The sequence below is a fragment of the Pacificimonas flava genome (assembly GCF_000342165.1).
GTDB lineage: Bacteria > Pseudomonadota > Alphaproteobacteria > Sphingomonadales > Sphingomonadaceae > Pacificimonas > Pacificimonas flava.
This window is the reverse complement of the sequence record NZ_AMRV01000001.1, coordinates 170,702-285,167: the sequence shown is the minus strand read 5'-3', so window position 1 is coordinate 285,167 and position 114,466 is coordinate 170,702. Positions and strand designations below refer to the sequence as shown.

109 protein-coding genes, 3 tRNA genes, 1 other RNA gene and 1 pseudogene (2 of these 114 cut by a window edge) are annotated in these 114,466 nt (G+C 62.6%); 45 read left to right on the top strand and 69 right to left on the bottom strand.

What is annotated here, in order from left to right:
• The 3 genes in view from C725_RS01350 to C725_RS01340 are tightly spaced (each overlapping or abutting the next) and all read left to right on the top strand, a layout consistent with a single transcriptional unit that may run on beyond the window.
• Positions 1–300, top strand: partial view of a polysaccharide pyruvyl transferase family protein gene (locus C725_RS01350; protein ID WP_008599666.1) — the 3' end only. 720 nt of this gene lie to the left of the window's left edge; only the last 300 of its 1,020 coding nucleotides appear in the window; its start codon lies beyond the left edge, outside the window; its stop codon occupies positions 298–300.
• Positions 297–1,172: a glycosyltransferase family 2 protein gene (locus C725_RS01345; RefSeq protein ID WP_008599665.1), complete on the top strand. Its 876-nt coding sequence runs from the start codon at positions 297–299 to the stop codon at positions 1,170–1,172. The genes C725_RS01350 and C725_RS01345 overlap by 4 nt, the downstream gene beginning before the upstream one ends.
• Positions 1,169–1,888, top strand: a complete 720-nt coding sequence (locus C725_RS01340) for a glycosyltransferase family 25 protein (RefSeq protein ID WP_008599664.1) — start codon at positions 1,169–1,171, stop codon at positions 1,886–1,888. The genes C725_RS01345 and C725_RS01340 overlap by 4 nt, the downstream gene beginning before the upstream one ends.
• Positions 1,889–1,897: 9 nt before the next feature.
• Here the strand turns inward: C725_RS01340 and C725_RS01335 are convergent, their stop codons facing one another.
• The 3 genes from C725_RS01335 to C725_RS16325 form a co-directional block, all read right to left on the bottom strand.
• Complete coding sequence (locus C725_RS01335; protein ID WP_149864484.1) at positions 1,898–2,626, bottom strand: hypothetical protein; 729 nt, start codon at positions 2,624–2,626, stop codon at positions 1,898–1,900.
• A 136-nt stretch (positions 2,627–2,762) separates the two neighbouring features.
• Positions 2,763–4,151, bottom strand: coding sequence for an exopolysaccharide biosynthesis polyprenyl glycosylphosphotransferase (locus tag C725_RS01330; protein WP_038280996.1), 1,389 nt, complete (start codon positions 4,149–4,151; stop codon positions 2,763–2,765).
• A gap of 111 nt (positions 4,152–4,262) precedes the next feature.
• A complete protein-coding gene (locus C725_RS16325) occupies positions 4,263–4,421 on the bottom strand; it encodes a hypothetical protein (RefSeq protein ID WP_008599661.1) in 159 nt (52 codons plus the stop codon).
• 315 nt (positions 4,422–4,736) lie between these two features.
• On the opposite strand from C725_RS16325, the gene C725_RS01325 reads away from it, so the two are divergent.
• Positions 4,737–6,773, top strand: coding sequence for a GumC family protein (locus tag C725_RS01325; RefSeq protein WP_149864483.1), 2,037 nt, complete (start codon positions 4,737–4,739; stop codon positions 6,771–6,773).
• 54 nt (positions 6,774–6,827) lie between these two features.
• Here the strand turns inward: C725_RS01325 and C725_RS01320 are convergent, their stop codons facing one another.
• Entirely contained in the window at positions 6,828–8,255 is a 1,428-nt protein-coding gene (locus tag C725_RS01320; RefSeq protein WP_160165698.1) for an outer membrane beta-barrel protein, read from the bottom strand.
• The gene (locus C725_RS01315; RefSeq protein WP_243442665.1) at positions 8,233–8,706 is read right to left on the bottom strand and encodes a polysaccharide biosynthesis/export family protein; all 474 of its coding nucleotides are present in this window, start codon (positions 8,704–8,706) and stop codon (positions 8,233–8,235) included. Before C725_RS01315 ends, C725_RS01320 begins: the two co-directional genes overlap by 23 nt.
• Before the next feature lie 296 nt (positions 8,707–9,002).
• Between C725_RS01315 and C725_RS01310 the strand changes: the two genes are divergently transcribed.
• The 5 genes from C725_RS01310 to C725_RS01290 all read left to right on the top strand — a co-directional run bounded on the left by C725_RS01310 (position 9,003) and on the right by C725_RS01290 (position 13,698).
• The gene (locus C725_RS01310) at positions 9,003–10,178 is read left to right on the top strand and encodes a glycosyltransferase (protein WP_008599655.1); all 1,176 of its coding nucleotides are present in this window, start codon (positions 9,003–9,005) and stop codon (positions 10,176–10,178) included.
• Positions 10,178–10,930, top strand: a complete 753-nt coding sequence (locus tag C725_RS16795; RefSeq protein ID WP_008599653.1) for a serine O-acetyltransferase — start codon at positions 10,178–10,180, stop codon at positions 10,928–10,930. The genes C725_RS01310 and C725_RS16795 overlap by 1 nt, the downstream gene beginning before the upstream one ends.
• A 19-nt stretch (positions 10,931–10,949) precedes the next feature.
• Positions 10,950–11,159, top strand: coding sequence for a hypothetical protein (locus C725_RS01300; protein ID WP_008599652.1), 210 nt, complete (start codon positions 10,950–10,952; stop codon positions 11,157–11,159).
• 61 nt (positions 11,160–11,220) lie between these two features.
• Positions 11,221–12,309 carry a glycosyltransferase family 4 protein gene (locus C725_RS01295; RefSeq protein ID WP_160165697.1) on the top strand — a complete coding sequence of 363 codons (1,089 nt, stop codon included), beginning with the start codon at positions 11,221–11,223 and terminating at the stop codon, positions 12,307–12,309.
• Between the two features lie 9 nt (positions 12,310–12,318).
• Complete coding sequence (locus C725_RS01290) at positions 12,319–13,698, top strand: O-antigen ligase family protein (protein ID WP_008599649.1); 1,380 nt, start codon at positions 12,319–12,321, stop codon at positions 13,696–13,698.
• Here C725_RS01290 and C725_RS15110 read toward each other — a convergent pair.
• Together C725_RS15110 and C725_RS01280 are read right to left on the bottom strand one after the other, a co-directional pair.
• Positions 13,650–14,612, bottom strand: a complete 963-nt coding sequence (locus C725_RS15110; protein ID WP_276324520.1) for a glycosyltransferase family 2 protein — start codon at positions 14,610–14,612, stop codon at positions 13,650–13,652. The genes C725_RS01290 and C725_RS15110 overlap by 49 nt on opposite strands.
• A 111-nt stretch (positions 14,613–14,723) precedes the next feature.
• The gene (locus tag C725_RS01280; RefSeq protein ID WP_338046124.1) at positions 14,724–17,063 is read right to left on the bottom strand and encodes a beta-L-arabinofuranosidase domain-containing protein; all 2,340 of its coding nucleotides are present in this window, start codon (positions 17,061–17,063) and stop codon (positions 14,724–14,726) included.
• Between the two features lie 161 nt (positions 17,064–17,224).
• Between C725_RS01280 and C725_RS01275 the strand changes: the two genes are divergently transcribed.
• A complete protein-coding gene (locus C725_RS01275) occupies positions 17,225–19,513 on the top strand; it encodes a DPP IV N-terminal domain-containing protein (protein WP_243442663.1) in 2,289 nt (762 codons plus the stop codon).
• Between the two features lie 39 nt (positions 19,514–19,552).
• Here the strand turns inward: C725_RS01275 and C725_RS01270 are convergent, their stop codons facing one another.
• Together C725_RS01270 and C725_RS01265 are read right to left on the bottom strand one after the other, a co-directional pair.
• Complete coding sequence (locus tag C725_RS01270; protein WP_008599644.1) at positions 19,553–20,725, bottom strand: M24 family metallopeptidase; 1,173 nt, start codon at positions 20,723–20,725, stop codon at positions 19,553–19,555.
• 11 nt (positions 20,726–20,736) lie between these two features.
• Entirely contained in the window at positions 20,737–21,975 is a 1,239-nt protein-coding gene (locus C725_RS01265; RefSeq protein WP_038280990.1) for an NAD(P)/FAD-dependent oxidoreductase, read from the bottom strand.
• Positions 21,976–22,053: 78 nt separating this feature from the next.
• On the opposite strand from C725_RS01265, the gene C725_RS01260 reads away from it, so the two are divergent.
• Both C725_RS01260 and C725_RS01255 read left to right on the top strand, forming a co-directional pair.
• Entirely contained in the window at positions 22,054–22,968 is a 915-nt protein-coding gene (locus C725_RS01260; protein WP_008599641.1) for a dihydrodipicolinate synthase family protein, read from the top strand.
• A gap of 21 nt (positions 22,969–22,989) precedes the next feature.
• On the top strand, positions 22,990–23,988 hold the full coding sequence (locus C725_RS01255) for a 4-hydroxyproline epimerase (RefSeq protein ID WP_008599640.1): 999 nt from the start codon (positions 22,990–22,992) through the stop codon (positions 23,986–23,988).
• An 80-nt stretch (positions 23,989–24,068) separates the two neighbouring features.
• Here C725_RS01255 and C725_RS01250 read toward each other — a convergent pair whose 3' ends face one another.
• Complete coding sequence (locus tag C725_RS01250; RefSeq protein WP_008599639.1) at positions 24,069–25,292, bottom strand: cytochrome P450; 1,224 nt, start codon at positions 25,290–25,292, stop codon at positions 24,069–24,071.
• A gap of 357 nt (positions 25,293–25,649) precedes the next feature.
• Here C725_RS01250 and C725_RS01240 point away from each other — a divergent pair, with 357 nt between their 5' ends.
• A complete protein-coding gene (locus C725_RS01240) occupies positions 25,650–25,922 on the top strand; it encodes a DUF3175 domain-containing protein (RefSeq protein WP_038280986.1) in 273 nt (90 codons plus the stop codon).
• Between the two features lie 65 nt (positions 25,923–25,987).
• Positions 25,988–27,979 (top strand): protein-L-isoaspartate(D-aspartate) O-methyltransferase, encoded by a 1,992-nt coding sequence (locus C725_RS01235; RefSeq protein ID WP_008599636.1) that lies wholly within the window; start codon positions 25,988–25,990, stop codon positions 27,977–27,979.
• A 127-nt stretch (positions 27,980–28,106) separates the two neighbouring features.
• Here the strand turns inward: C725_RS01235 and C725_RS15105 are convergent, their stop codons facing one another.
• Entirely contained in the window at positions 28,107–28,937 is an 831-nt protein-coding gene (locus C725_RS15105) for a BON domain-containing protein (protein ID WP_051051176.1), read from the bottom strand.
• Positions 28,938–29,193: 256 nt separating this feature from the next.
• Between C725_RS15105 and C725_RS01225 the strand changes: the two genes are divergently transcribed.
• From C725_RS01225 to C725_RS01210, 4 genes are all read left to right on the top strand, one after another.
• Positions 29,194–29,784, top strand: a complete 591-nt coding sequence (locus C725_RS01225) for an exopolysaccharide biosynthesis protein (protein ID WP_008599634.1) — start codon at positions 29,194–29,196, stop codon at positions 29,782–29,784.
• 78 nt (positions 29,785–29,862) lie between these two features.
• Positions 29,863–30,633, top strand: coding sequence for an SDR family NAD(P)-dependent oxidoreductase (locus tag C725_RS01220; RefSeq protein WP_008599633.1), 771 nt, complete (start codon positions 29,863–29,865; stop codon positions 30,631–30,633).
• Positions 30,634–30,817: 184 nt separating this feature from the next.
• Positions 30,818–31,459, top strand: a complete 642-nt coding sequence (locus C725_RS01215) for an SRPBCC family protein (protein WP_008599631.1) — start codon at positions 30,818–30,820, stop codon at positions 31,457–31,459.
• Positions 31,460–31,461: 2 nt separating this feature from the next.
• A complete protein-coding gene (locus C725_RS01210) occupies positions 31,462–32,637 on the top strand; it encodes a zinc-dependent alcohol dehydrogenase (RefSeq protein ID WP_008599630.1) in 1,176 nt (391 codons plus the stop codon).
• A gap of 250 nt (positions 32,638–32,887) precedes the next feature.
• Here C725_RS01210 and C725_RS01205 read toward each other — a convergent pair.
• Positions 32,888–32,962 (bottom strand) — tRNA-Gln (locus C725_RS01205).
• Between the two features lie 227 nt (positions 32,963–33,189).
• Between C725_RS01205 and C725_RS01200 the strand changes: the two genes are divergently transcribed.
• Positions 33,190–34,194, top strand: coding sequence for a GDP-mannose 4,6-dehydratase (locus C725_RS01200; RefSeq protein WP_008599629.1), 1,005 nt, complete (start codon positions 33,190–33,192; stop codon positions 34,192–34,194).
• Complete coding sequence (locus tag C725_RS01195) at positions 34,191–34,922, top strand: YdcF family protein (RefSeq protein ID WP_008599628.1); 732 nt, start codon at positions 34,191–34,193, stop codon at positions 34,920–34,922. The genes C725_RS01200 and C725_RS01195 overlap by 4 nt, the downstream gene beginning before the upstream one ends.
• A gap of 7 nt (positions 34,923–34,929) precedes the next feature.
• Here C725_RS01195 and C725_RS01190 read toward each other — a convergent pair whose 3' ends face one another.
• Together C725_RS01190 and C725_RS01185 are read right to left on the bottom strand one after the other, a co-directional pair.
• Positions 34,930–36,222, bottom strand: a complete 1,293-nt coding sequence (locus C725_RS01190; protein ID WP_008599627.1) for a nucleotide sugar dehydrogenase — start codon at positions 36,220–36,222, stop codon at positions 34,930–34,932.
• A 14-nt stretch (positions 36,223–36,236) separates the two neighbouring features.
• Entirely contained in the window at positions 36,237–37,148 is a 912-nt protein-coding gene (locus C725_RS01185) for a branched-chain amino acid aminotransferase (protein ID WP_008599626.1), read from the bottom strand.
• 108 nt (positions 37,149–37,256) lie between these two features.
• Between C725_RS01185 and C725_RS01180 the strand changes: the two genes are divergently transcribed.
• Positions 37,257–37,751, top strand: coding sequence for a MarR family winged helix-turn-helix transcriptional regulator (locus C725_RS01180; RefSeq protein ID WP_008599625.1), 495 nt, complete (start codon positions 37,257–37,259; stop codon positions 37,749–37,751).
• Between the two features lie 20 nt (positions 37,752–37,771).
• On the opposite strand, the gene proC is transcribed toward C725_RS01180, so the two are convergent.
• From proC to C725_RS01160, 4 genes are all read right to left on the bottom strand, one after another.
• The gene (gene proC, locus C725_RS01175) at positions 37,772–38,578 is read right to left on the bottom strand and encodes a pyrroline-5-carboxylate reductase (RefSeq protein WP_008599624.1); all 807 of its coding nucleotides are present in this window, start codon (positions 38,576–38,578) and stop codon (positions 37,772–37,774) included.
• A gap of 131 nt (positions 38,579–38,709) precedes the next feature.
• A complete protein-coding gene (locus C725_RS01170; RefSeq protein WP_008599623.1) occupies positions 38,710–39,042 on the bottom strand; it encodes a 2Fe-2S iron-sulfur cluster-binding protein in 333 nt (110 codons plus the stop codon).
• Positions 39,039–40,172 carry a cysteine desulfurase family protein gene (locus tag C725_RS01165; protein ID WP_008599621.1) on the bottom strand — a complete coding sequence of 378 codons (1,134 nt, stop codon included), beginning with the start codon at positions 40,170–40,172 and terminating at the stop codon, positions 39,039–39,041. The genes C725_RS01170 and C725_RS01165 overlap by 4 nt, the downstream gene beginning before the upstream one ends.
• Entirely contained in the window at positions 40,169–41,245 is a 1,077-nt protein-coding gene (locus C725_RS01160; RefSeq protein ID WP_008599620.1) for a cysteine desulfurase family protein, read from the bottom strand. The genes C725_RS01165 and C725_RS01160 overlap by 4 nt, the downstream gene beginning before the upstream one ends.
• 186 nt (positions 41,246–41,431) lie before the next feature.
• Here C725_RS01160 and C725_RS01155 point away from each other — a divergent pair, with 186 nt between their 5' ends.
• Entirely contained in the window at positions 41,432–42,085 is a 654-nt protein-coding gene (locus tag C725_RS01155) for an alpha/beta hydrolase (protein ID WP_008599619.1), read from the top strand.
• 32 nt (positions 42,086–42,117) lie between these two features.
• Here the strand turns inward: C725_RS01155 and C725_RS01150 are convergent, their stop codons facing one another.
• On the bottom strand, positions 42,118–43,200 hold the full coding sequence (locus C725_RS01150) for an anhydro-N-acetylmuramic acid kinase (protein WP_008599617.1): 1,083 nt from the start codon (positions 43,198–43,200) through the stop codon (positions 42,118–42,120).
• A gap of 32 nt (positions 43,201–43,232) precedes the next feature.
• On the opposite strand from C725_RS01150, the gene tyrS reads away from it, so the two are divergent.
• Positions 43,233–44,453, top strand: a complete 1,221-nt coding sequence (gene tyrS, locus C725_RS01145) for a tyrosine--tRNA ligase (RefSeq protein WP_038281197.1) — start codon at positions 43,233–43,235, stop codon at positions 44,451–44,453.
• A 33-nt stretch (positions 44,454–44,486) separates the two neighbouring features.
• On the opposite strand, the gene recG is transcribed toward tyrS, so the two are convergent.
• A complete protein-coding gene (gene recG / locus C725_RS01140) occupies positions 44,487–46,559 on the bottom strand; it encodes an ATP-dependent DNA helicase RecG (RefSeq protein WP_038280983.1) in 2,073 nt (690 codons plus the stop codon).
• Positions 46,560–46,574: 15 nt separating this feature from the next.
• Between recG and C725_RS01135 the strand changes: the two genes are divergently transcribed.
• Positions 46,575–46,868, top strand: coding sequence for an FAD assembly factor SdhE (locus C725_RS01135; protein WP_008599613.1), 294 nt, complete (start codon positions 46,575–46,577; stop codon positions 46,866–46,868).
• 19 nt (positions 46,869–46,887) lie between these two features.
• Positions 46,888–50,352, top strand: coding sequence for a transcription-repair coupling factor (mfd, locus tag C725_RS01130; protein ID WP_008599612.1), 3,465 nt, complete (start codon positions 46,888–46,890; stop codon positions 50,350–50,352).
• Between the two features lie 61 nt (positions 50,353–50,413).
• Here mfd and C725_RS01125 read toward each other — a convergent pair whose 3' ends face one another.
• Together C725_RS01125 and C725_RS01120 are read right to left on the bottom strand one after the other, a co-directional pair.
• A complete protein-coding gene (locus tag C725_RS01125) occupies positions 50,414–51,046 on the bottom strand; it encodes a DsbA family oxidoreductase (RefSeq protein WP_008599611.1) in 633 nt (210 codons plus the stop codon).
• A complete protein-coding gene (locus C725_RS01120; protein WP_008599610.1) occupies positions 51,039–53,132 on the bottom strand; it encodes a putative bifunctional diguanylate cyclase/phosphodiesterase in 2,094 nt (697 codons plus the stop codon). Before C725_RS01120 ends, C725_RS01125 begins: the two co-directional genes overlap by 8 nt.
• Positions 53,133–53,256: 124 nt before the next feature.
• Between C725_RS01120 and moaA the strand changes: the two genes are divergently transcribed.
• The 4 genes from moaA to C725_RS15100 all read left to right on the top strand — a co-directional run bounded on the left by moaA (position 53,257) and on the right by C725_RS15100 (position 57,473).
• Positions 53,257–54,264 (top strand): GTP 3',8-cyclase MoaA, encoded by a 1,008-nt coding sequence (moaA, locus tag C725_RS01115; RefSeq protein WP_008599609.1) that lies wholly within the window; start codon positions 53,257–53,259, stop codon positions 54,262–54,264.
• Positions 54,261–55,034, top strand: coding sequence for an NAD kinase (locus C725_RS01110; protein ID WP_008599608.1), 774 nt, complete (start codon positions 54,261–54,263; stop codon positions 55,032–55,034). The genes moaA and C725_RS01110 overlap by 4 nt, the downstream gene beginning before the upstream one ends.
• Before the next feature lie 83 nt (positions 55,035–55,117).
• Positions 55,118–55,192: transfer RNA gene (locus tag C725_RS01105), tRNA-Asn, on the top strand.
• A gap of 148 nt (positions 55,193–55,340) precedes the next feature.
• Entirely contained in the window at positions 55,341–57,473 is a 2,133-nt protein-coding gene (locus C725_RS15100) for a methyl-accepting chemotaxis protein (protein ID WP_078056074.1), read from the top strand.
• 81 nt (positions 57,474–57,554) lie between these two features.
• On the opposite strand, the gene C725_RS01095 is transcribed toward C725_RS15100, so the two are convergent.
• The 4 genes from C725_RS01095 to C725_RS15095 all read right to left on the bottom strand — a co-directional run bounded on the left by C725_RS01095 (position 57,555) and on the right by C725_RS15095 (position 60,751).
• Complete coding sequence (locus C725_RS01095; RefSeq protein WP_038281194.1) at positions 57,555–58,340, bottom strand: succinate dehydrogenase iron-sulfur subunit; 786 nt, start codon at positions 58,338–58,340, stop codon at positions 57,555–57,557.
• An 85-nt stretch (positions 58,341–58,425) separates the two neighbouring features.
• Positions 58,426–59,205 (bottom strand): sensor histidine kinase, encoded by a 780-nt coding sequence (locus tag C725_RS01090; protein ID WP_008599605.1) that lies wholly within the window; start codon positions 59,203–59,205, stop codon positions 58,426–58,428.
• A 1-nt stretch (position 59,206) separates the two neighbouring features.
• The gene (locus tag C725_RS01085) at positions 59,207–60,268 is read right to left on the bottom strand and encodes a DUF2336 domain-containing protein (protein WP_008599604.1); all 1,062 of its coding nucleotides are present in this window, start codon (positions 60,266–60,268) and stop codon (positions 59,207–59,209) included.
• 186 nt (positions 60,269–60,454) lie between these two features.
• Positions 60,455–60,751, bottom strand: coding sequence for an Hpt domain-containing protein (locus tag C725_RS15095; RefSeq protein ID WP_008599603.1), 297 nt, complete (start codon positions 60,749–60,751; stop codon positions 60,455–60,457).
• Positions 60,752–60,891: 140 nt separating this feature from the next.
• Between C725_RS15095 and C725_RS01075 the strand changes: the two genes are divergently transcribed.
• Positions 60,892–63,282 (top strand): coiled-coil domain-containing protein, encoded by a 2,391-nt coding sequence (locus C725_RS01075; RefSeq protein ID WP_008599602.1) that lies wholly within the window; start codon positions 60,892–60,894, stop codon positions 63,280–63,282.
• Between the two features lie 53 nt (positions 63,283–63,335).
• On the opposite strand, the gene C725_RS01070 is transcribed toward C725_RS01075, so the two are convergent.
• From C725_RS01070 to ndhC, 20 genes and pseudogenes are all read right to left on the bottom strand, one after another.
• Entirely contained in the window at positions 63,336–63,593 is a 258-nt protein-coding gene (locus C725_RS01070; protein ID WP_008599601.1) for a DUF1467 family protein, read from the bottom strand.
• Between the two features lie 36 nt (positions 63,594–63,629).
• Positions 63,630–65,273: a ribonuclease J gene (locus C725_RS01065; RefSeq protein WP_008599600.1), complete on the bottom strand. Its 1,644-nt coding sequence runs from the start codon at positions 65,271–65,273 to the stop codon at positions 63,630–63,632.
• A complete protein-coding gene (locus C725_RS01060) occupies positions 65,270–66,040 on the bottom strand; it encodes a type III pantothenate kinase (protein WP_008599599.1) in 771 nt (256 codons plus the stop codon). Before C725_RS01060 ends, C725_RS01065 begins: the two co-directional genes overlap by 4 nt.
• Before the next feature lie 152 nt (positions 66,041–66,192).
• A complete protein-coding gene (locus C725_RS01055) occupies positions 66,193–66,906 on the bottom strand; it encodes a biotin--[acetyl-CoA-carboxylase] ligase (protein ID WP_008599598.1) in 714 nt (237 codons plus the stop codon).
• 7 nt (positions 66,907–66,913) lie between these two features.
• Entirely contained in the window at positions 66,914–68,374 is a 1,461-nt protein-coding gene (gene nuoN / locus C725_RS01050; protein WP_008599597.1) for an NADH-quinone oxidoreductase subunit NuoN, read from the bottom strand.
• Positions 68,371–69,954, bottom strand: a complete 1,584-nt coding sequence (locus tag C725_RS01045) for an NADH-quinone oxidoreductase subunit M (RefSeq protein ID WP_008599596.1) — start codon at positions 69,952–69,954, stop codon at positions 68,371–68,373. Before C725_RS01045 ends, nuoN begins: the two co-directional genes overlap by 4 nt.
• Positions 69,954–72,002 (bottom strand): NADH-quinone oxidoreductase subunit L, encoded by a 2,049-nt coding sequence (gene nuoL, locus C725_RS01040; protein WP_008599595.1) that lies wholly within the window; start codon positions 72,000–72,002, stop codon positions 69,954–69,956. The genes C725_RS01045 and nuoL overlap by 1 nt, the downstream gene beginning before the upstream one ends.
• Positions 72,003–72,009: 7 nt before the next feature.
• The gene (gene nuoK / locus C725_RS01035; RefSeq protein ID WP_008599594.1) at positions 72,010–72,315 is read right to left on the bottom strand and encodes an NADH-quinone oxidoreductase subunit NuoK; all 306 of its coding nucleotides are present in this window, start codon (positions 72,313–72,315) and stop codon (positions 72,010–72,012) included.
• Entirely contained in the window at positions 72,312–72,944 is a 633-nt protein-coding gene (locus C725_RS01030) for an NADH-quinone oxidoreductase subunit J (protein WP_008599593.1), read from the bottom strand. Before C725_RS01030 ends, nuoK begins: the two co-directional genes overlap by 4 nt.
• Before the next feature lie 159 nt (positions 72,945–73,103).
• Positions 73,104–73,589: an NADH-quinone oxidoreductase subunit NuoI gene (gene nuoI / locus C725_RS01025; protein ID WP_008599592.1), complete on the bottom strand. Its 486-nt coding sequence runs from the start codon at positions 73,587–73,589 to the stop codon at positions 73,104–73,106.
• Complete coding sequence (nuoH, locus tag C725_RS01020) at positions 73,586–74,635, bottom strand: NADH-quinone oxidoreductase subunit NuoH (RefSeq protein ID WP_008599591.1); 1,050 nt, start codon at positions 74,633–74,635, stop codon at positions 73,586–73,588. The genes nuoI and nuoH overlap by 4 nt, the downstream gene beginning before the upstream one ends.
• A complete protein-coding gene (gene nuoG / locus C725_RS01015) occupies positions 74,635–76,692 on the bottom strand; it encodes an NADH-quinone oxidoreductase subunit NuoG (RefSeq protein WP_008599590.1) in 2,058 nt (685 codons plus the stop codon). Before nuoG ends, nuoH begins: the two co-directional genes overlap by 1 nt.
• Positions 76,685–76,897 (bottom strand): hypothetical protein, encoded by a 213-nt coding sequence (locus C725_RS01010; protein ID WP_008599589.1) that lies wholly within the window; start codon positions 76,895–76,897, stop codon positions 76,685–76,687. The genes nuoG and C725_RS01010 overlap by 8 nt, the downstream gene beginning before the upstream one ends.
• Positions 76,897–78,198: an NADH-quinone oxidoreductase subunit NuoF gene (gene nuoF, locus C725_RS01005; RefSeq protein ID WP_008599588.1), complete on the bottom strand. Its 1,302-nt coding sequence runs from the start codon at positions 78,196–78,198 to the stop codon at positions 76,897–76,899. The genes C725_RS01010 and nuoF overlap by 1 nt, the downstream gene beginning before the upstream one ends.
• Positions 78,195–78,857: a complex I 24 kDa subunit family protein gene (locus C725_RS01000; RefSeq protein ID WP_008599587.1), complete on the bottom strand. Its 663-nt coding sequence runs from the start codon at positions 78,855–78,857 to the stop codon at positions 78,195–78,197. Before C725_RS01000 ends, nuoF begins: the two co-directional genes overlap by 4 nt.
• A gap of 135 nt (positions 78,858–78,992) precedes the next feature.
• Positions 78,993–79,490, bottom strand: a complete 498-nt coding sequence (locus C725_RS00995; protein ID WP_008599586.1) for a hypothetical protein — start codon at positions 79,488–79,490, stop codon at positions 78,993–78,995.
• Positions 79,491–79,507: 17 nt separating this feature from the next.
• Positions 79,508–80,656 carry an NADH-quinone oxidoreductase subunit D gene (locus C725_RS00990; protein ID WP_243442678.1) on the bottom strand — a complete coding sequence of 383 codons (1,149 nt, stop codon included), beginning with the start codon at positions 80,654–80,656 and terminating at the stop codon, positions 79,508–79,510.
• Positions 80,657–80,802: 146 nt separating this feature from the next.
• Positions 80,803–81,381, bottom strand: a pseudogene (locus C725_RS00985) (NADH-quinone oxidoreductase subunit C); the annotation flags it as partial.
• Positions 81,382–81,416: 35 nt separating this feature from the next.
• Entirely contained in the window at positions 81,417–81,962 is a 546-nt protein-coding gene (locus C725_RS00980; RefSeq protein ID WP_008599582.1) for a NuoB/complex I 20 kDa subunit family protein, read from the bottom strand.
• Entirely contained in the window at positions 81,953–82,330 is a 378-nt protein-coding gene (gene ndhC, locus C725_RS00975) for an NADH-quinone oxidoreductase subunit A (protein WP_008599581.1), read from the bottom strand. The genes C725_RS00980 and ndhC overlap by 10 nt, the downstream gene beginning before the upstream one ends.
• A 171-nt stretch (positions 82,331–82,501) precedes the next feature.
• On the opposite strand from ndhC, the gene C725_RS00970 reads away from it, so the two are divergent.
• Positions 82,502–82,966: a YbjN domain-containing protein gene (locus C725_RS00970; protein ID WP_008599579.1), complete on the top strand. Its 465-nt coding sequence runs from the start codon at positions 82,502–82,504 to the stop codon at positions 82,964–82,966.
• Positions 82,967–82,987: 21 nt separating this feature from the next.
• Here C725_RS00970 and C725_RS00965 read toward each other — a convergent pair whose 3' ends face one another.
• The 8 genes from C725_RS00965 to tkt all read right to left on the bottom strand — a co-directional run bounded on the left by C725_RS00965 (position 82,988) and on the right by tkt (position 90,800).
• Positions 82,988–83,788, bottom strand: coding sequence for an inositol monophosphatase family protein (locus C725_RS00965; RefSeq protein WP_008599578.1), 801 nt, complete (start codon positions 83,786–83,788; stop codon positions 82,988–82,990).
• Positions 83,789–84,124 carry a hypothetical protein gene (locus tag C725_RS00960; protein WP_008599577.1) on the bottom strand — a complete coding sequence of 112 codons (336 nt, stop codon included), beginning with the start codon at positions 84,122–84,124 and terminating at the stop codon, positions 83,789–83,791. It abuts the gene before it with no gap.
• Positions 84,125–84,126: 2 nt separating this feature from the next.
• On the bottom strand, positions 84,127–84,690 hold the full coding sequence (gene efp, locus C725_RS00955) for an elongation factor P (protein ID WP_008599576.1): 564 nt from the start codon (positions 84,688–84,690) through the stop codon (positions 84,127–84,129).
• A 39-nt stretch (positions 84,691–84,729) separates the two neighbouring features.
• Positions 84,730–85,422, bottom strand: coding sequence for a thiamine phosphate synthase (gene thiE, locus C725_RS00950; protein WP_008599575.1), 693 nt, complete (start codon positions 85,420–85,422; stop codon positions 84,730–84,732).
• Positions 85,423–85,477: 55 nt separating this feature from the next.
• The gene (locus tag C725_RS00945) at positions 85,478–86,374 is read right to left on the bottom strand and encodes a fructose bisphosphate aldolase (protein WP_008599573.1); all 897 of its coding nucleotides are present in this window, start codon (positions 86,372–86,374) and stop codon (positions 85,478–85,480) included.
• A 108-nt stretch (positions 86,375–86,482) separates the two neighbouring features.
• Positions 86,483–87,679 (bottom strand): phosphoglycerate kinase, encoded by a 1,197-nt coding sequence (locus tag C725_RS00940; RefSeq protein WP_008599572.1) that lies wholly within the window; start codon positions 87,677–87,679, stop codon positions 86,483–86,485.
• Positions 87,680–87,783: 104 nt separating this feature from the next.
• Entirely contained in the window at positions 87,784–88,788 is a 1,005-nt protein-coding gene (gene gap, locus C725_RS00935) for a type I glyceraldehyde-3-phosphate dehydrogenase (RefSeq protein WP_008599571.1), read from the bottom strand.
• 20 nt (positions 88,789–88,808) lie between these two features.
• Positions 88,809–90,800 carry a transketolase gene (gene tkt / locus C725_RS00930; RefSeq protein WP_008599569.1) on the bottom strand — a complete coding sequence of 664 codons (1,992 nt, stop codon included), beginning with the start codon at positions 90,798–90,800 and terminating at the stop codon, positions 88,809–88,811.
• Between the two features lie 194 nt (positions 90,801–90,994).
• On the opposite strand from tkt, the gene C725_RS00925 reads away from it, so the two are divergent.
• From C725_RS00925 to C725_RS00905, 6 genes are all read left to right on the top strand, one after another.
• The gene (locus C725_RS00925) at positions 90,995–91,252 is read left to right on the top strand and encodes a hypothetical protein (protein WP_008599568.1); all 258 of its coding nucleotides are present in this window, start codon (positions 90,995–90,997) and stop codon (positions 91,250–91,252) included.
• Entirely contained in the window at positions 91,252–91,629 is a 378-nt protein-coding gene (locus tag C725_RS00920; RefSeq protein ID WP_008599567.1) for a cell division protein ZapA, read from the top strand. The genes C725_RS00925 and C725_RS00920 overlap by 1 nt, the downstream gene beginning before the upstream one ends.
• 12 nt (positions 91,630–91,641) lie before the next feature.
• Positions 91,642–91,798: non-coding RNA, 6S RNA (gene ssrS, locus C725_RS15605), on the top strand.
• 41 nt (positions 91,799–91,839) lie between these two features.
• Positions 91,840–92,454, top strand: coding sequence for a 5-formyltetrahydrofolate cyclo-ligase (locus tag C725_RS00915; RefSeq protein WP_008599566.1), 615 nt, complete (start codon positions 91,840–91,842; stop codon positions 92,452–92,454).
• Positions 92,447–92,659, top strand: coding sequence for a DUF2842 domain-containing protein (locus C725_RS00910; RefSeq protein ID WP_038280973.1), 213 nt, complete (start codon positions 92,447–92,449; stop codon positions 92,657–92,659). Before C725_RS00915 ends, C725_RS00910 begins: the two co-directional genes overlap by 8 nt.
• Before the next feature lie 7 nt (positions 92,660–92,666).
• Positions 92,667–92,978 carry a chorismate mutase gene (locus C725_RS00905; protein WP_038280972.1) on the top strand — a complete coding sequence of 104 codons (312 nt, stop codon included), beginning with the start codon at positions 92,667–92,669 and terminating at the stop codon, positions 92,976–92,978.
• A 4-nt stretch (positions 92,979–92,982) separates the two neighbouring features.
• Here the strand turns inward: C725_RS00905 and C725_RS00900 are convergent, their stop codons facing one another.
• From C725_RS00900 to C725_RS00890, 3 genes are all read right to left on the bottom strand, one after another.
• A complete protein-coding gene (locus C725_RS00900; RefSeq protein ID WP_008599563.1) occupies positions 92,983–94,506 on the bottom strand; it encodes a cryptochrome/photolyase family protein in 1,524 nt (507 codons plus the stop codon).
• A gap of 39 nt (positions 94,507–94,545) precedes the next feature.
• Positions 94,546–94,622: transfer RNA gene (locus C725_RS00895), tRNA-Asp, on the bottom strand.
• A 65-nt stretch (positions 94,623–94,687) separates the two neighbouring features.
• Positions 94,688–95,959 carry an AI-2E family transporter gene (locus C725_RS00890; RefSeq protein WP_008599562.1) on the bottom strand — a complete coding sequence of 424 codons (1,272 nt, stop codon included), beginning with the start codon at positions 95,957–95,959 and terminating at the stop codon, positions 94,688–94,690.
• Between the two features lie 226 nt (positions 95,960–96,185).
• Between C725_RS00890 and C725_RS00885 the strand changes: the two genes are divergently transcribed.
• Positions 96,186–96,893: an SDR family NAD(P)-dependent oxidoreductase gene (locus C725_RS00885; protein WP_008599560.1), complete on the top strand. Its 708-nt coding sequence runs from the start codon at positions 96,186–96,188 to the stop codon at positions 96,891–96,893.
• 19 nt (positions 96,894–96,912) lie between these two features.
• Here the strand turns inward: C725_RS00885 and C725_RS00880 are convergent, their stop codons facing one another.
• The 4 genes from C725_RS00880 to C725_RS00865 all read right to left on the bottom strand — a co-directional run bounded on the left by C725_RS00880 (position 96,913) and on the right by C725_RS00865 (position 102,268).
• Positions 96,913–98,778 (bottom strand): ABC-F family ATP-binding cassette domain-containing protein, encoded by a 1,866-nt coding sequence (locus C725_RS00880; RefSeq protein ID WP_008599559.1) that lies wholly within the window; start codon positions 98,776–98,778, stop codon positions 96,913–96,915.
• Positions 98,779–98,888: 110 nt separating this feature from the next.
• Complete coding sequence (locus C725_RS00875; protein WP_008599558.1) at positions 98,889–100,211, bottom strand: M20/M25/M40 family metallo-hydrolase; 1,323 nt, start codon at positions 100,209–100,211, stop codon at positions 98,889–98,891.
• Between the two features lie 136 nt (positions 100,212–100,347).
• A complete protein-coding gene (locus tag C725_RS00870) occupies positions 100,348–101,322 on the bottom strand; it encodes an NADPH:quinone oxidoreductase family protein (protein ID WP_008599557.1) in 975 nt (324 codons plus the stop codon).
• Positions 101,323–101,362: 40 nt separating this feature from the next.
• On the bottom strand, positions 101,363–102,268 hold the full coding sequence (locus tag C725_RS00865; RefSeq protein ID WP_008599556.1) for a hydrogen peroxide-inducible genes activator: 906 nt from the start codon (positions 102,266–102,268) through the stop codon (positions 101,363–101,365).
• A gap of 154 nt (positions 102,269–102,422) precedes the next feature.
• Between C725_RS00865 and C725_RS00860 the strand changes: the two genes are divergently transcribed.
• Positions 102,423–102,965 carry a peroxiredoxin gene (locus C725_RS00860; protein ID WP_008599554.1) on the top strand — a complete coding sequence of 181 codons (543 nt, stop codon included), beginning with the start codon at positions 102,423–102,425 and terminating at the stop codon, positions 102,963–102,965.
• 95 nt (positions 102,966–103,060) lie between these two features.
• Entirely contained in the window at positions 103,061–103,582 is a 522-nt protein-coding gene (gene ahpD / locus C725_RS00855) for an alkylhydroperoxidase, AhpD family (protein WP_008599553.1), read from the top strand.
• Here ahpD and C725_RS00850 read toward each other — a convergent pair.
• Entirely contained in the window at positions 103,579–104,334 is a 756-nt protein-coding gene (locus C725_RS00850) for a sulfite exporter TauE/SafE family protein (protein WP_038281173.1), read from the bottom strand. The two genes, ahpD and C725_RS00850, sit on opposite strands and share 4 nt — an antisense overlap.
• A 129-nt stretch (positions 104,335–104,463) precedes the next feature.
• Between C725_RS00850 and epsC the strand changes: the two genes are divergently transcribed.
• Together epsC and C725_RS00840 are read left to right on the top strand one after the other, a co-directional pair.
• Positions 104,464–105,153 (top strand): serine O-acetyltransferase EpsC, encoded by a 690-nt coding sequence (gene epsC, locus C725_RS00845; protein ID WP_008599551.1) that lies wholly within the window; start codon positions 104,464–104,466, stop codon positions 105,151–105,153.
• 5 nt (positions 105,154–105,158) lie between these two features.
• A complete protein-coding gene (locus tag C725_RS00840; RefSeq protein ID WP_038280970.1) occupies positions 105,159–105,506 on the top strand; it encodes a DUF2794 domain-containing protein in 348 nt (115 codons plus the stop codon).
• 33 nt (positions 105,507–105,539) lie between these two features.
• On the opposite strand, the gene C725_RS00835 is transcribed toward C725_RS00840, so the two are convergent.
• The 7 genes from C725_RS00835 to C725_RS00805 all read right to left on the bottom strand — a co-directional run bounded on the left by C725_RS00835 (position 105,540) and on the right by C725_RS00805 (position 112,871).
• Complete coding sequence (locus tag C725_RS00835; RefSeq protein ID WP_008599549.1) at positions 105,540–106,439, bottom strand: SDR family NAD(P)-dependent oxidoreductase; 900 nt, start codon at positions 106,437–106,439, stop codon at positions 105,540–105,542.
• A gap of 72 nt (positions 106,440–106,511) precedes the next feature.
• Entirely contained in the window at positions 106,512–107,213 is a 702-nt protein-coding gene (gene phoB / locus C725_RS00830) for a phosphate regulon transcriptional regulator PhoB (RefSeq protein WP_038281171.1), read from the bottom strand.
• A gap of 18 nt (positions 107,214–107,231) precedes the next feature.
• Positions 107,232–107,942 (bottom strand): phosphate signaling complex protein PhoU, encoded by a 711-nt coding sequence (gene phoU / locus C725_RS00825; protein WP_008599547.1) that lies wholly within the window; start codon positions 107,940–107,942, stop codon positions 107,232–107,234.
• Positions 107,943–107,974: 32 nt separating this feature from the next.
• Entirely contained in the window at positions 107,975–108,784 is an 810-nt protein-coding gene (gene pstB / locus C725_RS00820; RefSeq protein WP_008599546.1) for a phosphate ABC transporter ATP-binding protein PstB, read from the bottom strand.
• Positions 108,784–110,091: a phosphate ABC transporter permease PstA gene (gene pstA / locus C725_RS00815; RefSeq protein WP_038280967.1), complete on the bottom strand. Its 1,308-nt coding sequence runs from the start codon at positions 110,089–110,091 to the stop codon at positions 108,784–108,786. The genes pstB and pstA overlap by 1 nt, the downstream gene beginning before the upstream one ends.
• Entirely contained in the window at positions 110,084–111,469 is a 1,386-nt protein-coding gene (gene pstC, locus C725_RS00810) for a phosphate ABC transporter permease subunit PstC (RefSeq protein ID WP_008599544.1), read from the bottom strand. Before pstC ends, pstA begins: the two co-directional genes overlap by 8 nt.
• 196 nt (positions 111,470–111,665) lie before the next feature.
• Positions 111,666–112,871, bottom strand: a complete 1,206-nt coding sequence (locus C725_RS00805) for an ATP-binding protein (protein WP_008599543.1) — start codon at positions 112,869–112,871, stop codon at positions 111,666–111,668.
• Positions 112,872–113,189: 318 nt separating this feature from the next.
• Here C725_RS00805 and C725_RS00800 point away from each other — a divergent pair, with 318 nt between their 5' ends.
• The 3 genes in view from C725_RS00800 to C725_RS00790 are tightly spaced (at most 10 nt apart) and all read left to right on the top strand, a layout consistent with a single transcriptional unit that may run on beyond the window.
• On the top strand, positions 113,190–113,726 hold the full coding sequence (locus C725_RS00800; protein WP_008599542.1) for a hypothetical protein: 537 nt from the start codon (positions 113,190–113,192) through the stop codon (positions 113,724–113,726).
• Positions 113,727–113,736: 10 nt separating this feature from the next.
• Positions 113,737–114,012, top strand: coding sequence for an HPr-rel-A system PqqD family peptide chaperone (locus C725_RS00795; protein ID WP_008599541.1), 276 nt, complete (start codon positions 113,737–113,739; stop codon positions 114,010–114,012).
• Positions 114,009–114,466, top strand: the 5' portion of a protein-coding gene (locus C725_RS00790) for an HprK-related kinase A (RefSeq protein WP_051051174.1). The gene runs 427 nt beyond the window's last position; the window shows 458 of its 885 coding nt (coding positions 1–458); its start codon is at positions 114,009–114,011; its stop codon lies off the right edge, out of view. Before C725_RS00795 ends, C725_RS00790 begins: the two co-directional genes overlap by 4 nt.

Below are 114,466 nucleotides of genomic sequence, written 5' to 3'. Positions count from 1 at the left end.
TCGCTACTCGCCCTGCGTTTCGCACGGCAGGCACGCCGCCTCGATTTCTACGACCTTCTCGCTCGTGGCCGGGTCGAGCGCGGTCTCGATCTTCTCAGCCGCGGTGAGGTGACGATTACCGACCGGCTGCACGCACATATTCTGTCGGTGCTGCTCGGCCTTCCGACCGTCGCCCTCGACAACAATTACGGCAAAGTCTCCGGATACATCCAGGCGTGGACATCAGACTATGCCGGGCTGCGGCAGGCCGATACTCAAGACGAGGCGGTTGCTGCGCTCGCCTCGCTCAGCTCCTTGTGACAGTCGAGGCTGAAGCTCCCTCCATCAGCGTCGTCATTCCGACGCATTTCCGGTCCGAAATCGTTGGCGCCGCCATCGAGAGCATCGCCCGCCAGACGACCCAGCCGAGGGAGCTTCTGGTCGTCAGCGATGTGGAAGACCCGGCGGCGGAGGCTGCTGTGGGCAAGGCGTCCTCGCAGCTTACATTCTCAGTGCGCTATCTGAGAAACGCCGCCGTACCCGGCGTCTGCGGCTCGCGAAATCTTGGCGCCGCAAAGGCAACGGGCGAGTGGGTGGCGTTTCTCGACGATGATGACATCTGGTATCCGGATTTCCTCAGCGCTCTATCGCGGCGGGCGCAGAATACCGCGGCCGACTTCGTCCTGGCGACGATTCTCGAATGTTCGGAAACGCGCGGCAGACGGGAGCGGAGAGCCCCTGAAGGTCTTGATGTCGAGACATTCTTTGCCGGGCCTGGCGGTATGACGGGAAGCAATGCGCTGATCCGCAGAACCGTCTTTCTTTCCACCGGCGGTTTCGACCCGCGCGTCAGGGTGTTCAATGATTGGGATCTGTTCTTTCGGCTGGTCGCGATGGGCGCCGCCTATAGTGTGGACCCCGCCCCTCTTGTCGAATGGCGGCAGCACAAGGGCGAACGGATCGGCTCGTTTTCGGAGCGGCGGGCCGCTGGCCTTCAATTCTTCGTTGAGCGCTACAGCCCTTATATCCCCGCGAATGTACGCCGCGAACTGCTTGCCACGGCTGCGGGCATGAGGCGGCGGTTGGCGGCCGGTTCCGGCGACCGCTTCCGCGCAAACGCCGCGCTGCTCCGTGCACATGGCGTGGCCGGCATTTGGTCCAAAATCTCCAGTGGGAAAGAGGCGCGAAGGTGAAGCTGAAAGTCATCGTTCTGAGTCTGGATAGCGCCGTAGACCGGCGACGCGAATTTGCCGCCGGCGTGCCGAAAGATGCGCTCCCTTGGTCGTTTTTCGATGCGCACAGATCATTGGATCCACGCCTTCACTATGATCCAGCGTCGGCGATTCATCACAAAGGCCGGGAACTGAAGCCCGGCGAGATCGGCTGCTACTCGAGCCACTACGCCATCTGGGCTCAGTTGATGGACGACGATTGCGACGCCTACATCATTCTGGAAGACGACGTCGTCGCCGACTGGCGCTTTCTCGCGGCACTCGCTGACGAACCCCTTGCTGATCAAAACATTCACTACCTGCGACTATACTACAAGAAGCCGTCGCGGTTTCTGGAGCGGCGCAATCACTTCGTTCGCCGTTCGACCCGCCTCATCGAGTTGCTGGACCTGGCCTTCGGCACGCAGGGATATCTGATCGACAAGGTCGCCGCCCGCCGCTTTCTGGAGGGTTTTCGGGAGGTGGTACGGCCGATCGACGATCAGCTCGACCGTCATTGGGAACACGGCGTTCCCAATTTCAGCGTGTTTCCGTTTCCACTGATAGAGAGGACGGTACCGTCGGAGATCGGCGACAACCGCTTCGAGAAGGAGCGGCGTCCGAGCGGCCAAATCTGGAAAGAACGGATGAAGAAACGCGTCGGGGTTGCCAAGCGCCGACGTGCGCAATTTCCATAATTCGAGAATCTAAAGCTTGCAGCTTTCATCCAGGATCAGCTCGGCATTGCTTGCGTTACCGGAAACCGTTGACGTCCCCTCCGGTACCGACAGGACGCAGTGATCGATCTGCACGCGCTTCGCACCATCGATCTGCAGGATCGGCGCATCCGTATCGGACGAAACGACGAACTCCGCGATCCTGATGTCCGCGCCCTTGCCCGCCCAGAGATGAGCCCCCCGGGGATTGCGGCTTTCCAGGCGACCCGCTTCGACGGAACCCCATAGGCGGTAATTGCGGTAATTGTCTTCCGCCCGCAGATCGTCCAAGCGGGTTTCGCTCGATTTCAGATCGTAACCGCCATCGGCATTGCCGCTGGCACTCACCCCGGTGATCGTCAACTTCGACACGCCGCGTTCCGCGCTGACACCGTCGCCCTGCGGATAATCACCTTTCGCGGTTGGACTTCGGAAACCTGAGAGTCTCCCGTCGCGGATGAGGATATCGGTTCCGGAATTCAAAATTATTCCAGCTGGATAGTCGGTGTCTTGGGCATCGCGCATCGAAAAATCAAAATTTTCAATGCTTACACCAGTCGCATCTCCGTCGAGGCGAATTCCTTCCTGCTTCAAATTCGTCAGCTTGACGTCATCAACCTGGAGATTTCGCAGTTCGCTGCTCTTCGCGACCCACAAAAACGCCTTCGCGTCAGAGATTGTTGCGGGTCCGACCGCCACGTCCTCTGTCTTGCCCTTCACCTTCAAAACGAGTGCGCCGGCCAGCGAACGGCTTGAAGTCTCCCAATTCTGGCCGGACTTCAGAAGCGTCTCCGCCACAGCGGGCTCAGACAGCGTGCCGCCGGCCAGTCCCGCGGCAAGCATGAACAGAAATCTGCTAGAAAGCATTGGCATGTCGAATAACCCGAATCGTTCTCAGTAAGATCAGAACGTCCTGCCAGACGGTCCAGTTCGCCACATATTCCAGATCGGCCTGCAAACGGCGGGACAGGTCCATCCGCCTTGCGGTCGCGCCTCGAAAGCCGCGAACCTGCGCTAGCCCGGTGATGCCGGGCTTCAGCACATGCCTATGCCAGTAGCGATCGTCCACTTCCCAGAACAGCGCGTCACCGGCCAGCGAGCCCGTCGCATGCGGTCGTGGCCCGACAATGCTCATATCACCGAACAAGACATTGAAAAGTTGCGGCAATTCGTCGAGGCTCGACTCCCTCAAGAGACGGCCGACCCGCGTTACACGATCGTCGTCGCGCGCGGCAGATCGAGCGCCGGTCGTGTCGGTCAGTTCGACGCGCATGGAACGAAACTTATAGACCTCGAAGAAGCGGTTACCATGGCCCACCCGCTTCTGGCGAAACAGAACAGGGCCGCGACTGTCCAACTTGATCGCGATGGCGATAACGATCAGAAGCGGCGACAGCATGATGATCGCGGGAACGGCGATCGCCAGATCGAACAATCGTTTGGTGATGCGGTCGGACAGAGACAATTGCTTGGCGCCCACCACCAGGGTCGTCTCGCCATCATACCGACCGATCGAGAGAGCCCCGAGCGCGTCGAATTCCGGCGTGACGATTTCGGCGCGCACGTTCGCACCCTTCAAGATCAAGGCCCAATCCCTGCGTGCTTCGACGGAGCAAGCGAGAATAACGCGGTCATAGCCCTTCAGTGCTGCGCCGACCCGGTCCAGCATCTCGGGATCTCCGCGATCGGGGCGCAGATTGAGCTTGTCGATATCAATGACATCCGTGCCCGCTCTCTTGCGCGTCGGCGGGAGCGGCGAACTGTGAAGGACCAGGACCCGTTGCAGCAGATGCAGATACCGGTCCCTGATAAACTTCAGCAGCTTATATCGTACGCCAAGCATGATGACCGTGCCGGTCATCGCGGTACCAAGAACGGCAAGCCTGGAAATCTCGGTCTGGGCGCGCATGGTAAAGGCGATCACCAGCAGAATGAGGATCGCCGTCAGAAAGGCGCCGACACCGCGAAGCGCACCGCGTTCGGGGTGCTTGACGCTGGCCAGGGCATAACCATGGAGATTGATGTTGAGGATCATGAAAATGGGAAACGCGACCCCGAGCAGGATCGGCCAACTGTTCTCATCCAGATCGCCGAATCGCAGAATGAACCCGACCACGAAACCAAGAACGATCGATAAGAAATCCGCCGTGACCAGCGAAACGTAGAGCAGCGGGCGGGAAAGAGCGGACAGACGCGCGTCCGCATCCGCCGTCACCCGGTTATTTGCTCCGGCCGTAGTCGCCATTTCGCCTCGACATCCTTCAGGCCGTCCCCTTGGGCCTGACCATGATCAATGCCGGTGCGCTTAGCAACGTCTAGTTGTCGAGAAAATGCATGTCCCCCTCGCAGGACCTCGTCATAACAGAAAGTAGACACTTCCTGCCGCAATGCCGCCCCACAAGAGCGCCGCGATCGCCGTTGCCAGAGCGTAACCCTTGGCCTCCTTACGCGGAATGAGGTCCGCCTGTTCCGGTTTTGCTGGAACGAGTTCGGAAAATTGCTCCGTCGTAGCCACGGCATGCTCCCAAGGTCTCTTCCCGCTTCTGGACTCCGGACGGCGAAATCCGCCAGGACCGTTGCGGTTTTACATTATGTGGAGACCTTAACGAGATTTGCGGCCAGTTGCAATAAACACACGATAAGCTGACTGAAGGCTTCCGTCCCGGCGTGGATCGGAAAACCCACTGACGAGTTCGTTTTCGCTGGTCCGACCCTGGCGGACCCGCTATCGAATTGTTGTGACCTGGTAATAAAGAGGGGATGGCTTTTGACAGCCGATTTCGCTGAGAAAAACGCGACTGGCCCTCTTCTGGATTTCGGAAAACTGACTGTGATCGCGCGTCGGCGTATCGTGCCGATGGCGGTGGCAGCCGCCTTGTGCGCGTTAGCGGTCGCCGCCCTGTATTTCACGAGTGAACCAACCTACAGCGCCAGCGGACAGATCGGCTTTGAACGCGGTGCTGATGAATTGCTGCCGGGATTATCGGAACGCCGCGCGGAAATTACCGATGCCGCGTCGGTCGAGACCGCCGTTCAGGCCCTTCGTGCACCGGAAATCGCCACCGCCGTCGCTCGCACCGTGGGTCCCGAGCGTATTTTGCGCGCCTATATGGATCCCGACCAGCCGATTCCTACCGAACGGCAGGCTGCCACGCGCCGAGCAGCGGCTTTCATCCGCGGGGGACTGTCCGCCCGGCGGGAAGGTACGTCCTTCGTCATCACGATTGCTTCGGAGGGCCCGGATCCCGAAATCGCCGCGGCGGCTGTCAACAGCGTGATCGACATTTATGTCGGCGGACAGGTCAGCGAGAAATCCTCGCAGCGTCAGAGGGAAATCTCCATCCTGCGCGAGCGCATCGCTGAATTAAAGACGGACCTGCAGGATGCAGAGACGCAGGTCGCCAACTACCGCGCCCGCACCAATCTGGTCGACATCAAGGACGACAGCACGGCAGCGCAGCAAATCCTTTCGCAGCTCGGCGCGGAATTGGCGCAGGCGGAAGCAGAACAGGCCGTCGCGGAATCGCGTGCAGCCAGTCCGGCTGCCGCGATTCAATCATCCTCGCTTCTCAGGGAACTGCGCGCGCGTGAGGCAGCGCTGAGCGCCGAACGCGCCGACCTTGCCGGTCGCTATGGCGAACGTCATCCTTCGCTTGCGAACATCGACCGCCAGCTTAGCGACTTGAACGAACGAATTTCCGAAGAGATCGCGCGCGAACGGGACGCCGCACGGCGCGAGGCTCAGACCGCCAGCCGGCGAACGGCGTCAATTCGCTCCTCTCTCAACGATGCGCAGTCGGAACTGCTCGAGGGAAACAATGCGTCGGTCCGACTTGCGGAACTCGAGCGTAACGCCGAAGCCGCCCGCGCGCTCTACGAGTCATTCCTGTCGCGCCTTCGTGAGAATGTGGCGGCTGCCGGCACCGAACAGACAAATGCCTATCCCCTGTCTCGCGCCAGCGCGCCCAGGGTTCCGGCCTCCCCCAGCCTGCAGATGTTCGGCCTGATCGGGCTGATGGGTGCGGGTCTTGCCGCCGCTGCCACGGCCGCTGCACTGGAACTTCGCGAACAGGGCTATCGCTCGCGGCGTGAGGTGGAACGCCACCTCGGCCTTCCGGTACTCGCTTCAGTGGCCGACGTTTCGACCGTTCCCGATCGCCCCGTCCGTGTGCGAGGGCTTCGAGATGTATCCGAGTATCTGACACAGAACGATGGCAGCGTCTTCAACGAAGCCTTTCGCAGTCTGCGAACCGCCCTGCACGTGGGGCGCAGCGACCAGATTGCAAAGTCCATCGCGGTTTGCTCGGCGCTGCCGTCCGAGGGCAAGACGACGACCGCGCTTTGCCTTGCCTGGTCCGCGGCGATGGCGGGTCACAAGACCATCATTCTCGACTGCGATCACCGCCGGGCAACATTCTCGCGCAGCCTGTCGAAGTCATTCGATTACGGCCTGGGCGATGTCCTGAACGGCGAGGCGACGCTGGAGGAGGCCATTATTCCGGGCCCCATCCCGAACGCCTTTCTACTGCCCCAGCGTTCGCATGGCCGGGAGCATCTGGATGTGCTTCTTTCGCAGCGCATGCAGGATCTGATTGCCGAGCTTCAGAACTCCTACGATTTCGTAATTCTCGACACGCCGCCCATCTTGCCGGTCGCGGAGTCACGGGCATTGTCGGCCATGGTCGAGGCGGCCATTCTGGTGGTCAGGTGGCGGGGCACCACGCGGGAATCCGCCTCGCAGGCGTTGGAAGAACTGCACCGGGCAGACGCAAATCTGATCGGAGCCGTCCTCAGCAAGGTGGATCTGCGCAAGCCCATCGATGCCTATGAGAGCGGCGTCTATTATTACGAGGTCGCCAAGGAGTGAAGATCAGGGGCTGATCATGTGTTACGAGCCTCGCCCGGCCTTGTCCTGGGCACCTTAAAGGCGGAAGTTCACACCAATGTTTGCGGAGAAGCGTGAAAAGGCGAGTCCGCTGTCCACATCCTCACGGTTGCGCGTCAGATAGTTCGCGCCGCCCGTGATGCTGATGCGGCGCGAGAGCCGATATTCCGCGCCGGCATAGAGGCCGAACCGGTCGGTGGTTGCGTCGCTCGCCTCGAAATCGGCCTTCTCGTAAGAGCTCGAGACGGACAGGATCAGATTGCGCAGCAGTTCGTGATCGACCGAAAGCCGGCCCGATGTCACCAGCGCCGCTGGTGTCGTCACCGACGCAATGCCCTGGATGGACCGATCAAGTTCCAGCGAGATCGTCGTCAGCGGCGTGAAATAATATTCGGCATTGGCGTTCAGCGCGAAGGACCGCCGCGTATCGATCGCCGGATCCTCGAAATCCGCCTGCAGATACCCCGCGGCGACACTTCCGGACCAAAGTGGAGAGATCTCGCTGCGGACGCCTGCAAGAATCTGCAATTCATTGGTGTCTCGGTTAGGAATGGAACTCAGCCGAGCGCGCCGCCAAGCCCGCTCGGCGGAGACGAAGCCATAAAGCTCCGGTCCGATGCGAACGCCGCCGGCGGCACTGAGCTGATAGCGGGTCGCATCGCGGAACTGCTGATTGGAAAGATTACCCTCCGGATCCCGCGCATCGGCATAATCATATTTGTCGATCCGGCCTGAGAGTTCGCCGTAGACCAGGCCACGCTGAAGCCGCGTGCTGGCAAGGGCGGAACTGCGATCAAGCCGAACGGGCTTCTGCGTACGCAGCACTTCGCCAACCGCGCCGCGATCGACGAGACGATGTTCACGTAGAGCCGACACGCTGAACGTGCCGCCAGTGGTATATTCGAAATTGCCGGACGCCTGCAGATCGTATTCCGTCCCGCTCTCGCTGCTGAGATCCGTATATTCCTGCTGGCGAATACCGGCCTCTACAACGGCGCGGTTCACGGCCCAGTTCGTCTCGCCGCGAAGGCGCCCGTTCACAATCGAGGATAGGTCCGATTGGCCGTTGGACTGGGCAAGGACATTGCTGTCGTAGACGGCGCGCCCGCTCAGCTCGGGAAACAGCGTAAACCCGCCGACATTGATACCGATCGGATCATATTCCGGGCGCGACCTGCCGCGCACCGATTGCGGAGTCAGCCTCACATCCCGGTCGGTGGGATTTTCGCTGACGATGGTGGACGTCTCGCCGCTGGAAAGCCGCAGGGTCGGCAGGTCGGACGTCACCGCTGACCGGCGTTCGTCAGCCGGAAGGGCTATGCCGCCCTCTCCCACTTCGCTTTGCGTAGCGGCCGGCACCTCGCTCTGCGCAGCGGCCGGCACGCCATGAAGAAGGCCGATGCAAACGAGCGACCCTACGCTGGCGCCGCGAGCGGCATGCTTAGAAATAACGCTCTCCGACACGAACGATGTCTCCGGGAAGAATGTTGATGTTCCGTGCGGCGTTGACAGAATATTCGCGGTTCGAGCCTGCCCGGCGGATGAACAGCGTGTCCTTGTCGGCGCGGTAGGTAAAACCGCCGGCGGTCGCAACGGCGCCCAGCAGCGTCATGCCCTCCTCGGCCGGGTAACGCCCGGGCTTGGCCACCTCGCCAAGAACGAAATACGGGCGGAAATCGTACACCTCGACGATGATCTGCGGATCGATGACGAAGCCGTCGCTGTAACGTTCCGTCAGACGCGTCTTCAGTTCGGCGGCCGTCAGACCCACGGCCTCGACATCGCCCACCAGAGGCATATTGATGGTGCCCGCGCCGCTGACCTGAAATTCACCGCTGAGGTTTTCCTCATTGAAAACGCTCACCCGCAGCTTGTCGCCAAGGCCCAGACGATATTCGTCGGTCGTACGAGACATCTCGCTCGCGGGAAGCGGCGGCGCAGACGTCGCGCATGCGGAAAGAACAAGCGCGGCCAGGGCGACCAAAAGAAACGAAACACTCGAAACAGCGCGGGAATACATATCGAAACTCCAGATCGGCGCGTATCATCCTCCCGATTTCCGCTGCGGCCGGATGCGGCGCCGCGTTATTCGGGCAATTTTTATGGCTCCATCACGCTGGTTACGCATTAGAACCAAAACCGATCCCCAGCAAGCGGGCAGCAGAGCTGCGAAATCGGTCGAGGACATGAACACGGGCGGGAACGGACAGGATGAAAAAGAACGCGGGACGGATACGCGCGGGCAAACGGCCGAAGCTTCTCTTTCTCATAAACTCCCTTGCGGGCGGCGGAGCGGAACGCGTCTTCACGACGATCCTGAACGCCTCGTCGGACCGGCTTGGTGAGGTCGACGCGCGCGTCGTGCTGCTGGATCGCGACCCGGAGAAGTACGAGCTCCCAGGCGAATTGGACGTCGTTCGACTCGATTGTCGGCATAAGCTGCTGAAAAGCGTGGCAGGCGTGCAAAAGGCCGTGTCCGACTTCCAGCCGGACCTGACATTATCCTTTCTGACCCGGGCGAACCTGGCTGCTGTCGCCGCGGGCCTGCGTTTCGGGCACAAGGTCGTTCTCAGCGAGCGCGTAAATACCACGGCCCACCTCGCAACAGGTCGATTTCCCGTCGTCAGCCATCTGATGGTCAAGCATGGGTATCGCCATGCGGACCGTATCATCGCCGTTTCCGATGGTGTTGCGGCGACGCTCCAGAGCGATTTCAGCCTTCCCGGAGATCGCATCGACATCATACCCAATCCCGTGGATGCGGCGCGCATTATGGAGGCTGCAAGGGCCGAGCCCGATTTGCCCATACACGCCGACGATATCACCGCGATGGGCCGCCTCGTTCCGAACAAGAATTTCGCGCTGTTGATCCGTGCATTTGCACGATCGGAGTGGCCGGGCCGCTTGATCATCCTTGGCGAAGGGCCGGAACGAGATTCTCTTGAACGTCTGGGACGTGAACTCGGTCTTGGCGCGCGCTTGTCGATGCCGGGCTTTGTGGCCAATCCCTACGCTGTCATCGCACGTTCGGGTCTGTTTGTCCTGCCCTCGCGGGCGGAAGGGTTTTCCAATAGTCTCGTGGAGGCCATGGCGTGCGGCGTGCCCGTCATATCCACCGACTGCCCTTCGGGCCCGGCCCTGATCATGCAAAAGGAAAAGCCTATCGATAAGGGAACGGCGTTACCGGCAACGGGCGGCTTTCTCGTCAGAATGGACGATACGGACGGAATGAGCGCGGCGATCAATCAGATGCTGGATTTGCAGGACAGAACAATTATGGCCACCGCAGGCACGAACCGGGTCGAGGCCTTCAGCGTCCGCCGCGCGGTCGAACGCTATTGGGCGGTGATCGACGACGTGCTTGGTGCGAACGCGAAGGAAGGTTGATGACCTCGGCAGCGCAAAGCGAACAGCCCGGCAACCCTGCGCACTTGCGGCCTGCGGACCGCATTTCCGCCGACGCATCGAAGCCCCACTTGCGCGGCTGCGCGAGAAGCCTGGCGGAGGTGCGCGCCTATTTGCGGGCGGATCTTTACCGTTATGACGGGCGCGTGGACGCCAAGTCGTTCCTTAAGAATTTTCTGTTCACTCCTGGATTCAAATACACCGTATGGATGCGGCTGACCGGCTTTCTGAAAACCCGGCGCGCGTTCCTGCCGCTTTACGCCTTTGCAAAGTGGCGATTGCTTCACAGCCGATACAAATACGGGATCGCGATCCCCGAATATACGGAGATCGGGCCGGGTTTTTTCATCAATCGCTTCGGCGGCATCTACTTTAACGGGGATGCCGTTCTGGGGTGCAACGTCAATGTCAGTGCCGGTGTCATGCTGGGTCAAACAAACCGGGGTCGCACGGCAGGTTCGCCAATCGTCGGTGACCGGGTCTTCCTTGCCCATGGCGGAAAGGCGGTCGGCCGCGTGCACATCGGAGACGACGCGGTCGTCGGCGTGAATTCCGTCGTGACGAAGGACGTGCCCGCGGGCGGCGTCGCCGGCGGCGTTCCGGCAAAGGTCATCGGCGAGGGTGGCTCGGCTGGATATGTCAACCGTCTCGTCCCTCAGGCGCTGCTTGATGCGGCCCTGGCCTTCGGCGCATCCCGGCGCGCAGCGGCGTCCAACGATTCGTTAACGAAATAGGCGATAGACATGCGTTCTCATGGACATGAACCTTGCGCCTTCACCGGAAACGGAGATCCTCTTCGAGGACGAGGCGGCCAGCGCGCCGCGCGCGGTTCAGAAAGGCGGGCAGCAGCAGTCGGAGACGGAGGGCACCTCCCCGGCAAGACTGGATCTTCTCGCGATCGTGCTCGCATGTCTTGGCGGTTGGGCGCTTCTTCTGGTCGGTCTTTTTGCTCTGATCTTCTGACGATCGCCGCCACATTATGACCGCCTTGTCACCGAGAGCGGCCGCGCGCAGACGAATTTTCGTGACCGGACTCCGCGGCCTTCCCGGCGTCATGGGAGGCGTCGAGACGCACTGCGAAGAGTTGCTGCCACGCATCGGGGCGGACAATCCCGATCTTTCCTTTTGTGTTCTCGGTCGTCAGCCCTATCTACCCGATGCATCCACCGAATTTCAGGGTATCGAGGTCGTTGCCCTTTCCTCACCCAAGAAAGTGAGCCTGGAAGCGATCGTGTCGACAGCCCGCAGCGTATGGTACGCGCGGTCGCGGGGTGCGGACCTGATGCATATTCACGCCGTTGGCCCTGCCCTTCTGGTTCCCGCTGCCCGGCTTCTGGGGCTTCGCACCGTCATGACCCATCATGGTGCCGACTATGATCGGGCGAAATGGGGCCGGTTCGCCAAGGCCATGCTTCGTCTGGGGGAACGGCTTGGTGTCCGCTTCGCAAACCGGATTATCGCCGTGTCACCATCGCTGGAGCGCAGCTTGCGGCGGCGCTATCCGGCGGCTGCGAACAAGATCAGCTACATCCCCAATGGCGCGCCGACCATCGATCACGATGAATCCGGACAAGACGAGGCGCTGCGCAAACTGGGGCTACGGGCTGGACAGTTCATCCTCGCGGTGGGGCGCCTGGTGCCGGAGAAAGCCTTTCACGACCTGATCGACGCCCATGCCGACAGCGGGGACACGCGAACGCTCGTGATTGTCGGTGCCGCCGATCATGCATCTGACTATGCCGCCAAATTACAGTCCCGCGCGAGTGCATCGGTCATATTCGCCGGCCGCCAGCCGCGCAGCATGCTCGCGCATCTCTACCGGACGGCCGATCTGTTCGTTCTGCCTTCCTACCATGAAGGATTGCCGATTTCGGCCCTGGAAGCGGGCCAGGCCGGTGCCAACATGCTGCTGAGCGATATTCCGGCCAATGTCGATATCGGCCTGGAGGAGCGAAATTATTTCCCGGTCGGCGACAAGAGCGCGCTTGCGGCATGCCTGCGCCGGCCCGGCGGTGATTTCGCGATCGACGCGGCGGCTCTGGCGAAGCGGTTCGACTGGAGCCGGATCGCTGAGCAGACCGCGTCCGTATACCGCGCGGCCATGAGCGGCTGATCGAGCGCCTTGGACCAAGCCGCCTATACCTTCGCACCGCCCCTCCCGCTACCATTCCTGGCGGCAGGCGTCGGGATCGCGATCCTGCTCCTCGTCATTGCGCTGCGCCGCGCCGCATCGATCCAAGCCAAATTTCTGATTCTGGCAATCGGCCTACGCGTGATCTTCGACGCGGCCGCGGCCTTCACGCTGCGGCCCCTGCCCGGCGGTCTGACGGCCAATGCGTTGCTGTCCGTCGCCACGGTCGGCATCGGGCTGCTTCTCGTGCCGCCGCGATCGTTGCGGGCGGTTCTACTCGTGCCCTTCTATCTAATGATCGGGCTTATCGGGCTATCCGCCCTGATGAACGGTTTCGACATGGCCGCCATCCAAGTGATCGTCAAATACGCTTATTTCATCGCAATCTTCATTCTCGCCGCCTCCGCGTTCGCTAAGGAGGGGGCGAACAGGACGGTGGCGTTGATTGGGCTCTCTCTGGCCCCGGCTGTCATCTTTCAGCTGCTGTCCCTCGTCGCGGGCACCGCCAATGCTTCGCCAACCGACGGCTCCGTCGCGTTTATCGGCGGCTTCAATCACGAATCCATCTTCTCACTCGTCGTGGCGACGCATCTCCTTCTCGTCTGCTTTTCCGACAGGCAGAGCCCGCTGATGCGCCTCGGTGTGATTCTGCTGCTGCTGGTCTCGCTCTATCTTGCCAACTACCGTACTGTCATTCTGGGGCTTCTGCCTCTCCTCGGCGTCTTCGGCATCCAGTTCCTTGCCGTCCTTCTGCCCCCTCGTCAGCGCGCGCTTCCGTTGATCGCGGTCGCCGTCATCGCGGCCGTCGGCATTGCGGGGGTCGCCAGCGACCCCGAAGGACGCTTCGGCGACGCAATGGAGATGGTTCGCAATCCCGGCGAACTAATCCGCCCCCCGGACTCCTTTACGCCGGAAGAACGCCGCTTCGCCTCCGCTCGCGCGCTCGTCTGGAGCCAATATTGGTACGGGTTCGCCGAAGCGCGCGGCGTTCAACAGATCATCGGTCATGGCCCCGACAGTTGGCAGTCGCGGTTCCGCGTCTACGCTCAGAACACGTTTCTGTCTTACCTTTTTGAATTCGGGATAACCGGCGCCCTTGCCATAACCTTCGCGATGACCGGCATGGCACTCTCGTCATTACGGGCGCCGCCGGTGCAGCGATATCGCCTCGTCGCGGCCCATTTCGGTTTTCTGCTCATCAACCTGTCCACCATGCCCTTCTGGATCGTGGAGGGCTTGATCTTCTACGGGCTGCTCTGCGGCCTGACGGTTCACTACGGCTGGAAAGGCGCGCCCGCTTTGACGCGTCCGCAGGCCGCGCTTCAGGGGCGCCTTGCCGCCAATCCGAAACCGGCAATCAGCGGCACGTAAGCCGCGCCGCTCGGATAGAAGAGTTGCGCCTGCCAGCCCGGTTTCAGCCGAGCGCGCTTGCCGGCTGCATGCCGGGCGTAAAGCGCCAGCTCCATATTGGCCAGCCGCTTCAAAAGGCGCTTTTCGCCGGGTGCAGCCGACGGAAGCATCGTTCGGATCGTCCGGATCAGCAGCGGCGGCTCCACATGCAAGGTCGCCTTCGTAACCCGGTTCACCGTATCCTGGTGGAATTCGGCAGTACGCGGGCGTGAATAGACGCCCGGCCCGTCCGCCATGGCACGCAGCCACAGATCCTTGTCTCCGCCCCTGCGCGCTGTCCCGGCCGGAAACAGACCCGCGCGCAGGAGAACATCGCGGCGGAACGCAGCGGCGCCCGTCCAGACGGGACAGCGTTTGGTCCTTAGCCATGTTTGCAACAGGCGACGGAAATCGAGCGGCGTGTCGGCTGGCAAACCCTCTTCGTGGCGATAGGGGCGCGTTCCAGCTTCAGACACGATGTCGATGCCGCTGAACACGAAGCGCGCATTGCCCGCCACTGACACGGCCCGCTCCATCGATGCCAGATGATCCGGCTTCCAGACATCGTCAGCGTCCAGGAACGCAATCCAGTCTCCCTCGGCCTCGAAAATGCCGAAGTTGCGAGCGGCATAGCCGCCGGGCCCTGGAATCGACCGCGACAAGAGACGAACAGGCGGCGCGTCTTTCCCAAGCGTTCCGGTCAACGCTTCGACACGATCCGGCCCATCATCCGCCGATGCGTCGTCGATGATAATGATTTCGAGCGGCGGGAGCGTTTGGGCAAGCACGCTTTCCAGCGCCCGAACAATATGGGGTCCCTTGTTGTAAAGCGGAATAACGACGCTGACACGGGCGAACGCGTTTTCAGAAGGCCGCGAACCGGTGGGCTGGTCGATCTCGGAACGGATGTCGGAACTCCGGAAAAATTGGCCCGCTGCGGCGCGCCCTGGGACGGCCTCCTCTCATACAGGCACAGAGGTAGGCGGGACCAGCGGCAAATTTTTCCGCTAGATTCGCGTCGGCCCCTTCGCGGACATCAAACGCATACCGAAGACCGGTCCGGCGGTATCCCCCGTCTTGGGCTCCACACGCACGCGCACCTTCGTTTTGCCCTTCGTCAGTGTCTCCGGCACCGCATACTCCCGCTCGATAAACTCGCCGGGTTCGTCATGTGCCAGCCGCTGCGCGGCAATGCGCTCGCCATCGATAAGGATATAGAATTCGCGGGGACGCTCGTCCCCCCAATAGGTCGCCTGCAGGACGAGCGGGCCTGGCCTGACGCTCATGTCGAATTCGAAAAATCCGCCGGTGCGCGCATCCCGGCCGTTTCGGCCGCGGTAGGTCACCGGGTAGGAGATATCGGCTTCCAGATCGTGATTGCGCTCCGGCTGCATCTCTCCAAGGTGCATGATGTCGACGGAGCGTGCCGCAAGGTCCGCCTGCCGCGCGGCCGCAGCCGCATAGGACGCCTTTTCCTGCTGCCACTGCGCATCGGTAAAGCGCCGGAAATAGACGGCGCTGCGCCGATCATACTGACTGTAGAAGGGAACGAAGCGCATATCGCCCGGTCGCCCGATCCCCTGCGTGGCAAAGGCGGTCGCGCTGCCGGCCTCCGGAACGAACTTCGCCAGCAGATCGCTGCCGACCAGCGCGGGCGCTGCGCCATCGAATTCTTCTTCCGCAGGGCCGAGATCGGCGGCCAGCACCATCGGCCCGCGCAGGAGAGCGATCATGTCCGGATCGTCGGCGGTCGGCTCGATACGCAGCCGCATCGGCATAGCAATGGCAAGTCGGTCCCCCGCCTGCCAACGGCGCGAAACGGTGACGTACCCATCCTCCACTTTAGCGGCGACAGCCTTGCCGTTCACGCGGACGTCCACGCTCTCCGCCCATGCCGGCACGCGTAGCGCCACTGGAAAGCGGCCTGGCTTCGCCAGTTCGGTGAAGGTCAGGTTCGCGCTGCCCTCTTCGGGATAGCGCGTCTCGAGCCGCACCGAAGCGCCCCGCGGCCGCCAGTTCGCCGCCGCCGGGATGTAAAGATTAACGATCAGAGCGTCATCGCCCTGCCAGAAGATGGAATCGCCGTGCTTCGCATGGCTTTCCATGCCCGTGCCCACGCAGCACCAGAACGCGTCCTTGCCCGGCTCCGAATATTCCCGCGCAGTTCCGCTCATCAGCGGGGTCATGTAGCTGAAGCCGCCAGTTTCGGGGTGCTGCTGCGAAAGAATATGGTTCAGGTGGGCACGCTCGTAAAAATCGAAGAGCGCGCTGCGCGGTCGCCACGAATAGAGATGCCGCGTCAGCTTCAGCATGTTGTAGCTGTTGCAATGCTCGCACGTCTGTTCGGTGATATGCTTTGATATGGAATTCGGCTCGGAGAAATACTCGCGGTCGGCATTGCCGCCGATGACATAGCTGTGACGCTTGGTAACCGTGTCCCAGAAAAACTCGGCCGCCGCGCCCTGGGCAGGCTTGCTCGTCAGTTCATAAAGTCGCGCCAGACCGATCAGCTTCGGCACCTGCGTATTGGCGTGAAAATTTGCAAGCCGGTCTTCACCGCGCGTCAGTGGATCCAGAACCTTGTTGTCGTAAATGCGCTCGCCGAGGCGTAGCCAGCGCCGTTCGCCGGTCCGCGCGTAAAGCTCGGCGAAACTTTCGTTCAGGCCGCCATATTCACAGGCAAGCACGGTCTGCACCTGTTCGTCATCGAGTGCTGCGAACATCCGGTCGATATAGTCGCCCAGCGCCACCGCAATCGGCAACGCCGTCCGATTGCCGCAAAGGTCGGCGACATCGTACAAGCCGGTGTAAAGCTTGTGCCAATTGTAAAGGGGAACCCAGCAGCCGTTCAGGTCGAAGCCGGCCGAGCGGATATCGCCGGCCATGATTTCCGGAAAGATTTCCTTGCCGTCGACGATCTCCCCGTCGGGACGCTTGCGGGTAAAACCGGCGACGTAGCCGTCGCCATGGGCTGCCTGCACCGTCGCCAGTTCGCCCACAATATAGTTTGCCCGGCGACAGCTTTCCTCATCGCCCGTCTGTGCATGGGTCAGCGCGAGCGCGCTGAGATAATGGCCGAGCGTATGGCCGGCAATCGTATCGCTCTCCCACCCCCCATAGACGTCGCCCTTCGGTGCCAGGCCAGCGCTGGTCCGGTAATTGTGAAGGAGCCGGTCAGGGTCGAGGGACATCAGATATTCGCGGTTCCGCTCGACCGCGTCCGCCCAAGGAGAGGGCAGCAATCGAACGTCGGAAAGTGGCAGCGGCTCGGGGTGGCTCGGTAGGAGGCCATCCGTCCCTGTATCCTGCCCCCTAGCACCCGCCCAAACCGGCGTCGGTGCAAGCACCAGGCACGCCGTACCCGCAAGCAAATTCCGCCTCGTCGTCTGCAAACCTCACCTCCTGTCTTGCGAAGATCGTATACGATCAATAGGCGCTGTCAAACGAAGTGTCGGAGGTTTTGCGAATGGCTGAGTGTGGCACCGCCAAAGGTGGGCGGAAAAATAGCGTGTTACTGACTGCCCTCCTCGCTCTGCTTCCGCTTATGACCATCACGGCTGGCGCGGATGCCGCCGCTGCCCAGACCGAACGTGCCCGTGTCGAGCGCTCCGTCCATCTGCGCGAGAACTGGAAATATCTGACGCGGAATGTCGCCTTTCCTGCCCAATGGACAGATGATGGCGCCGCATTCGTCTACCGCAAGACGGTCGAGGGCGGCTTCGCATTCGTACGCGTCGATGACCGCACCCTCGAAAAGAGCGCCCCCTTCGATGCCGCCCGGCTTGCCGAGGCCCTGGGGAAAGAGACGGGAGAAGACATTGATCCCCTACGTCTGCCGTTTGACGGTTTTACTTATGCGGATGACGGCAAGGCGATCGAGCTTCGCGCCGACGACACGCTTTATCGCTGTACGCTGAACGCTTATGTCTGCGCGGAAAAGACGGAAGAAGACGAGCGCCCGCGCGGGTTCGGAGTCGTGCGCGATCTTCGCGTTCCGGCGAACAACGAGCCCTCCCCCTCCCCAGACGAACGCTTCGAGGCGTTCGTTCGCGATGACAATCTGGCCCTGCGAGATTTGACCACCGGAGACGTCGTCATGCTGAGCCGCGATGGCTCACCGGGCAACTTCTACGATCCGGAGACCCTTCGCTGGTCCCCCGATTCCAGCCACATCGCGATTCATCGAGTGCGCCCCGGCCACGCTCGATACGTTACGAGGGTCGAGGCCGCGCCGGATACGCAGGTCGATCCGGTGGTCCATAAACAGCTTTATCCAAAGCCTGGGGACGCGGTGGATATCGAGCAGCCGGTTCTGTTCGACATCCGCTCGCGTCGCCAGATTGATGTCGACAACAAGCTGTTTCCCAACCCCTACCGCCTATCCCCACCGGACTGGCGCAAGGACAGCGCCAGCTTTGCATTCGACTATGATCGCCGTGGCCATGGGCAGGTCCGCGTCATCGCCGTCGATGCCGATACCGGCGGGGCGCATGCAGCGGTGACGGAAGACAGCGATACCTTCGTTTATGCCGACAGGCGCTTTCGCCATGACGTGGGCGATTTGGGCGAGGAGATGATCTGGATTTCCGAGCGCGACGGTTGGCGGCACCTTTACCTGATCGATTCGCGCCGTGGGCGCGTGAAGCGGCAGATCACCAAGGGGGACTGGATCGTCCGCGATGTCGTGAAGGTCGATGACGACAGCCGCCGAATCTGGTTCTCAGCCAGCGGGCGACGGGACGGAGAGGATCCGTATTTCGTCCACTACTACCGCGTGAACTTCGACGGGAGCGATCTGACACGGCTGACGGAGGCGAACGCCACGCATACGGTCAGTTTCTCGCCCGACATGACCCGCTACGTCGATGTCTATTCGCGCGTCGATCTTCCCAATATGATGGAGGTCCATGACGCCGAGGATGGCGCGCTGATCGCGACCATGGAGACTGGCGACATCTCGCGCCTTGAAACCGCCGGCTTCCGTCCGCCCCAACCGTTCACCGCGAAGGGGCGCGATGGCAAAACCGATATATGGGGACTGGTCGTTCGGCCGCGGGACTATGACCCTGCCCGCTCCTATCCCGTCATAGAGAACATCTATGCCGGACCGCACGACAATTTCGTGCCCAAGCGCTTCTGGCCCTTCGGATATCATTCGGGAGGAGACAAGGTGATCGGCATGCAGGCGCAGGCGGATCTGGGATTCATAGTGGTCCAGATCGACGGCATGGGAACCGCCAACCGCTCAAAGGTCTTTCATGACGTGGCATGGAAGAACCTGGACGATTCTGGTTTTCCGGACCGGATTGCCTGGATGCGCGCCTTGGCAAAGCGTGAACCCGCGGCCGATCTGTCACGCGTCGGCATCTACGGCGCCTCCGCCGGCGGCCAGAGCGCGCTCAATGCGCTTCTCTTCCACCCCGAGTTCTACACGGCTGCCGTCGCCTATGCCGGATGCTACGACAACCGCATGGACAAGATCAGCTGGAACGAGCAGTGGCTCGGCTGGCCGGTAGACCAGAGCTATCTCGACGCCTCCGGTGTCGTGAACGCGCACCGGTTACAGGGCGACCTGCTGATGATCGTCGGCGAGCAGGATTCCAATGTCGATCCGGCATCGACGCTTCAGGTCGCCGACGCGCTGATCGAAGCCGACAAGGACTTCGAGCTTCTGGTCGTGCCGGGCGGGGAACATAGCGTCGGCCGATCCACGGGTCCCATCGATTATGTCCAGCGCCGGCAGTTCGAATTCTTCCTGCGAAAGCTGTCCGCTCCGGGCGGCCTCGCGCCCGATTAACGAGGAAGGGGACGCGGCGAACGGCGCCCCCTTCCCGCTTCATCCGAAGGGACGATCAATCGAGGGCTGTGGCTCCGTAAACCACGCGGCACCGTTTTCCGTCACGTGGAAGTGGTCCTCCAGCCGCACGCCGAACCGTTCCGGCACCACGATCATCGGCTCATTGGAAAAACACATTCCTGGGGCAAGCGGCGTGCGATCGCCGCGAACGAGATAGGCGGGCTCGTGAATGGCAAGACCGATACCGTGGCCCGTGCGATGCGGCACGCCCGGCAGCGTGTAGTCCGGCCCCAGGCCCGCCTTCTCCACGACCTTGCGGGCAGCCGTATCGATCTCCTCGCAGAGCACGCCGGGCCGTACAGCCTCGAACGCCGCCTGTTGGGCATCCCGTTCGATCTGCCAGATACGACGCTCTTCGTCGCCCACGCTCCCGAACGCATAGGTTCGCGTGATATCGGAATGATATCCGTCCAGCGTGCAGCCCGTATCGACGAGCACGAGCTGGTCCTTTTCCAGTTCCCGATCACCAGGCAGGCCGTGCGGATAGGCCGTGGCATGACCGAACTGGACGATACAGAAGCTGGAGCCGGCGGCGCCGAGTTCGCGGTGCTGCTCGTCGATGAAACGAACCACCTCCGACTGGCGAACGCCAGGTCGCAGCCTATCGAAAACACGCCTATGCACCTCCAGCGTCATGTCCTTCGCACGCTGCAGGAGGGCAAGTTCGGCCGGCGATTTCAACATGCGGCAGCCATCAATGGCTGGCGCTCCATCAACGAGCGTGACCGAGCCGGCGGCGCGGCGAAGCCGGTCACCCATCTGGAACGGCAGCATGGAATCGACAAGCAACTGCTTTGCGCCAAGGTCCCGTAGCGCGCCCGCCACCATCGTGAAGGGATCCTCATCTTCCTCCCACAGCAGGAAGTCAGCATCGATCTTCAGGTCCGCTCGAAGGCTGCCAAGTTCGAACGCCGGGCAGATCATGACAGGTTTGTCGCCCTTGACAGGCAGGAGCATGCCGACGAACCGCTCCGTCAGACCCCAGGGCACACCGGCGAAATAGCGCAGGCTCGCCCCTGCGGCGATCAGCAGCGCATCGCCGCCGGCATCCGCCGTCAACTCGCGGGCGCGCTGCAGACGCTCGCGCCTTTCAGCTTCCGATATCGCCGGAACGGGCGTTGAAAGGGCATCTGGGATGCTGGCGGTGGTCATGTCGGTTCCCCTCAATGAAATCGGTCAATATCGAACGGTGCAAGCGGCACGGTTTCCGGCGCCCCCGCAAGGGCATCCGCAATCAACTCGGCCGTGATCGGGCCGAGCGTCAGTCCCAGATGCTGATGACCGAAGGCATAGGCAAGGCCGTCGACCCTGGAACTGACGCCGATCGCAGGCAGATAATCGGGCAGCGTCGGACGCGCGCCCATCCAGCGGCGAAATGGCGGCGACATGGGCAGATTGAGCGCGGAGACATGGCGTTCCAGCCGATCCCACTTGCGTGCATCGGCGGGCGCATCGGGGCTGTTGAACTCGACAAAGCTTGCGGCCTGCACGCTGTCCTCGAAGCCGGTGACGATCATCGACCGGTCCTCAAAGACGACGGGCGGCAGATCGCTGGGCCAACCGCCGGACTGCGCGCGAACATGATAGCCGCGCTCCGCAATCAGCGGTGCCCGGTGGCCGGCCTCTCCCATGATCTCGCGGGAACCGATCCCGCAGGCCACCACGATCCGCGCGCCGGGTGCGACGGCCCTGCCCTCGACGGTCGCAGAGACCGTCCTGCCGCTGCGTTCCAGACGCGCCGTTCCGCTAAGGAATGTCACACCGGCTTCCATTGCTGCGCTTTTCAAGCGTCCCCTGAGCCGGTCCAGATCGGCGATCTGGGCGCTCCCTGCGAAACGCAGCGCCCCGGGCGGGCGGTGTCCTAGCAGCGCTTCCAATCGGTCGAGATCCTCGCGTGCCGCCGGCTGCACGCTTGCGCTTCCGATGTCCGCAGATTGCCAGGCGCGGGCACCGGCCGCCGCGGTCGCCGCATGTTCCCAGAGGACCAGGTGCCCATCCTCTCGCAGCACATCCTCGGCCTTCAGTGCTGCGGCGAGCCGGCGCCAGGCCGGCAGCGCTTCCGCCATCAGACCGCGCAGCGCGTCCTGCCCCCGCGCGAAGTTCTGGCGCCCCGATGCGCGCAGGAAACGTCCGGCGAACGGCGCCCACGTCTTCCACGCGGAGGGCGGCAGGTCCATGGCGCCGCCAAAACCGTAATAGCGTCGTGGGACTTGCCTGAGCGTCGCGATCGACGCGAGCGGCGCGATTTGCTCGGTCGCGATGTGTCCTGCGTTGCCCCAGGACGCGGCGGTGCCGCTTTCCGGATCGATCAAGATCACCTCTACGCCCTTGTTCGCGAGCGCAACGGCGATACAGAGGCCGATGATCCCGCCCCCGACGACCACATGTTCGTTTTTGCTCACCGGTTCTCCATTGCATCACGGCCGCTTAGATCGTATACGATATATAACTTACGATGATCCCGAAAGGAAAGAGACGCAATGAACATCGATTGGCAGGGCGTATTCCCGGCAGTTACCACGCAGTTCCGTGAGGATATGTCCATCGACTTGGCGGAGACGCAGCGTGTTGTCGACGAGCTGATCAAGGATGGCGTTACGGGCATCATCGCCCTCGGTACGGTTGGAGAGAACAATTCCCTGACCATCGAGGAGAAGGTCGAGACACTGACTGCGATTGTCGAGATCGTGGCGGGCCGTGTCCCGGTCATCACCGGAGTGTCTGAATATGATGCTCGCCGCGCCATCCAATATGCCCAGGCGGCGGAGAAGGCTGGCGCGAACGGTCTGATGGTGCTTCCGCCTATGGTTTACGTTCCTCAGCCGAACGAAATGGCAGAGCATTTCCGGGCCATCGCCTCCAGCGTTTCGCTGCCAATCATGCTCTACAACAATCCGCCGGCCTACCGATCCTCGATCGGCAGCGACGTGCTTGATGAACTCGCCGGGGTGGAAAATATCGTCGCGATCAAGGAATCGGCACCCGACACCCGCCGGTTTACCGATTTGCAGCGAGAGTTCGGCGAGCGCTTTGTGCTGTTTGCCGGGCTTGACGACGTGGCGCTGGAGGGGCTGCATCTCGGCGCACGCGGATGGGTTTCTGGCCTTACCAACGCCTTCCCGCGCGAATCCGTCGAACTCGTCGCCGCCTTTCAGCGCGGCGACCATCAGGTCGCCCTGGACATCTATCGGTGGTTCATGCCCCTTCTCCACCTCGACGCTGACCATGATCTGGTGCAGTCGATCAAGCTTGCCGAGCAGGTCATGGGGCGCGGATCGGAACGCGTGCGCCCGCCGCGCCTGCCGCTTGTCGGAAAGCGCAGGGAACAGGTTATCGCGATGGTCGAGGATGCCGCGAAGACGCGCCCGTCCCTGAAGACCAACAAGGCGGCCTGACCCTCGCGGCAAAGACGAAACATGCGCCACACGTTTTTCTGCATCGACGGGCATACGGCCGGCAATCCCGTTCGGTTGGCAGCCGGCGGCGCGCCGCTCTTGCAGGGGCGTTCCATGTCGGAGCGGCGGCAGGATTTCCTGAACCGCTTCGATTGGATCCGGACCGGCCTGTGCCTGGAGCCGCGTGGACACGATATGATGTCCGGCGGCTTCCTGTACCCGCCGACGCAGCCGGAGGCGGATATCGGCATATTGTTCATCGAAACGTCCGGATGCCTGCCCATGTGCGGCCACGGCACGATCGGGATCGTAACCTTCGGTCTGGAACACGGCCTCATTCTCCCCAGGGAGCCTGGTCGCCTCAAGATCGAAGTGCCCGCCGGCATGATCGACGTGACCTACACATGCCAGGAGGGGCGCGTGACGAGCGTGCGCATCCGCAACGTCCCCGCCTATTTGGCCGCGAAGGATATTCGGATCGACGTGCCGATCCTGGGCCCACTCACCGTCGATGTCGCCTATGGTGGGAATTTCTACGCCATTGTCGAGCCACAGGGCGCCTATAACGGCCTCGATGCGCTCGGGGCTTCCGGACTCCTCAATCTCAGCCCCTTGATCCGTTCCGCCGTTCGAGAGGTCTTCGAACCGGTGCATCCGCTCGACGCCACCATTCGCGGGGTCAGTCACGTCCTTTGGACAGACGAACCGATGAACGACGCGGCCGATGCGCGAAACGCCGTCTTCTACGGCGACAAGGCCATCGACCGCAGCCCGTGCGGTACGGGCACGTCGGCGCGCCTCGCGCACCTCGCCGCGAAGGGAGAACTCGGCGCCGGCGACCGGTTCGTGCACGAAAGCTATATCGGCAGCCGCTTTACCGGCCGCATCGAGAACGTCACCACGCTTGGCGACGTCCCCGCGATCATTCCCTCTATTGAGGGCTCGGCCATTTCCACCGGCTTCAATACCATCTGGATCGACCGGGCGGACAAGTTCTGGGAAGGCTTCCAGGTCAGCTGATCTGCCGCACTCGGCAAATGCTGCGGCGAAGCTCGCGGCCGACGATTTTGGATGCCCGCCCGTTCGACCCGCCGATCGTTCTAAACGACCTCGAGGACGAAACCGCTGCGCGGCAGCGTCGGAAAGCGGTTCTGGGGAATCGTCAGATCCTGCTTGGGAACACGATAATCAAGCCGGCCGAGCAGCATTACGGCCTTGCCGATCAAGGCCCGAGTGAACCATTCGCCGGGGCAGCGGTGGTCGACGGCGTGGTCGCCCGCCCCCTGCGGCGCCAGAGCATTGCCGGTCGTCTCCCGACCGGCGAACCGGTCCGGGCGGAAACGTTCAGGATCGTCCCAGAGCCGGGGATCGTGATTGGTGGCATGAAGCCCCAGTAGCACCCAGTCGCCGTGGTTGAAGGCATGCTCCTGCCAGACGAAGTCCTGCCGCACGCGTCCGCCGATTACCGGAAAGAACGGATAGAAGCGGCGCACTTCGTCGACGAAGAACGGCAGGCATGTCCCTGCGTCTTCGTCCAGCCAGAAGGCTGTCTCTGGATATGTGTGCAACGCGCAGGCAGCGAAGGTGATGAAGCGCGCCACGGCGACCGTGGGCCGCACGAGGTTCAGGAGCTCTACCGCCGCGCTATCCGGATCGAGCAAGCGGCCATCGGCATCGCGGAACTGCGCGATCCGGTCGACAGGAGTATTGTCGCCCCCGCGCTGGCGCGACGCTTGCACAGCCGCTCGTGCCCATCTCTCTGCGCGGCGGCGCAGCATGAGCGCTCGCAAGACGCTGGGACCGATCGAGCCTGCGGCGCCGATCATTGCGGCCATTTCCTGCGTACGACGCTGAAGCGCCTTGCCGGGAACGGGAACACCGGCCCAACCGCAGACGACATCGCACAGCAAGCGCATCATCGCGGCGTGCAAGGCGATGCGCCCCTGGCGCCGCCAAACAGGCACCTCTGCGCGCCACCGCTCCTCGAACAGGGCAACGATCCGCTCAACCTCCGCCCCCGTCAGCAGATCAAGGAACAACGCCTTGCGCAGGTGATGACGATCCCCTTCGAGTTGCTGGACGCTGCCCTTGTCCTGCAACAGCCGCAGCGTCGTTGGCGGCATGGCGCCGCGGCGGTCGAAATGCACTCCGTCATAGAACAGGCGCGCGGCGTCCTCGCCCATCAGGCAGGTTACGGGCCGCAGCACCAGCCTTGTGCGAAAAGCATCGGCGCGAAGTTCGCGGCAATGCTTGCCGATGAAGCCATATCCTTCACGAAAGAAGGCAAATGTGCTGTCCGGTGTCGCGAGGCGTGGGATCGGCATAGTCGTTACAACGGTGTGCGGCGCCCATGGCTCCCCCGCAATGATGATCTCGACGCCAGTCACGGGAGGGTCGGGCCGGATCGGCGGGGAACCCCGCTCTTTCCCCAAACGTCTCTTTACCAAGTCTTGGCAAGCTGGCGGGCTGTTCAACCGCAGCACCAGCTCTGCGGCACAAGCGAACTTAGCGAAAGACGTCCTGATGGCGCGAACCAGAAGCAAGCACCGGGTGGTTTCGGGGCGCGATGCGCGCGGCGGCGAGATCATACTGCGTTCGAGGCGGCGGCGCATGATTTTCATCGCCGGACTCGTGGGGATCGTCGTTCTCGTTTTCTTGCTTCGGTTTGCGGGGCCTGGCTCATGACCGGGAAGTGGTCTCAGGAGGCGACCGAACATTCAGATGCACTCGATCTGGAAGAGGGGGTGTTCAGCAAGGACGATCCCAAGGAGATCGCCCGCTCGCTCAAACGTTCGGCCGAGCAGAGCAAGCGTCGCAAGGGCACGCCCCTGCAATCGGCGATGAGCATGCTCACCTTCTATGTCAATCGCGCGGGAGACAATTTGTCCGCATCCCGGCGCAAAACGCTGGAACAGGCCAAGGATGAACTGCGAGCCCTGTTCGACCAGGGTTGAAACGGAGCGACGCCAGCCAACACGCAGCGGCCGAGCGCTCTTCGCTCTCTTGGGAGGAGGCACAAATGACCGATTACAAAGCACGCCGCCAGCGCATGGTGGAGCAGCAGCTTCAGCGACGCGGTATTAGTGACCCTTCTGTGCTGGATGCCATGCGTGACGTCCCCCGAGAGGCGTTCGTGTCGGAAGACATGGCCGAGTTCGCATATGAGGACTCGCCGCTGCCCATCGAAGAGAAGCAGACGATTTCCCAGCCCTATATCGTCGCGAGGATGGTCGAAGCGGCAGAAATCCGGCCGGGCAACCGTGTGCTGGAAGTGGGTGCCGGCTCCGGCTATGCGGCTGCCGTCATCGGCCGCATAGCCGGCGAGGTCCACGCGATCGAGCGACAGGAACGTCTGGCGGAACTGGCCCGGCAGCGCCTTCACCGGCTGGGCTATCAGCAGGTGCATGTTCACGTCGGCGACGGAACGAAAGGCCGTCCCGAAGCGGCTCCATTCGATGCCATTCTCGTGGCAGCGGGGGGTCCCAAAATTCCTGACTCGCTGCGGGCGCAGCTTGCCATCGGCGGCCGACTCGTCATGCCGGTCGGCGATCGTCCGCAGATGCTGACCAAGGTCACGCGAACCGGACAGGACAAGTTCGAGGAGGAAGACCTTGGCGCAGTCACGTTCGTACCCTTGATCGGCGAAGAAGGGTGGGTTGAGAACGGCAGCCGCTCAGCCAGCAATCACAAACCTACGGCCTCAGGCCAGCGCTCCCTTTCCGAACTCGTCGCAGACGCCGCCGAGCCACTACCGGACTTCGACGATCCGGCTTTTGGGAAGATGTTCGACCGCTGGGCGGACAAGCGTGTGGTCTTGTTGGGGGAGGCAAGCCACGGAACCCATGAATTCTATGCCGCACGCGCGGCCATCACGCGGCATCTGATCGAACATCATGGTTTTTCCATTGTCGCCGTGGAGGCCGACTGGCCGGATGCCGCGCAGATTGATCGCTACGTCCGTCACCGACCACCAGGCCCTTTTGACGGACCGCCATTTGAGCGCTTCCCCTCCTGGATGTGGCGCAATACCGATATTGCCGACCTGACGGCGTGGATGCGCGCGCACAATGCCGGCCTGGACAGCGACCGGCGAGCAGGCTTCTACGGGCTGGACATGTACAATATGCGTGGCTCCATTTCGGCAGTCCTCGATTATCTGGATGAGGTCGATCAAGAAGCCGCCGCCGTTGCCCGCGAGCGCTATGGCTGTTTGACGCCGTGGCAGAACGACCCGGCTGTCTACGGCCGTGCAGTCCTGACCTCGCAATATCGGAAATGCGAGCAGGCGGTCGTCGAGCAGTGCCGCGCCATCCTCCAAAAGCAACTCGATTATGAGGGGCAGGACGGAGAAAGCTTTCTGGATGCGGCGCAGAATGCGCGTCTGATCGCCTCGGCGGAGCGCTATTATCGGATCATGTATTATGGCGGCGCAGAAAGCTGGAATCTGCGCGACACTCACATGTTCGAAACGCTGGAAAACCTGCTGGCGTCGAAAGGGCCGGAAGCGAAGGCTATCGTCTGGGCCCATAATTCCCATATCGGCGATGCCCGCGCGACCGACATGGGCAACGTCCGCGGCGAGCACAATATTGGTCAACTGTGCCGCGAGCAGTGGGGAGACGAGGCCGCACTTCTTGGCTTTGGTACGCATACGGGCACGGTCGCCGCCGCCACCGACTGGGACGGCGAAATGGAGACCAAGGCCGTTCGTCCTTCGCGTCCCGACAGCTATGAGCGCGTTTGTCACGACAGCGGCCGATCGCGCTTCCTGCTCGATCTCAGCGAGGGACGGCATGAGGCGCTGCGTCGCCGACTGAACGAGCCCAGACTAGAACGCTTTATCGGCGTGATCTATCGCCCCGAAACAGAGAGGCAGAGCCACTATTCGCGGGCGATCTTGCCCCAGCAGTTCGATGGCTATGTCTGGTTCGATGAGACGGCGGCCATTACGCCGCTTACACCGGAACATCATCCCGAAGGCGTTCCGGACACTTATCCATTCGGACTTTGAGGTGCTGATATAATCCCGGGGGGGGTGAGCCTGCGGCAGAGCGGGTCCGACGCACTCCAGGCGTCCTCTGGTCGAATCGGCTTTAAGGAAGGGCCAGCCAGCCCTTTCAGGCTGGCTGGCCAGGTGGTTACTCGTTCAAGGGTGAAATGCTCGTTTGGCTCTGCTGGTCCTCGCCACGCGCTTGGACTTGCAGATTGTTCTGGACATGCCGCGCGCCGCGTACGCGATAGGCGCAGTCTTCGGCTTGCCGCTTCTCCCAGCGATCGTTGACGGTTCCCGTCAGGGTCACTTCGCCATTCTCGTCCGTCGAGACCTCGATTTCCCGTGCGTCCAACTCGTCGTCATCATGTAGCTGTTCGCAGACCCGATCATGCAGACGCTCTTTCGAGCGCGTGTCGTTCTTCGGACCGCGTCCATAATGCCCGCCGCGTGCCGAACGACCGGCTCCACCGCGGGAGTAGCCGCCGAACTCATCCGATTCCGTTCCGAAATCACTCCATTCATCGCGGCGGTCGCGGTCGCCGGCAGGGCCGAAGCCACTGGCGCCGCCGAAGCCGGCGGCCGCCATTCCGGCGCCGCTCCTTCCGGAACCGCCCCAGCCGCCCGAGGAGAAACCGGCGCTGCCGCCAGAATAATCGCCACGTCCAAAATCGGACCCGCGGCCGCCACGACCGGACCGGTCGCGCGTCGTGTCATAATCGCGGGCGTAGCCTTCATCATACGCTCCGGATCTCCGGTTTCTGCCGCCAAAGCGGTCTTCGCTCAGGCTGGACGTTTCCGCATGCCAGGTGTCGGGATCATGGGCCTTGTCACGCCGGCGCCGTTGCTCTGCGGCATCGTCACCGAACCAGGACCGAACTTCGTCCGCCCCCCGTTCAAAGGCGCTGCGTTCATCCGGATGTCGCTCGTCAGTGTAGCGCGAGCGACTTCTGCTGCCATAGCCGTAGCCATTAGCCATATCTATTCTCCCATGTGCATTTTTGGTATTCCTAAGAACTCGTAACTGTCTGGATGCGTTTCAGATATTCTAGGATACATAGGATAATGACCCGAGTTAAAACTCGGACCTTCTTGGAGCGGGACTGCGGGAACCTGGGGATGACGGGAACGCAATCTGCGCACGCAAGCGCTCGCATCCGTCCGCCTTGCTGACCGGCCGGTTGAGGGAACATTCGCCTCATAGCGAACGTCTTTGGACGTGAAGTGAGGCACGTATGAAAGATGAAACCTCGAACGCCCTGAGCGAGATCCTGGAGGAGCTTGAGGCGTCCGTCTCGGGCGAAAGCATCGCTGTCGAGGACGTGGTGGAGCGGATGGGAGAAAGCTCGTTCGCATCCCTGATGCTGGTCTTCTCCCTCATCTCCACCTCACCGGCCAGCGCCATTCCCGGAATCACGGCGATCGTCGCGGTCATCGTCTTCATTCTGACAGTGCAGATGATTGCCGGCCGCGATCATGTCTGGTTGCCGCCCTTCGTAATGCGACGGCGAATGGCGCGGGACAAAGTTTGCAAGGGAATCGCATGGATCCGCAAACCAGTGAGCTGGGTCGAAAAATTCCTCCGACCCCGCTTCACATGGCTGCTCAAAAAGCCGTGGATCCTGGTTCTTCAGTTTCTCATCCTGGGACTGACGCTTGTCATGCCCTTCATGGAGATCGTTCCGACGTCGGGTTCGCTGGCATCGGCGGTCATCGCCCTTGCCTCTGCCGGTCTCCTCACCCGCGATGGTGCGCTCATCCTGATCGCCGGCGTCCTGCTTTTGATTGTTCCCGCGGTCCTCTTCTTCGTTGGCACAGGGGGTTGAGACGGAGGCTTGACGATCGGTTCGCGGCGGCCGGCCATACCACCAGGAAGAAGCGGGGAAACAGAACGGAGTAAGAGCATGAGCAAAAAACTTGCGGTTATCACGGGCGCCTCAACCGGAATTGGCTTCGAACTGGCGAAGATCGCAGCCCGCGAGGGCTACGACCTCCTACTGGCGGCCGACGAGCCGAACATCGTGGAGGTGGCCGGCCGCCTCGGCGCCGGTGATGGCGCCGCGTTGGGCGTCGAGGCGGACCTTTCCACCTTCGAAGGAAATGACGCGCTGCTTACCGCAATCGGCGGGCGGCCAGTGGATATCCTGATCGCCAATGCGGGACGCGGCCTCGGCCATGCATTCGTCGAGCAGAACCCGGCGGAGTGGCGCCGTGTCATCGACACGAACATCACCGGCACCACCTATCTGCTGCAGAAGATGGCGCAGCGCATGTCGGAACGCGGCGAAGGACGGATCCTGATCACCGGCTCCATCGCCGGGCTGATCCCCGGCAGCTTCCAGGCCGTCTACAACGGAACGAAGGCCTATCTGGATAGCTTCGCCTATGCGCTACGTGACGAGTTGAAGGACAGCGGCGTCCATATCACCCTTCTGATGCCTGGTCCGACCGACACGCCCTTCTTCGCCCGTGCGAACATGCTGGATACGCCGGTCGGCAAGGATGACAGCAAAGAGGACCCAGCCAAAACCGCGCAGAACGGTTGGGACGCGTTGATGAAGGGTTCGGCGCACGTCGTGTCCGGCGCGAAGAACAAGGCACAGGCGGCGCTTTCCCATCTGACGCCCGACAGCCTGTTGGCGGGCCAGCACCGTAAGATGGCGGAGCCGGAGTGATGGAAGATCACGCCGATGCTCCGAGTAAACCTATGTAAAGAGCAGGGAATGTCTGCAAAGCCGGACAGTGCATTTCTTTGTGCGGTGCCGTCTTTTTCGGGAACTGCCGCGCCCGAGCGTCGGTTGCCAAGACAGTTCGCGAAACGAACATCGCACCATCTCCACTCTCGACTGGAGGTCCTTCATGGACAATGACACAAAGCGGAAATTATGGATCGGCCTGCCTGCCATTGGCGCGGTCGCGGCTGCGGCGGCCTTTGGCGGTCCGGCAGCGGCCCGGCGTATGCGCCAGAACCGTCCCCACGACGATGCCCCAGGGCGGACCACCTATTCCTCCCGTTTCGGCAAATACGACGTCAGCGGAAACAGCGTGACGATCAACCGTCCGCGGCACGAGCTTTACGCGTTCTGGCTCGATTTCCAGAACCTTGGGCGGTTCATGGAGAATATTGAAAGCGTACAGCCGACGGGCGCCGCCGGCACGGCCGTCTGGACGATCAAAGCCCCGGCCGGGCGCACGGTAGATGTGGAAACGCGCATCGTCAGAGAGGAGAAAGACCGCGTCATCGCTTGGCGATCGGTGGAAGGCTCCGACATTGAGACCGAGGGCCGCGTCGAATTCGAGGATGTCGGTGGCCGCGGGACGAAGGTGACGCTGGTTATAGCCTACAAGCCGCCCTTCGGCGAACTCGGCCGGATTATTGCCAAGGCCTTTCGCAAGGAGCCCGAGGTGCAGGCGCGGCACGACCTGAAACGATTCAAGATGTTGATGGAGACCGGCGAGATCGCGAACTCGGCGCACCGCCGCTCCGGTGAGGAGGACTGATCATGCGCGCACTGACCTGGCACGGAAAGCACGACGTTCGCGTGGACACGGTTCCCGACCCCGAAATCGTCAACCCGAAGGATGCCATCATCAAGGTGACCTCCACGGCGATATGCGGCTCGGACCTTCACCTTTACGACGCCGTCATCCCGTCCTTGCTGCCCGGCGACATACTGGGTCACGAGATGATGGGGGAAGTGGTCGAAACGGGACCTGACTCAACCTTGGAAAAAGGACAGCGAGTCGTTGTCCCCTTCACGATTTCCTGCGGTGAATGCTTTTTCTGCAAAAAGACGCAATATTCCGCCTGCGACAATTCCAATCCGGCGGACAAGCAGGACATGTCGGAAAAGCTTTATGGCCACGCGATGGCGGGTCTGTTCGGCTATTCGCACATGACCGGCGGTTATGCCGGCGGCCAGGCGGAATATGCCCGCATTCCCTTTTCGAACGTCGGCCCGATCGTTGTACCGGACGGGATGGACGACGATCAGGTCTTGTTCCTGTCCGACATTCTGCCGACCGGCTGGATGGGGGCGGAGAATGCCGACATCGAGGAGGGCGATATCGTCGCCGTCTGGGGTTGTGGCCCCGTCGGACTGTTCGCCGCCCAGTCAGCGAAGATCATGGGCGCCGCGCGCGTTATTGCGATCGATCACCACCCGCACAGACTGGAGCTCGCAAAGCAGGTCGGCGCGGAGGTCATCGATTTCCACAGAACCGACGTGCGTGAGGCGCTCATGGAGATGACCGGCGGCATCGGACCGGATGCCGTCATCGACGCTGTCGGGATGGAAGCGCACGGCTTTGCGGTGGACAATATGATCGACACGGTGAAGCAGACGGTTGGCATGGGCGCCGACAGAACCGCCGCGTTGAAACAGGCGATCCTTTCCGTGCGCAAGGGCGGCCGCGTCTCGATGCCCGGGGTCTATGGCGGCATGACCGACAAGTTTCCGATCGGCGCCTTCATGGAAAAGGGGCTGACGATGAAGACCGGGCAAACCCATGTGCAACACTACCTGAAGCCGCTGATGGAAAAAATTCAGGCCGGTGAGATCGACACGACCTGGCTGATATCCCACCGCCTCCCGCTTGAGCAGGCGCCGCACGGCTACAAGAACTTCAAGGACAATCAGGATGAGTGGACGAAAGTGGTCCTGAAACCGGGCATGTAATGACGCCCCCCCAAGCGGGGGAGCCACTGGGTAGATCCTGCCTGGCTCCGGCCGAGTATCGGAGCCAGGCCGCCCAAAAATGATCTGCCGATCCTCTGCACGGCGGTCTGCGACAGCCACCGACCATGAAGGCATGCGCAAGCGGCTCTTCTTGATGCCAAACGCAATTGCCTTGAAGGCCGCTCAACCCGTTCCTTGAAAAATGCTGCGGAAAATCTGTCAACGAAGGCAGAAAGATTCCGCTAAGTCGTGGCTGGGGCGGCAGGATTCGAACCTGCGCATGCCGGTACCAAAAACCGGTGCCTTACCGCTTGGCTACGCCCCAAGAGCCGCAATGACCGTTTCGCGGCCGCGGACGGCAGGGAGCTAACAAGATCGGCGGCAAATGCAAGTCGCGGCTCTTGCTCGACCTGCCCTGTCATGCCGACCCTGCGCGTCCATTCGGAATACATCGGCAAATACAGGATAGCGCGGGCGGATAAGCTTCCAACACCCTTGCGAGATCGACAGCGTGCAGCTAGCCGCAGTCGCAAATAGCAAAGCGGAGCAGTAATGACGACCACCCTAATCACCGGCAGTGCAGGTTTCATTGGTTATCATCTCGCCGACCGGCTGCTGGCGCGCGGTGAGGACGTCGTCGGATTCGATAACCTGAACGACTATTACGATGTCGCTCTAAAGGATGCGCGCATCCGCAGCCTGCAGGAAAAGCATGGCAATTTCCGCTTCGTCAAAGCGGATTTCGCCGATCAATCCGAACTTGTCGAAGCACTGCGTCCCCACCGGATCCAGCGTATCGCGCACCTCGGCGCGCAGGCGGGCGTGCGCTATTCGCTGACGCATCCGCATGCGTATCTTCAGTCAAACCTCGTCGGGCACCTGAACATTCTCGAATATGCGCGTCATTCGGACAGCGTCGACAATGTCGTCTACGCCTCTTCCTCCTCCGTGTATGGCGGCAACACGAAGCTCCCCTTCTCCGTTGACGACCGCGTCGATCAGCCAGTGTCGCTTTATGCGGCGACGAAGAAGGCTGACGAATTGATGAGCGAAACCTACGCGCATCTCTATCGTATCCCGCAAACGGGGCTGCGGTTCTTTACGGTGTACGGGCCGTGGGGTCGCCCGGATATGGCGATGTGGCTGTTCACCAAGGCCATTCTTGCGGGCGAACCGATCGATGTGTTCGGTGAGGGGAACATGCAGCGTGATTTCACCTACATCGACGATATCGTATCGGGAGTGGTCGCCTGTCTCGATACGCCGCCGGCCGATGACGGCAAACCGAAGGCCGGCGGATCGACGAAGCCCCACCGGCTCTACAATATCGGCAATAACCGTTCCGAAGAACTTGGCCATATGATCGACGTGCTTGAAAATGCCATAGGGCGGAAGGCGGAGCGCAATCTGCTGCCGATGCAGCCGGGGGACGTCCGCGCAACCTATGCGGATATCAATGCGATCGCCGACGACCTGGGTTACCGACCCACGACGACAATCGAAGAGGGAATCCCGCGCTTCGTCGAATGGTTCAAGGGTTATCACGGCCTTTCGTGAACTATCTGCTCTGGAACGTCGCTGGTCCGGCCGTCTGGCCGCTCTGGCTGGCCTGTCTGGGGCTCGCGTTCCTGTTCGGATCGAAAATTCCGGCAGCGCGCTGGGCATTGGGCGGCGCGGTCACCCTGTTTCTGCTGCTCGGCCTCAGCCCCCTGCCCCGCCTGCTCATGCAGTCTCTGGAAGGACAGTATCAGCAGCCTCGCACGCTCACTGGTTATGATAACATCCTCGTCCTGGCGGGTGGCGAGCGATCGGCGGCAACGAAGCGTTCCGGCATGCTGGAGCTGAGGGAGGCTGGCGACCGCGTCATCCGCAGCGTCGTGCTCGCCAGGCAAATACCGGAATCGCGCTTATGGATCGCGGGTTATGGAGCGCTCCCGCACAGAATCAGCGATACGGGGGAAACGCGCCGCCTCTGGCGAGCCGCCGGCATTGCAGACGAGCGGATCAGTGAAATCACCCAAACGCCAGATACGTGCGGCAATCTTTCAGGGTACGCAGATTCGGGAGCGAGCGGGACGACCCTGCTCGTCACCTCCGCCTTCCACATGCCGCGCGCGATGGCCTGCGCGGCCGCGGCGGGCGTCGAAGCGGTTCCCTTCCCCGTCGACTACCGAACGGGCGGCGATGTGTGGCCCCTGAACATTCTGGCAAACCTCGAAACCGCGAGCTACGCCCTGCACGAATATGCCGGCCTTGCCTATTACCGCCTGAGCGGCCGCATCTGACGAAACGTCAAAGCTGCCAGCGGTGCGGGTCCCCGGCGATGGCACGGCCGCGCCAGACGCCCTTGATATCCGCGAATACACCGCCCGGGGCCACCAGTGCGCCAAGCGCGTCCCCGCTCATGTCGACATAGTGAGGATGCGGCACGGCCAGCACCACCGCATCATATCTCCGTTCCGGTGACAGGGCATCGGTGTCGATGGAGAGCCCGTACTCTTCCTCGGCCTCCGCCGCGCGGGCAAGCGGGTCATGTATCGTGACGTCGTGACCCAGCCATTGCAGGCGATTGACGACGTCCACCACCTTTGAATTGCGCAGGTCGGGTACGCCCTCCTTGAACGTCAACCCCAGAACGAGGACTTTGGCGGCGCGCTGCAGATAATCGTGCACACGGTCGGCGACGAACGCTCCCATGCCGTCGTTGATCGACCGTCCGGCCAGCACGACGCGTGGCAGATGGCCGAGCTGCTGCGCCTTATAACTCAGATAATAGGGGTCGACGCCGATACAGTGCCCCCCGACCAGCCCCGGGGAGAATTTCAGGAAGTTCCATTTCGTTTCGGCAGCCGCAAGCACGTCGTAGACGCTGATCCCATCCAGATTGAAGATCTGCGCGATTTCATTCATGAAAGCGATGTTGATGTCGCGCTGGGCGTTCTCGATCACCTTGGCAGCCTCGGCGGCCTTGATACTCGCGGCTTCGAACGTTCCGCCACTGGTGATGGAACCGTAAAGCCGGGACATGGCGTCGGTCACCGCCGGCGTTTCGCCGGCGACGACCCGCGTGATCTTGTCCACCGTGTGAACCTTGTCACCGGGATTGATGCGCTCCGGCGAGTAACCGAGGAAGAAGTCCTTGCCACGGCTAAGTCCGGAAAGTTCCTCCAGAATAGGGCCGCAAACGTCTTCCGTCACACCGGGATAGACCGTGCTTTCGTAGATGATCAGCGGAGGACGTTCGCGGGGCTTCAGAACGCTCGCGACCGCACGGGTCGCACCGCGCACCGGTCCAAGGTCCGGTTGGTTGGCCTTGTCGACCGGCGTAGGCACGGTCACGATGAAGATATCGCTGTCCGCCGCATCCGCGATATCGCTCGACAGCTTCAGACTGCTTGTCTTCAACCGCTCCGGTTCGATCTCGTGCGTGCTGTCTTCGCCGTTACGAAGCTCCGCGATCCGCTCCGGCTTGATATCGATACCAATCGTATCGAAGGATTTTGCAAGCGCGACTGCCAGAGGCAGACCGACATAACCGAGACCGATGACCGCGACACGCGTGGTACCGTCGATGGGAAAGCTCATTGCTCTTTGCAATCTCAGCTATTGGCCCGGCGGCCGTTGACCAAATCCAGATAGTCCTTGCGGAGGCCGAGCGCGACCTCTCCCACCTCGAACGACCAGGGGCCGATCTCGGCAACGGGTGTTACCTCGGCAGCCGTTCCCGTCAGGAAACATTGCTCGAAGCCTTCCAGCTCCTCCGGCCAGATGGCGCGTTCGACAATGTCGATCCCTTTCGCACGTGCCAGATCCATCACGGTGCGCCGGGTAATGCCGTCCAGGAAACAGTCCGGCGTCGGCGTATGCAGCTTTCCCTCTTTCAGGAAGAACACGTTCGCTCCGGTCGCCTCTGCCACCTGGCCGCGCCAATCCAGCATCAGTGCATCGCCATAGCCACGATCAGCGGCATGATGCTTCGCCATGGTGCAGATCATGTAGAGACCGGCCGCCTTTGCGTTCGTCGGCGCGGTATAGGGCGCGGGGCGCCGCCAGCGAGAGATATCGAGGCGCAGGCCTTTCCTGATCGCCTCCTCACCGAAATAGGCGCCCCATTCCCAGACTGCGATTGCAAGGTGCGGCTTCGTTTTCTGTGCGGCCACCCCCATCTGCTCGCTTCCGCGCCAGGCAATCGGACGCTGGTAACAATCGGTCAGGCCGTTCTTTTCAATGACATCACGACAAGCCTGATCGATTTCTTCACGCCGCCATGGAAGATCGAAACCGAGAATCCTCGCACTGTCGATCAGCCGCTGATTGTGCTCTTCGAGCTTGAAAACATTCCCGCCATAGGCGCGCTGACCCTCGAACACGGACGAGGCATAGTGCATGGCATGGGTGAGAATATGGATATTCGCCTTGCGCCACTCGACGAGCTTCCCGTCGAACCAGATCCAGCCGTCACGGTCGTCGTAGGTGGGTTCGGGCAACGGTTCGCTGGGCGCGGTACTCATAACGGAAACAACCTCCCTGAGCGGGGCCGGATTCGGCCATTGATCATGAATGCGTGTACGTGCCGACTCCTTGCCGAAAAGGAAAGAGGCAGGCAATAGAAGGGCAGCATGTCTGACCTTCCCCCACCCGCATCGCCGCTTTTCCTACGCGAACCGGAAGTCAGGCGAGGCATCGAGCTTTTGTACTTCGGTTATTCGGATCTGGTTGGGGAGGCCGATTCGCTGCTCGTGGATACGGTCTTCGGCCGTGCGCACCACCGCGCGCTCTACTTCATAGCGCAGCGCCCGGGCCTCAGTGTCGGCGACCTGCTTCGTCTCTTGCGGATTACGAAGCAGTCGCTCAGCCGCGTCCTGAAGGATCTCCAGCGGGAGGGGCTGCTCGAGATCACGCCGGGCATGCACGATCGTCGCCAGCGGCTCCTCACCCTCACGGATGCGGGGCTACGCTTCGAACACGAACTGTTCGAACGCCTCCGCCAGCGCATGGCGGCCGCCTATGCCGCCGCCGGGCAGGAGGCCGTCAGCGGCTTCTGGACCGTTCTTGCCTCTCTTCTTCCTGCCGACCGGCGGCGAGATGCCATTCCGGGCAAACCCGCCGCCTGACAGGCAGTGCGTGGCGACCTTCAGCCCTCGTTTTCCTGACCCAGTTCACGGGAGCGCTGCGAGGCGGCGCGAACGACATTGCGCATGATCGCCGGCAGACCCGGCTCCTCATCGAGAGCCTCGAGTCCTGCCTCGGTCGTGCCGCCGGGACTTGTCACGGCACGGCGAAGCTCGCCAGCGGTTCTCTCATCCTCCTGAAGCAGCGCGCCCGCACCGATGATCGTCTGACGCGCCAGGCGGCGGGCCAGCTCGGCGTCGAGACCAGCCCACTCACCAGCGGCGGACAGCGCCTCCACCATGCGAAACACATAGGCCGGCCCCGAACCGGACACGGCGGTCAGCGCATCGAAATCGCTTTCCGCGTCCAGCCAGTGGGCATCGCCGGTGGCCTCAAAGATCGAGGCTACCTTCGTCTTGCCGCTATCGTCGAGATCGTCGGAATAGAGCCCGGTCACGCCCTTGCCGATCTGCGTTGGCGTATTCGGCATGGCGCGCACATGGCGCCCCTTCTTCACGAGCGATTTCAGGGTTCCAAGTGATGCGCCGGCCATGACGGAGATCGTCACCGTATCGTCCGAAAGCCGTTCGGCCAGTCCCTTTGCCGCCGCCTTCGCAATATGCGGCTTCACCGCCATGACGACATAGTCCGGCGTTCCGTCGGCCGCCTGAATGGATTCGCGGCGTTCCGCCCCCTCCGGCGGCGGCGTCTCGGCCGGATCGATAATGACACAACGATCGAAGATTCCGGACTTGATCCAGCGACGCAGTAGCGCGCCGCCCATATTGCCGGCTCCGACCAACCAAAGCGTTCCGAGTTTGTTCTGCATGCCTGCGCCCCTAAACGTCAGCGGCCGCGCTTTCAACTCTTCCGGAGCCGCAATCCGGTGAAAATCGAGCGTTGTGAAAACCTCTCATCTTTTCGCAGCGATTGCTCATATCGTCATGATAATATAGTTCTTTATCTTGAGGCATCGACGCTGCCGCCGGGCATGCGGATATCGATCGCCTGTATGTCATCGTTCAGAAGAATCTGACATGCGAGCCGCGATTCGCGGACGGCGCCATAAGCGAAATCCAGAAGATCGTCTTCCTCTTCGCTCGGCGGCGGCAGCGGCATACCTGTCACCGCTTGAACGATCACATGGCACGTGGAACACGCCATCTGACCCTCGCAGGTACCCTCCAGCGGCTGATCGTGGTGCTGCGCGACATCGAGCAGTCGCTCTCCCGGCTGCGCGTCCGCAACGCGGTCAAGACGACCATCGGCGTCGAAGAAGCGGACCTGCGTCATGCCGCCACCTGCCTTTGCCGAGATACCGCATCGGCAATCATGCTCGCCGCCTCCCGAATATCCGCCTCCACCGTGAAACGCCCCCATCCCATGCGCAACGTGCCCCGCATCTCAGCGTCCGAGAGGCCGAGCGCCGCAAGCACATGGCTCTTTCGCCCGGCAGAACCCGCACATGCAGCCCCGGACGAGATGGAGAGGCGCCGGGCATCCATCAGCAGACGCGCGCTGTCGATTCCCGGGAACGTCACGTTGAGATTGGCATGCAAGCGCCTTTCGGTGTCGCCGTTCACTTGAAAAGGCTTCGGCAGCAGCGAAAGCATCAAATCGAAAAAATTACGCGCCTGTCGCGAATCCTCTGCCATGAGCGACGCCGCTTGTTCGGCCGCGCGGCCAAGTCCCGCAATGAGCGCAGGCGCCAACGTGCCGGATCGAAGCCCGTCACCTTCCTGCCCGCCCCCATGCATTTGCGGCGCCAGGCGCGTGCCGGGCCTGAGAAGAAGTGCGCCGATTCCCTTCGGCCCGTAAATCTTGTGCCCCGACACACTCAAGAGATCGAGGCTCATGGCCTCCACGTCCAATGGCATTTTGCCGAAGGCCTGTGCAGCGTCGGAATGGAAGAGCGCGCCCGCATTTCGCACCCGCCGGCCAATCTCCGCCAGCGGCTGTATGACGCCGATCTCATTGTTGACGGCCATTACGGACACGAGCGCGACATCGTCGGCAAGAGCAGAATCGAGCGCCTCCATGTCGAGAAGCCCGGACGGCTCGACATTCAGAACCGTCAACTCGAATCCCTGCTGTTCCAGCCATCGTGCGCTTTCCAGAACGCAGCTATGCTCTGTCGCAACGGTAACGAGACGTCGCCGACCCGGAGGCGCCGCCTGCATCGCGCCCTTCAGCGCGAGATTGTTTGCCTCGGTCGCGCCGGAGGTGAAGATGGTCCACGCCGCTGGCGCGCCGACGAGGGCGGCGACCGCCGTTCGCGCCTTGTCGAATCCCGCGGCGGCCTGCCAGCCATGGCGGTGCTGCGAGTGCGGGTTTCCGTACTGATCCTCCCAATAGGGCGCCATGGCGTCGGCTACGACAGGATCGAGCGGCGTCGTCGCCTGGTAATCGAGATAAATACTCATGCCGCGCGCCTTTGTTCGGCCAGCCGAACCCATGCCTCGGCGAAACGCTCCACATCCTCGTCTTCGGTCAGCCAGCCGCTCGACACGCGCACCGCCTCTCCGGCAGCGGGTGCATCCATTCCCATCGCGGCCAGCACATGGCTGGCGCCGACCTTGCCAGATGAGCATGCCGAACCGCTCGATAGGGCGAAGCCGGCAAGGTCGAGCACCATGAGCTGCGACGCCGCCGATACGCCCGGCATGCGGATCATGCTGACATTCTGAAGGCGCTGCGCTCGCTCCCCGACGATGGTTCCGCCCGCCGCCTTCACGGCATCCTCAAGCCGGCGATGGCGCTTGGCGGCGGCAGCGAGCCACTCCATGTCGTAAGCTTCGGCTGCTGCAGCGAAGCCGGCAATGCCCGGCAGGTTCTCGGTACCGCCCCGCAGCCCCCTCTCCTGGCCCCCGCCCTTCTGCACCGCCTCGAGCTGATCTGCGCAGCGGGCGACAAGCATCCCGGCACCCGGCGGTCCGCCTATCTTGTGGGCTGAAATTGCGACGAAATCGGCAGACGGCAGGCGCATCTTGCCCGCCGTCTGAACGGCGTCCACAAGAGTCAGTCCGCCGCACGCCCGAACAAGATCGACCACCTCCTCCACAGGCTGCAAGACGCCGGTCTCATTGTTCGCATGCATCAGGGCGACCAGCGCCGGGCCCTCCTTCAACGCATCCTGCAAGGCGTTCAGGCACAGTCGTCCGTCGGAATCCACGGGAAGGATCTGCGCCCCAGGTGCCGCCTCCAGAACCGCGGAGTGTTCGACGGCCGACACCAGGATCCGCGGCATCATTGTCCCTTGCAAGGCCAACGCCAGGGCTTCGGTCCCACCGCTCGTGAAGATCAACTGCGACGGCATTGTCCCGAACGCCGCCGCCAAGCTTTCCCGAGCTCGCTCCAGACGTCCCTTGGCACTCCGCCCCTCACCGTGAACGGAGGAGGGGTTCGCCCAGCGGCGGCTTTCCTCGGCAATGGCTTCGACGGCGGCGCCGCGCATGGGGGCCGTCGCGTTCCAGTCCAGATAAATACGCATCGTCATTTGCCCGCGTGCTCTGCCAGTCCTCGGACGTGCTTTCCACCCGGCACCCAGAAAGCCCGTGCAGCGCTACCGTCGAGGCAGCCTCGACCCGGGGGCGCGTTTATATTGAGGAAAGCCATGCGGGTCCTATATAGGCACGCGCCTGCCCCGTGCGAATCCCGCCAGTCTCTTGGAAATATCGTCCCTATGCCCGAAGTCATCATTCCCGGTCCCGAAGGTCGTCTGGAAGGCCGTTATTCGCCGGGCCGTGCACCGCGCGTGCCGATCGCCATCATCCTGCATCCCCATCCGGGCAGCAATGGCACGATGAACGAGGGAATCACGCTGGCGCTCTACAATCTCTTCCAGAAGCGCGGCTTCGCGACGTTGCGCTTCAACTTTCGCGGCGTCGGCCGCAGCCAGGGTGAATTCGATAACGGAATCGGCGAACTGTCGGATGCCGCCAGCGCCCTTGACTGGGTGCAGCAGTTCAATCCGGAGGCGCCGTTCACTTTCGTCGCCGGCTTCAGCTTCGGAGCCTTGATCGGCATGCAGCTTCTGATGCGCCGCCCGGAAATCCGCGGGTTCATTTCCGTCGCGCCGCCGGCGAACCTTTATGATTTCGGCTTTCTCGCCCCCTGCCCCTCGTCCGGCCTCATCATCAACGGCGGCGCCGACGAGGTGGTGACACCTGCCGGTGTCCAGAAGCTGGTCGACAAGCTGAAGACCCAGAAGCACATCACGATCGAGCACCAAGTGATGGACGGGGCCAATCACTTCTTCGAGAACGAACGGGATGAATTGATGGCTCGCATTAATGGTTATGTTGATATGCGCGTGAAGAACGACCTTTCCTACTGAACTTCGTGTTTATAGCTGTTTAGGCCGCGCTATTAGGACGGCACGTGAAGTGTGCCGCCAACAACTGGCTGCCGCGGTCCACTGATTTCGGGGAAGCTGGTGGGCAGACCTCGCAGCTTTCGAACAGCGAACCACGCGAAACCTTCCGCCTCCATACTATCACCGCGCCAACCGGCGGCCTCGACGGGCTCCGCCGCGATGCCAGTCCGCTCCGTGATCATGCGCATCAGCACGGGGTTGTGGCGACCGCCGCCCGTCACCAGGAGCCGTTGCGGCCGGCTTGAAACATGTGAAAGCGCCAGCCGAACCGTTTCCGCGGTGAAGGCTGTCAGGGTCGCCGCGCCATCTTCGGCGTTCAGCGCTCTTACGGGTTCAATGCCGAAATCCTGGCGGTCGAGCGATTTGGGCGGCGCCTGATCGAACCATGGCAGGTCCAGCATCGATTGCAGCACCTCTTCGTGAACGTCGCCCGCCGAGGCCAGCGCACCGTTCTCGTCGAAAGAGAGCCCGCGCTGTTCGTGCAGCCAGTCGTCGATCAACGCATTGGCCGGCCCGGTATCGAAGGCGACAATCTCGTCCCCCCCGCCGATCCAGGTCAGGTTCCCGACACCACCGAGGTTAAGGACGCCGAACGGCCGCTCGAGACCGCTGCCAAGGGCGCGATGATAGGCGGGAAGAAGCGGCGCCCCCTGCCCGCCGGCCGCGACGTCCGGTCCGCGGAAATCATCCACGACCTCGATTCGCAGAAGCTGCGCCAGAAGTGCGCCGTCGCCGATCTGCCATGTCCAGCCCCGGTCGGGCCGGTGACCGATCGTATGGCCGTGAAAGCCGACGACATCAGCTCCCTTTGCGATGGTCCCGGCTACCTCGGCATGCAGGATCGTCAGACGCCGCGAAACCGCGCGCAAATCGTCGTCCATCTGTCTCTCCATGGCGGCGGCGCCCTTCAGCACGGCGGCGCGCAGATCGGCACGGAACGCGTCGTCATAGGGCCGGCTCGCAAAGTCGAGGAAGCGAATATGCCCCTCCCCGTCCGTTTCGATCAGCGCAGCATCGATCCCGTCCATCGACGTGCCGGACATCAGGCCCACGGCCCGGTAGAGGCGGCTACTCATACGAATATCTCCATGCTATGCGCCCGGCGGCCATGACAGATTACAAATCCGATCTACTACGCGTGCTCGACAAGCGCGGCTACATCCACCAGCTAACCGATGCGGAGGGGCTCGACGCCCGCGCCGCCAGTGCCGTCGTGCCCGGCTATATCGGCTTCGATCCGACCGCCCCTTCGCTGCATGTCGGCAGCCTTGTGCAGATCATGATGCTGCGCCGCCTGCAACAGGCGGGGCACAAGCCCATCGTGCTGATGGGCGGCGGAACAGGCAAGATCGGCGACCCCAGTTTCAAGGACGAGGCCCGCCGGCTGATGACGGCAGAGACGATCGGCGCCAATGTCGCCTCGATCCGAACCGTGTTCGAAAGGTTCCTGACGTTCGGCGACGGGCCGACCGATGCCGTGATGGTGGACAATGCCGACTGGCTGGATGCCCTGGAATATATTCCGTTCCTGCGGGATATCGGGCAGCATTTCTCAATCAATCGCATGCTCAGCTTCGATTCCGTGAAGCTGCGTCTGGACCGCGAACAGTCGCTCAGCTTCCTCGAATTCAACTACATGATCCTGCAGGCCTATGACTTCCTGGAGCTGTCGCGCCGGCTGGACTGCCGGCTGCAAATGGGCGGCTCCGATCAGTGGGGCAATATCGTCAACGGCATCGAACTGGCGCGGCGCGTGGATGGCCAAGAGGTGTACGGCGTGACGACCCCGCTGATCACGACGGCTGACGGCGGCAAGATGGGCAAGACCATGGCGGGTGCCGTCTGGCTGAACGAGGAGATGCTGCCCAGTTACGACTATTGGCAATTCTGGCGGAACACACAGGATGCCGATGTCGGCCGCTTCCTGCGCCTGTTCACCGACTTGCCCCTGGACGAGATCGCCAGGCTCGAGGCGCTGGAGGGCGCGGAGATCAATGCCGCAAAGGAAATCCTCGCGAACGAGGCGACGACGTTGTGCCGCGGCCGCGATGCTGCCCGCACCGCGCAGGAGACGGCGCAGTCGACGTTTGGCGGCGGAGCGGGCGAAGACCTTCCAAGCGTAACGGTCGCCGCACCGATAACGATCGTCGAGGCCCTGACCCTGTTGGGGTTCGCGAAATCGAACGGGGAGGCCCGCCGCCTTATCAAGGGCGGCGGCGCGCGTATCGATGGAGAGGCCGTTGCGGACGAAGGCGCCGCCGTCCCCGCGCCGGAGGCACGCATATCCGCCGGCAAAAAGCGTCATGGAATCGTCCTGACCCAAGCTTGATCGGGGCGGCGGACGGCGCCTGTGCGCGGTCCGCTAGCCCGCCTTCAGCAGGCCAAGCGCGCTATCCCGCTCGAACAAATAGAGTAGCGTCCGCATGGCGTCTGCCCGCTTGGAGCCCTCAAAGCCGCCCTCCTGCTCCAGGAACAGACGTGCATCGTCGCGGGCCGGCTCGGCGAGGCGGGCGGTATCTTCCGGACGCGCGACGCGGTAGCCGGCCTCCCCCGATTGCCGCGTACCCAAGATTTCACCGCCCCCGCGCAGTTCCAGGTCCCGATCGGCAATGGCAAAGCCGTCATTCGTGGACCGCATCAGCTTCAGCCGCTCACGTGCGGTTTCGCTGATCTCAGCGCTTCGCAGCAACATGCAGACCGATCGCCCGCCCCCGCGCCCCACACGCCCGCGTAGCTGATGAAGCTGCGCCAGACCGAAGCGCTCGGCCTGCTCGACGACCATCAGGGTCGCCTCCGGCACGTTGACGCCGACCTCGATCACCGTCGTCGCGACCAGCACCTGCAGCCGCCCCGCTGCAAAGGCCGCCATGACGCGGTCCTTTTCCTCGCCCTTCATGCGCCCGTGGACGAGGCCAACCCGTTCCGCGCCGAGGGCTTTTTTCAGGATTTCGGCGCGCGTTTCGGCCGCCGCCACATCGCCCTCCGCCTCGCTTTCCTCGACAAGCGGGCAGACCCAATAGGCCCTGCCGCCGCTTTCGAGCAGACGCGATACGCTGCCGACGACCTCCTCCAGCCGTTCGCGGCTCAGAACCAGCGTCTCCACCGGCTCGCGTCCCGGCGGCATCTCGTCGATGCGCGATTCGTCCATCTCGCCGAACTGGGTCAGCGTCAGGCTGCGGGGAATTGGGGTTGCGGTCATGACGAGGACGTGCGGCGCCCGCCGTCCCTTCTCGGTGAGCATCTTACGCTGGTTCACGCCGAAGCGGTGCTGTTCGTCGATGATAACGAGGCCAAGGTCGTGATAGGTGACGGCATCCTGAAAGATCGCATGCGTTCCGACCAGAATGTCGATGGCGCCGCTCGCCAGTTCCGCAAGCGTGCGGCTGCGCGCCGCGCCGGTTTCCCGGCCGGTCAGAATGGCGGTGCGAACATTCATGCCGAACAGCATCTCGTCCAGGCTTGCAAGGTGTTGACGGGCGAGGATTTCGGTTGGCGCGAGCAGCGCCGCCTGCGCCCCCGCTTCCACCGCGCGCAGCATCGCGGCCAGAGCCACGGCGGTCTTGCCGGAGCCGACATCGCCCTGCAGCAGCCGCAGCATCGGCCGCTCCGCACCCAAATCCCCGAGGATTTCAGCGATCGAGCGTTCCTGCGCGCCGGTAAAGCGGTACGGAAGCGCACTGCGCAGCCGCTCGAGAAGGGCACCGTCTCCGTTTAGCGGCCGGCCCCTCCGGCGGCGGGAGCTTTCACGAATCAGCAGCATCGTCACCTGGTTGGCGAGGAGTTCGTCATAGGCGAGTCGCTCGCGCGCGCCCGTGTCGGTGCAGTCGTGCATGTCGAGCAGGGACTGGCGCCAGGCAGCCCAGCCCTCTCGCCTTCGCATGCTGCCCTCGATCCATTCGGGAAGGTCGGGGACGCTTTCCAGCGCGGTTCGAACGAGCTGGCGCAGGCGCTTGTTGGTCAGCCCCTCGGTCAGCCCATAAACCGGCTCGCGATCGGGGATGTCATCGCCGCTGCTGGGCGCAACGATATAGTCCGGGTGAACGATCTGCGCCTCGCCGCCATAGCGCTCGACCTTTCCGGATACGATTCGCGCTTCGCCGATCGGCAATTGCCGCGCCGCATAGCCCCCCCGGTCGTGAAAGAAAACGAGCGCCGCCCCGCCACCGCCGGAATCCGTCGTCATGATCCGCGTCGGGCGGCGTCCGCTTCCCTGCTGCACGCGCTGCGCCGTCAGCGCCACGGTTACCGTCTCGCCCTCGGCAGCGTCGGCGATTTCGGCGACGCGCCGCCGCGGCACGGCATAGGCCGGCAGGTGATAGACGAGGTCGAGAAGGCGCTCGATCCCCAGCTTGCCAAGCTGCTTGGCAAGGCGCGGTCCGACGCCGTCGATGCTTTGCACGGATGCAAACAGAGGGTTGAGTAGATCGGGTCTCATGCGTAGCTCGGCAGCGTGACTAACACCCCAGCGTCCAATGACGAAGACCCGCTTGCGGCCCGCCGCCGCCGTCTAAGATTCCGCGCCTGGCATCGCGGTACGAAGGAGGCCGACATCCTGATCGGCGGCTTCTGCGACCGGCATGTGAATGACTGGGATGAGGACGCGATCCTCTGGTACGAGACGCTGCTGGAAGAAAACGACGTGGACATCATGGCGTGGGCAATCGGAACCGCGCCCGTCCCCGACCGCTTTGCCGGAGAGACGATGCGCGACATGCAGCGGCTCGACTACCTCAAGACCCCCTGACCCATCGCAGGTAAGACATTTGCAGGATCTAGCGAAGATTGCGGCCGCACGGTCGCCGGCGGTGATCGGCGGCGTTCCGCTGGGCTATGCTCCGCTGCTTCTGACGCAGCTCGCGTCCGATGCGGCAGCACGCGGCGGACGCGTCGTCTACATCGCTCCCGACGATATGGGGGCGGCGCACATTGCGGACGCCGCGCCGTTTTTCAGCCCGGATATCGATGTCGTATCGGTCCCCGCATGGGATTCCCTCCCCTATGACCGCGCATCGCCCTCGCTGACCATTGCAGCCGATCGTGTGGCGGGACTGGCCCGCCTCGCCGAACCTCCTGGCGGCCACCAGCTCGTCGTGACGACCGTGAACGCGGTTCTTCAGCGAACACTGCCCGCCGAACGCATCCGCGCGATGACGGCACGTCTCGCGGCTGGCGAGGAGATCGACCCTGCCGATCTCGTTGCCAAGCTCGTCGCGAATGGTTTCGTCAGGACCGAGACCGTACTGGAAAACGGCGAGTTCGCGGTTCGGGGCGGAATCGTCGATCTGTTCCCCGGCGGGCGGGAGGAGGGGCTGCGTCTCGACTTTTTCGGCGACGAGATCGAGACGATGCGCGCCTTCGATCCGGCCAGCCAGCGCACGACCGGAGAGGCCGACGCGTTCCTGCTGCGTCCCGTCAGCGAGTTCCTGATGACCGAGGACTCGATCGCACGGTTTCGCCGGGCCTATGTCGATCTGTTCGGCGCCGTGGCGACACAGGACCCGCTTTATCAGGCGGTCAGCGAGGGGCGACGCATTGCCGGTATGGAAAACTGGCTTCCGTTGCTGGAGGATCGACTGGAAACCTTCTTCGACATGCTGTCCGAAAACGACATTTGCATGTCCGAAGAGGCTGCGGCCGCGGTTGCGGTCCAGCGCTTCGAAGCCATCGAGGATTATCACCAGAACCGTGTGAAGGCCCTGGAGCAGCAGGCCGGCAGTTACCGCCCGCTCGCCCCCGACGCCCTGTACCTCACCCAGTCGGAATGGAACGAGGTCCGGTCGTCGCGCCCCATTCACAGCATCACGCCCTTCTCGCAGCCGGAGGGCGCAGGGTACGACCTCGGTATTCGTCCGGCACGCGATTTCGCCCCAGAGCGCAAGTCCGGCACCAATATCTACGAGGCGTTCGGCGCGCATGCGGAAACGCTGCGCAAAGAGGGCAAGGCGGTGCTCCTTGCCAGCTATACGCAGGGCGCGCGCACGCGGCTTGCCGACCTCCTTCGGGATCATGGCCTCACCGCCCTGAAAGAGGTGGATAGCTGGGCAGACGTCAGGAAGGGCCAGGACGGCATCGCTCTCGCCCTTCTTCCGCTGGAGCATGGCTTTACCACGGACGAAGCCAGCATCGTCAGCGAGCAGGATCTGCTCGGCGATCGTCTCGTCCGGCGCGCGCGGCGGAAGAAGAAGTCCGACGCGTTCATGGATCAGCTCGCCATGATGGTGGAGGGCGATCTGGTCGTGCACAGCGACCACGGCATCGGCCGCTACGATGGTCTGACCGCTATCGAGGTGGGCGGGCAGCCCCATGATTGCGTGCTCCTGACCTATTCGGGCGACGACAAGCTCTACGTGCCTGTCGAGAATATGGACGTGCTGTCGCGCTACGGGGCCGGCGCGGAAACCGTGACGCTCGACAGGCTGGGCGGTGCCAACTGGCAAGCGCGAAAGGCGCGCGCGAAGGAGCGCATCAACGAAATCGCCGGAGAGCTCATCCGAACGGCGGCGGAACGCGCAACGCATCAGGGACAGGTGATGGAGATCGATCCCGGTGCGCTCGGCTCGTTCGTCGACCGCTTCCCCTATGAGGAAACCGAGGATCAGTTGAACGCGGTCGCCGACACGCTTGCCGATCTTGCCAGCGGAAAGCCCGTTGACCGCCTGATCGTCGGTGATGTGGGGTTCGGCAAAACCGAGGTCGCGCTTCGCGCCGCCTATGTCGCCGCCATGGATGGCCAGCAGGTCGCGGTCATCTGCCCGACGACGCTGCTCGCCCGGCAGCATGCAGCGAATTTCCGCGAGCGGTTCGAGGGATTCCCGATCAATCTGGGGCACATCTCGCGCCTCGTTTCCCAGAAGGAAACGAAACGCGTCCGCGACGGCCTGCGCGACGGCAGCATCGATATCGTCATCGGCACGCACGCCCTCCTCGCCAAAAGCATAGAGTTCAAGCGCCTGGGCCTCGTGATCGTGGATGAGGAACAGCGCTTCGGCGTCACGCACAAGGAGCGGCTGAAGCAGCTGAAGTCCGACGTTCATATGCTGACGCTGACCGCCACGCCCATCCCGCGCACGCTGCAAATGGCGATGAGCGGCATGCGCGACATGTCGCTGATCGCAACCCCGCCTGTCGACCGGCTAGCCGTGCGTACCTACGTGATGCCATGGGATCCGGTCGTGCTTCGCGAGGCGCTGCTTCGCGAACATTATCGCGGCGGCCAGTCGTTCTTCGTAACGCCGCGCGTCGCTGATATCCCCGATATCGAGGAGTTCTTCCGTGCCTATGTGCCGGAGGTGAAATATATCGTCGCGCACGGGCAGATGAGCCCGAGCCAGGTCGAGGAGCGCATGAGCGCCTTCTACGACAAGCAATATGACGTGCTCGTTTCCACGACCATCGTCGAAAGCGGCATTGATATTCCCAGCGCGAACACGATGATCATCAACCGCGCGGACATGTTCGGGCTCGCACAGCTTTACCAGCTTCGCGGCCGTGTCGGCCGCTCAAAGACGCGCGCCTATGCCTATATGACGACGGCTGACGACAAGCCCTTGCCGCCGACCGCGCAAAAGCGCCTGCAGGTCCTCTCCAGCCTCGATTCTCTGGGTGCCGGTTTTCAACTTGCGGCGCAGGATCTCGATATTCGCGGTGCCGGCAATCTGCTTGGCGACGAACAATCCGGGCATATCAAGGAGGTCGGCTTTGAACTCTACCAGTCGCTCCTGGAAGAGGCGATGCTGACGGCGCGGGCGGAAGCGGCGGGCGTCAAGAAGCCGCGCGAAGCGTTTTCACCGCAGATCAACGTGGACGCGGCCATCCTCATCCCGGACGACTATATCTCCGATCTCAATCTGCGTATGTCGATCTACAAGCGGCTAGGCGATCTGGAGGACCGCGAGGAGATCGACGGGTTCGCCGCGGAACTGATCGACCGCTTCGGGAAAATTCCGGGCGAGGTGCAGAACCTGCTCCACGTCATCGAAACGAAGATTCACTGCCGCACGGCCAATATCGAGAAGATCGAGGCCGGTGCGAAGGGTGCCCTCATCACCTTCCACAAGAATGAATTCGCGAAGCCGGAGAAACTGATCGGCTTTGCCCAGAAGAATGCCGGCGTCGTCAAGCTGCGGCCCGACCACAAGCTGTTCATCAGCCGCAATTGGGGCAGCCCGCAGCAGCGCCTCGTCGGCACGCTGAAGGTGGCGCGAAGCCTTGCGAAACTCGCCAGTTGAAGCCGGTCAGCGATGCGGCGTTACCGGGACGCCGGTAGGTTCGGCTGGAACGGAAAAACTTCTAGGAGGCCGCGACGATCGCGTCTTCGAGTGCCGCCGGGGATTGCGCGCCGACCAGCAGGCTCCGACGCCCGATCATCTGGGCGGGAACGCCCGGGATGCCGCGGTCCAGCATGTCCGCCGCTCGCGCTTCGACGACCTCCTGATCCCGGTCCCCCGCCAGCAGGTCTGCGAGGATCTCCGGATCAAGACCAGCGGCCGCGCCGATGCGCGTCAAAACGTGCGGATCGCCGATATCGAGGGCGTCCGCGAAATAGGCCTGGAACAGAGATTCCGCGACGATATCCGCCACAGCCTGCCCCTCGGCCCAAAGCATCAGCCTATGAGCATTCAGCGTATTCGGAACGCGCTCGATGGCGGTGAAGTCGACGGAAAGCCCCGCTTCCTCCAAAGCGCCCGTCAGCGCATTCTGCATTGCCGGTGAAGGACCGTCAGCGCCGAATTTCATGCGCATAAGCGCACGCCGATTCATGCCTTCCTTTGGGAGGCCCGGATGCAGGAAATAGGGATGCCATACGCGGCGTACGGGTCGGCGCGCAGCGAGGGCATCGACGCTTCGCTTCCCGATCCAGCACCATGGGCACACAAAGTCGCTGACCACGTCGATGCGGACAGGCGCGGCCACATCAGGCATGTACGGCTTCGCGCGCGGAGCGCCCGCCGGCCCATTGCCGAAAGAACTGCGGCAATTCGCTTGATGACAGCGCGCCCGCGCACAGGAAGCCCTGATACCAGTTGCAGCCCTCCCGGATCAGAAGCTCCAGTTGCGCTTCGGTCTCTACGCCCTCTGCGATGACGGTCATGTCCAGCGAGCGTGCCATGTCGACGACGCCGCGCACGATGATCTTGTCACGACTTTCCCCGACGATGTCCGCGGCAATGGTTTTGTCGATCTTGAGGAAATCGAGCGGTAGCGACTTCAGATAGGCTAGTGACGAATACCCCGTCCCGAAATCATCGATAGCGACGCAAATCCGCCGTTCCTTGAGCACATCAAGCATGCCGGCCGTGCGGGCCAAATCCTCCACGAGTCCGCCCTCCGTGATCTCCAGCGTCAGCCGATTCGAGGGGAATCCTGTCTCCTCCAGTATGTCGACGAGCCCGGACACGAATTCCGGATCGCGCATGTCCGCCGCCGTGACATTCACGGACAGCCGCACCTTCGCCATCTCTTCAGGCCATTGCGTCGCCTCGGCGCAGGCCTGGCGCATGATGTTGCGGCCGAACTCAATGCCGAACTCTCCGCGCTCTGCTGTAGCCAGCAATGTTTCCGCCGGTAGCGTTCCGTAGATGGGATGTTCCATGCGCACGAGCGCCTCTACGCCGGCAATGGCATTGGTGGCGACGTCCACCTGCGGCTGGTAGCGGATATCGAGCTGCCGCGCTCGCGAGACGTCACGGACGGTCTGCTCCAGATTGGCCAGCCGGACCGCATCGTCTTCATGTTCTGAAAGATAGACCTGGAATGCGTTCGGCCCCAGTTCCTTCGCCGCCGCAAGCGCCGAACTCGCGATGTGCAAAAGCTCGTCAGCGGCTTGCATGGCCGGTTCGCTCGGCGCGATACCGATGCGGCAGGCAAGATGGATCGCCTTGCCCTCCACGATGAAGGGCCGGTCGAAGATCTTTGCGGCGAGCTGGCTGAAGAAGACAGCCTGGTTCAGCGTCGTTGGCGCACTGAAGACGATGGCGAATTCCGCGCCTCCCAGCCTTGCCGCGATGACCTGGGTCAGGTTTCGCTCTTCCACCAGCCGTTTCAGTCGGCGTGCGACCGCCTGAATCAGGTTGTCGGCAAATTCCCGCCCATGCGCCGCGTTGATCTGATCGAGACGAGAAATGCCGATCAGAACGGCGATGGCCGCCGGTCCGCCCCCTTCCCGGCCGTCTCTCAGAATGTCGTCGAGGCGGACCCGCACGTTGTTCAGATTGGCGAGGCCGGTCAGCGCGTCGTAATGCAGGGATACGCGTTGCTGCTTGGCCGCCTCCGTTACATCCTCAATGGTCGCCGCGACGGCGCAGGTCTCGCCCGCCTCGTCCATCAACAGCTGGACATGATGGATGAAACGGTGGGGTTCGCCCAATATGTCCATCCGGTGGTCGATCGATCCTGACACCCGCGCACTCAGCAGCGGCCGCAACTGGTTGCGAATGCGCAGCATGTCGGCAGCGGACAGGAACGATTTCAAGTCTTTCAGCGGCACGCGGCTGGTCGCTGTCGGCAGGCCGAGCAATTCTGCCAACTCAAGCGAGACCCACAGATCGGTATCGCCACGTTCCCAGCGCCAGCGCGGAGAGCGTCTCAGTTGCGTCTGGATATCAGCGACGGCCGCATCCGCGCCGCTCGCCCGCATGCGCTGGATGGCGCGTTCGACGAAGCGAAGAGCCGTGTGCAGCTGTTCCGGTCCGAAGGGGGAGATCAGATAGTGCGTCGCGCCGGCGTCGAAGACGCGCGGCAAGGCCTTTGCGTCGTTCCGCGACAAGAGCACCAGCAGTCCGCCGCGCCGTTCGAGCACGAGGCTGCTGAGCGCGCGGGTGTGCTCGAGCCCAAGTTCGAGGGCGCCTCGGGCATCGACGATAGCGATGAAGGCCGATGCGTTTCGGTAAACGCGGACCGGATCCTCGTTCGCGGCCACGATTCGAACGTCTCGGCCGACCTGTTCCAGATTCGCCCGGGCCTCTCGCTGATAGCGCGGTGACAACAGCAGGATCGGCGTACGGTTCATGTTCGCTACTCAAATCCCTCCCCGGGCGCAGCTACTCTAACTGCGCGATCTCGGCCTTACCAGCGGCCCGAACTGCGAAATGCCTTGTCTTGCAGGCACGCCTGCGCATCGCTACGTCCCGTCTATGACAGGCACCGCCCCGCTGGTCGATAAATTCGGACGGACGATCACCTATCTGCGCATCTCCGTCACCGATCGATGCGATCTACGCTGTACCTATTGCATGGCGGAGGACATGACGTTCCTTCCCCGGCAAGAGGTTCTCAGTTTCGAGGAAATCGACCGGCTGGCGAGCCGGTTCGTCGCGCGCGGCGTCGACAAGCTTCGCCTGACCGGCGGTGAGCCGCTGGTGCGCCGCGACATTGCCGGCCTTGTGGAGCGGCTTGGACGTCATCTGAAAACCGGCAAGCTGCGTGAACTGACGCTGACGACGAACGGCAATCAACTGGAAAAGCACGCCGAAGCCTTGGCCCGTGCGGGCGTTCGGCGCATCAACGTCAGCCTTGATACGCTCAATCCCGATCAGTTTCGGAAAATTACGCGGCTCGGCGATATCGATAGGGTCCTTGCGGGGCTGGAGGCGGCGCGGCGCGCGGGCCTGTCCGTGAAGATCAACACGGTTGCCCTCCGTGGGCAGAATGAAGACGAACTGATCGACATGATGTGCTGGGCGCATGAGCGTGCGTTCGACATCACCTATATCGAAACCATGCCGATGGGTGAGATCGACGGCCAGCGGTCCGACAGTTATCTGCCGATCTCCGTCGTTCGCTCCAGGATGGAGGAGCAGTTCACGCTGTCGCCACTCGCCATGACGACCGGTGGGCCGGCCCGTTATGTCCGCGTTACGGAAACCGGCGGCCGTGTGGGGTTTATCACCCCCCTCACCCATAATTTCTGCGAGGGCTGTAATCGCGTAAGGCTGACCGCCAAAGGCATGCTGTACATGTGTCTGGGTCAGGAAGACAGTCTGGACCTGCGCGCAGTGCTGCGATCCGGTGCCAGCGATGCGGATCTCGACAGGGCGCTGGATGAAGCGATGGAGCGGAAGCCGAAGGGCCATGATTTCGTCATCGAACGCGGGCGATCACATCCTTCCGTGCCGCGCCACATGAGCGTGACCGGCGGATGAGCGAGATTAAGGCGGCCCTCCTGTCTTCGGACACCGCTGCGGCAGTCGAGGCCAGGAAGGCGCTGGAGGGCATTACGGATTGGGTGCCGCTGGAAGAGGCAGAGCTGGTCGTCGCCTTGGGCGGCGATGGTCTTCTCCTGCAAACCCTTCATGCCATGCTCGACCGGCGGCAGATCGTACCGGTCTACGGTATGAACCTGGGCACGGTCGGGTTTCTGATGAACGAGTTCCGGACCGAGGGTCTGGCGTCCCGCGTACGCGAGGCCAAGAAATTCCGGCTGCACCCGCTTCGCATGGATGCCCGCACCATTTCCGGCGATCACGTCGTCTGGCCGGCGATCAACGAAGTGTCCTTGCTGCGCGAAACGCGGCAGACGGCGAAGATCGAAATTCGCATCGACGGGAAGACGCGGATGAGCGAGCTGACCTGCGACGGCGTGCTCGTGGCCACGCCGGCGGGCTCGACGGCCTATAATCTCTCGGCAAACGGCCCGATTCTGCCGCTCTCGAGCGACCTTCTGGCACTGACCCCGATCAGCCCATTCCGCCCCCGGCGGTGGCGCGGCGCCTTGCTTCCCTCAAATTCGGAGATCGAATTCCATATGCTGGAAGCGGGAAAGCGCCCCGTTTCGGCCGTGGCCGACCAGAAGGAAGTCCGCGACGTGGCGAACGTGAAGGTCTCCACGGATGAGAAGGTCGCCCTGACACTGCTTTTCGACCCGGAATACGCCCTTGATGACCGCATCGTCATGGAGCAATTTCAGGCCTGAGACAGGAATTTTCGCAAAATGGGAAAATGGCGCACAACGCACTTGGCAGCACCATCCGCTGTTGTTATAGCGCCGCCTCTCGTTCCCCGGTAGCTCAGCGGTAGAGCAATCGACTGTTAATCGATCGGCCGCCTGTTCGAATCAGGCCCGGGGAGCCAACTCTTCACATCTCAGGCAGCGGCTCAGCGAGAACGGCGAAAATCCGCCATTTTCGCCGTCAGCGTTAACGATCCGGCAAGTCTGATTCCCTATCGGATCGCAGGAAACGGTCCGTTCCCGGATCCGTGCATGCGGGATGATTGAAGCATGTCGATATTGGCCACATTGGCAGGTCCGAGCCGTCTTGGCGCACGGATCGTGAGACGCCTGGGACGGCGCACCGGCGATTGGTCCGTTAGCCGCAAATTGCTGACCCTGATGGGCCTGATGTGCGCGTTCATCGTCATCAGCGCCGTCGTTCTGGGCGGCGGCATGGTGGTGACACGGAGCGCGATGGGAGAGGTTCGGTACGCGGCGGAGATGAACGCTGATATCGGCCGGGCGGGAAGCGCCATCGCCATGGCCCATGGCCGGGTGAAGGATTATGTCATCGACCCGACTCCGCAGAACGCCAGCGCGGTCCAGAACGAGCTCGCGGCCGCTCAGACTGCTCTCTCCAGCCTACGCGAACTCAGCAAGGCCAAGGATATTGACGCTCGCCTTTCCGTTCTGGATACGCATCTGGAGCATCAAAGAGAGACGTTTCGCGAGATTCGCGCGTCGCAGGAAAAGATACTCGATCGGATCGCGCCACGCATCGACGATATCGGACCGGCGATCGGCCAGGATCTCGCCGGGATCGTTGCGGCAACGTACCAGGCCGGCAATTATTCGGCATCCAACAAGGCCGCCAAAGCCCTGAATTCCTATTCCGAAAGTCGCATCGACGTGAACCGGTTTCGTTCATCCGGCGAACCAGATGCCATTGCCAGCGCCCGCGCCAATCTTGTGAATTTGGAAGACGCGCTGAACGAACTTTACCTCCTCGTCGGCCAGGATGCCCTGGTCGCGGAGACAGACGGCGTCATCGCGCAGGTCGTGGATTTCGATGGTGCATTCCGGGAACTGGTCAGCGCAACCGAAACGCGGGATCGGCAGGTGAACCGCCTGATCGAGACGATCGGCCCGGCTTTCGAAAGCGATCTTTCCAGCCTGTCCGACCTCAACGACAGGCAGTTCTCTCGCGCAACCGACACTGCAGTCTTCACCATGGACCTGACGCTGACGGCGATGACCGTCGCGGGGGTACTCGCGGTGCTCGTCATGATGATCGGCTATGGCTGCGCCCGGGTTTTTATCGAACGCCCGATTACCCGCCTCGCCGCGAAAATGATGCGCCTGGCCGGAGGCGAACGCGACATCGTTATCGGCAACACCGCTCGCGGCGACGAGATCGGCGAAATGAGCCGGGCCGTTGTAATCTTTGCAGAGAACGCCCGGGAAATCGAACGTCAGCGGGATGCGGCGGCCGCCGCGGAACGCAGGGAGCGCGACGCTGCGGAAGCACGGCGCGCAGAACGCATTGCAGCCCGCGAGCAGGCCGATCTTGAAAAGAAGAAAGCGCTACAGGAACTTGCCAACAGTTTCGAAAGCAGCATCCACACCGTCGCCGAAGCCATAAGCGGCGTGGCGAAGCGGATCGAGACCGAAGCGCAGCGCGTCGCCCGGGCGGCGAACCAGAATGCCGTCGTCACGGCGGATGTTGCGGTCACCGCAGAACAAAGCAGCCAGAACGCTCTGGCGGTCGCGAACGCATCGGAGGAGATGGCCCGCTCCATCGCGGAAGTGTCCGCCCAGGTCATGGAGTCTTCCCAGCGGTCAAAGGACGCAGCCGAGCGCGCTCGCCGCACCGACCGCATCGTCGCCGGTCTTGCTGCGGACGCAAGCAAGATCGGCGAAGTCGTCGAACTGATCAATTCGATCGCCGAGCAGACCAACCTCCTCGCCCTCAATGCGACCATCGAGGCCGCCAGGGCCGGTGATGCAGGCCGCGGCTTCGCCGTCGTCGCCAGCGAGATCAAGGCGCTGGCCAGTCAGACCAGCAAGGCGACGACACAGATCGGCGACCGCGTGGGCGGCATCCAACGTGTGACCAGCGACGCCGTGCGCGCCATCGAGGAAATCGGCATGGCGATCGACGATATTGACGGGATCGCCGCCAGCGTCGCCGCCGCCGTCGAGCAGCAATCCGCCACCACCAGCGAAATCGCCTCGAACACGCAGCAGGCGGCCGGCGGCTCCGAACTTGTCGCCCGCAACATTCACGATATCCGAAACGGCATCGAGGACACGGGGACGGCGGCCGAGGAATCGCTGATGGCCGCAGCCGATCTCAGTCGTCAGGCCGCTACGCTGCAGCAGGAAGTCGTCGCCTTTTTGGACCGGGTTCGGGCGGCCTGAGCAAAAGAAAGGGGCGCCGGACAAGTATTCGGCGCCCCTCCTCTCTATCGGCGCGCCCGCCGGCGCACCCGTGTCCCAGCCTCAGATATCGCGCTCAACGACCAGCTTCTTGATCTCCGCGATGGCCTTGGCCGGGTTCAGCCCCTTCGGACAGACATTGGCGCAGTTCATGATCGTGTGACAGCGGTAAAGACGGAACGGATCCTCGAGCTGATCGAGACGCTCCCCCGTCATTTCGTCGCGGCTGTCGGCCAGCCAGCGATAGGCCTGAAGCAGGATCGCCGGTCCCAGAAACTTGTCCTGGTTCCACCAATAGCTGGGGCACCCCGTCGAACAGCATGCACACAGGATGCATTCGTACAGCCCATCGAGCTCCTCGCGCTGGTCGGGAGACTGAATACGCTCCTTGCCGGCCGGCGGCGGCGTCTTGGTCTTCAACCAGGGTTCGATGGACGCATATTGTGCGTAGAAGTGCTTGAAGTCCGGCACCAGGTCCTTGACGACCTCCATATGCGGCAGCGGCGTGATCTGCACGGCGCCGCGCAGATCCTCAATCGGCTGCGTGCACGCCAGCGTATTCGTGCCGTTGATGTTCATCGAACAGGAACCGCAGATCCCCTCTCGGCAGGAGCGGCGGAAGGTGAGCGTGGGATCGATCTCGTTCTTGATCTTGATCAGCGCATCGAGAACCATCGGTCCGCAGTCTTCCAGATCGAGGATGTAGCTGTCGAAGCGCGGATTTTCGTCGTCGTCGGGCGACCAGCGATAGATTTTGAACGTCTTTGGTGCCTTCGCCTCGCCAGCGCCCGGATAACTACGTGCCTTGCCGGAAATCTTGCTGTGCTGCGGGAGCGCAAACTCTGCCATGGAAACCCCACGAATGAACAATGTGCGAGAGGCGTTAGCGTGATTGTCCATCACTTCGCAACCGGCAGAGCGAGAAACGCGAAACTTAGTCGCGTTCGGATGACAAAGCTGACGGCAACTCCAGGATCAGGGCCGCGCCGCCGAGCTCCGATTCCTCGGCATATAGCCGTCCCTGCATCGCCAGGGCATAGCGGCTGGAGATCGCAAGGCCGAGGCCCATGCCCTGCTCGCGGCTTTCCAGACGCTCGAAGGGCTCGAAGATACGGTGGCGGTCCTCCAGCGGGATCCCTGGGCCCGCGTCGGCGACACGAATGGCGACAATATCGCCGCTTTCGACCGAAACCCGCACCCGCGACCCGACAGGCCCGAATTTCAGCGCGTTCGACAGCAGGTTGAGAAGGATCTGCTGAACGAAGCGTCGATCCCCCGCTGCGCGAGGACGCGCGCCGCTCCCCCGTCCGTCAGGCGCCGTCTCGCTGGCCAGGTCCAGTTCGATGTCGATGCCCTTGGCTGCCCGGAGAGGACGGACGAGGCGGACAGCCTCTTCGACCGCTTCACCCACATCGAATGTCTCTGAGCGGGGCGTGGGCTCCGCGTCGTTCTGCCGCCAGAGATCGGCAAGCACGCGAGAAAGATGCTGCGACGCCGTCGAAATATCCCTGGCATAATTGGTATAGCGAGACGCCGCCTCGGCTTCAGCTTCGGACTGCATCTTCGCTGCCCCCGCCTCGATCCGACCGAGCGTTTCGTTCAGCGTGCCGCAAAAGGACTGCGGGGCCACGGCATCGCCGCGCGGCCGCGCTGTCACGATGTCCCGCCGTCTTGCACCTGGACTGCCCAGGCCGATCAGAATGTCGATCAGCATGCTACTGGCGCCCAGCCGCCTGGCGGTATTGCGGGTCGAGCCGCCACCAGGAAAGCAGCTCCCGTGCGAAGGCAGCGTCCACGGTCTCGAACAGATCGTTAGCCGCCTGCTGCGCCTCCGCAAGATTGGGCTGCCGACTGTTGAGCGTCAAAAGGATGCTGGCGAGTTGCCGACCGGCCGGCGTGTCGAGACCGCTGGCGCTGAACAGATTGGCAAGCGCCTGTCCGTCGTTCCGGAACAGCAGCAGCCACGCCGTTCCGGTCGATACGCCAGACCGTACGGCCATCAAAGCCGTGAGGAGCATCGGATCGCCGTCAACGACCGCCTTCAGCATCGTCTGGTCGGAAAGTTCCGAGCGTTCCTCGATCCGGGCAGCCAGGGCGAGAGAGGCATGCTGCGGCGAACGAACGACGTCGTGCTCGGCGCAGATTGACCTGACCGCGTCGATCACCGGTCTGATTTCCTCTGGCCCGCGATCACGGCACAATTCTGCGCACAGCTCCCACGCGCAGCGCGAAGCGAGATATTCGGGTAATTCATCCGCCAGCAGGACCGGTTCCCCCTGATCGCCACTGCGGATTTTCTTCAGCCGGCGGTATACGCGCGCTCGGTCCGCGAGGACGCGATCCTCACTGTCCTCCAGCCCGGCAACCCAGTTGCGGCCCCCACCGCGCATATCGCCCCCAACAACGATGGCGCCCGCGCCGATCGCGGCCATCTCCCCCGCCACCACGCTCTCTTCCGCCCGGTGCAGGATCGCGGAAATCAGTGTCGGTGAGTGTTCGTCCGTATGAGCCGTCAACTCGTCGACCGCTGCAGGCAGGTCGAACGTGGCGGCGCCCTCTCCCAGACGGAACAGGATCCGCTCGCCCAGATTGGCCAGCAGGCTGCGGTAGGCCGACAAGGAGAGGCTGCGAAGCTGGTCCGTGATGGTCAGCTGGCTACGGTCGAACAGATTCTGCGGCAATTGGGGCGCGAGTCCGCGCGGTATCGATGCCGCGCGAAGGCGCGCCTGCAGCCTGTGCCGGTCAACCGTCATCTCGTCCAACAAATCCAGCTCCATCAGGCCGCAGCCGCGGCGCCACCTGCCCCCTACCCTTGTAAATCTTTCCCAAAGCTAAAGGAACTGGAAGCGTAACGAAATGGATTCGTATCCGTCTCCTGCCGAACCTGCGAATTACGGCGGACCGCATCTGCCGAAAGCTGAAGAGACCTCAGCGCATGCGTTGGGGGGCAGCAGCTATTTTCTTCAAACGGCTGCGAAAAAATCCGCAAATGCCTTATCGATCTCGCAAAGCGTTCTTGATCGGCCGTCCGCATCCGGCGGCCCCGTTTCTTCCGCACGTGCCGCGATTCGAGCGATATCGTCCGCCCCCATGGCCAATGCGCCGCCCTTCAGCCGGTGTGCGCGCGCCGTCCATTCCGCGTCGGTCGCCTCGCGAAGCATGGTTACGGAGACGGTGAGACTTTCCTTCAGATCCACGAGAAGCTGGATTAGCAACTCCTCGTCGCCGCCTGTAATCTCTCTCAGAACCGAAGAAACCATACGCGCAGAGCCCCGACCCGATATGCGATCCCGGGTCGCCCGGCCTTCGTCCAGACCGCCCTTGCACGGGATGAGTTGCCCTGTGCACCCGGCCCCGTTGCTGCTAACACCTCCCCCTTAAAAAACAATGCGGAACCCACATGGCCAGTCAGCCCGCCCCTGAATTTTCCGAGGATCAGAACGAATTTGCGCCGATGGAGCCCCCTCCGCCGGCGCAATTGCGGTTGACCGACGAAGACGGGGTGGAAGCCGCAGGCGCCAGGGGTAATCGGATCTTGTGGGTTGCCGGCCTGCTCACCCTCGTCTGGTTCGCAGCGGCTGCGGCAACCGTCTACCTGCTTCTCGTCGAGGCACCTGCGCGGGAAGTGGCGCTGACGGAGTGGGCGGCCGTTGCGGCAGGCATCTTTGCCCCGGTAACCGCGATCTGGCTGATCGCGCTCGTCGTCGCCCGGGTCGATCCGGGCCGTGGTCGCCGCAGTCTGGCCAGGATCGAAGCGGCAGAGGCACGCTTTCATGGCGCTGCCGCTGACATCGAAGCGCGGATCGGCAATGTCGACCGCCTGCTTGCGGCAGCGTCGGAACGAACGGAAGCGCTCGCGGCGCGTCTGGCGGAGGAAAGCGGTACGTTCGAACAGAGCGCGAACAGGGCGTCCGAAATCGCCCGTGCCGTGTCCATCTCTCTGTCCGAGGATCGGGAGCGGATCGATCATGCCATTTCGCGCCTCGCGGAACGCGGAGAACTGACGCACGACCGGCTCGCCTCTCTGGGCGAGGTGCTGCCGCTCCTGACGCAGGAGGCGGGCCGCGTGGGCGACATCTTTACGGCACATACCGAAGAGGCATCGGCGCGCACGCGCGACATCGCCGCTCTCGTGGAAGATCTCGAGGCGCGGGCAGAGCGCGCAGCCGCAGTTGCAACGGCCCGCGGCAGTGAGACGGCGGCTCTGCTGACGAACATCGACGAAACCGCGCGAGGCGTGGAGACCGCCCTCTCCTCACAGCGCGCCCATCTGGAGGAAGCCCTTGTCGCCGCGGTTGGACAGTCGCGAACCGCCCTCGCCGACATGCAGGCAATCCTGGTCGACGAAATCGATCAGGCCCGCACGAACACGTCCGGCATGCTGGAAAGCGTACGCTCGGGCTTGGGCGAACAGACGGAGGCGATCAACGCCACGGTACGAAATGCTCACCTATTGCTAGACGAGCAGGCGCGGCACGTTTCGGGCGACATCGACCAGCGCCTCGAACGCCTCGTCGCGCTCGCGACCGAACTTGGTCAGCATCTCGACACCCGGCGCTCCGAGATCGAGAGCCTGTTCGAACGCGCGGACAGCCGGACGGATATTTTCGCGCGCGGCTTGGGCGATGCACTCGGCAGCGCCGATGCTGGCCTTTCGGGTCTATCCGAACGCATCTCCGAAATGGAGGAACGGACCACGAGGATTTCTGCGCCGGCCGGCGAAATCGAACGGATGGTTTCCGAATTGAACCGGGTTCTTGCCGAGATGTCCGAGCGCCTGTCTGGTCTTCATGGGGATGTGCAGGGGCCGCTCTCCCAAGAACTTCTGCAGAGGCGCAGCGAGTTCGAAGCGCTTGCGTCGGACGCCCGCGCGCTCTTTGCAGATTTCGCCGCGGCCGAAGCCTCAGCCGGCACTCTTACGGCCCCGATATCGCAGGCTCGTCAGGACCTGGCGAACAGCATGGCAGAGATGGAGACCGCGCGCGAGGCCGTGGAATCCACGGCGCGCAAACTCGAAGGCGACCTCGGCAATGCCGGTGCAATGCTTTCGGAAATCCAGAGAGAGGCCGACGATACCGCCGTCGGCGCCGCATCCCGCCTGATCGAGGCGCTGGGCCGCGTGCGCGAAGTGGCCAATCAGGCATCCCGCTCCGTACGGGAAACCTTCGATTCCGTTGTCGGAGAGGCCGTGGGTTCCCTGGAAAGGGCCAGCGGCGATGCGATCAGCCGCGCCGTCGCCACGCCGGTCGAGGACAATATCGGCCGGATCGAAGCGGTCGGTGACCGGGCCGCAGCAGCGGCACAGGCGGCGGCCGATCGTCTCGCGCGGTCTCTGGTATCGGTTGCCGAAACGTCCGCCGCTGTCGAGGCGCGCGTGAACGAAGCGGGCGAATTCTTGGAAACGGCCCAGCGCCGCGATTTGGCCGAACAGTCGAACCTTCTCATCGAAGCGCTCAACTCGAACGCCATCGACATTACCAAGGCCCTGTCCACGGAAGTCACGGAAGCGGCCTGGAAGCAATATCTCAGCGGCGATCGAAGCGTGTTCGCGCGGCGGGGAAGCCGCCTGGTTGAGGCGAGCGACGCCAAGGACATCGCGCGCCATTATGAGGAAGAACCGGAATTCCGGGAGGCGGTGCGGCGGTACATCCATGATTTCGAGGCGATGCTGCGCCGTGTGATGAAGGACCGCGAGGGCAACGCCATGTCCGTCGCGCTGCTATCCTCTGACGTGGGTCGCCTTTACGTCGCCCTTGCGCAAGGCACGGACCGGCTGCGCGGCAAGGAATAGCAGGAGCCCGGAGCGGCGCCTGGCGCGGCGCGCTCCGGAACGTTCTGGCGCCGTCAGAAGGCAGGAAAGTCTTCGATACCGATCCAGCCCATTTCATAATTGGCGGCGAACAGGCCGAAAATGATTGCGGACACGATCGTCGTCCATGCCAGCTTCTTCAGCATGTGCGGCCGCACCGGCGCGCTGTCCGCCTGTCCTTTCACCTTTGCTGCTCCGACCTCATCCGGGGTGCGAACGCCGAAGGGCAGAACCGCGAACAGCGTCACCACCCAGACCAGCAGATAAATGGATAGGGCGCTACCAATGCCCATCTCGGCCTCCTTTCGCGGGAACCCGCCTGTCTTCGTTTAGGACACGCGCGCCGTGCTGACTCGAGTCAGGGGCTTCTTGCCCGTCCAGTCGCGCGCGGTTCGCCGTACGGCCACGCGAACGGCCTCGGCAATGGCATCGTCCGATTTTCCGCTTGCCTTTCGAACCGCCTGCTTCGCCGCGTCGGTGCATTCCGCGACGAAGTCCGCACGTTCGTCCTCTACGGGCACGCCTTCTATCTGAAGCACCGGTTCAGCCGCCAGTCCGTTCTTGCCGAGCGCCAGGAAGATACCGACCCAGCCATTGTGAAGCAGGCGCCGGCGCCCCACCATCGTCTCCCCATCGGCCGGCACGATGACTTCGCCATCCAGCACCAGACGGCCTACGGCCTCATGGCTGATGATTTCAGGCGTTCCGGGCGCAAGGCGAATGGCGGTCCCGTTCATGGGCACGACCTGATCCGGCACACCGACGGACTTCGCCAGCGCTGCGTGCGCTTCCATATGGCGCCGCTCGCCATGCACGGGCACCGCGATCTGCGGCCGTATCCACGAATACATGGCCTGCAGTTCGGGAATACCAGGATGGCCGGAAACATGAACATTCGCCTGCCGCTCCGTGATGATCCGCACCCCGGCCGCCGCCAGCGCATTCTGCACCACACCGATTGCCAGTTCGTTGCCGGGAATCTCCTTCGAAGAGTAGATGACGGTATCGCCGCGTTCCAGTTTTAGCCGCGGATGCTCCCCCTGCGCGATGCGCGAGAGCGCAGCCCGCGCCTCGCCCTGGGCGCCCGTTGCCAGGATCATGACTTCGTTCCGCGGAAGCTTCATCGCATCCTCTTCGCGCAGCACCGGCGGAAAATCCGTCAGATACCCGACGGAATTGGCAACTTCCAGAATGCGGTGCAGGGAGCGACCGACGACGCAGATCCTGCGGCCGCAATCCTGCGCCACCTGGCCCAGCGTATGCAGCCGTGCGGCGTTCGAGGCGAAGGTGGTGACGAGCACCCTGCCCTCCTGCTCAGCCACAACCTTGTCGAGGGCTTCGCGGACCCCGCTTTCCGATCCGCTTTCACGCGGGTTGAAGACATTGGTGCTGTCTCCCACCAGCGCCAGAACCCCCTCATCGCCGATGCGGGTCAGTTCCTCCGCGGTGGTGGGAGAGCCCATGACGGGCTCGCGGTCGATCTTCCAATCGCCAGTGTGGAATACGCTGCCGAACGGCGTGTCGATCAGCAGGGCGTTCCCCTCCGGAATCGAATGCGCCAGCGGCACGTACCGGCAGCGAAACGGGCCCAGTTCGACCTCGCCCTCATTCTCGATGATATTCAGTTCGATATCATCTTCGATACCCTCCTCCTGCAATTTCTTGCGGATAAGGCCAGCCGTGAATGGAGTCGCGTAAAGCGGGACGCCAAGATCTTCGATCAGGTAGGGAATCGCTCCGATATGATCCTCATGTCCGTGCGTCAGCACGATGCCGAGCAGGTCGTCCCTGCGTTCCTCGATAAATTGCAGGTCGGGAAGAACGAGTTCGACACCCGGATAGGCGGGGTCGGAGAATGTCATGCCGAGATCGACCATGATCCACTTGCCCTGGCAGCCATAAAGATTGACGTTCATGCCAATCTCGCCGGAACCGCCCAGCGGCAGAAAGATGAGTTCGTTTTTTGGGGTCAAAGATTGTTCCTGTCTGCGATGAGGGCAAGACCGCGAACCGTCAGGTCGGCGTCCACTTCCTCGATGATATCCGTATGCTGATCGAACAGCGCGGCAAGTCCGCCCGTCGCGATGCACAGCATGTCGCAGCACGCTTCGGCCCGGATACGAGTCACCAGCCCTTCGATCAGACCGATATAACCGTAGAAGATGCCGGCCTGCATGGCATTCACCGTGCCTTTCGCCATTGCCTTTCCATCGGACGGCGGGGCGACGGCCACGCGAGGCAGCTGCGCTGAAGCGGTATATAGGGCGTCGACGGCCAGATTGATACCCGGCGCAATGACGCCGCCTGAATAGGCCCCGTTCAAAATAATGTCGAAGGTCGTCGCGGTTCCGAAATCGACGACGATCAAGCGGTCGCCCCACCGATCGTGCGCCGCTGCCGAATTGACGAGCCGGTCCGCCCCGACTTCCGCGGGATTCGGTACGTCAATGCCGATGCCGAGATCGAGGTCGCGGCTGATGACAAGCGGCGTCAGACCGAACATCACCGTCGAAAGGCGCTGGAGGTTGAAGAGAACAGGCGGCACCACCGTTGCAACCACGACACGCTTCACCTCATGGCGATCGACCCCCGCCAAACCGAACAACTGCGACAGCGCTGCAACATATTCATCGCCCGTCCGTCCCGGATGCGTCGACAGCCGCCAACGGTGGAGAACCGCCCCATCCTCCACGAGTGCAAAGACCGTATTCGTGTTGCCTACGTCGACGGCTAGCAGCATCTTGCCATCCCTTTCCCTTCATTGGCGGCACCGCGAACGACCGGCGTTCGCTGCGACCGACGCGTTCTGCGCGTCGTTCCGCACCCAATTGTGACCGCACGCCCCTGATGCATGTTTTCTATCTGCTGCGACTTTCGCGCCGATCCCACACTCTAAACCGACAGTCCGAAGACCTCGCCTGCATGTACCGAGCGCAGAGTACCGTCATCCTCTCGCAGGAGCAGGGCTCCTTCCGGGGCCAGGCCCTCAAATATCCCGGAATAGGTGGCAGTGCCGAGCCGCGCCTCCATTCGTCCGCCCATATTGTAGGCCCGTGAAAGCCAGGCCGTACGTGTCGCCGCGAAGCCCTCGCTGCGCCACTCTGCGCGGCGGCGCGCGAACGCATCCACCAGCCGTTCCGCTGCTTCCCCCGCTTCCGGAGGCGCGATACCCGCAGCGGGGAAACTCGTTGCGGGCCGCTCCGTATCGGCGGGATGACTGGCCAGATTGACGCCGCAACCGATGATGACGATGCCATCGCGCCCCTCGACCAGAATACCGGCGCATTTCGTGTCGTCGAGCATGAGATCATTGGGCCATTTCAGCGCCAGGCGCCTCGGCTCCGTCCAGGTTGAAGCGGCGTCGTGAAGCGCGAGAGCCATGACGAAGCTGAGCTGCGCCGGCGGCCCCTCGCTCGGCTGAGAACGCACCAGCGTTGAAATCAGAAGATTGCCGGTCTGCGATGTCCATGGACGCCCGCGACGACCACGCCCGGACCGCTGCCGATCCGCACGTACCCATAGGCCATCCCCCGCGCCTTCGCGAGCGGCGTCAGCGACCCAGTCGTTCGTACTGCCGACTTCGTCGAGATGGACGACGGACGGCATGGTCCCGTTAGAAGGAGAGCATTGATACGGACGCCGACTGGGCCGCGCGGACGATCGGCCCGATGGCAAGCATGCCGATCGGGGAGCAGAAGATCGCCGCCACTGCCATGACCGCACCGTTGATGCGGCTTTCCTGCGGCGCGAGGACGCCGAGCGGCTCATCAAAATAGGCGAGCTTCACGACGCGCAGATAGTAGAACGCTCCCACAACCGATGTCACCACGCCGATGACCGCCAGCACATAATGTTCCGACGCAATGGCTGCGTTGAAGACACTGAACTTCGGCCAGAATCCAAGAAGCGGCGGGATTCCAGCCAGCGAGAACATGAAGATCGCGAGCGCCAGTGCCATGCCCGGACGCGAGCGGGAAAGGCCGCTGAGCGCGTTCATCTCGTCGAGAAGGCGGCCGTCGGCGTCCCGCAGCGAAAGAACGACGAGGAACGCCCCGATCGTCATTGCCAGGTAGACGGCCATGTAGAAGAGGACGCCGGATATTCCGTCCGCCGTCGCCGACGCGAGCCCGATCAGCGCAAAGCCGATATTGTTGATTGAAGAATAGGCCAGCAGGCGCTTGATCGACGTCTGGCCGATCGCGCCGACCGCGCCGAGGATCATGGAGGCCACGGCGGCAAAGGCGACGACCTGCTGCCACTGATCGGCAATCCCGCCGAACGCTTCCATGCTGACGCGGACCAGAAGGCCCATCGCCGCGGCCTTCGGGGCGGAGGCGAAGAAGGCCGCAACCGGCGTCGGTGCCCCCTGATACACATCCGGCGTCCACATATGGAACGGGACGGCAGACACCTTGAACGCGAGCCCGGCCAGGATGAATACAAGCCCGATCGTCAAGCCGATAGACGACCCGGCCCCAAGCAGCGGCCCGAGGACGGCGAAGCTCGTCGTGCCGCTGAAGCCGTAGACGAGGCTGATCCCGTAGAGGAGGATGCCCGACGCCAGCGCGCCCAGCACAAAATATTTTAGACCGGCTTCGGACGAGCGCGCCTCGTTCCGATGGAAGGCGGCGAGCACGTAGGCTGCCAGGCTCTGCAACTCCAGTCCGACATAAAGCGACAGTAGGTCGGCCGCCGATACCATCATGGACATGCCGAGCGCCGCCAACATGATGATGACGGGATATTCGAATTTATCCGACCGCGCCCGCTTTAGATACGGAAGGGCGATGACGCTGCAGACGCCGGCGGCAGCGAAGATGATCACCTTCAGAAAGGCGGAGAAATTGTCAGCGACATACAGCCCGTCAAAGGCGAACCGGCTTGCTGGATCGTTCACCAGCGACAGACCGGCAATGATGTAGATGATCACTGCGCCCCAGGTCAGGCCGACAAGGCTACGGTCGCCGCGAAAGACGCCGAGCATCAACAGCGACATCAGGCCGAGGGCGAGCGTCAGCTCCGGCGCGGCAATGGACAGGGACTGCGACAGCGGCTGCATGACAAGCTCGTTCATTCTGTAGCCTCCGCGACGGCACCGAGGACGCGGGCGGGCAGGTTTGCAGCACCGGCAAGCGGCGCGGATACATCATCGGCGCTGCCCGCCACCTCCTGCTGCGGCGCGCCCGCGGCGTTGAGGCGGGCGACGATATCCGCAACGGGTGCACGGACGGGATCGATGAACACATTGGGCGCAATGCCCATCCACAGGGTCGCGACGGCGATCGGCACCAGGCAGATATACTCGCGCACGCTAAGATCCCTCATGCCGGCAACCGCCTCGCTCGTCACCGTGCCGAAAACGACGCGGCGGTAGAGAAACAGCATGTAGGCGGCGCCGAGAATGATCCCGGTGCACACCACGAAAACCGCCCAGGTGGAGGTCTTGAACGCACCGAGCATTACCAGAAATTCACCGACGAACCCCGACGTCCCCGGCAAACCGACAGATGCCATGGTGAACAGCATGAAGAAGATCGCATAGCGCGGCATGATGTTCGCAACGCCGCCATAGGCCGAAATCTCGCGCGTGTGCAAACGGTCGTAGACGACGCCTACGCACAGGAAGAGCGCGCCGGAAACCAGGCCATGCGACAGCATGACGACGATCGACCCCTCAAGCGCCTGCTGATTGAAGCCGAACAGGCCCACCGTGACGAACGCCATATGCGCAACCGAGGAATAGGCGATCAGTTTCTTCATGTCGTTCTGCGCCAGCGCAACGAGCGAGGTATAGACCACGGCAACCATCGAGAGGCCGAACACCAGCCACATCAGCTCGACAGAAGCGTCCGGGAACATCGGCAGCGAAAAGCGGATGAAGCCGTAGCCGCCCATCTTCAAAAGAACGCCGGCCAGGATCACCGATCCTGCCGTTGGCGCCTGCACGTGGGCATCGGGCAGCCATGTGTGGACCGGCCACATCGGCATCTTCACGGCAAAGCTGGCGAAGAAGGCCAGCCACAGCCAAACCTGGACCTGCGGATCGAAATCATAGGCCATCAGCGTCGGAATGTCGGTCGTTTCGGCGGCACTGACCATGTACATCATCGCCAGCAGCATCAGGACCGAGCCGAGCAGCGTGTAGAGAAAGAATTTGTAGCTGGCGTAGATGCGATTGGTGCCGCCCCAGATGCCGATGATCAGATACATCGGAATGAGGCCGCCCTCGAACATGACGTAGAAGAGGAAGAGGTCCGTTGCGGCGAAGACGCCGATCATCAACGCCTCCATCAGCATGAACGCCGCCATATATTCCGGGACACGCGTCTTCACGCTCTGCCAGCTCGCCAGGATGCAGATCGGCATCAGGAACACGCTGAGCGCGATCAGAACGAGACTGATGCCGTCAATTCCGAGCGCCCAGGAGAAATACGGCTCGAACAATGGCACCGTCTCGCGGTACTGAAACGCACTCGTCCCCGTATCGAAGCCCAGCCAAAGAGCAATTCCGAGGACGAGTTCAATGAGCGTCGTGCCGAGTGCCAGCCAGCGCGCACTGTTCGCACGGCCATCTTCGTCGCCGGGCCACAGCAGAAGCGCGGCGCCGCTGATCAGCGGCAGCAGAATCATGACGGTAAGAATGGGGAACTCCATCACTGGCCTCCCAGCGCTTGCGGCAGGAACCAGGCAGCCGCCGCAGCGAGGCCGATCAGCATGACGAGCGCATAGGTATAGAGATAACCGGACTGGATGTAGCGGGCGACACCCGAACCGCGCACCACAAGGGCGCTGAGCCCGTTCGGACCGAAGCGGTCGATCGTGCCCTCATCCCCGCGCTTCCAGAAGAAGCGGCCAAGCCACATCGCCGGGACCATGAACACATAATGATAAAGCTCGTCGAAATACCATTTGTTGAGAAGGAAATTGTAGAGTCCGCGGAACGTGGACACGAACCCGGCGCGCCCTTCCGGCCGGTAGATATAATTCCACCACGCAATGGCGAGGCCCGTCAGCATGGCGATGAAGGGCGACAGCTTCACCCAGGTCGGCACGTGATGCGCATGCTCGATCAGTTCCGCCGAAAAGGCAATGCTGCCACGCCAGAACGCGCTGCCGGATTCTTCGCCGACGAAGACATGGTAGCCGAGGAAGCCGGCAAAGATGGCGCCGAGGGACAGCACACCAAGCGGCACCAGCATGTTCACAGGGCTTTCATGCGGATGATAACCGCCCGTGCCCGTGGCGGGCAGCGGCTTTGCCGGATGGGCGGGCTCGTCGCCCGAGTCCTCGTCCGACGGATGATCGTGCACAGCATGCTGGACATGCTCGCTGCCTGCCCAGCGCGCCTCTCCGAAGAATGTCAGGAAGACGAGCCGCCAAGAATAGAAGCTGGTCAGCAGCGCCGCAAACACGCCGACGGCAAAGGCGATATACCCCGCCTGGCTGCCGGCCGCGAATGCGCTCTCGATGATCATGTCCTTGGAATAAAACCCGGCAAAACCAATGCCGGCCAGCGGGATGCCGACGCCGGTAATCGCGAGCGTTCCGAACATCATAGCCCAATAGGTCAGCGGGATTTCCTTACGCAGGGCGCCATAGTGCCGCATGTCCTGCTCATGATGCATGGCGTGGATGACCGAGCCCGCCCCCAGGAACAGCAGCGCCTTGAAGAACGCGTGCGTGAACAGGTGGAACATCGCCGCGCCATAGGCGCCGACGCCCGCGGCAAAGAACATGTAGCCGAGCTGCGAACAGGTCGAATAAGCGATGACCCGCTTGATATCTGTCTGCACCGTGCCGACAGTCGCGGCGAACAGAGCCGTTGCGGCCCCGACATAAGTGACCACGGTCATCGCGGCGGGCGCCGCCTCGAACAGCGGCGACAGGCGGCAGACCATGAAGACGCCGGCCGTGACCATCGTAGCGGCATGAATGAGAGCGGAGACCGGCGTCGGGCCCTCCATCGCGTCCGGCAACCATGTGTGCAGACCAAGCTGAGCCGACTTGCCCATCGCGCCGACGAAAAGCAGCAGGCACAGCGTCGTCAGCAGATCGACCTCAGCTCCCAGAAACGTGATGGTTTGCCCGGTAAGCGCGCTCGCGCCGCTGTTAATGGCGGAAATGTCCGTGGTTCCGAACACCATGAAGACGCCGAAAATGCCCAGCGAAAAGCCGAAATCGCCAACGCGGTTGACCACGAACGCCTTGATGGCGGCAGCGTTGGCGCTCGGCTTGTAATACCAGAAACCGATAAGGAGGTACGAGGCGAGGCCGACCCCCTCCCAGCCGAAGAAGAGTTGCACCAGATTGTCGGCCGTCACCAGCATCAACATGGCGAAGGTGAACAGCGACAGATAGGCAAAGAATCGGGGCTGATCCGGATCCTCTGCCATGTAACCCCAGCTGTAGAGATGTACGAGCGCCGACACCGTCGTCACCACGATCAGCATGACCGCTGTCAGCGTATCGAGACGCAGCGCCCAGTTCACGTCAAGATCGCCCGAGCGGAACCAGTCCATCACGGGCTCGACGTAGCTTGTGTCGCCGAAACCGACCTGGAAAAAGATGACCCAGGACAGCGCCGCGGAAATAAACAGGCCACCGGTCGTCACGCTCTTCGCGAGCATGTTGCCGAGCGCACGGTTACCGAGCCCGGCAACAAGCGCCGTCAGCAGCGGCAGGAATACGACGATCTGAAGCACGCGCCCGTCAGCCCTTCATCTGGTTGATCTGGTCGACCGCGATCGTGCCACGGTTGCGGAAATAGAGAACGAGGATCGCAAGCCCGATAGCCGCCTCGCCCGCCGCGACGGTCAGGACGAACATCGCGAAAATTTGTCCGGTCAGGTCGCCGAGGAATGAGGAGAAGGCTACGAGATTGATGTTCACGGCCAGCAGGATCAGCTCCACGGACATCAGGATCACGATGACGTTCTTGCGATTCAGCGCGATGCCGAGGACCCCGAGAACGAACAGGATCGCCGCAACGGTTAGATAATGTTCGAGACCGATCACAGCTCGACCCCCTCACCTGTATTGGGTTTGGTGATGCGCACCGCGTCTTCCGGACGGCGGGCGACCTGGCGCATGATGTTCTGTTTCTTGACGCCGCCGCGCTGCCGGTGCGTCAGCACGATTGCCCCCACCATGGCGGTGAGGAGGATCATGCCGGCCCCCTGAAACACGTAGACGTAGCGCGTATAAAGCAGCGCGCCGATCGCCTCCGTATTGGAAACGTCTCCGCTCGCAGCGGCACCGGCTGCGACGTTCGCCGCGGCCACGCCCATTTCGGGCTGGCCGATCAGCGCCGCAGCGCCCGCGGCGACGATCAGCTCCGCCGCCAGAACGCCTGCCAGGATAAGGCCGAAGGGAAGATAGGAAACGAAGCCGGCGCGCAGTTCGGCGAAATCGATGTCGAGCATCATGACGACGAACAGGAACAGCACGGCAACCGCACCGACGTAGACGATGACCAGCAGCATCGCCAGAAACTCCGCGCCCAGCAACAGGAACAGCCCGGCTGAATTGAAGAATGCCAAGATCAACCACAGCACGGAGTGCACCGGGTTCTTCGACAGGATCACCGCAGTACCCGAAATGAGCACGATGCCTGCCAGCATGTAGAAGATGATCGCTTCGACCATGCCGGTCCCCGCTTACCCTTTGCTTCAAATTCCGGCGACATGCCGGCTTCCGTGCCGTCCGGCGGTTGAAGGCCGCCGAACATTCTTCTTTCGAACCGTCCCCCTGCACGGATGCCCGGCACAAGCGCCGGACGGGCGGTCCCGTGAATTGGCGCCGCCCTAGCGGTAGGCAGCATCCGCCGCAAGATTCGCGGCCAGCGCAGGCTCCCAGCGCTCGCCGTTTTCAAGCAGTTTGAACTTGTCGTAGATCAGTTCCTCGCGCGTTTCGGTCGCGAACTCGAAATTCGGCCCCTCGACAATGGCATCAACGGGACAGGCCTCCTGACAGAAACCGCAATAGATGCACTTCGTCATGTCGATATCGTAGCGCGTCGTCCGGCGGGAACCATCTTCGCGCGGCTCTGCCTCGATCGTGATCGCCTGCGCCGGGCAAATCGCCTCGCACAGCTTACAGGCGATGCAGCGCTCTTCCCCATTGGCATAACGGCGCAGCGCATGCTCGCCGCGAAAGCGCGGGCTGACAGGTCCCTTTTCAAAGGGATAGTTCACCGTGGCCTTCGGCCGGAACATATATTTCAGCGTCAGGCCCATGCCCTTCACAAATTCCAGCAGCAGGAAGGATTTGGCGGTTTGTGCGAAGCTCATTGGAAATGACCCGGGGTTACGAACATCAGATAGCCGGAGACCAGGAACACCCAGAACAGGCTGACCGGCAGAAACACCTTCCAGCCGAGGCGCATCAGCTGGTCGTACCGATAGCGCGGCACCGTCGCGAACACCCAGGCAAACAGGAAGAACATGAAGGCGATCTTCAGAAGCAGCCAGATGAAGCCCGGAACGACGTAGAGCAACGGAATGTCGAGCGGCGGCAGATACCCACCCAGAAACAGCACGCTCGTCAGCGCGCACATCAGCAGGATGGCGCCATATTCGCCCAGCCAGAACAGCGCGAAGCTCATCGAGGAATATTCGGTCTGGTAACCGGCGACGAGTTCGGCCTCGGCCTCCGGCAGGTCGAAGGGTGGGCGATTCGTTTCCGCAAGCGCGGAGATAAAGAACATGATCGCCATCGGAAAAAGCAGCGGGTTGAAGAGGTTCATGTTGATGAACCCGAGAACCGTGCCGCGCTGCGCCTCAACGATCGTGCTGAGATTGAAGCTGTTCGCCCACAGAACGACACAGATCACGATGAAGCCGATGGAGACTTCGTAAGACACCATCTGAGCCGCCGACCGTAAGCCGCCGATAAACGGATATTTACTGTTCGACGCCCAGCCGGACATGATGATGCCGTAAACACCAAGCGAGGACACCGCAAAGATGTAGAGAATGCCGACATTGATATCCGCAAGAACCAGTTCAGCGGAGAAGGGAATGACCGCCCAGCCAACGAGCGCCAGGGTAAAGGTGATCATCGGTGCGAGCAAAAAGACGCCCTTATTGGCGCCGGCCGGGATGATCGTCTCCTTCAGGAACACCTTCAGGCCGTCGGCAAAGGACTGCAGCAGGCCGAACGGTCCGACCACATTGGGTCCGCGCCGCATCTGGGCCGCCGCCCAGATCTTGCGGTCTGCATAAACGGCATAGGCAACGCCGATCAGCACCGGCAGCACGATCGCCAGCACGAGCAGGGTGTACCCCACCAGATAGCCGAACACGTCGCCCAGATGGGTTTGGAAGAACGCAACCATTATTCGGCAGCCTCCAGCACATCCTCATTGCCGTGCAGGATGATTTCCGAACATTGCTGCATCACCTCCGACGCGCGCGCGACGGGATTGGTCATGTAGTAATTCTCGAACGAATACCGCACGGGCTCCGGCTGAACTTCGCTGCGTCCCGGAATGGAAAAGGAATCCCACCCGACGACCGCAAGCCCTTCGTCCGCCAAGAGGGGAAATTCTCGTGCGATCCGCGCACGCAGTGCGTCCATATCATCATAGCCGAGCGGACTGCCCAGCACATCCGAAAGGGCGCGAAAGATTGCCCAGTCCTCTCGGGCATCGCCCGGCGGGAACACCGCGCGGTTCGAGCGCTGCACGCGGCCTTCCATGTTCACCCAGGTCGCATCCTTTTCGGCAAAGCTCGCGGCCGGCAGGATCACATCGGCATGACGGACACCGCGGTCGCCATGATGACCGACGTAAATCTTGAATACGCCCGGAAGCGCGCCAGCATCAATCTCGTCAGCACCGTGCAGGAACAGGGCCTTCAGAGCACCGGACTCCGCATCGGCTAGAATGCGGGAGACTCCGCCCTCTGCTGTAAAGCCGATATCAAGGCCGCCGACTCGCCCAGCGGCGGTGTGCAGCACGTTGAAACCGTTCCATCCATCGCGAACCAGATTGAAATCGCGCACCAGCGTTTCCACAGCGGCCAGAACGCCGGCGCCGTCGGTCCGCGCCAGTGCGCCCTGCCCGACGATCACGGCCGGGCGCTCCGCGCCCTTCAGCGCGTCGACCACCGCTTGCGGCAGCGATCCGAGCACCGTGAGATCGCCCCCCAGCCATTCGGCCTCATAGGTCAGATCGACCTCGGGCCCGATGGCGAAGACTTTGGCCGCTCCCCTGCGAACCGCTTTACGGATGCGCGTATTCACCAGCGGCGCTTCCCACCGCGGATTGGAACCGATCAGGAGCACCACATCGGCGGTCTCCAGCGGCGCGATGCCGGTGTTGAACAGATAGCTTGCACGGACACCGGAAATCTCGCCACCAAGCTGCGCGCCATCCTGACGACATTCATGGCGGCTGGAGCCGAGCTGCGCGAGAAGATCCTTGAGGGCGACCATGCTCTCGACGTCGACCAGATCGCCCGCGATCGCGCCGATTTGCTCGCCGCCGAGACCGGACAGCCCTCTTTTGACGGCCGCGAACGCGTCCTTCCAGGTCGCGCGGCGCAGCTTGCCATTCTCCCGAATATAGGGCGCATCGAGGCGACGCTTCATCAGACCGAGCGGACCGTAGCGCCCCTTATCCGACAGCCACTCCTCGTTGACGTCGTCATTCACTCGCGGCAGCACCCGCAGAACCTGTGGCCCCCGACTATCGTAGCGGACGTTGGAGCCGACGGCATCCATCACGTCGATGCCGTTCGTCTTGACCAGTTCCCACGGCCGGCTTTCGAACGCATAGGGTTTCGAGGTCAGCGCGCCGACCGGACAGAGATCGATGACGTTGCCGCTAAGCTCCGACGTCGCCGCCTGTTCCAGGTACGTCGTGATCTGCATGTTCTCGCCGCGGCCCACGGCGCCGATCTCCTCGACGCCGGCGACCTCCTCGGCAAAACGAACGCAGCGCGTGCAGTGAATGCAGCGGGTCATCACCGTCTTGATGATCGGACCCATGTATTTCTCGGTCACTGCCCGCTTGTTTTCCTGGTAGCGAGAGCGTCCGCGGCCGTAATTGAGTGCCTGGTCCTGCAGATCGCATTCGCCGCCCTGATCGCAAATGGGGCAATCGAGCGGGTGATTGATCAGCAGGAACTCCATGACGCCCTCACGCGCCTTCCTGGTCACTTCCGAGTTGGTCTTCACGACCTGCCCGTCAGAGGCGGGCATGGCGCAGCTCGCCACCGGCTTCGGCGACTTTTCCATCTCCACGAGGCACATGCGGCAATTGCCAGCAATGGACAGCCGTTCGTGATAACAGAAACGCGGGATCTCCTTGCCGGCCGCCTCGCAGGCCTGCAGCACGGTCGCCCCCTGCGGCACCTCCACCTCGATACCATCGACGGTCAGCTTAGGCATCGGCATTGTCCTTTCCGGCCTTCTTGGCGGCCTTGGCCAGACGACGCTTTTCCTTCTCCTCCGCCTTCAGGCGCTGCGCGTAATCGGCGTTCATCCAGCCATTCTCCGGGCCGCTGCGGCGGGAGGCATCATCGGGCATGAGCGCCGTAATTGCGGCGCCGCCAATGACGATAATGCCGACCAGACCGATGAGCATATGAACCATTATTCAGCAGCCTCCAGCATGGCATTCTTGCGCGCGGCGATGCGGCGCTCGAGTTCGGGGCGGAAGTGACGGATCAGCCCCTGGATCGGCCAGGCCGCCGCGTCTCCAAGCGCGCAGATCGTATGTCCCTCGACCTCTTTCGTGACATCATGCAGCATATCGATCTCCTCGACCTCCGCCTGCCCCGTCACGAGCCGCTCCATGACCCGCCACATCCAGCCCGTGCCCTCGCGGCACGGCGTGCACTGGCCGCAGCTTTCATGCTTGTAGAAATAGGAGATGCGGCTGATGGCGCGCACGATGTCGGTCGATTTGTCCATCACGATGATCGCCGCGGTGCCCAGACCCGATTTCAGATCCCGCAGGCCATCGAAATCCATGGGGCAGTCCATGATCTCCGCAGCCGGCACCAGCGGCACGGACGAGCCGCCCGGAATGACCGCCAGCAGATTGTCCCAGCCGCCGGTGATGCCGCCGCAGTGCCGCTCGATCAGGTCGCGGAACGGGATCGACATGGATTCCTCCACGACACACGGCCGCTCGACATGACCGGAAATCTGAAAGAGCTTGGTTCCGTGGTTGTTCTCACGGCCAAAACCGGAAAACCAGCCCGAACCCCGACGCAGAATTTCCGGCACCACGGCGATCGATTCGACGTTATTCACCGTCGTCGGGTGACCATAAAGGCCCGCCCCTGCCGGGAAGGGCGGCTTCAGGCGCGGTTGTCCCTTCTTTCCTTCCAAGCTTTCCAGCATCGCGGTTTCCTCACCGCAGATATAGGCGCCGGCGCCGCGATGCATGTAGACGTCGAAATCATATCCCGACTTCGCGGCGTTCTTACCGAGCAGCCCCTTGTCGTAAGCCTCGTCTATAGCACGCTGGAGCGCTTCCGCCTCGCGAATATATTCGCCCCGAATATAGATATAAGCTGCGCGCGCGCGCATGGCGTAGCCAGCAATGAGTGCGCCCTCGAGCAGCTTATGCGGATCGTGCCGGATGATCTCCCGGTCCTTGCAGGAGCCCGGTTCCGACTCATCGGCATTGATGACGAGATAGGACGGCCGGTCGGCGGGCGGCTCTTTCGGCATGAATGACCACTTCACGCCGGTCGGGAAGCCCGCCCCGCCGCGACCGCGCAGCCCGGACGCCTTCACCTGCTCGATCACCCAATCGGGGCCGTTTTCGAACCAGCGCTTCGTATTGTCCCAATCGCCGCGCTTGGTCGCCGCGTCGAGACCCGCCGACTGAAAGCCGTAGAGATTGGTGAAAATCCGGTCCTTGTCGCTAAGGAAATCGGTCACGCCGTGAACTCCTTCAGCGTCGTCGGTCCGCCCGCCGGCTCCGATGACTTGCGACCGGTCTGCGAACCGGGCTGCGGTCGATCCCCCGCGGCGAGTGCGTCGATGATCCGCGCCGTGCTGTCCGCGTCCAGATCCTCGTAATTGTCGTCATTGATCTGCAGCATGGGCGCGTTGGCGCAATTGCCCATGCATTCGACCTCCGTCAGCGTGAAAAGACCATCCGGGGTCGTCTTGCCCTTCCGGATGCCCTTCTCGTTCAGCGCCCGCATCACGTCGTCCGAACCACGCAGCATGCACGGCGTCGTACCGCAAAGCTGGACATGGTACTTCCCGACCGGTGCGAGGTTGTACATCGTGTAGAAGCTGGCAACCTCGTAGACGCGAATGTACGGCATCGACAGCTGCTTCGCTACGAATTCGATGACGGGAATTGGCAGCCACCCCTGCGTTTCCGTCTGGACGCCGATCTGCCGCTGGGCAAGATCCAGAAGCCCCATGACCGCGGACTGCTGACGCCCCTCCGGATATTTGGCGATCTGTCGAGCCGCCGACTTGGCGTTCTCTTCGGTCCACTGGAATCCGTCGAACGCGTGATGATCCGGCTTTTCCGGCGCCATCTCGTGCGTGTGGGCGACGCTGCTATATGTGGCTGCGGTCATGTCTTCGTTTCTCGTTTTGCATTTGCCGCGCAGGAACGAAACAGCGCGGCCGGCATATGGCTTGCGCGCGATATGCCTATCATTTCTTCATCTCGCAACCGCCACATTCCGCGCGGAGCCGCGGAATTCCGTCAGTTAAGAAGCCTTCTCAATAAGGACGCGCTCCACGCATTCGATCCGGTCGCCGTCGCCCCTCGCGCGAAGCGTCCATTCGCTGCGAAAGGGCGCGCCGTCGCTGCCGACGGGTGTCGATAGGAATGTCACCGTTCCCGCCGCCCGGTCGAACCCAACGGCCTGCGTCAGCACCGCCGCCGGGGACTTGCCGGCGCGGGCCTCGGCAGCCCGGGCGAGCGCCGACAGATTGTCGACCTCTTTCCCCGTATCGCTATCGCGCGCCACGAAGCCGTCGCATAGCGGCGGCCGCTCGTAAAGCTGCCCGGTCGCCATGGCCTGCATCATCGCCTGCGGCGTCCGGTAGGCCATTGGCAGATCGCCGGTTGCGATCGTATCCTGCGCGGCACCGATCGAAGGCGCCGGATCCTCATCGCAGCCGGCTAGGCAGAGGAGAAACAATCCGGCAGCGCCAAGACGGATCGCATGGGCTGCGGAGCGGGGCCACCCTGAAGACCGCATCGCCGAACGCTCCCGCTCTAGCGGTCGCACTCGCCGAAAACGATGTCGAGCGAACCGAGCACCGCCGGCGCATCCGCGAGCATGTGCCCCTTGCACAGGAACTCCATCGCCTGAAGGTGGGAGAAGGCCGTGGGACGAATCTTGCAGCGATAGGGTTTGTTGCTGCCATCGGAAACCAAGTAGATTCCGAATTCCCCCTTCGGGCTCTCGGTCGCGACGTAGACCTCGCCCTCCGGCACGTGAAAGCCCTCGGTATAGAGCTTGAAGTGATTGATCAGCGCCTCCATCGAGCGCTTCATCTCGCCCCGGCGCGGTGGACTGATCTTCGGGTCCGTCGCCATCACCGGCCCCTCCGGCATCTCCGCGACGCACTGCTTGATGATCTTAAGGCTCTCCTTCATCTCCTGAATGCGAACCATGAAGCGATCGTAGCAATCCCCGCTGGTGCCGACCGGAATATCGAACTCCATGCGATCATACACGTCGTAGGGCTGCGACTTGCGGATGTCCCAGGCGATGCCGGAACCGCGAATGCAGGGACCGGAGAAGCCCCACGCCACCGCGTCTTCCTTCGAGATTATGCCGATATCGACGTTGCGCTGCTTGAAGATGCGATTGCCGGCAACCAGCGCCTCGAAATCCGCGAGAACCTTCGGAAAGCGCTCGGCCCACTCTGCGATATCGGCCAGCAGCTTCGGCGGTAGGTCCTGATGCACCCCGCCCGGCCGGAAATAGGCGGCATGGAACCGGGCACCCGACGCGCGCTCGTAGAACTCGCAAATATATTCCCGCTCCTCGAACAGCCACAGCATCGGCGTCATGGCGCCCACGTCCATCGCATGGGCGGTGGTGTTCAGGATATGATTGGTGATCCGCGTGATCTCCGCGAACATCGTGCGGATATATTGCGCGCGAAGCGGCACCTCGAGATCGAGCAGCTTCTCGACGGCCAGGACGTAGCTGTGCTCCTGGCACATCGGGCTGACATAATCGAGGCGGTCCATATAGGGCAGCGCCTGCAAATATGTCTTGTATTCGATCAGCTTCTCGGTGCCGCGGTGCAAAAGGCCGACATGCGGATCGATGCGCTCGATGATCTCGCCGTCCATCTCCATGATCAGGCGCAACACGCCGTGGGCCGCCGGATGCTGCGGCCCGAAATTCATGGAATAATTCTGGATTTCGGTCGTCGTTTCCTCGCTGCCCGTCTGCGAATCGATCGTGATCGAACCGGACCCCGGCTCATCCTTGGCAGCGGTGTCTTCAAGAACGTCCGTCATTCGCTCTTCCCTTCCGCCTCGGCGGCAACAGCCTCCGCCTTCTCGTCGCCCGGCAGATTGTAGCGGCTATATTCCGGTCCCTCCCAAGGGCTCTCGAAGTCGAACGTGCGAAAGTCCTGCGCCAACTTCACCGGCTCGTAGACGACGCGCTTGTGCTCCTCCGACCAGCGCAGTTCGACATAGCCTGTCAGCGGAAAGTCCTTTCGGAACGGATGTCCCGAAAACCCATAGTCGGTCAGAATACGGCGATGGTCGGGATTGCCGTCGAACAGGACACCGTAAAGGTCCCATACCTCGCGCTCCAGCCATCCGGCGACAGGCCAGAGCGACGTGACGGAAGGAACGGGCGTTCGCTCGGTGGCAAAAACCTTCACCCGGATTCGCTGGTTCTTCGTCAGCGACAGCAGATGATAGTTGACCTCGAACCGCTCGGGACGTTCCGGATAGTCGCAGCCCGCAATTTCCATCAATTGCTGGAAACCGTGCTCGTCACGCAGCGCAGCCAGCGTCGAGAACAGCGCGTCGCGCGGCACGGTGAGCGTCAGTTCGCCCCGATGGGTCTTTGCCTCGGCGGCTGGGAATGCGGCCTCGACCCCCTCGCAGGGGTTCATGCGGGGTGCGGGATGCGCGGGCATGAATAGTCCTCTTAGCGTTCGAAGGTGCCGACGCGGCGGATTTTCCGCTGCAACGCCATGATGCCGTAGAGCAGCGCCTCGGCAGAGGGCGGGCAGCCCGGCACATAAATATCCACCGGTACAATACGATCGCAGCCGCGCACCACGGAATAGCTGTAGTGATAATAGCCGCCGCCATTGGCGCAGGAGCCCATGGAGATCACGTAGCGCGGCTCCGACATCTGATCGTAGACGCGGCGCAGCGCCGGCGCCATCTTGTTGCACAGGGTGCCGGCGACGATCATCACGTCCGACTGACGCGGGGAGGCGCGCGGCGCGGCCCCGAACCGCTCCATATCATAACGCGGCATGTTCGTGTGCATCATCTCGACCGCACAGCAGGCGAGGCCGAACGTCATCCACCATAGCGAGCCGGTGCGCGCCCAATTGAACAGCTCCTCCGTCGTCGTCGTCAGGAACCCCTTATTGTCGAGTTCGGCATTCACGTCTGTGACGAACTGGTCCGTCGGTATGTCGAATGTGGCCGGCGTGCGCGCGGCGGGTGCTTCTACTCCCATTCCAGCGCTCCTTTCTTCCATTCATATATGAATCCGATGGTCAGGATTCCAAGGAAGACCATCATCGCACCCCAGCCGAAGACGCCCGTTGCGCCCAAGGAGACAGCCCATGGGAACAGAAAGGCAACTTCCAGGTCGAAGATGATGAAGAGGATGGAAACTAGGTAGAAGCGTACGTCGAACTGATTGCGCGCATCCTCGAATGCCGGGAACCCGCACTCATACTCGGCCAGCTTGTCGTCGTACGGGTTTTGCGCGCCGGTCAGGTTCGAGACCAGCATCGGCAAGCCGACAAAGACGGCCGACAGCGCGATCGCGATGCCGAGAAAAATGAGGATGGGCAGATATTCCGCCGCGACGGCCACCATGGGCAAAACTTTCGGATTTTTGCGTTTCGCTGGCGCTTCTAGGCGGGCAAGCCGGGGGGTGCAAGGCGGCAGGTGCGCCGGGCAGCAGTCCGCACGACGAACAATCGCCGCCGCGCATCGTTACGAGCACAAGACGCCTTTAATTTTCAGGCGAACAGCGAAGGAATTTGCATGCGTGAGACGTCGATTTCGGCCCTGCTGATCGCCGCCCTTGCCGTTCCGGCGGCGGCCCAGAATGTCAGTGCCGATCCAAAGACTGTATCCGCCGTGCTCGAGGAAAGTGGTTTCGAGAGTCGCTGGGAACAGACACCCGGCGGCCAGCCCGCTCTCCTCAGCTCGAACGGCGCCTCGGACTTCTCCGTGTTCTTCAGCAATTGCAACAGCAGCGGAGATGATTGCTCGACGCTGCAATTCTATGCCGGATACCAGACGGACGGGCGCACCGAACTCTCGGCCATCAATGCCTTCAATCGCGATACGCGTTTCGGCGATGCCTATCTCGACGAGGAGGGCGATGCCGTCCTGGAGATGGACGTGAATCTCGACTTCGGCGGGGTCAGCCGCGAAAATCTTGCCGACCAGATCTCGGTCTGGACCGATTTGATGGAGACGTTCGAAATCGCCATCGAATGGTAACGGCGAGTTGTTGGAGGCGCGCTATTTGCGAAGCGCGCCCGCCACCAGCTTGTGAAGTTTCGAGTGCAGACCATTATTCGCGGCCACGATCTCCCCCTCGGCCACACGGCGATCCGTACCGCGATAGTCCGTGATAAAGCCGCCCGCCTCCTTCACGATCAGCATGCCGGCCGCCACGTCCCAGTAGCTGAGATCCTTTTCCCAGAACCCGTCGAAGCGGCCCGCCGCCACCCAGGCCAGGTCGAGTGCCGCCGAGCCAAAGCGCCGTATGCCCGCCACCTGCGGCGCAACCGCCTGCGTGATCGCGTCCCATTCCTCGAAATTGCCATGGCCGCGATACGGAATGCCCGTCGCGATCAAGGCGTCGCCAAGCTCCCGCCGACCGGAGACGCGCAGGCGCTGGTTGTGCAGGAACGCGCCCTTCCCCTTCTCCGCCCAGAAGAATTCGTCGGTTAGCGGCTGATAGATGCAGGCGGCGCGTATATCGCCATGAATCTCTGCCGCAATGGAGATGGCGAAGTGCGGGATGGAGTGCAGGAAGTTCGTCGTTCCGTCCAGCGGGTCGATGATCCAGCGCTCGGTGCCGTCACGGCCGGGAATATCCTCGCCCTCCTCGAGCACGAAACCCCAGTCAGGACGCGCCTGGCTGAGGATGTCGACCAGCGTGCGCTCCGCCTCCCGATCCGCGTTCGACACGAAGTCCGACGGACCCTTGCGGCTGACCTGCAGCGCGGACACTTCTCCGAAATCGCGGCGCAGCCTGGGTGCGGCCTTTCTGACCGCGCGGTCCATGACGGTAATGAGAGCGGGACGTGCGGGCACTTAGTTGTCCGACCCCGCCTGCGGTTTGAACCCGCAGACCGCAGCAAGCGCCATCAGCACATGCTGGTTGTTATCGACGGAGAGCTGGTCGTTGGCCTCGATAACGGCGGTTGCTTTTTCGCTGATCTCGCGGAACGGGGCGGAATAAATGCAGCCGAACAGCGCATTCTTCATCTCGCCTGGAACCTCCTCGACCTGCATGGCACCGCCGATGATACGGAAATGCTTCACAGCCGTCTCAAGCTGCTCCTGCGTCGGCTCGCCCTGCTGCTGCGCGGATACGCCGGTGGCGGCCGCGGCGGCAATGCCGGCGGCGAGAATGGCAGTTCTCATCATGATCAGTCAGCCCTCTTCACATATTCCTGGCTATACACGTCGACAACGACCCGCGTGCCGCTGGTGATGTGCGGCGGCACCATGATGCGGACGCCGTTGTCGAGCATGGCCGGCTTGTACGAGCTGGACGCGGTCTGTCCCTTAACCACAGCATCGGCCTCGACGATCTCTGCCTCGACCTGTTCGGGAAGCTGAACCGAAATCGGCTTCTCCTCGTACATTTCGAGCATGACCTGCATGCCATCCTGCAAAAAGGCCGATGCATCGCCAAGAAGATCTGTCGGTAAGGTTACCTGGTCGAACGTCTCGGTATCCATAAAGGTCAGCATGTCGCCCTCGGCATACAAGAACTGAAAGTCCTTCGTGTCGAGGCGCACTTTTTCGACGGTCTCCGAGGAACGAAAACGATTGTTCGTCTTGCGCCCGTCCATCAGGTTCTTCATCTCGACCTGCATGTAGGCGCCGCCCTTGCCGGGCTGCGTGTGCTGAATCTTTACGGCGCGCCACAGGCCGCCTTCATATTCGATGATGTTGCCCGGACGAATGTCCACGCCGGAAATTTTCATGAGATCACCATGTCGATGGGGTTCGTGAGCGCGCCCTTATCAGCGGCCGGCGCGGTCCTCAAGCAGGTCGGCGAACGCACGAATGCAGGCGGCAGGATTCTCGGCATGATTCCATACCGCACCGGAGACGGCCAGAAAGTCCGCGCCCGCGTCGATCAGCGGCGCGGCATTTTCCGGCGTTATGCCGCCGATCGCCACGCACGGAATCTCGCTGATCGTCGACCACCAGCCGAGGATGGAGGGATCGGGCCGGTGAACCGTCTCCTTCGTCGCCGTGTCGTAGAAGCTGCCAAAGGCGATATAGTCCGCCCCCTGCTCGCCGGCCTGCATCGCGAGATGACGGCTGTCATGACAGGTGATGCCGATTTGAACTGCGTGCCCCAACAGTGCACGCGCTTCGGAAACGTCGCCGTCCTCTTGCCCCAGATGAACGCCGTCGGCCTCCAGTTCCTTGGCCATATCCGGACGATCGTTGACGATCAGTGCGACGTCATAGGCTGCAAGGATCGGCTTGATGACGCTGCCGGCGCGCATGATTTCCATGTCGCTCGCCCCCTTCAGGCGAAGCTGAAATGCCGCCACGGGACCGGCGTCGAGCGCCGCCTTCAGAATCTCCGGAAAGCCCGGATCATAGGTCGGCGGCGATATGAGGTAGAGCTGCGCTGCGGGGCGCGATTCCTCGCTCGCATCGAAACGAGAGGAAAAATCGGGGTCGAGTTCAATCTTTGACATGGCCCGCTCCTAGCGCCTGATCGGAGGCGCCGGAAGCGGGTGCATATCCGGATCGTCAGGCCGCCTTCAGGGTCGAGGCCGTATAGATCTTGTCGATCGCGGCGCCGAGAACCTGGTCGAACTCCTCATCGCTCTGCTGTGCCCGCAGATCCTGCAACAGCGCGCGGCTGAAACTGGCGATCATGCCGTGATTCTTCGCCAGTTCAGAGCATGCTTCGTCCTGTGAGAAGCCGCCGGAAAGCGCGACGACGCGGGCGCAATTCGGATGCGCGATCAACGGAGCGTAAAGGTCGGCCTTCGCCGGGATCGAAAGTTTCAGCATGATCCGCCGGCCATGATCCTGCGCGTCCAGGGCCGCTTTCAATTCTTGGAGCAGGATGTCCTCCGACTGCGCGCGGTCCGTGCTCTTGATGTTCACCTCAGGCTCGACGATGGGCAACAAGCCCTTATCGAGAATGGCGTTCGCAACTTCGAACTGCTGCTTGACGATCGCAGAGATGCCCGACTTTGACGCGCTTTGAATGACGGAACGCATCTTGGTGCCAAAGACGCCCTTGGCATTGGCACGGTCCAGAAGCGCATCCAGTTCAGGCATCGGCTTCATCAGCTGTACGCCGTCCTGCTCGTCCTCCAGACCCTTGTCGACCTTCAGAAACGGCACCACACCGCGTTCCCAGAGAAGTGCCGGAACAGGCTTGCCGTCCGCATCGCCGTCCATGGTCTTTTCGAACAGAATGGCGCCGAGGACTTTTCGCCCGTTGAAGGAAGGCGCGGTGACAATGCGGCTGCGCATCTCGTGGATTTTCGCGAACATCTCGTCATCGCCGGAATATTCGTTCTCTTCCACGCCGTAGCCTTTCAGAGCCTTCGGTGTCGAACCGCCGCTCTGATCGAGCGCTGCGATAAAGCCAGCGCCGCCAACGACCTGCGCCATCATCTTCGGGTCCTGCATGAAACCTAATCTCCGCCTTTGTCTTCTGTTTGCCCGCAGCACGGGCTTGTCGTTCATCTAACGCAGGGCGTGCAGACCGGCAACGCGGCCTGCCCCGGCGGGATGCGGTCAGCGCGAAAGCGCCTCCACGCCCGGCAGCGCCTTTCCTTCCATCCATTCCAGAAAGGCGCCGCCCGCCGTGGACACGAAGCTGAAATCGTCCGCCGCACCGGCATGGTTCAGCGCAGCAACGGTATCGCCGCCGCCCGCCACGGAGGTCAGGGAGCCGTCCTTGGTCAGGGCCGCCGCCGTCTTGGCAAGCGCGACCGTGGCGGCATCGAAGGGGGCAATTTCAAAAGCCCCGAGCGGGCCATTCCACACCAGGGTCTTGCAGGTCTTCAACGCGTCGGCGAGCGCCTCGACAGCCGCCGGGCCGATGTCGAGGATCATGTCGTTGGCCGCGACCTCGTGGACGTTCGCCGTCCGGCTGGGCGCGTTTTCGGCGAACTCCTTCGCCACGACGACATCATAGGGCAGATGAACGGTACAGCCCGCCGCATCCGCCTTTTCCAAAATGGCGGTCGCCGTGTCGGTCAGGTCGTGTTCGCACAGGCTCTTGCCGACATCGACGCCCTTCGCGGCCAGGAACGTGTTCGCCATTCCGCCTCCGATGATGAGATGATCGACCTTCGCGACGAGATTCTGCAGCACGTCCAGCTTGGTCGATACCTTGGCACCCCCGACCACGGCAGCGACCGGGTGTTCCGGATTGCCGAGCGCCGCGTCCAGCGCCTTGAGTTCCGCCTCCATCGCCCGCCCGGCATAGGCGGGCAGCAGGTGTGCAAGCGCCTCCGTTGAAACATGCGCCCGGTGGGCGGCGGAAAAGGCGTCGTTCACATAGAGGTCGCCGAGTGCAGCGATCTGCTTGGCCAGCTCGGCGTCGTTCTCTGTCTCTCCGGCATGGAAGCGCGTATTCTCGAGGACGGCGACGTCACCGGGTTGCAAGCGGCTCACCATATCTTCGGCCACCGGACCGTGGGTTTCCGTAATGAACGTGACCGTGCGGCCCAGAACCTTTTCCAGCGCCGCGGAAATCGGCGAGAGGCTGAGCATGGGATCGGCCTTGCCCTTCGGCCGTCCGAAATGGGAAAGGACGAGCACTTTCGCGCCTTTTCCCGAGAGTTCGTTCAGCGTCGGCAGCGCGGCGCGCAGGCGGGTGTCATCGGTGACGTCGCCGTCCCGAACGGGCACGTTCAGATCGCAGCGCACCAGCACCGTTTTGCCATTGAGGTCGCCGAGATCGTCTAGTGTTTTGAAGGCGGTCATGCGGGAACTTCCTTGAAAAAATGAGGACCGGAAGGAAAAGAGCCGAAATCCAGGTCGCAGCGCGCTCGGATTCCGGCTCTCTCGTAATTGGCTGCGGGCGTGATCTAGAAGCGAGCTAACACCTTCGCCGTGTCGATCATGCGGTTCGAGAAGCCCCATTCATTGTCGTACCAGGACACGACCCGCGCCAGCTTCCCCTCCAACACGGCCGTCTCCAGGCTGTCGACCGTCGAACTCGCCGGATAATGGTTGAAATCCGAGGACACGAGCGGCTCGTCGGTATAGTCGAGAACGCCCTTCAGCGCGCCCTCCGCCGCCGCCTTCAAAGCGCCGTTAATTTCGTCGACGGAGGTGTCCTTCGACGGCTGGAAGGTCAGGTCGACCAGGCTGACATTGGGGGTCGGCACGCGGACGGAGGAGCCGTCGAGCTTGCCGTTCAGTTCCGGCAGGACGAGACCGACCGCACGGGCGGCGCCGGTGGTTGTCGGGATCATGTTCTGCGCCCCGCCACGTGCGCGGCGCATGTCCTTGTGCATCTGGTCCAGCATGCGCTGGTCATTGGTGTAGCTATGGATGGTGGTCATCATGCCGCGCTCGATGCCGACCGCCTCGTGCAGCACCTTCGCGACGGGCGCCAGGCAGTTCGTCGTGCAGGACGCGTTGGAGACGATCAGGTCGTCGGCCGTCAGCGATTCATGATTGACGCCAAAGACGATCGTCTTGTCGACGCCCGACGCCGGCGCGGAGATGAGAACGCGCTTGGCACCGGCATCGAGGTGCGGCTGCGCAGCATCCTTGGACTGGAAGAACCCGGTGCATTCCAGAACGATATCCGTACCAAGCTCCTTGTGCGGAAGCTTGCCCGGCTCGCGCTCGGCCGTCACGCGGATGGTCTTACCATTGACCGTGATGCTGTCCTCGCCGGCGCTCACCTCTCCCGGGAAGCGGCCATGCGTCGAGTCGTACTTGAACAGCAGCGCGTTCGACTTCGCGTCGGCGAGGTCGTTGATGGCGACGAGTTCGAAATCGTGATCGTCCCGCTCCAGCAATGCGCGCGCAACCAGCCGGCCGATGCGGCCGAAGCCATTGATGAAAACCTTCGTCGCCATCTGAATTTCCTCGCTTTAGATTATGAGTTGGACAGTTTTTCCCTGACGCGCCGTACGATCGCATCCGGGGTGAAGCCGAATTTCGCGAACAGATCATCTGCCGGGGCAGACGCGCCAAACCGGTCGATACCGATGGAAAGCCCATTCAGCATGACATGTTCCGCCCAGCCGAGCGTCGTCCCCGCCTCGACCGAAACGCGCAGAATCTCGCCAGGCTGGACGTTCGGCAGCACGTCCTCTCGGTAAGCTGCGGGCTGATCCGCGAAGAGTTCCCAGCAGGGCATCGAGACGACGTCGCAGCCGACCCCCTCCTCTTCGAGCTGCCGTGCGGCCTGAAGCGCCAGGTGCACTTCAGACCCCGTCGCGATGAAGATCACCTTTCTGTCTGCCTCAGACGATTTCAGGCGATAGGCACCCCGCGCACAAAGATTGCCCTCTGCGGCTTCGGTGCGAACCTGCGGCAGGTTCTGCCGCGTAAGGGCAAGCGCGCTGGGCGTATCCTTATCCTCAAGCGCCAAGGCCCAGCATTCCATCGTCTCGACGGCGTCCGCCGGACGGAACACGTTCAGGTTGGGGATGGCCCGCAGCGACATCACCTGCTCAATCGGCTGATGCGTCGGCCCGTCTTCGCCAAGGCCGATGGAATCGTGCGTCAGCACATGCACGGCCCGGGCCTGCTGCAACGCACCCAGACGGATGGCCGGCCGGGAGTAATCCGAGAAGATCAGGAACGTGCCGCCATAGGGAATGACGCCCCCATGAAGCGCCATGCCGTTCATGGCGGCGGCCATGCCGAACTCGCGAATGCCGTAATAGACATAGCGACCGGAATAATCCTCAGCCGCGAATACGCCCATCTCGCCTGCACGCGTATTGTTCGATCCGGTCAAATCCGCGGACCCGCCGACCGTAGCGGGGATCGCGGCGTTGATGACCTTCAGCGCGTTCTCGCTGGATTTCCGCGTCGCCTCGGCCTTCGGTTCCGCGACAAGCCCGTTGATGTAGCTGGCAACGGCATCCTTCCAGCCGGCGGGAAGCTCTCCGCGCATGCGCGCCTCGAAGTCACCCCATTCCGGCTGCCGCTTCGCCTTTTCCTGCCAGGCCTTGTGGTGAGCGGAGCCGTGTTCGCCCATGGCGCGCCATTCGGACAGAATGTCGTCCGGAATGACGAAGGGCTCCGCCGTCCAGCCAAGGGCTTCGCGCGTGGCCGCGACTTCCGCCTCGCCGAGTGCAGCGCCGTGCGTAGCGCTCGTGCCCTGCTTGTTCGGCGAGCCATAGCCGATAATCGTGCGCGCCGCGATCAGGCTGGGTCGCGGGTCCGCCTTCGCGGCTCTCATCGCGGCGTCGAGCGCGTCGGCATCGTGTCCGTCGCATTCCGCGACATGCCAGCCGGCCGCGGCATAGCGTGCCTTGACGTCCTCGCTGGTCGACAGATCGGTCGGACCGTCGATGGTGATCCGGTTGTCGTCCCAGATCACGTTCAGGCGTCCAAGCTTCAGATGCCCGGCAAGCCCGACAGCCTCATGGTTGATCCCCTCCATCAGGCAGCCGTCGCCGGCGATAACCCACGTCCTGTGATCAACGAGCGCATCACCGAACCCGGCGTTCAGATGACGTTCCGCCATGGCCATGCCGACCGCCATGGCGAGGCCCTGCCCCAGAGGTCCGGTGGTCGCCTCGACACCAGGCAGGAGAAAATTCTCTGGATGGCCGGCGCAGGGACTGTCCAGTCTGCGAAAGTTCCTGATGTCGTCCAGTGTCGGCTTGTCGTAGCCAGTCAGATGCAGCAGAGCATAGATCAGCATCGAGCCGTGACCGGCCGACAGCACGAACCGGTCGCGGTCGTACCAGTCTGGCGCCTTCGGATCGAACTTAAGATGCTTCTGAAAAAGAACGGTCGCGGCGTCGGCCATGCCCATGGGCATGCCGGGGTGACCGGAATTGGCCGCTTGCACGGCATCCATGGCGAGCGCGCGGATCGCATTGGCGAGGTCGTTATGGGAAGGCGTCATGAGCCGGGTCGTCGTCCCTGAAAAAGAGCAGAGGTGAGCAGGCGGTGCGAACCGCCATCATTGCCGCGCGGAGGTAGCCGCAAGCGTCGCCGCACGCAACCGCGCTGTGGCACCACCTCATCGCAGCGCGCGTTGACGAATCATGAGACGGGCTCTTATCGGCATCTTGCAACCCACTGTCAAAAGGCGCTTTCTTGCACGACAACACGACATTCGACGAGGGATTGGCGCGGCTAAGCGGCGCGCTCGGTCGGCTCGAATCCGCGGCATCGACGGCATTAAAGACGAAAGCTGACGAGGCGCGACGGGCCGAGGACGCGCTGAAATCCGAAACCAGCCGCCTTCGCGCGGAGCACGACCGTCTTCGGGAACGTCATGACCGGCTCGTCACGGAGGCAGAGCGCGCATTGACGGATCTGGAGCGCGTCATTGATCGGGAGGAAAACCGCTGATGGGCCAGGTTCGTGTCGATGTCGGCGGCAGATCATACCCCCTCGCCTGCAAGGACGGCGAAGAAGACCTGATCGATCGCCTGGCCAAGACGGTCGATGCAAAAGCGCAGCAATTGCAAACCCAGCTCGGCCATTTGCCTGAAGTCCGCATGCTCCTCATGTCCGCCATCATGGTGGCGGACGATCTGATCCGTGGACAGGCGGATCGTGAGGCGACCGCTGCAGATAATCCGTCGGAGACTGCCTCCTCAGGCGCGGCGGATCCGGACAGGGCTTCGGAGGCGCTTGCCGCGCTCGACGCCGCCGCCGAACGTGTTGAGCGCATCATCGCTGCTTTGGAACAGGGAGGCCTTGAGCCGGGCGATGCGGCATCCTAGATTGTTCAGTGACGGACACTGCCGGGTACGAGCATACGCGAACATCCCTGAGGCGATATATCATCCTAGGGAGCTATCCCTGCCCGGGGCCTTGCCCCGATGCACATGGCGCCCACCTGACGTACTTGGCGTCAGAGGATATTCCGGCAAACGGCCATGGCGGTTCCGTCACCTTCCTAGCTTTGCCTGGTGCCTGAGCGCTCAAGAACCATGACCGGCACGGATTCGGATCTGATCGGCAGCGCGAAAGGGAAAGCCGATCCGGCGGCCGCGAAGGATGCCCTGCGCCGCCGCCTCCGCTCCAGCCGCAGAGCGTTCGCACTCTCTCTGTCCGGCGTCGAGCGTGAGGCCGCCCTCAATGCCGCTGCAGGCCATGCTGCCCCCCTGATCGAACCGCATGCGCGCGTGGGCATTTATGTTCCCACCCGTTACGAGATCGATCCGGCGCCTTGCGCGGCGCATGTCACCAGGCGCCTTCTCCTCCCGTGGTTCGGGGAGCGCACCTCACCTATGCAATTTCGGGAAGCGGGCCCCCTCTTTCCCGGTCCCTGGAAGATGATGCAGCCCGCGCATACCGCGGCGGCCGGGGAACCCGAGATTCTCCTCGTCCCCCTGCTCGCTGCGACATCCACGGGTGACCGGCTTGGTCAGGGTGGGGGACATTATGACCGTTACCTCGCCGCGCGCCAGGCCGCGGGGACCTTGCCGCTCACCATCGGCCTTGCATGGGACTGTCAAATGGTGCCGGCCTTGCCGCGAGAGCCCTGGGACCATCTGCTCGATTACATTGTGACGCCGAGCGCCCTATACGGTCCTCATGGATGAACAGCCGAAACTCAGGAAGCCGCTCGGCGTGCTGGCGATGATCGCGATCATTACAGCCTATGTCGTGATCGTGGCCGGCCTTGCCGACCCGGTGACGCGTCTGCCGGTACTCGTTCAGACGCCGATATGGATCGTGCTGGGCGTGGCCTGGATCTTTCCGTTGAAGCCGCTGGTGCGGTGGATCGAGATCGGCAGATGGAAGTGAGCCGCCCATGACCGAGATCGTAAATCCCGCAGACTGCCGTACCATGCCCGAAATCCGCGCGGGCATCGATGAACTGGATCGGCGTATCGTCGCGCTGCTTGCAGAGCGGATGCGCTACATCGAGGCCGCCGCGCGCGTGAAGGAAACACGCGGAACGGTGCGTGACGAATGGCGCAAGGCCGACGTCATAGAAAAGGCTCAGGCGACAGCCCGATCGGAAAAGCTCGACGATGGCCTGGTTGCCGATCTTTATGAGCTTCTGGTCGAGCGTTCGATCGCGCATGAGTTTGTCGTCTTCGACGCGCTCGAGAAAACCTGATCCGCTACCGCAGTCCGCGCAGGAACGAGCGCGCGCTCTCGAGATATTCCTCGCGGCGCGCGGCGTCCATGCCGTCCCAGGTCCGGTACGGCATGGCCAGGCGGCGACTGCCCTGCAGCTTGTCGCGGTTCCGGTCGAGGAAATGCCAATACAGGGGATTGAAGGGGCACGCCCCCTCCCCCGCCTTCACCTTCACATCGTATCGGCACGAACCGCAATAATCCGACATCTTGTCGATATAATTGCCGGATGAGGCATAGGGCTTCGTGCCGAGAAGGCCGCCATCGCCGAACTGGCTCATGCCGAGCGTATTCGGCAGTTCGACCCATTCATAGGCATCGGCGTAGACCTCCAGATACCATTCGTGCACCTGCTTCGGGTCGGCGCCGATCAGCAGCGCGAAATTCCCCGTGATCATCAGCCGCTGGATATGATGAGCGTAGGCATGATCGAGCGTCTGACCAATGGCCTCAGCCAAGCAATGCATGTCGGTCTCGCCGCTCCAGTAAAAAGCGGGCAGGTTCCTGTCCGCTTCCAGGAAATTTCTTTCGACGTAGCCGGGCATTTCTCGCCAATAGATGCCGCGCACGAACTCCCGCCATCCTATGATCTGGCGGATGAAGCCCTCCGCCGCATTCAGCGGCACGCGTCCCGCGCGATATGCCGCCTCAACGCGCCGACATATCGCGAGCGGATCGAGAAAGCCGATATTGATGTAGGGCGAAATGACGGCATGATAGAGAAAGGCTTCGCCCGTCAGCATGGCGTCCTGATAGGTGCCGAACGATTGCAGCGCGCAGTCTAGAAATCGCTCGAGGACGCTTTCGGCATCGTCGCGCGTGACCGCGAAACCGAACCCTGCGAGTCGTCCGACATTGTCCGCGAACCGCATTTCGACAAGGTGGATAACGGCCAGCGTGATCTCATCCGGTTCAAAGGCCAAGCGGTCCGGCATGAACAGATCGCTTTTCGCCGGCTTTCTGTTCTCCTTGTCGAAATTCCAGCGTCCTCCCTCCGGTTCTCCATCGGACATCAGGAGGCCTGTTTTCCGCCGCATCTCTCGATAGAAGAATTCCATCGTTAGCGAGGACCGATCCTCGGCCCACGCGTCGAACGCGTCGAGGCTGCAGATAAACCGGTCATCGTCGAACTGGCGAACGGTTACGTCGAATCGGTCCGGCCATTCGTCGATCATGGCCTGGACCCGCCACTCGCCGGCTTTAACGATGCGAATCTGGTCAATGGCGTGGCGCTCGAGAGCGCGGGCGAGTTCGCCCGTGAAAGCGCCGGAATTGTTGGGATCGTCCAGCTTTACATAGTCGACACGCCAGCCAGCCGCCGAAAGCTCCTGCGCGAAATGGCGCATGGCCGACAGGATAAAGACCAGCTTCTGCTTGTGGTGGCCCACATAGCGGGTCTCCTCGTCCAGCTCTGTCATCAGGACGACGGTATCGTCCTTCGCGCAGCCTCGCAGGGATGCAAGGTCGCGTGTCAGCTGATCGCCGAGAATATAGACAAGCGCGGTCATCCCCGAAGGGGATCCATCGCACGTCTGAACAATAGAAAATGGCGCGAGTGACGGGACTTGAACCCGCGACCTCCGGCGTGACAGGCCGGCGCTCTAACCAACTGAGCTACACCCGCTTGGGAGTTCGGAAGGAGCGTCGCCCCGACCGGAGGCGCGTCACTACGAAGCGCCTTGGCCTGTGTCAAGCAACCTGATCCCGACTTTTTTCCTCTGCCTGATTTTCCCCGGATTTTTCCTGTTCTCCAGGTGCCGGCGCGGGCATCGGCGCCGGAACCGATCCTGTAAAATTCAGATTTTCCCGCATCAGTGTCGTCTGATCGAGCAAGAACCCGAAGACGTTCGGTCCGCCCACGCGCCGGATGAACGAGCGCGCGATGATCAGGAGCGGCACGGACAGAAGCGCGCCCATGGCGCCCCACACCCAGCCCCAAAAGGAAAGGGCGATCATGATCAGGAGCGGGTTAATGAGAAAACGCCGTCCGAGGATCGCCGGCGTGACGATATACGCCTCGACGAGGTTGACGACGAGGTAGGCAAGCGCGGGGACCATGCCCGCGATCCAGTTCGGTTCGACCGCCATCCCGCCGAGTCCGGCGAGGAAAAAGAAGACCACCGGACCGACATAGGGCACGAAATTGAGGAGGCCGGCCAGACCGCCCCACATCCACGGCGTCTCGATTTCCAGCCACCAGAAAATAAGGGCCACGACGATCCCCAGCAGCACGTTGATGATAGTGATCGTACCAACGTACCGGCCGGTGTCCGTGGCGACATCCGTCAGCACCTGTTCCGCCGTCTTCGCGCCTGAAACCGTGTTCGCGCTGTCGATCAGCACCTGCCGCAGACGCGAGTAGCTGGCGAGGAAGAAGACGAGGATCAGGAGCGCGAAAAAGGTCTGGATAAGTGCGGAGGGCGCCGCACCGGTCACGGCGTCCACCACGGATGTCGGCGCGCCTATGCTGCCGGGCGGAGGTGCATTCATCGACTTTTCGACGCCCAGCCCCTCCTGAATACGCGCCGCGGCCTGATCGACCGTGTCGAACATGTCGAGAATCGGCGCGATGTTGCGGCGGACATTGGGCAGATTCACCGGCAGGTTGTTCAGCCAGGTAAGCGCCGGCATCACGATGATGTAGCTGAGAATGGCCACGAAGCCGAGAAGAACGCTGAGGCTGACCGTCGCCGCCAGCGTGGCGGGCAGGACGCGCTCCAGCCGGACCTGGACGGGGACGAGCATCAGACCAAAGGTCAAGCCCGCCGCGAGCGGCAGGAAGAACACCGATCCGGCCTGAAGGGCGAAGGGTAGCGCCAGAAGCAGCGCCCCCGCCATGCTGATGTTGAGCGCCGAAAGCAGCCGGTCCCGGCGATGCGCCGTCCGGCGGCTTTCCTGTCGGCGTGTGGGACGTGGCGGCGCGGGCGGTTCCGGTACGTCGCCTGCCTCCGCCTCGTCCATGATCGCCCTGCCCCTTCTTTCGCAATCTTGCGAATATCGACCGCGATCCTCAGCGCGCCCGCGACCGTCTTTGCCGATCAACCTGCTAAACGTCCATGGGTTGCAGGCCGCCGGCAGATCCGGCGTGGTTGATCGGCGCACGGCGCTGCGCCATGGCAGGATTCCAGGGCTGCGGATCTTCTGCGCGGCCGCAAGATATCGAATATGACGAATTGGGAGCAGATCATTGGCAGGCATTCTCGTAACCGGCTCCACACGCGGCATTGGCGCCAGCATCGCGCAGGCGCTTGACGGCAGTCCGCTGACGGTCGTCCGGCACGGAACGCGCACCGCGGACGATATCATCGGCGCCGACTTCACGAAGCCGGACGCCGCAGCACATCTGTGGCGGCAGGCTCTGGACGCTGCGGGCGGCGAGATCGATGTGCTGGTCAACAATGCGGGCCTGTTCGATAAGGTGCCGCTGGATGCCGATGATGACAGCTGGTCCGAAGGCTGGGCCCGCGGCCTCGCGATCAATCTGCAGGCGCCCGCAGACCTCAGCCGCCTTGCCATCCAGCATTGGCTGGAACGCGGCGTTCCGGGCCGTATCGTCAATGTGGCAAGCCGTGCTGCGTATCGCGGTGACGGTATCGACTACGGGCACTATGCCGCAGCGAAGGCGGGTATGGTCGGCCTCGCTAAAACTCTTGCCCGCAACTACGCGCAAAGGGGCATTCTCGTTTATACCATCACTCCGGGTTATGTGATGACGGGGATGGCCGAGGACTATCTGGCAAGTCGCGGCGGATCTGAACTGCTGAAAGACATACCGCTCGGCCGGGTCGCAGAGACTGAGGAGATCGCGAAGGTCGTGAAATTCTGCGCCTATGACGCGCCGGCTTCGATGACCGGGAGCGTCATTGATGTGAACGGCGCCAGCTTCGTTCGCTGAGGCGCGGGGCTGGCGCTGTTCAGGCTGCGTCTTCCAGCGCAGCTTCCGCTGTCAGCCAAGCCTCCTCCGCCTCTCGCAGTTCGGCCTCGACCGCTGTGCGGCGCTTCATCAGGTCCGCGATGGCGGCGCCGTTCCCTGAAATCGCCGGATCGAGGACAGCCTGGTCGATGATGGCAATGTCGCGGGTCAGCGCTGCGACGCGCTTTTCCGCGCTCGCCACTTCCCCGCGAAGCGTTGCAAGGATTCGCCGTGTATCTGCGCTCTGCGATTTCGTCGAAGTCTTCCGCGGCGGCGCGGCATCCTTCGACCCAGCGCGTTTCGCGGGTGTGCGGCCGAGGACCAAACTCGTGTAGTCCTCCAACGTGCCGTCGAAATTCTCGGCGGTTCCATCGGCAACCAGCACCAGCCTGTCCGCAACCAGCTCGATCATGTGCCGGTCATGGCTGACGATGACGACGGCGCCCTGGTAGTCGTTCAGCGCCTGCACAAGCGCTTCCCGCGTGTCGACATCGAGGTGGTTGGTCGGCTCGTCCAGGATCAGAAGGTGCGGCGCGTGACGTGTAATAAGGGCAAGGGCGAGCCGCGCGCGTTCGCCGCCCGATAGACTGCCGACCCGCTGCGTCGCGCGTTCGCCCGAGAAGCCGAACCGGCCAAGCTGCGCGCGGACTTTGCTCTGCTTCTCGCCCGGCATCTGACGCGTCATATGCTCAAGCGGGGTCGCGTCCGTCTCAAGCTCCTCCACCTGATACTGGGTGAAATAGCCGACGGTCATCTTGCGCGAGGCATTCATCTCCCCGTCCATCGGGCAAAGCTGCGCCGCCAGCAGCCGGGCCAGCGTCGTCTTGCCATTGCCGTTCTTGCCCAGAAGGGCGATCCGCTCGTCCGGGTCGATGCGCAGGTTCAGGCGCTTCAGGATCGGCCGCTCATCATATCCGACAGAGGCCATGTCGAGCGTGATCAGCGGCGGCTTCAATTCAGGCGAGCTGGGAAATTCGAACGACAGGCTGGGATCTTCGAGGGCGGCGGCGATCGGCGTCATCTTCTCCAGGGCCTTCATGCGGCTTTGCGCCTGCTTCGCCTTCGATGCCTTGGCGCGCCATCGATCGACGAACGCCTGCAGCTTCTCTCGCTCGACCTCCTGCTTGCGCCGCGCGGCCCCCGCCTGCGCCAGATGCTCGGCGCGTTGCCGTTCGAAGGAATCGTACCCGCCGACATACATCTTCGTGCGGCCATTCTCGACATGCAGGATATGATCGACGACGTTGTTCAGAAGATCGCGTTCGTGGCTGATGACGACCAGGGTCGCGCGGTAGGATTTCAGGAAATTCTCCAGCCACAGCGTCGCCTCCAGGTCGAGGTGATTGGACGGCTCGTCGAGCAGCAAGAGATCGGGCTGGGAGAACAGGAGCGCCGCGAGCGCCACGCGCATTTTCCAGCCGCCGGAGTAGCTGTCGAGCGGGCGCCCCTGCATGTCCTCGTCGAACCCCAGCCCAACGAGGATTCGCGCCGCGCGCGCTTCCGCCGAATAGGCATCGATGGCGTTCAGGCGCTCGTGAATGTCGCCAAGGCGGTGCATGTCCCTGCACGTTTCGCTCTCGGCGAGAAGCTCGCTTCGTTCCCGGTCGGCAGCGATAACGGTTTCCAAAGGCGTCGCGGTTCCGCTCGGCGCCTCCTGCTGCAAATACCCGATGCGCGCCGTGCGCGGCATGTCGATGTCGCCTTCATCGGGATCGATCTCTCCGATCATCACCTTCATCAGCGTTGACTTGCCGGCACCGTTTCGGCCGATCAGACCGACGCGGCTGCCGGGCGGAATTGCAGCGCCCGCACGGTCGAGGATGGTTCGCCCACCCAGGCGAACGGTAATGCCATTCAGATTCAGCATGCCGGGGCGAATAGCACAGGCAATTGCGAACGCACAGCAGCGCACATTTTTCAGAAGGCAGAGCCTGCACGGCGCGCCATCGGGGCTCGCCGGATTGCAATCCCGATGGATTAGTCGCGAGGCTCCTGTGAAAGCCGGCTCATCAGAACCGCCACCCGCTTCGCTTGCTTCGGGATCGAATCGAGGTCGATATATTCGCCGTCAGCGTGCGAACGGCCACCGCTGGTTGCGAGCCCGGCAAGCGCGGCATCCACATCCTCAGCCACGAAACTGATGTCCGCAGCCCCTCGGCGGGCAGGATCCCATTCCCCCATCTCCGCCAGTCCCAGATCCCGGTTCACGCCATTCAGACGTTCCAGGAGCGCGCGATTTGCGGACGTGGGCGCCATGGGTGGATAGCCGTCTTCGGAAAACTCCATCTCCGAATCCGTGCCCGGAAGGTGGTCGGCGACGATCGCCTGCATGCGCTGACGGATTCGCGCATCCTGTTCCTGGGTCAGCGTACGCAGATCTCCGCGTGCGATCGCGGTTTCGGCGATGATATTGGTTTTGCCGGAGGCGTTTACGGCAAAACCCTGCGCATCGATCTCGGCCGGCGTACCCCCCGCCATGACGCCGACATTATAGGTCAGGTTTTCCTCTGGCAGGTCGCGCCGAAAGGCATCGAGGATGCGTGCCAGTTCATAGATCGCGCCATAACCCGCACTTTCGGAGAAGATGCCGCTGGAATGCCCCGTCTTGCCGCTGGCACGGATCGTCCAGCTGGTCGATGAGCGCCTGGCGGTGGTGCCGAAATCCTTGCCATCTTCCCGCGAAAGCCCCTCGAACCCCAGCGCGACGTCTGCCCATTCACCGGCCGCGATCAGATCGCGCCGCGCCAGTTCCAGAGGTGTGCCCGGGCGCTCCTCGTCACCCGTCAGAACGACCTTGATATCGGCGGCATCGAGCGTGCCGGCCGCATGCATTGCCTGGAGGGTCGCGAGGATGACGGCAATCCCGCCCTTGTCGTCGCCGACGCCGGGTCCCACGGCACGGCCAGGCTGTTGCGGGTCGACGCTATAGGCCTGGAAGGCAGAGCTCGGTTCGAACACCGTGTCGAGATGACCGATCATCAGCATGCGCTGCCCTTGGCCATTGCCAATATGCGTCGCGACTAGGTGCCCGGCGCGGCCGGTTTCGCTCATGTCGATCCATTCGACATCGAAACCCAGCGGTTCCAGTTCACCTCTCACCATTTCGCCGAGACGGGTTACCCCCTGAAGGTTCAATGTACCGGAATTGACGTTGACGATATCTTCCAGAAAGGCCTCGACGTCCCCCCGGTTTTCATCGACGGCAGCGGCGATCGCGGCTTCCGAAGTGCTGAGTTCGGCGGATGCGGGGGATGCTGACAGCAGGGCGGCGGCCAGCAGGGCGGGGGAAGACAGGTTCATCGAGGCTCCGAACTGAAGAGAACGCCCTTTGGATCAGGCAAGTGACGACAAAAGATCAGGAAAGAGGCCCTGCCGCAACCGGGAGCGAGCGAGCCGGGACATTCCTGCCGCGTCGCCCGCCCTGCCCGTCGCCCGCTCATATCTCGATCAGCACCTTGCCCATCGCCTTCCGGTCCATCATCCACCGGATCGCTTCCCCGCCCTGCTCAAGCGGAAATCGCTTCGAAACATGGGGCTTCAGCTTTCCGTCCTTCAGCCAACCCAGCAGTTCGGCCATGTTCGCCTGATGCACCTTCGGCTCTGTTGCCGTGAAGCGCCCCCAGAAGACACCCACAATGGCGGCGCCCTTGATCAGCGTCAGGTTCAGCGGCAGCTTCGGAATCTCGCCGCCCGCGAACCCCACGACCAGATAGCGGCCGTTCCATGCAATGGAGCGAAAGGCCGGCTCCGCGAACTTGTCGCCGACCGGATCGTAGATCACGTCCGGGCCCGCACCGCCCGTGGCCCGCTTGATCCCCTCGCGCAGGTCCTCCTCGGTATAGTTGATCGTCTCGTCCGCACCATATTCGCGGCAAAGGTCGAGCTTCTCCTGCGTGGACGCGGCCGCGACCACCTTCGCCCCCATCAGCTTGCCAATCTCGACGGCGGCCAAGCCCACACCGCCAGCCGCGCCCAGCACCAGCAACGTTTCCCCGGCTTGCAGATTCGCGCGTTGCTTCAACGCGTGGTGAGAGGTGCCATAGGTCATGGTGAAACCGGCCGCGATGTCGAAATCCATCTCGTCCGGAATCGGAATCACACGGCTCGCGTCGATTGCGATCTGCTCCGCAAACGCGCCGTTGCCGCACATGACCAGAACGCGGTCACCTTGCTTCAGATGGGTCACGCCCTCCCCGACCGCGTCCACCACGCCCGACGCCTCTCCCCCAGGGGAGAAGGGCAGCTCCGGCTTGAACTGATAAAGATCGCGTATGATGAGCGTGTCCGGGAAATTGACGCCTGCCGCCTTCAGGTTGATCCGCACCTGGCCCTTGCCCGGTTCCGGCGTGGCGACCTCCTCCACGACGAGGTTTTCAGGAGGTCCATGTTCCTTGCACAGCAATGCCTTCATAGCGGATCGTCCTCCTCGATTGGTTCAGCTTTCCTTTGGACTAGGCATCCGCCCCGCCTGCGTCGACCAGCGCTTTCGCCAGCATGCGGAACTCATCCTCCCGGGGAGAGGAGCGGCGCCAGACCAGCGCGATCTCCCTCGCCGCGTCCGCTTCGGCGAGTGGCCGCGCGACAACCTCCGTGCCCGAAAGAATGCCGGCATCGAGCGCCATTTGCGGCACCAGCGTCAGCCCCAGCCGATTGTCGACCATCTGGATCAGCGTGTGCAGAGACGTGCCGATGACCGATGCCTCCGTTCGAAACTCGGGGCGCTTGCACGCGGCAAGCGCGTGCTCCTTCAGACAGTGGCCGTCCTCCAGCAGCAGCAGTTGATCGCCGTCTATGGCGCCAGCCTTCACGCTGTTCCTGGCGACCACCTCATCGTCCTTGTGCGCTGCCACGAAGAATCGATCTTCAAACAGAATCTCCGCTTCGATATCACCGCACCCATAGGGCAGCGCCAGCAGAACGCAGTCCACCTGCCCCTTGTGAAGCGCCTCGCAAGCCGCCGCGCTTGGTTCCTCCCTCAAAAACAGCCGCAGACTGGGATACTCCGTGCGCAGACGCGGCAGGATGCGAGGCAACAGAAACGGCGCGATCGTCGGAATGACTCCCATGCGCAGATCGCCCGTCAGCGGTTTCGATTCGGCATGGGCAAGCGCGGCGAGATCTTCGGCATCGGCCAGCACGCGGCGAGCCTTTTCCGCAATACGCTCGCCCAGCGGCGTGAACCGCACCACCCGCCGCGTACGCTCGACCAAGCTGGCATCGAGGAGGGTTTCAAGCTCCCTTATGCCCGCAGAGAGCGTCGATTGCGTCACAAAGCTCGCTTCTGCCGCGCGACCAAAATGCCCGTGATCGGCCAAGGAAATCAGGTATTGAAGCTGCTTTAAAGTGGGCAGATGCATGATCGCATTCCTCGATCAAACCTTAAAATAAAATTCATTGGCTAGATAAGGGAACCATGCCCATATGCAAGCTCGTTGGTGCGGTGAACGACGCGCTTTGGGCGTGCCGGACATTTCGCACGTGAATTTTCAACCAGACTGGAGACAGATTTATATGCTTACTGTTGGCGACAAGCTTCCCGAATTCAATGTTCCGGTTCAGCAGGGCACGGACGCGCTGCCGAATGACGAGCGCCTGACCGACAAGGATTTTGACGGCAAGTGGAAGATCCTGTTCTGGTGGCCGAAGGACTTCACGTTCGTCTGCCCCACGGAGATCGTCGGCTATGGCGACCTGAAGGACGATTTCGAGGATCGCGATGCCGTTCTGATCGGTGGTTCCATGGACACGGATTTTGTCCACTTCGCATGGCGCAAATCGGATGAGCGTCTTGCCAAGGCCGACTTCCCGTGGATCGCCGACAATAAGGGTGAGCTGGCCCACGCGCTCGGTATCGTCGACAAGAACGCCGGCGTCGCGCTGCGCGCCACCTTCATCGTCGATCCGGACAATGTGATCCAGCACATCACGATCAATGGCCTGAACGTCGGTCGCAATCCGAAGGAGACGCTGCGGATTCTCGATGCGCTGCAGACCGACGAGCTTTGCCCCTGCAATTGGGAAGAAGGCCAGGACGTTCTGAAGCCCGCCGCTTAAGCGCGAGCTTCCCTGAACCTTTCGGAAAGGGGCGGCGCCGTTCATTCGTCGCCGCCCTTTTTTTATCCAAATTCCGTGTTTCGAAGGAGACATTCATGTCTGCAATCAAGGATCTGGCGCGGGAGCTTCCCGATTACGCCAAGGACACCAAGCTCAATATCAGTTCGATCATCGGCGATGGAATGGTCGACGATCAAAAGAAATACGGCCTGCTCGTCGCATGCGCCCACGCCACCAGCTACGGCCCGCTGATCGACGCCGTAGAGACTGATGCCGCCGAAGTGCTCAGCGAAGAGGCGATGAACGCGGCAAAGGCTGCCGCCTCGCTCATGGCGATGAACAATATCTACTATCGGTTCACGCACCTGGCCGGGAACGATGAATATGCGAAGATGCCGGCAAAGCTGCGTATGAACGCGATGGCCAATCCGGGCGTCGACAAGCTCGATTTCGAGCTCTGGTCGCTCGCCGTCAGCGCGATCAACGGCTGCGGCATGTGCATCGACAGCCACGAGAAGGTGCTGATCAAGGGCGGCATGAACTCCGAGACCATTCAGTTCGGCGTTCGGACCGCTGCTGTCGTCTTCGCGCTGGGTCGCACGCTCGCCGCACTCTAACCAAAGGCCCTCCAGATCCCGTAGGCGCTGGTTCCGATGATAACCGCGCCTGCGAGGATCAGGAGCAGCCGAGCCGGCAGGTGACGCGCCGCGACCGGGCCGAGTGGCGCGGCAAGGGCTCCGCCCAGGATCAGTCCCAGAGTGGCGGTTGTGAACGCAGCCATGCCAAGCGACAGGATAAAGGTCACGCTGATCGTAACCGTCAGGAAGAACTCGGCGCTGTTTACCGTCCCGATCGTCGTGCGCGGACTGGTGCCCTGTATGAGCAGGTTCGACGTGACCACGGGGCCCCACCCGCCCCCGCCGGCGGCGTCCAGAAAGCCGCCGGCGAAGCCGATCGGCGCCACGAAACGCGGTCGCTTCGGCGTGGGCGGATAACACAGCGCGCGGACAAGAAGCACGATTCCGACAATCAGCAGATAAGCCAGAACGAAAGGCTTTACCGTGGACGCGTCGAGCGAACTGAGAAGATACGCGCCCGCGGCGCCCCCGATCAGCCCCGGCAGGACCAGACGCCGAAACAGGCCCCAGTCTATGTTTCGGTGAAGGGCATGGCCCAGTCCCGATAAACCGGTCGTGACGCACTCCGCCAAGTGGACGCCCGCGGACGCCGCTGCCGGCGGCACGCCGAAGCCGATCAGCAGGGTCGATGAGATGACGCCAAACGCCATGCCCAGCGCGCCGTCTACCAGTTGCGCGGCGAAACCGATCAGCACGAACGGCAGGATCGCCACTGCAAAGTCCGCGACCATGATCAGCGAGGGAATTTCTTGCAGTGAGCGGGTAAGCGCGACAAAATCATCCGCATAAGAAAGCCGCCCCTTTCGAATATGGCCCGGTCTGCCCATATGGTCGGCCAAGCCGCGAGCAGGAGACATCGCATGTTCCGCGAAATCGTCCAATATCTGGATAGCGTGAAGGCACGCGACCCTGCGGCACGTTCGAGGTGGGAAGTTCTCTTATATCCAGGGGTTTGGGCGCTCGCGGCGCACCGTCTGGCAAATTTTCTTTATCGCGGCGAACTGTTTCTGCTGGCGCGGATCGTCAACCACGTCGCGCGAATGTTTACCGCGATCGATATTCATCCGGGTGCGACCATAGGGCGAAATTTTTTCATCGACCATGGGTTCACCGTCATCGGGGAAACGGCGCAGATCGGCGACGATGTCACCGTCTATCAATGCGTGACCCTGGGCGGCACCAACCCCGCCAATGGTATTCGGGGCAAGCGGCACCCGACCCTGGACGACGGCGTGATCGTCGGCTCGGGAGCGCAGATTCTCGGCCCCATTATAGTTGGGAAACGGGGGCGGATCGGTGCCAATGCGGTCGTCACCCGCGACGTTCCGGAGGGCGCGACGATGGTCGGGATCCCTGCGAAACCGGTTCCTATCGCCGCGGAAAACTATGCCGCGGACTTCATTCCCTATGGCACCCCCTGCAGCGAGAAGTTCGATCCGGCGACGCAGCAGATCGAGATCCTGCGCTGCGAGTTGCGGGCGCTTCAGGAACGCATCGATGACTACGACCATGGCCGCAGCGGCGATCGCGACCGGCGGCAGCACGGATAAGCGCGATCTCCGGCAACGTCACCCCGCTCTTCCCGAACGGACAGCCACGATCGCAAACGCTGTTCGATCGGCTGGAACTGAACCTCATCATGAACCTGTACGGCCGCATGGTGGCGGCGGGGCACTGGCGCGACTATGCTCTTGATATGGAACGGGACGAAGCCCGCTTCTCGGCATTTCGCCGGACGGCCGACCGGCCGGAGATCGCCATCGTGAAACGCCCTGCGCTCGCCCGTAAGCAGGGCGCCTATATACTCGTTGGAGAGGCGGGCCAGATCCTGAAGCGCGGCGACGACCTGAAAGCGCTTCTGGCCCCGGTGGAACGCCGGCTCGTCAAGCTGATCGACGCCTGAGCACCTGCCGCACAGCCGGCGCCCCGGCAGCGATCAATTCAGTTCGTCCTGACGACCCATCACAAGCGCCCCCTGCTCCGCGCCGGATTGCGGAACGGTTTCCCCGCTCCTGTCGGTGATCTCGGCAAAGCGGGACGCGATCGTCTCGGCGGTGCGCTCCTCGTCCTTCAGCATGATACCCTTGGTCAGCGTAACATGCGCGGCATGATAGCCGCCTGCGCCCGCGCCAAGGATCGTGTTGGTCGGCGCCTCGTCCGAGGCCAGAAAGACAACGGCAGGAGCGACCTTTTCCGGCGCGTAGATCCCCAGCATCTGTTCCGGCATGATGTCCTCGGTCATGCGGGTTCCGGCGACCGGAATGATGCTGTTCACATGAATATTGTTCTTCGCGCCTTCAATGGCGAGCGACTTCATGAACCCGACGAGGCCGAGCTTCGCCGCGCCATAATTCGTCTGACCGAAATTACCGTAGCAACCGGTGGAGGAGCCAGTCATGACGATACGTCCGTAATTGGCATCCCGCATATGCTGCCAGACGGCCTTCGTGCAGTTGACCGATCCCATCAGGTGCACGTCGACGACGAAGGCAAAATCGTCGAGCGTCATCTTTGCGAACGTCTTGTCGCGCAGCACACCGGCATTGTTGATCAGGATATCGATGCGTCCCCATTTCGCCATGACATCGTCGACCATGGCCTGCACCGCATCGCGATCGGTGACACTTGCCGAGTTCGAGATGGCGGTGCCGCCGGCAGCTTCGATTTCCTCGACGACGGCAGCGGCCGCGCTCGAAGAGCCGCCGGTGCCGTCGCGCGCCCCACCGAGATCGTTGACCACCACTTTCGTCCCGCGCGCGGCGAGTGAAAGGGCGTAGGCGCGGCCCAGACCGCCGCCGGCTCCGGTTACGATGGCGACGCGATCTTCGAAATTCATGTCAGGCTGCTCCCTCGATTATCTGCGCCTGTCCTACCCTGTCGGCCGGGCGGCGGGGACCCTTTGATTTTGTCAGGCAGGCCCCTGCCCGCCTGCATCAAGCGCATAACCCGCCGAGCGCACGGTCCGGATGATATCGGACCGTCCCCCTGTATTGATCGCCTTGCGCAAACGGCGGATGTGGACATCGACCGTACGCTGCTCCACATACACGTCGCGTCCCCATACGGCGTCGAGCAGTTGCTCGCGACTGAACACGCGCCCCGGATGTTCCAGAAAGTGGCGAAGCAAGCGGAACTCGGTCGGCCCGAGCGAGATGGACTCTCCGCCCCGCGTGACCCTATGTGCACCGAGATCCATCTCGATATCGTCATAGCTGAGCGATGCCCCCGCAATGGCAGGGCGCAGGCGACGCAGGACCGCATTGACGCGTGCGATCAGCTCGCGCGGGCTGAACGGCTTCGTGATATAATCGTCCGCCCCGGTTTCCAGCCCGCGAATACGATCCGCTTCCTCGGTGCGCGCCGTCAGCATGATGATCGGGACGTTCTGTGTGTCCGGACTGCGCCGCAAGCGTCGGCACACTTCGATGCCGGACAGGTTCGCGATCATCCAGTCCAGGATGACGATGTCCGGATTTTCCTCTTGCGCAAGGACGAGCGCTTCTTCGCCGTCCTCGGTCTGAACGGTCGCGTAACCTTCCTTCTCGAAATTGTAGGTCAGGAGCTCGACGAGGTTCGTATCATCCTCGACGATCAGCACTTTCGGATTCATCTTGCGGTTTCCCATGGGTCAGAGCGGAAGGGTCAGGCCGGTCGCATCGCCGCCCTTCGGACGTTCGCCGAGATGTTCGCCGGTCGCGCTGTAATGCACCATCTCCGCGATGTTGGTTGCATGATCTCCCACGCGTTCCAGGTTCTTGATGATAAAGATGAAGTGCGTGGCCGATGCCGTTTGGTTCGGATCCTCCGCAATTTGCGAAAGCAAAGCCTGGAACAGGCTCTCATAATAATCGTCAATAGCCTCGTCGCCGTCCGCGACCTGCTGTGCCAGGGCCGGGTCGCGCTGGGCGAACGCGCGCATGGAATCGTCGAACAACGAAGACGCCATGCGGGCCATTTCCGCGATACCGGGATGCACCTCCCGGCTGACGCCGCCGACGAGAACCTCCACCCGGCGCGCACAGTTCTTGGCATAGTCGCCGATGCGTTCGATGACCGATCCGATCTTCAGCGCCGCAATGACCTCGCGAAGATCCCCTGCCATGGGCGCCCGGCGGGCGATGATGGAAATCGCGAAGGACTCCGCCTCCATCTCCATCTCGTCGAGGCGCTTGTCACCCTCCGCGATCCGGTGCGCCGTCTCCACATCACCGGAAAGCAGCGCGGCAATGCTGTCGTCGAGCTGTTGACGCGCATAGCCGCCCATCTGTCCAATCCGGGATCGCAGCGACCGCAGATCGTCATCGAAGGATTTGACCGTATGGCCGGGTTGCGATGTCATCGTTCGTCCCTCCTACCTCCGTCTGGTGAGCGTCAACCAAAGCGGCCGGTGATATAATCGCGGGTGCGATCCGCGCGCGGATTGGTGAAGATTTCCTCCGTGGGACCGTATTCGACCAGATTTCCAAGATGAAAGAAAGCCGTGCGTTGGGAAACGCGGGCCGCCTGCTGCATATTGTGCGTCACGATGACGATCGCATAACGACCCCGTAGTTCGTCGATCAGTTCCTCGACCTTCGCGGTCGCAATGGGATCGAGCGCCGAACAGGGTTCATCCATCAGGATAACCTCTGGATCCACGGCGATGGCGCGGGCGATGCAGAGGCGTTGCTGTTGCCCGCCGGACAAGGCAGTGCCGCTTTCGTCCAGCCGGTCCTTGACCTCGTTCCAGAGGCCCGCGCGCGTCAGACTGGTCTCGACGATACGATCCATATCGGACTTGGAGTCCGCGATTCCGTGGATTCGGGGACCGTAGGCGATGTTCTCGTAGATCGACTTCGGAAACGGATTGGGCTTTTGGAACACCATCCCCACGCGGGCACGAAGCTGAACGACGTCCATGCGCGTGTCGTAAATATTCTCGCCGTCGAGTTGGATGTCGCCCTCGACCCGGGCAATGTCGATCGTGTCGTTCATGCGATTGAAGCAACGCAGAAATGTCGACTTGCCGCAGCCCGAAGGGCCGATGAACGCCGTCACGAAATGCGAGTCGACATCGATGGAGACCCGGTCGACGGCTTTTTTCGCGCCATAATAGACGCTGACGTCGCGAGCCGTCATCTTGGAGTCGTTTGCGAACTTCAACTCGTCGTGAACCACGGTCTCTTCCGGGGCTTCGGCCATTACCAGCGCCTCTCGAACTTGTTTCTCAGATAGATGGCGACGCCGTTCATGGCGAGGAGGACGGCCAAAAGCACCATGATCGCTGCCGACGTCTTCTCGACGAACCCGCGCCCGACCTCGTCCGACCACAGGAAGATCTGCACCGGCAAAACCGTGGCCGGCTGGGTCACACCGCCCGGAATATCTGAGACGAAGGCGCGCATGCCGATCAGAAGCAGCGGCGCCGTCTCTCCGAGCGCGCGGCTGATGCCGATGATCGTGCCGGTGAGGATGCCCGGCAACGCGACGGGCAGCACGTGATGCGTGATCACCTGCAGGCGCGAGGCGCCGATGCCGAGCGCGGCATCCTTGATGGAAGGCGGGACGGACTGAAGAGCGACGCGCGCCGAAATGACGATCACGGGCAGCGTCATCAGAGCCAGCGTGAGGCCGCCCACCACTGGCGCGGAGCGCGGCATGCCGAAGAAATTCAGGAAGACCGCAAGCCCGAGAAGACCGAAAATAATGGAGGGCACGGCCGCAAGATTGTTGATTGACACCTCGATAATGTCGGTCACGCGGTTCTTGGGCGCATATTCCTCAAGATAGATAGCGGTCATGACACCGATCGGAAAGCTGATCGCGAGGGTAACGAGGATCGTCAGCACCGAACCGACGAAGGCGCCCCAGACGCCGGCGAGTTCCGAGTTGGTCGAGTTTGCCTTTCTGAGGAACCCGCTATTGAAGCCGAGCCGCACCGCGTCGGCCGAGCGAAGCTGGCGGTAGTCCGAAATCTGCTCCGCACTGACGCCCCGACGTTCCGGCGGCATGTCGAAGTCGATATGCCCCTTCGCCAGCAGGTCTACATAAGGTGCGGCCACCAGCCACAGCCGCTTCGTCTGACCGAGAAGCTCCGGATCGCCGCGCACTTCGTCGCGAACGGAAAGCCACGCACCGTTGCTGAGCATCGTCGCGGACCCATATTGTTCACTGGCGGCGTCGCGTACGAGCGCGCGAAAATTCGCGCGGTTCAGCATGGCCTGCGCGTTTGGACCCTGCAGATCAGCTTCGGATAGCCCGAGCCGCGCGGGATCGAAGTCAACCTCGACGGCGACTTCGGCGCGCTGGAAGCCGCGCCACCCATCGCTGACGATCGTGATCAGCAAAAACGCCAGGAAGCCGGCGGCGATCGTCAGGGCCAGCAAGCCGAGAGCGCGGAAGCGCCGCTCCCGCGCGTAGCGTCGGCGCACGCGCCTCCTCATCGCTTCGGAATGCCACGCCGTCGGCCCCCGCCCGATCTGTTCGTCCTGCGGCACCGCGCTACTCATAGGCCTCCCGATAGCGCTTCACCACGGCAAGCGCGTAGATGTTCAGAAGAAGGGTGACGATGAAGAGCACCAGGCCAAGAGCGAAAGCGCTCAGCGTTTTTGCCGAATCAAACTCCTGATCCCCGGTCAGCAGCTGCACGATCTGGGCCGTCACAGTCGTGACCGATTCGAGGGGATTTGCCGTAAGGTTCGCAGCCTGCCCTGCCGCCATGACGACGATCATCGTTTCCCCGATCGCCCGGCTGACCGCGAGGAGAACACCGCCGACAATGCCGGGCAGCGCCGCCGGCACCAGCACACGCTTGATCGTTTCAGACGGTGTTGCGCCCATGGCAAGGCTCCCGTCACGCATCGCGCCTGGAACGGCCGAAAGCGAATCGTCGGCCATCGAGGAAATGAATGGGATGATCATGATCCCCATCACCGATCCGGCGGCCAGCGCGCTTTCGCTGGATGCCCCCGCAATCCCGATGGACATGGCAAAGTCGCGCACCGCGGGAGCCACCGTCAGCGCTGCAAAATATCCGTAGACCACGGTGGGAACGCCAGCGAGGATTTCTAGAAGGGGCTTCAGGACCTTCCGCGCGCCAGGCCGGGCATATTGCGTCAGGTAGATCGCCGACATCAGCCCAAGCGGGATCGCCACGAGCATTGCGATGACGGCGCCGATGAAGATCGTTCCCCAGAACAGCGGGACAGCGCCGAACGCACCCGTCGAACCGACCTGATCCGAACGGATCGCCGTTTGCGGCGACCAATGCGTTCCAAAGATGAACTCCAGCGGCGATACGCGACTGAAGAATTCCAGGCTCTCGTACAACAGCGAAAGTACGATGCCAAACGTCGTCAGGATCGCCACAAGCGAAGCCACGGCAAGCAGGATCGTTGCGATGCGCTCGACATTCGTCCGCGCGCGAAAATCAGCCTTGCTGTGCATCCAGGCATAGCCCCCGCCGATCAGCGCGAGCAATATGGCAAGGCCACCGATCAGGAGCGTCCATTGCGACTGCGTCTGCCGATAGATCGGCACGGCAGCGGCAACATTTGGATCGAAGGCCGCGGCGATCGTACCGTCGACGACCGCGCGCAATTCGCCCAGAAACGTCTCCCGGGCGATCCCGGCGGCAGGGCGAGCAGCCTCCGGCAGCTGCGCCAATGTCTGCGATGCGACGATGTTGCCGCCGATTATGCTCCAGACCGAAACGAGAAGAAGCGCGGGAAGCAACGCCAGCACGAAGGCCCATGTGCCATGATAGACCGGCCGCGAATGCAGCCGCGCACCGTCTGCCCTGCCGAACGCGGCCGCTCGCATTCGGGCCGCGGCGTAGGAGGCGATGGCAAGCACCAGCACGACAAGGGCAAATCCACCTAGCGACATGTGCGCGTCAATGCCCCCGACCTTCCGACCCTACGTGACGTGTACGAATGAACGACGCGTCCGCTGCGCGCCGGCTTAGTCATGCCGGCGCCCCCGCGCCGCGATGGCGCCCACATGACGGCGGGGCTTTGCAGAATTGTGACACAATACGCAAATTTCGCGGTGCCAGCTGGGCGGCTTTCGTCGACCCGGCTTGTCATGCCGAAGGGGCGGCGGGCAAACTGAAAGAAACGGCGGTGCCGTGACCGAGCTCGGAACGGATCTCCAAACGTCCGCGGTGGCGCTCCACAATGTGCTTCACGATGGCCAGGCCGAGCCCCGTTCCGCCCATGCGGCGGGACCGACCGGGATCGACGCGATAGAAGCGTTCCGTCAGGCGCGGGATATGCTCAGGGGCGATTCCCTCACCCTGGTCGCGAACCGTGACGCTAACTCCGCCCTCTATCCGCCTTGCTGCCAGGAGCACCGGCGTTCCCTCTCGCCCATATTTGAAAGCGTTCGACACCAGATTGCCGAGAACTTGAAAAAGCTGATCGCGGTCGGCGAGCACCAGCGGCAGGTTCGGCGCAAGCTCGACGTGCAGTTGGTGCCCCTTCGATTCGCCCAGGGGGCGCATGGTTTCGCTAAACTCCACCACGATCTGTTCCAAGTCGGTGGGATTGCGGGGCCGAACGCTCTTGTCGAGTTCGATGCGGGAAAGAGACAGCAGATCGTCGATGAGGCGGGTCATGCGCGCCGCCTCGTCCGCCATCAGACCCAGAAATCGCGTACGCGCCTGATCATCGTCGGCTGCGGGACCCTGCAAGGTTTCGATGAATCCCGACACGGTCGCAAGCGGCGTCCTCAGTTCATGACTGGCATTGGCCACGAAATCCGCACGCATCCGTTCGGCGGCCCGCTGCTTCGAAATGTCGACGAAGTTCAGGAGCAGCCGCCCCTCCTCCATCGGCGCAACGCGCAAACGGTAATGCTGCCCCGCACGTCCGAGACCGTCCAGCTCGCGTACGGCGTCCTCGCCCGATGACAAGGATTGCTCCAACGTCTCGAGCGCGCCGGGATGCCGCATGACAAGGCGCAGATCCTCTCCCGCAACCCGCCCAAAGAGATCCTGCGCCGCCCGGTTCGCAGCCACAACCGTACGGTCGGCGGCGGCAATCAGGGCTGCATCCTCGAACACCTCGAGCGCGACGACGTCGTCCGCCAACCCCAGCGGCGCTGCGGCGGGCGCGCCGATCTCCTCGCGCTTCGAGCGCCATATGAGACCGGGCAGGAGCACGATGCCGAGGCCGCACGCGATTACGGTCAGCGCATATTCACGAATGCCGAGACCGTAGCCGGCCGCTCCAATCAGGGCCGCCAGGACGTAAAGACGGGGACGGTGCTCGATGAGAATGTCGTTCACCTTTCACGGACGATATTCAAAGCGTCATATCGAAGGACTGTCCGCAGTCATAGAAGGTGTCGGTAAAATTGACAGAACTCGCATTGCCAGCACAAAAAAGGCTCTGCTTACCGTTTGTTATTGTTATGGTATGAAAGTTGCTATTCTTGCCTGCGAAGTAAGTTGGACAGTCGCATCTGCTCGGCTCGCCCAGCCTCAAGGCTGGGATCTCGCGGAAAAGGGCTTCGGCCCGGTGCGGCCGGGTATTGCGCGATGGAAGAACTGGGCCTTGGAACAGAGGCCTGCACGTGCGAAAAGCTGGAATAGAAGATGACGGATATGAACGAGCGCACGAACGAGAATGAACGGGCAGCCGAGCGCGCGTCCGAGGATGGCAAGGTGGAGTCGCGCCGCCGTGTCCTGAAGCTTGGCGCGTTGGCGGTGCCGGCGGTCGCCACCCTTTCCCCAAATATGGCGATGGCGACCTATGGGGGCGGCAATGGCGGCGGCTCGCCCCCCGTGGGCGGGGCGGGCGTATCGCTGATGGCCTGCACCGTGCCCATGCCGGAGTTCATCGACGAAAAGGGCTTTCCGGTCGATCGACGTGAAGTCGTGCGAAAGAGCAACGGCAGATATTATCGGAAGAATGAAAAGGACAAATGGCTGCTCGTTTATAGCGGGCCCGCCGAGGGCAGCTATTCGGGCCAGCAGATCAAGGATGCGCTGACGAGCTGGAGCCCGCCGCCCGGCGTCGGCCAGCAGGAATTTCAGGCGCATGTCGAGTATCTTACGAAAGTCCGCTATCAGCAGGTGAACGGCGCGGGGCTGACCTGCCTCATTTCCTTGACCAGCAATCTCGACGCTTACCGCGCATAAGAGCCGCCCCGTGCGCTTTCGGCCGTCGCGGGATATCCGCGTCGAGCGGCTTGCCGACATGACGCTCGTTTTCCACCGCCTGTCGGGGGAAACTCATATTCTATCGCCAGAAGCCGAGGCGATCCTGCATGCCGTACCCATGGGCGGGGCGGACGGCCCCGCTGTCGTGGAGACCCTGAGCGTGGATTTCGATATCGTGTCGGCGGATTCGCCGGGGCCGGACGAAACGATCCTCGCCCGCCTCCAGGAACTCGCCGATCTCGGCATTCTGCAACGCTGCCCGTGACGCCGCATCATATGCGGGTCCAGATCGGCCCGGCCGTCTTCGACCTTCGCTCCCCATTCGCCGATCCGATTCAGGCGGCGCGAACGCTTTACAGGGATTACCCGCTGGGCCTCGACGACGAAATCTACGATTTCGCAGTGGCTGCCATACCCGCTTCGCCGCTTCGCCGATTCTTGCGTCCGTCGCTGGTCTTCGAGGCCGATCATATGGTCGACGACATCGTCCCCCTCGACGCGTCGCTGGCGCTTCTCGGATTTGAGATGGCGATCAACCTGCAGATGGCACTCGGCTATCGGCGGGACATCGTTCTGCATGCCGCCTCTGCCGAACGCGACGGACAGGGTATCCTCATCACGGGTGAATCGGGTGCAGGCAAGAGCACCCTGTCCGCGCTTCTCAGTTATAGCGCCGGCTGGCGCCATATGGGCGATGAACTGGCGCTGCTGTCGCTGGA

Bases quoted from the DNA above. Each gene is read 5' to 3' on its own strand.
- C725_RS01330 (WP_038280996.1), bottom strand. From the start codon at position 4,151: ATGGCGACTACGGCCGGAGCAAATAACCGGGTGACGGCGGATGCGGAC.
- C725_RS01315 (WP_243442665.1), bottom strand. From the start codon at position 8,706: ATGTCTCGTACGACCGACGAATATCGTCTGGGCCTTGGCGACAAGCTG.
- C725_RS01310 (WP_008599655.1), top strand. From the start codon at position 9,003: ATGAAAAAGAACGCGGGACGGATACGCGCGGGCAAACGGCCGAAGCTT.
- C725_RS16795 (WP_008599653.1), top strand. From the start codon at position 10,178: ATGACCTCGGCAGCGCAAAGCGAACAGCCCGGCAACCCTGCGCACTTG.
- C725_RS01300 (WP_008599652.1), top strand. From the start codon at position 10,950: ATGGACATGAACCTTGCGCCTTCACCGGAAACGGAGATCCTCTTCGAG.
- C725_RS01270 (WP_008599644.1), bottom strand. From the start codon at position 20,725: ATGACCACCGCCAGCATCCCAGATGCCCTTTCAACGCCCGTTCCGGCG.
- C725_RS01260 (WP_008599641.1), top strand. From the start codon at position 22,054: ATGAACATCGATTGGCAGGGCGTATTCCCGGCAGTTACCACGCAGTTC.
- C725_RS01255 (WP_008599640.1), top strand. From the start codon at position 22,990: ATGCGCCACACGTTTTTCTGCATCGACGGGCATACGGCCGGCAATCCC.
- C725_RS01250 (WP_008599639.1), bottom strand. From the start codon at position 25,292: ATGCCGATCCCACGCCTCGCGACACCGGACAGCACATTTGCCTTCTTT.
- C725_RS01240 (WP_038280986.1), top strand. From the start codon at position 25,650: ATGACCGGGAAGTGGTCTCAGGAGGCGACCGAACATTCAGATGCACTC.
- C725_RS01235 (WP_008599636.1), top strand. From the start codon at position 25,988: ATGACCGATTACAAAGCACGCCGCCAGCGCATGGTGGAGCAGCAGCTT.
- C725_RS15105 (WP_051051176.1), bottom strand. From the start codon at position 28,937: ATGGCTAATGGCTACGGCTATGGCAGCAGAAGTCGCTCGCGCTACACT.
- C725_RS01225 (WP_008599634.1), top strand. From the start codon at position 29,194: ATGAAAGATGAAACCTCGAACGCCCTGAGCGAGATCCTGGAGGAGCTT.
- C725_RS01220 (WP_008599633.1), top strand. From the start codon at position 29,863: ATGAGCAAAAAACTTGCGGTTATCACGGGCGCCTCAACCGGAATTGGC.
- C725_RS01215 (WP_008599631.1), top strand. From the start codon at position 30,818: ATGGACAATGACACAAAGCGGAAATTATGGATCGGCCTGCCTGCCATT.
- C725_RS01210 (WP_008599630.1), top strand. From the start codon at position 31,462: ATGCGCGCACTGACCTGGCACGGAAAGCACGACGTTCGCGTGGACACG.
- C725_RS01200 (WP_008599629.1), top strand. From the start codon at position 33,190: ATGACGACCACCCTAATCACCGGCAGTGCAGGTTTCATTGGTTATCAT.
- C725_RS01190 (WP_008599627.1), bottom strand. From the start codon at position 36,222: ATGAGCTTTCCCATCGACGGTACCACGCGTGTCGCGGTCATCGGTCTC.
- C725_RS01185 (WP_008599626.1), bottom strand. From the start codon at position 37,148: ATGAGTACCGCGCCCAGCGAACCGTTGCCCGAACCCACCTACGACGAC.
- C725_RS01180 (WP_008599625.1), top strand. From the start codon at position 37,257: ATGTCTGACCTTCCCCCACCCGCATCGCCGCTTTTCCTACGCGAACCG.
- proC (WP_008599624.1), bottom strand. From the start codon at position 38,578: ATGCAGAACAAACTCGGAACGCTTTGGTTGGTCGGAGCCGGCAATATG.
- C725_RS01170 (WP_008599623.1), bottom strand. From the start codon at position 39,042: ATGACGCAGGTCCGCTTCTTCGACGCCGATGGTCGTCTTGACCGCGTT.
- C725_RS01165 (WP_008599621.1), bottom strand. From the start codon at position 40,172: ATGAGTATTTATCTCGATTACCAGGCGACGACGCCGCTCGATCCTGTC.
- C725_RS01160 (WP_008599620.1), bottom strand. From the start codon at position 41,245: ATGACGATGCGTATTTATCTGGACTGGAACGCGACGGCCCCCATGCGC.
- C725_RS01155 (WP_008599619.1), top strand. From the start codon at position 41,432: ATGCCCGAAGTCATCATTCCCGGTCCCGAAGGTCGTCTGGAAGGCCGT.
- C725_RS01150 (WP_008599617.1), bottom strand. From the start codon at position 43,200: ATGAGTAGCCGCCTCTACCGGGCCGTGGGCCTGATGTCCGGCACGTCG.
- tyrS (WP_038281197.1), top strand. From the start codon at position 43,233: ATGACAGATTACAAATCCGATCTACTACGCGTGCTCGACAAGCGCGGC.
- recG (WP_038280983.1), bottom strand. From the start codon at position 46,559: ATGAGACCCGATCTACTCAACCCTCTGTTTGCATCCGTGCAAAGCATC.
- C725_RS01125 (WP_008599611.1), bottom strand. From the start codon at position 51,046: ATGCCTGATGTGGCCGCGCCTGTCCGCATCGACGTGGTCAGCGACTTT.
- C725_RS01120 (WP_008599610.1), bottom strand. From the start codon at position 53,132: ATGAACCGTACGCCGATCCTGCTGTTGTCACCGCGCTATCAGCGAGAG.
- moaA (WP_008599609.1), top strand. From the start codon at position 53,257: ATGACAGGCACCGCCCCGCTGGTCGATAAATTCGGACGGACGATCACC.
- C725_RS01110 (WP_008599608.1), top strand. From the start codon at position 54,261: ATGAGCGAGATTAAGGCGGCCCTCCTGTCTTCGGACACCGCTGCGGCA.
- C725_RS15100 (WP_078056074.1), top strand. From the start codon at position 55,341: ATGTCGATATTGGCCACATTGGCAGGTCCGAGCCGTCTTGGCGCACGG.
- C725_RS01095 (WP_038281194.1), bottom strand. From the start codon at position 58,340: ATGGCAGAGTTTGCGCTCCCGCAGCACAGCAAGATTTCCGGCAAGGCA.
- C725_RS01090 (WP_008599605.1), bottom strand. From the start codon at position 59,205: ATGCTGATCGACATTCTGATCGGCCTGGGCAGTCCAGGTGCAAGACGG.
- C725_RS01085 (WP_008599604.1), bottom strand. From the start codon at position 60,268: ATGGAGCTGGATTTGTTGGACGAGATGACGGTTGACCGGCACAGGCTG.
- C725_RS15095 (WP_008599603.1), bottom strand. From the start codon at position 60,751: ATGGTTTCTTCGGTTCTGAGAGAGATTACAGGCGGCGACGAGGAGTTG.
- C725_RS01075 (WP_008599602.1), top strand. From the start codon at position 60,892: ATGGCCAGTCAGCCCGCCCCTGAATTTTCCGAGGATCAGAACGAATTT.
- C725_RS01070 (WP_008599601.1), bottom strand. From the start codon at position 63,593: ATGGGCATTGGTAGCGCCCTATCCATTTATCTGCTGGTCTGGGTGGTG.
- C725_RS01060 (WP_008599599.1), bottom strand. From the start codon at position 66,040: ATGCTGCTAGCCGTCGACGTAGGCAACACGAATACGGTCTTTGCACTC.
- C725_RS01055 (WP_008599598.1), bottom strand. From the start codon at position 66,906: ATGCCGTCCGTCGTCCATCTCGACGAAGTCGGCAGTACGAACGACTGG.
- nuoN (WP_008599597.1), bottom strand. From the start codon at position 68,374: ATGAACGAGCTTGTCATGCAGCCGCTGTCGCAGTCCCTGTCCATTGCC.
- C725_RS01045 (WP_008599596.1), bottom strand. From the start codon at position 69,954: ATGGAGTTCCCCATTCTTACCGTCATGATTCTGCTGCCGCTGATCAGC.
- C725_RS01030 (WP_008599593.1), bottom strand. From the start codon at position 72,944: ATGGTCGAAGCGATCATCTTCTACATGCTGGCAGGCATCGTGCTCATT.
- nuoI (WP_008599592.1), bottom strand. From the start codon at position 73,589: ATGAGCTTCGCACAAACCGCCAAATCCTTCCTGCTGCTGGAATTTGTG.
- nuoH (WP_008599591.1), bottom strand. From the start codon at position 74,635: ATGGTTGCGTTCTTCCAAACCCATCTGGGCGACGTGTTCGGCTATCTG.
- nuoG (WP_008599590.1), bottom strand. From the start codon at position 76,692: ATGCCTAAGCTGACCGTCGATGGTATCGAGGTGGAGGTGCCGCAGGGG.
- C725_RS01010 (WP_008599589.1), bottom strand. From the start codon at position 76,897: ATGGTTCATATGCTCATCGGTCTGGTCGGCATTATCGTCATTGGCGGC.
- C725_RS01000 (WP_008599587.1), bottom strand. From the start codon at position 78,857: ATGACCGCAGCCACATATAGCAGCGTCGCCCACACGCACGAGATGGCG.
- C725_RS00995 (WP_008599586.1), bottom strand. From the start codon at position 79,490: ATGCGGTCTTCAGGGTGGCCCCGCTCCGCAGCCCATGCGATCCGTCTT.
- C725_RS00990 (WP_243442678.1), bottom strand. From the start codon at position 80,656: ATGAATTTCGGGCCGCAGCATCCGGCGGCCCACGGCGTGTTGCGCCTG.
- C725_RS00980 (WP_008599582.1), bottom strand. From the start codon at position 81,962: ATGGGAGTAGAAGCACCCGCCGCGCGCACGCCGGCCACATTCGACATA.
- ndhC (WP_008599581.1), bottom strand. From the start codon at position 82,330: ATGGTGGCCGTCGCGGCGGAATATCTGCCCATCCTCATTTTTCTCGGC.
- C725_RS00970 (WP_008599579.1), top strand. From the start codon at position 82,502: ATGCGTGAGACGTCGATTTCGGCCCTGCTGATCGCCGCCCTTGCCGTT.
- C725_RS00960 (WP_008599577.1), bottom strand. From the start codon at position 84,124: ATGATGAGAACTGCCATTCTCGCCGCCGGCATTGCCGCCGCGGCCGCC.
- efp (WP_008599576.1), bottom strand. From the start codon at position 84,690: ATGAAAATTTCCGGCGTGGACATTCGTCCGGGCAACATCATCGAATAT.
- thiE (WP_008599575.1), bottom strand. From the start codon at position 85,422: ATGTCAAAGATTGAACTCGACCCCGATTTTTCCTCTCGTTTCGATGCG.
- C725_RS00945 (WP_008599573.1), bottom strand. From the start codon at position 86,374: ATGCAGGACCCGAAGATGATGGCGCAGGTCGTTGGCGGCGCTGGCTTT.
- C725_RS00940 (WP_008599572.1), bottom strand. From the start codon at position 87,679: ATGACCGCCTTCAAAACACTAGACGATCTCGGCGACCTCAATGGCAAA.
- gap (WP_008599571.1), bottom strand. From the start codon at position 88,788: ATGGCGACGAAGGTTTTCATCAATGGCTTCGGCCGCATCGGCCGGCTG.
- tkt (WP_008599569.1), bottom strand. From the start codon at position 90,800: ATGACGCCTTCCCATAACGACCTCGCCAATGCGATCCGCGCGCTCGCC.
- C725_RS00920 (WP_008599567.1), top strand. From the start codon at position 91,252: ATGGGCCAGGTTCGTGTCGATGTCGGCGGCAGATCATACCCCCTCGCC.
- C725_RS00915 (WP_008599566.1), top strand. From the start codon at position 91,840: ATGACCGGCACGGATTCGGATCTGATCGGCAGCGCGAAAGGGAAAGCC.
- C725_RS00910 (WP_038280973.1), top strand. From the start codon at position 92,447: ATGGATGAACAGCCGAAACTCAGGAAGCCGCTCGGCGTGCTGGCGATG.
- C725_RS00905 (WP_038280972.1), top strand. From the start codon at position 92,667: ATGACCGAGATCGTAAATCCCGCAGACTGCCGTACCATGCCCGAAATC.
- C725_RS00900 (WP_008599563.1), bottom strand. From the start codon at position 94,506: ATGACCGCGCTTGTCTATATTCTCGGCGATCAGCTGACACGCGACCTT.
- C725_RS00890 (WP_008599562.1), bottom strand. From the start codon at position 95,959: ATGGACGAGGCGGAGGCAGGCGACGTACCGGAACCGCCCGCGCCGCCA.
- C725_RS00880 (WP_008599559.1), bottom strand. From the start codon at position 98,778: ATGCTGAATCTGAATGGCATTACCGTTCGCCTGGGTGGGCGAACCATC.
- C725_RS00875 (WP_008599558.1), bottom strand. From the start codon at position 100,211: ATGAACCTGTCTTCCCCCGCCCTGCTGGCCGCCGCCCTGCTGTCAGCA.
- C725_RS00870 (WP_008599557.1), bottom strand. From the start codon at position 101,322: ATGAAGGCATTGCTGTGCAAGGAACATGGACCTCCTGAAAACCTCGTC.
- C725_RS00865 (WP_008599556.1), bottom strand. From the start codon at position 102,268: ATGCATCTGCCCACTTTAAAGCAGCTTCAATACCTGATTTCCTTGGCC.
- C725_RS00860 (WP_008599554.1), top strand. From the start codon at position 102,423: ATGCTTACTGTTGGCGACAAGCTTCCCGAATTCAATGTTCCGGTTCAG.
- ahpD (WP_008599553.1), top strand. From the start codon at position 103,061: ATGTCTGCAATCAAGGATCTGGCGCGGGAGCTTCCCGATTACGCCAAG.
- C725_RS00850 (WP_038281173.1), bottom strand. From the start codon at position 104,334: ATGGTCGCGGACTTTGCAGTGGCGATCCTGCCGTTCGTGCTGATCGGT.
- epsC (WP_008599551.1), top strand. From the start codon at position 104,464: ATGTTCCGCGAAATCGTCCAATATCTGGATAGCGTGAAGGCACGCGAC.
- C725_RS00835 (WP_008599549.1), bottom strand. From the start codon at position 106,439: ATGAATTTCGAAGATCGCGTCGCCATCGTAACCGGAGCCGGCGGCGGT.
- phoB (WP_038281171.1), bottom strand. From the start codon at position 107,213: ATGAATCCGAAAGTGCTGATCGTCGAGGATGATACGAACCTCGTCGAG.
- phoU (WP_008599547.1), bottom strand. From the start codon at position 107,942: ATGACATCGCAACCCGGCCATACGGTCAAATCCTTCGATGACGATCTG.
- pstB (WP_008599546.1), bottom strand. From the start codon at position 108,784: ATGGCCGAAGCCCCGGAAGAGACCGTGGTTCACGACGAGTTGAAGTTC.
- pstA (WP_038280967.1), bottom strand. From the start codon at position 110,091: ATGAGTAGCGCGGTGCCGCAGGACGAACAGATCGGGCGGGGGCCGACG.
- pstC (WP_008599544.1), bottom strand. From the start codon at position 111,469: ATGTCGCTAGGTGGATTTGCCCTTGTCGTGCTGGTGCTTGCCATCGCC.
- C725_RS00800 (WP_008599542.1), top strand. From the start codon at position 113,190: ATGAACGAGCGCACGAACGAGAATGAACGGGCAGCCGAGCGCGCGTCC.